This is a genomic window from Zhouia amylolytica (genome assembly GCF_900116365.1).
GTDB classification, from domain to species: Bacteria; Bacteroidota; Bacteroidia; order Flavobacteriales; family Flavobacteriaceae; genus Zhouia; species Zhouia amylolytica.
Window position 1 is genome coordinate 173,015 of the sequence record NZ_FPAG01000007.1, and the last position, 115,343, is coordinate 288,357.

At 37.0% G+C, this 115,343-nt stretch carries 93 protein-coding genes (2 of these 93 running past the window's edge); 40 read left to right on the plus strand and 53 right to left on the minus strand.

All coding sequences use genetic code 11. From position 1 onward, the window contains the following. Nucleotides 1-587, plus strand: the 3' portion of a protein-coding gene (locus tag BM361_RS12640; RefSeq protein ID WP_074979251.1) for a glycoside hydrolase family 16 protein. Its footprint begins 202 nt before the window's first position; the window shows 587 of its 789 coding nt (coding positions 203-789); its start codon lies off the left edge, out of view; it ends in the stop codon at nt 585-587. Nucleotides 588-594: 7 nt separating this feature from the next. On the opposite strand, the gene BM361_RS12645 is transcribed toward BM361_RS12640, so the two are convergent. Continuing rightward, nucleotides 595-1,425: a UDP-2,3-diacylglucosamine diphosphatase gene (locus tag BM361_RS12645; RefSeq protein WP_038265294.1), complete on the minus strand. Its 831-nt coding sequence runs from the start codon at nt 1,423-1,425 to the stop codon at nt 595-597. A 185-nt stretch (nt 1,426-1,610) separates the two neighbouring features. Here BM361_RS12645 and aroC point away from each other — a divergent pair, with 185 nt between their 5' ends. The 4 genes from aroC (at nt 1,611) to BM361_RS12665 (ending at nt 5,767) form a co-directional block, all read left to right on the plus strand. Next, nucleotides 1,611-2,675, plus strand: a complete 1,065-nt coding sequence (aroC, locus tag BM361_RS12650; protein ID WP_074979253.1) for a chorismate synthase — start codon at nt 1,611-1,613, stop codon at nt 2,673-2,675. A 25-nt stretch (nt 2,676-2,700) separates the two neighbouring features. Beyond that, nucleotides 2,701-4,017 carry a dicarboxylate/amino acid:cation symporter gene (locus tag BM361_RS12655; protein ID WP_038263658.1) on the plus strand — a complete coding sequence of 439 codons (1,317 nt, stop codon included), beginning with the start codon at nt 2,701-2,703 and terminating at the stop codon, nt 4,015-4,017. Between the two features lie 137 nt (nt 4,018-4,154). Continuing rightward, nucleotides 4,155-5,030 carry an alpha/beta hydrolase gene (locus BM361_RS12660; protein ID WP_038263660.1) on the plus strand — a complete coding sequence of 292 codons (876 nt, stop codon included), beginning with the start codon at nt 4,155-4,157 and terminating at the stop codon, nt 5,028-5,030. Beyond that, nucleotides 5,030-5,767, plus strand: a complete 738-nt coding sequence (locus BM361_RS12665; protein ID WP_074979255.1) for an alpha/beta hydrolase — start codon at nt 5,030-5,032, stop codon at nt 5,765-5,767. Before BM361_RS12660 ends, BM361_RS12665 begins: the two co-directional genes overlap by 1 nt. Here the strand turns inward: BM361_RS12665 and BM361_RS12670 are convergent. Together BM361_RS12670 and BM361_RS12675 are read right to left on the minus strand one after the other, a co-directional pair. Next, nucleotides 5,762-6,175: a thiol-disulfide oxidoreductase DCC family protein gene (locus BM361_RS12670; RefSeq protein ID WP_074979443.1), complete on the minus strand. Its 414-nt coding sequence runs from the start codon at nt 6,173-6,175 to the stop codon at nt 5,762-5,764. The genes BM361_RS12665 and BM361_RS12670 overlap by 6 nt on opposite strands. A 1-nt stretch (nt 6,176) precedes the next feature. After that, nucleotides 6,177-8,348 (minus strand): endonuclease MutS2, encoded by a 2,172-nt coding sequence (locus tag BM361_RS12675; protein ID WP_074979445.1) that lies wholly within the window; start codon nt 8,346-8,348, stop codon nt 6,177-6,179. Between the two features lie 119 nt (nt 8,349-8,467). Between BM361_RS12675 and BM361_RS12680 the strand changes: the two genes are divergently transcribed. Together BM361_RS12680 and BM361_RS12685 are read left to right on the plus strand one after the other, a co-directional pair. After that, nucleotides 8,468-9,133 carry a uracil-DNA glycosylase gene (locus tag BM361_RS12680; protein ID WP_074979257.1) on the plus strand — a complete coding sequence of 222 codons (666 nt, stop codon included), beginning with the start codon at nt 8,468-8,470 and terminating at the stop codon, nt 9,131-9,133. Nucleotides 9,134-9,208: 75 nt separating this feature from the next. Then, nucleotides 9,209-11,299, plus strand: a complete 2,091-nt coding sequence (locus BM361_RS12685; RefSeq protein WP_074979447.1) for a polysaccharide lyase family 8 super-sandwich domain-containing protein — start codon at nt 9,209-9,211, stop codon at nt 11,297-11,299. A 5-nt stretch (nt 11,300-11,304) separates the two neighbouring features. On the opposite strand, the gene BM361_RS12690 is transcribed toward BM361_RS12685, so the two are convergent. The 5 genes from BM361_RS12690 to BM361_RS12710 form a co-directional block, all read right to left on the minus strand. Further along, nucleotides 11,305-12,150 (minus strand): substrate-binding domain-containing protein, encoded by an 846-nt coding sequence (locus tag BM361_RS12690; RefSeq protein ID WP_038263676.1) that lies wholly within the window; start codon nt 12,148-12,150, stop codon nt 11,305-11,307. Beyond that, on the minus strand, nt 12,150-13,019 hold the full coding sequence (locus tag BM361_RS12695) for a nucleoside phosphorylase (RefSeq protein ID WP_074979258.1): 870 nt from the start codon (nt 13,017-13,019) through the stop codon (nt 12,150-12,152). Before BM361_RS12695 ends, BM361_RS12690 begins: the two co-directional genes overlap by 1 nt. A 22-nt stretch (nt 13,020-13,041) precedes the next feature. Continuing rightward, entirely contained in the window at nt 13,042-13,974 is a 933-nt protein-coding gene (locus BM361_RS12700; protein WP_074979260.1) for a DUF1835 domain-containing protein, read from the minus strand. A gap of 79 nt (nt 13,975-14,053) precedes the next feature. Beyond that, a complete protein-coding gene (locus BM361_RS12705; protein WP_038263684.1) occupies nt 14,054-14,380 on the minus strand; it encodes a translation initiation factor in 327 nt (108 codons plus the stop codon). 60 nt (nt 14,381-14,440) lie between these two features. After that, entirely contained in the window at nt 14,441-15,391 is a 951-nt protein-coding gene (locus tag BM361_RS12710) for an isopenicillin N synthase family dioxygenase (protein ID WP_074979262.1), read from the minus strand. Between the two features lie 161 nt (nt 15,392-15,552). Here BM361_RS12710 and BM361_RS12715 point away from each other — a divergent pair, with 161 nt between their 5' ends. The 5 genes from BM361_RS12715 to BM361_RS12735 all read left to right on the plus strand — a co-directional run bounded on the left by BM361_RS12715 (nt 15,553) and on the right by BM361_RS12735 (nt 20,701). Beyond that, nucleotides 15,553-17,553, plus strand: a complete 2,001-nt coding sequence (locus tag BM361_RS12715) for an alpha-ketoacid dehydrogenase subunit alpha/beta (protein WP_074979264.1) — start codon at nt 15,553-15,555, stop codon at nt 17,551-17,553. An 80-nt stretch (nt 17,554-17,633) separates the two neighbouring features. Beyond that, nucleotides 17,634-18,119 carry a lipocalin family protein gene (locus BM361_RS12720; protein WP_074979266.1) on the plus strand — a complete coding sequence of 162 codons (486 nt, stop codon included), beginning with the start codon at nt 17,634-17,636 and terminating at the stop codon, nt 18,117-18,119. A 19-nt stretch (nt 18,120-18,138) separates the two neighbouring features. Next, on the plus strand, nt 18,139-18,822 hold the full coding sequence (locus BM361_RS12725) for a YiaD family glycine zipper/OmpA-like lipoprotein (protein WP_074979268.1): 684 nt from the start codon (nt 18,139-18,141) through the stop codon (nt 18,820-18,822). Nucleotides 18,823-18,926: 104 nt separating this feature from the next. Then, nucleotides 18,927-19,775 (plus strand): dienelactone hydrolase family protein, encoded by an 849-nt coding sequence (locus BM361_RS12730; RefSeq protein WP_074979269.1) that lies wholly within the window; start codon nt 18,927-18,929, stop codon nt 19,773-19,775. A 74-nt stretch (nt 19,776-19,849) separates the two neighbouring features. After that, nucleotides 19,850-20,701, plus strand: a complete 852-nt coding sequence (locus BM361_RS12735; RefSeq protein WP_074979271.1) for a universal stress protein — start codon at nt 19,850-19,852, stop codon at nt 20,699-20,701. A gap of 147 nt (nt 20,702-20,848) precedes the next feature. On the opposite strand, the gene trxA is transcribed toward BM361_RS12735, so the two are convergent. From trxA to BM361_RS12750, 3 genes are all read right to left on the minus strand, one after another. Further along, a complete protein-coding gene (gene trxA, locus BM361_RS12740) occupies nt 20,849-21,148 on the minus strand; it encodes a thioredoxin (protein ID WP_074979274.1) in 300 nt (99 codons plus the stop codon). Between the two features lie 112 nt (nt 21,149-21,260). Continuing rightward, nucleotides 21,261-21,539, minus strand: coding sequence for a DUF3817 domain-containing protein (locus BM361_RS12745; protein WP_038263708.1), 279 nt, complete (start codon nt 21,537-21,539; stop codon nt 21,261-21,263). A 120-nt stretch (nt 21,540-21,659) separates the two neighbouring features. Next, the gene (locus BM361_RS12750; protein ID WP_074979276.1) at nt 21,660-22,952 is read right to left on the minus strand and encodes a dipeptidase; all 1,293 of its coding nucleotides are present in this window, start codon (nt 22,950-22,952) and stop codon (nt 21,660-21,662) included. A 143-nt stretch (nt 22,953-23,095) separates the two neighbouring features. Here BM361_RS12750 and BM361_RS12755 point away from each other — a divergent pair, with 143 nt between their 5' ends. Further along, nucleotides 23,096-23,764, plus strand: a complete 669-nt coding sequence (locus tag BM361_RS12755) for a sterol desaturase family protein (protein ID WP_074979278.1) — start codon at nt 23,096-23,098, stop codon at nt 23,762-23,764. Nucleotides 23,765-23,782: 18 nt separating this feature from the next. Here the strand turns inward: BM361_RS12755 and BM361_RS12760 are convergent, their stop codons facing one another. After that, nucleotides 23,783-25,537: an APC family permease gene (locus BM361_RS12760; protein WP_074979280.1), complete on the minus strand. Its 1,755-nt coding sequence runs from the start codon at nt 25,535-25,537 to the stop codon at nt 23,783-23,785. Between the two features lie 257 nt (nt 25,538-25,794). Between BM361_RS12760 and BM361_RS12765 the strand changes: the two genes are divergently transcribed. Together BM361_RS12765 and BM361_RS12770 are read left to right on the plus strand one after the other, a co-directional pair. Beyond that, nucleotides 25,795-27,555, plus strand: a complete 1,761-nt coding sequence (locus tag BM361_RS12765; RefSeq protein WP_074979282.1) for a transcriptional regulator — start codon at nt 25,795-25,797, stop codon at nt 27,553-27,555. Nucleotides 27,556-27,840: 285 nt separating this feature from the next. Then, complete coding sequence (locus tag BM361_RS12770; RefSeq protein ID WP_074979283.1) at nt 27,841-28,356, plus strand: hypothetical protein; 516 nt, start codon at nt 27,841-27,843, stop codon at nt 28,354-28,356. Between the two features lie 56 nt (nt 28,357-28,412). Here the strand turns inward: BM361_RS12770 and BM361_RS17245 are convergent, their stop codons facing one another. Continuing rightward, nucleotides 28,413-29,300: a putative metal-binding motif-containing protein gene (locus BM361_RS17245; protein WP_074979285.1), complete on the minus strand. Its 888-nt coding sequence runs from the start codon at nt 29,298-29,300 to the stop codon at nt 28,413-28,415. A gap of 296 nt (nt 29,301-29,596) precedes the next feature. Between BM361_RS17245 and BM361_RS12780 the strand changes: the two genes are divergently transcribed. The 4 genes from BM361_RS12780 (at nt 29,597) to BM361_RS12795 (ending at nt 37,210) form a co-directional block, all read left to right on the plus strand. Beyond that, nucleotides 29,597-30,265, plus strand: a complete 669-nt coding sequence (locus BM361_RS12780; RefSeq protein WP_038263734.1) for a response regulator transcription factor — start codon at nt 29,597-29,599, stop codon at nt 30,263-30,265. After that, nucleotides 30,262-31,635: a sensor histidine kinase gene (locus BM361_RS12785; RefSeq protein WP_074979287.1), complete on the plus strand. Its 1,374-nt coding sequence runs from the start codon at nt 30,262-30,264 to the stop codon at nt 31,633-31,635. The genes BM361_RS12780 and BM361_RS12785 overlap by 4 nt, the downstream gene beginning before the upstream one ends. Before the next feature lie 77 nt (nt 31,636-31,712). Continuing rightward, nucleotides 31,713-36,038 carry a CusA/CzcA family heavy metal efflux RND transporter gene (locus BM361_RS12790; RefSeq protein WP_074979289.1) on the plus strand — a complete coding sequence of 1,442 codons (4,326 nt, stop codon included), beginning with the start codon at nt 31,713-31,715 and terminating at the stop codon, nt 36,036-36,038. Between the two features lie 14 nt (nt 36,039-36,052). After that, entirely contained in the window at nt 36,053-37,210 is a 1,158-nt protein-coding gene (locus BM361_RS12795; protein WP_074979291.1) for an efflux RND transporter periplasmic adaptor subunit, read from the plus strand. 1,182 nt (nt 37,211-38,392) lie between these two features. Here BM361_RS12795 and BM361_RS12800 read toward each other — a convergent pair. The 10 genes from BM361_RS12800 to BM361_RS12845 form a co-directional block, all read right to left on the minus strand. Next, nucleotides 38,393-41,725, minus strand: coding sequence for a P-loop NTPase fold protein (locus BM361_RS12800; RefSeq protein ID WP_074979293.1), 3,333 nt, complete (start codon nt 41,723-41,725; stop codon nt 38,393-38,395). Nucleotides 41,726-41,869: 144 nt separating this feature from the next. Further along, a complete protein-coding gene (locus tag BM361_RS12805; RefSeq protein WP_074979295.1) occupies nt 41,870-42,100 on the minus strand; it encodes an AAA family ATPase in 231 nt (76 codons plus the stop codon). Nucleotides 42,101-42,647: 547 nt separating this feature from the next. Beyond that, the gene (locus tag BM361_RS12810) at nt 42,648-44,252 is read right to left on the minus strand and encodes a serine hydrolase domain-containing protein (protein WP_074979297.1); all 1,605 of its coding nucleotides are present in this window, start codon (nt 44,250-44,252) and stop codon (nt 42,648-42,650) included. Between the two features lie 38 nt (nt 44,253-44,290). After that, nucleotides 44,291-45,253, minus strand: a complete 963-nt coding sequence (locus BM361_RS12815; protein WP_254785828.1) for a helix-turn-helix domain-containing protein — start codon at nt 45,251-45,253, stop codon at nt 44,291-44,293. A 101-nt stretch (nt 45,254-45,354) separates the two neighbouring features. Then, nucleotides 45,355-46,947: a signal peptidase I gene (gene lepB / locus BM361_RS12820; protein WP_074979299.1), complete on the minus strand. Its 1,593-nt coding sequence runs from the start codon at nt 46,945-46,947 to the stop codon at nt 45,355-45,357. Between the two features lie 76 nt (nt 46,948-47,023). Further along, nucleotides 47,024-48,103, minus strand: a complete 1,080-nt coding sequence (locus BM361_RS12825; RefSeq protein WP_074979301.1) for a helix-turn-helix domain-containing protein — start codon at nt 48,101-48,103, stop codon at nt 47,024-47,026. A gap of 206 nt (nt 48,104-48,309) precedes the next feature. After that, the gene (locus BM361_RS12830) at nt 48,310-49,737 is read right to left on the minus strand and encodes a serine hydrolase (protein ID WP_074979302.1); all 1,428 of its coding nucleotides are present in this window, start codon (nt 49,735-49,737) and stop codon (nt 48,310-48,312) included. 1 nt (nt 49,738) lies between these two features. Then, complete coding sequence (locus tag BM361_RS12835) at nt 49,739-50,176, minus strand: MarR family winged helix-turn-helix transcriptional regulator (RefSeq protein ID WP_074979304.1); 438 nt, start codon at nt 50,174-50,176, stop codon at nt 49,739-49,741. A gap of 373 nt (nt 50,177-50,549) precedes the next feature. Then, the gene (locus tag BM361_RS12840) at nt 50,550-51,755 is read right to left on the minus strand and encodes a threonine aldolase family protein (protein ID WP_074979306.1); all 1,206 of its coding nucleotides are present in this window, start codon (nt 51,753-51,755) and stop codon (nt 50,550-50,552) included. A gap of 10 nt (nt 51,756-51,765) precedes the next feature. Continuing rightward, a complete protein-coding gene (locus BM361_RS12845; RefSeq protein ID WP_074979308.1) occupies nt 51,766-53,016 on the minus strand; it encodes a serine hydrolase domain-containing protein in 1,251 nt (416 codons plus the stop codon). 257 nt (nt 53,017-53,273) lie between these two features. On the opposite strand from BM361_RS12845, the gene BM361_RS12850 reads away from it, so the two are divergent. From BM361_RS12850 to BM361_RS12865, 4 genes are read left to right on the plus strand one after another with little or no spacing between them, the layout of a single operon-like run. Next, entirely contained in the window at nt 53,274-53,873 is a 600-nt protein-coding gene (locus tag BM361_RS12850) for a Crp/Fnr family transcriptional regulator (protein ID WP_074979310.1), read from the plus strand. A gap of 53 nt (nt 53,874-53,926) precedes the next feature. Continuing rightward, a complete protein-coding gene (locus BM361_RS12855) occupies nt 53,927-54,373 on the plus strand; it encodes a DMT family transporter (RefSeq protein WP_074979312.1) in 447 nt (148 codons plus the stop codon). Nucleotides 54,374-54,382: 9 nt separating this feature from the next. After that, the gene (locus BM361_RS12860; RefSeq protein ID WP_074979314.1) at nt 54,383-55,108 is read left to right on the plus strand and encodes a GNAT family N-acetyltransferase; all 726 of its coding nucleotides are present in this window, start codon (nt 54,383-54,385) and stop codon (nt 55,106-55,108) included. Further along, complete coding sequence (locus BM361_RS12865; protein WP_074979316.1) at nt 55,105-55,734, plus strand: NAD(P)H-dependent oxidoreductase; 630 nt, start codon at nt 55,105-55,107, stop codon at nt 55,732-55,734. Before BM361_RS12860 ends, BM361_RS12865 begins: the two co-directional genes overlap by 4 nt. Nucleotides 55,735-55,942: 208 nt before the next feature. Here the strand turns inward: BM361_RS12865 and BM361_RS12870 are convergent, their stop codons facing one another. The 6 genes from BM361_RS12870 to BM361_RS12895 form a co-directional block, all read right to left on the minus strand. Next, nucleotides 55,943-62,029: a DUF2272 domain-containing protein gene (locus BM361_RS12870; protein ID WP_074979318.1), complete on the minus strand. Its 6,087-nt coding sequence runs from the start codon at nt 62,027-62,029 to the stop codon at nt 55,943-55,945. 449 nt (nt 62,030-62,478) lie between these two features. Then, nucleotides 62,479-64,836, minus strand: coding sequence for an arylsulfatase (locus BM361_RS12875; protein WP_083425945.1), 2,358 nt, complete (start codon nt 64,834-64,836; stop codon nt 62,479-62,481). A 221-nt stretch (nt 64,837-65,057) separates the two neighbouring features. Continuing rightward, complete coding sequence (locus BM361_RS12880; RefSeq protein WP_074979453.1) at nt 65,058-66,173, minus strand: alkene reductase; 1,116 nt, start codon at nt 66,171-66,173, stop codon at nt 65,058-65,060. Nucleotides 66,174-66,219: 46 nt separating this feature from the next. After that, the gene (locus BM361_RS12885; protein ID WP_074979455.1) at nt 66,220-67,233 is read right to left on the minus strand and encodes a zinc-binding alcohol dehydrogenase family protein; all 1,014 of its coding nucleotides are present in this window, start codon (nt 67,231-67,233) and stop codon (nt 66,220-66,222) included. 11 nt (nt 67,234-67,244) lie between these two features. Then, nucleotides 67,245-67,760, minus strand: coding sequence for a GNAT family N-acetyltransferase (locus BM361_RS12890; RefSeq protein WP_074979320.1), 516 nt, complete (start codon nt 67,758-67,760; stop codon nt 67,245-67,247). Between the two features lie 77 nt (nt 67,761-67,837). Next, nucleotides 67,838-68,836 (minus strand): polysaccharide deacetylase family protein, encoded by a 999-nt coding sequence (locus tag BM361_RS12895; protein ID WP_074979322.1) that lies wholly within the window; start codon nt 68,834-68,836, stop codon nt 67,838-67,840. A gap of 122 nt (nt 68,837-68,958) precedes the next feature. Here BM361_RS12895 and BM361_RS12900 point away from each other — a divergent pair, with 122 nt between their 5' ends. Further along, nucleotides 68,959-69,810, plus strand: coding sequence for an AraC family transcriptional regulator (locus tag BM361_RS12900; RefSeq protein ID WP_074979323.1), 852 nt, complete (start codon nt 68,959-68,961; stop codon nt 69,808-69,810). Nucleotides 69,811-69,910: 100 nt separating this feature from the next. Here BM361_RS12900 and BM361_RS12905 read toward each other — a convergent pair whose 3' ends face one another. Then, a complete protein-coding gene (locus BM361_RS12905; protein ID WP_074979325.1) occupies nt 69,911-70,816 on the minus strand; it encodes a DUF5694 domain-containing protein in 906 nt (301 codons plus the stop codon). 194 nt (nt 70,817-71,010) lie between these two features. Here BM361_RS12905 and BM361_RS12910 point away from each other — a divergent pair, with 194 nt between their 5' ends. Both BM361_RS12910 and BM361_RS12915 read left to right on the plus strand, forming a co-directional pair. Continuing rightward, entirely contained in the window at nt 71,011-72,030 is a 1,020-nt protein-coding gene (locus BM361_RS12910) for a sensor histidine kinase (RefSeq protein ID WP_074979327.1), read from the plus strand. Continuing rightward, complete coding sequence (locus BM361_RS12915; RefSeq protein WP_074979329.1) at nt 72,027-72,716, plus strand: LytR/AlgR family response regulator transcription factor; 690 nt, start codon at nt 72,027-72,029, stop codon at nt 72,714-72,716. Before BM361_RS12910 ends, BM361_RS12915 begins: the two co-directional genes overlap by 4 nt. Nucleotides 72,717-72,776: 60 nt before the next feature. Here BM361_RS12915 and BM361_RS12920 read toward each other — a convergent pair whose 3' ends face one another. The 4 genes from BM361_RS12920 to BM361_RS12935 form a co-directional block, all read right to left on the minus strand. After that, nucleotides 72,777-75,251: a TonB-dependent receptor gene (locus tag BM361_RS12920; protein WP_074979331.1), complete on the minus strand. Its 2,475-nt coding sequence runs from the start codon at nt 75,249-75,251 to the stop codon at nt 72,777-72,779. Nucleotides 75,252-75,335: 84 nt separating this feature from the next. After that, complete coding sequence (locus tag BM361_RS12925) at nt 75,336-76,160, minus strand: AraC family transcriptional regulator (protein ID WP_074979333.1); 825 nt, start codon at nt 76,158-76,160, stop codon at nt 75,336-75,338. Nucleotides 76,161-76,401: 241 nt separating this feature from the next. Further along, nucleotides 76,402-76,599: a hypothetical protein gene (locus BM361_RS12930; protein ID WP_038263784.1), complete on the minus strand. Its 198-nt coding sequence runs from the start codon at nt 76,597-76,599 to the stop codon at nt 76,402-76,404. Nucleotides 76,600-76,763: 164 nt separating this feature from the next. Next, nucleotides 76,764-77,222, minus strand: a complete 459-nt coding sequence (locus tag BM361_RS12935; protein ID WP_038263786.1) for a cold-shock protein — start codon at nt 77,220-77,222, stop codon at nt 76,764-76,766. Nucleotides 77,223-77,403: 181 nt separating this feature from the next. Between BM361_RS12935 and recQ the strand changes: the two genes are divergently transcribed. Further along, nucleotides 77,404-79,518 carry a DNA helicase RecQ gene (gene recQ / locus BM361_RS12940; protein WP_074979335.1) on the plus strand — a complete coding sequence of 705 codons (2,115 nt, stop codon included), beginning with the start codon at nt 77,404-77,406 and terminating at the stop codon, nt 79,516-79,518. Nucleotides 79,519-79,534: 16 nt separating this feature from the next. Here the strand turns inward: recQ and BM361_RS17005 are convergent, their stop codons facing one another. The 7 genes from BM361_RS17005 to BM361_RS12970 all read right to left on the minus strand — a co-directional run bounded on the left by BM361_RS17005 (nt 79,535) and on the right by BM361_RS12970 (nt 87,584). After that, nucleotides 79,535-79,702, minus strand: coding sequence for a hypothetical protein (locus tag BM361_RS17005; protein ID WP_161808346.1), 168 nt, complete (start codon nt 79,700-79,702; stop codon nt 79,535-79,537). Between the two features lie 158 nt (nt 79,703-79,860). After that, complete coding sequence (locus BM361_RS12945; protein WP_074979337.1) at nt 79,861-80,454, minus strand: Crp/Fnr family transcriptional regulator; 594 nt, start codon at nt 80,452-80,454, stop codon at nt 79,861-79,863. Nucleotides 80,455-80,594: 140 nt separating this feature from the next. Continuing rightward, a complete protein-coding gene (locus BM361_RS12950) occupies nt 80,595-82,853 on the minus strand; it encodes a xanthine dehydrogenase family protein molybdopterin-binding subunit (RefSeq protein WP_074979339.1) in 2,259 nt (752 codons plus the stop codon). A gap of 37 nt (nt 82,854-82,890) precedes the next feature. Then, complete coding sequence (locus BM361_RS12955) at nt 82,891-83,355, minus strand: (2Fe-2S)-binding protein (RefSeq protein ID WP_074979341.1); 465 nt, start codon at nt 83,353-83,355, stop codon at nt 82,891-82,893. 389 nt (nt 83,356-83,744) lie between these two features. Then, complete coding sequence (locus BM361_RS12960) at nt 83,745-85,211, minus strand: T9SS type B sorting domain-containing protein (RefSeq protein ID WP_083425947.1); 1,467 nt, start codon at nt 85,209-85,211, stop codon at nt 83,745-83,747. Nucleotides 85,212-85,357: 146 nt separating this feature from the next. Then, nucleotides 85,358-87,031, minus strand: coding sequence for a formate--tetrahydrofolate ligase (locus BM361_RS12965; RefSeq protein ID WP_038263803.1), 1,674 nt, complete (start codon nt 87,029-87,031; stop codon nt 85,358-85,360). Nucleotides 87,032-87,155: 124 nt separating this feature from the next. Beyond that, entirely contained in the window at nt 87,156-87,584 is a 429-nt protein-coding gene (locus BM361_RS12970) for an FKBP-type peptidyl-prolyl cis-trans isomerase (RefSeq protein ID WP_074979345.1), read from the minus strand. A gap of 225 nt (nt 87,585-87,809) precedes the next feature. Between BM361_RS12970 and BM361_RS12975 the strand changes: the two genes are divergently transcribed. Further along, nucleotides 87,810-88,382 (plus strand): pseudouridine synthase, encoded by a 573-nt coding sequence (locus BM361_RS12975; protein WP_074979347.1) that lies wholly within the window; start codon nt 87,810-87,812, stop codon nt 88,380-88,382. Nucleotides 88,383-88,405: 23 nt separating this feature from the next. Here the strand turns inward: BM361_RS12975 and BM361_RS12980 are convergent, their stop codons facing one another. Continuing rightward, nucleotides 88,406-91,963 carry an ABC transporter permease/M1 family aminopeptidase gene (locus tag BM361_RS12980; protein WP_074979349.1) on the minus strand — a complete coding sequence of 1,186 codons (3,558 nt, stop codon included), beginning with the start codon at nt 91,961-91,963 and terminating at the stop codon, nt 88,406-88,408. Between the two features lie 10 nt (nt 91,964-91,973). Next, nucleotides 91,974-92,852, minus strand: a complete 879-nt coding sequence (locus BM361_RS12985) for an ABC transporter ATP-binding protein (RefSeq protein ID WP_074979351.1) — start codon at nt 92,850-92,852, stop codon at nt 91,974-91,976. A gap of 207 nt (nt 92,853-93,059) precedes the next feature. Between BM361_RS12985 and BM361_RS12990 the strand changes: the two genes are divergently transcribed. The 8 genes from BM361_RS12990 (at nt 93,060) to BM361_RS13025 (ending at nt 100,772) form a co-directional block, all read left to right on the plus strand. Beyond that, entirely contained in the window at nt 93,060-94,175 is a 1,116-nt protein-coding gene (locus BM361_RS12990; RefSeq protein WP_074979353.1) for a sensor histidine kinase, read from the plus strand. Beyond that, on the plus strand, nt 94,172-94,876 hold the full coding sequence (locus BM361_RS12995; protein ID WP_074979355.1) for a LytR/AlgR family response regulator transcription factor: 705 nt from the start codon (nt 94,172-94,174) through the stop codon (nt 94,874-94,876). The genes BM361_RS12990 and BM361_RS12995 overlap by 4 nt, the downstream gene beginning before the upstream one ends. Nucleotides 94,877-94,975: 99 nt before the next feature. Continuing rightward, nucleotides 94,976-95,275: a GNAT family N-acetyltransferase gene (locus BM361_RS13000; RefSeq protein ID WP_074979357.1), complete on the plus strand. Its 300-nt coding sequence runs from the start codon at nt 94,976-94,978 to the stop codon at nt 95,273-95,275. Continuing rightward, nucleotides 95,272-95,856, plus strand: coding sequence for a TMEM175 family protein (locus BM361_RS13005; protein ID WP_038263823.1), 585 nt, complete (start codon nt 95,272-95,274; stop codon nt 95,854-95,856). The genes BM361_RS13000 and BM361_RS13005 overlap by 4 nt, the downstream gene beginning before the upstream one ends. Nucleotides 95,857-95,980: 124 nt before the next feature. After that, nucleotides 95,981-96,817: an OmpA/MotB family protein gene (locus BM361_RS13010; protein WP_038263826.1), complete on the plus strand. Its 837-nt coding sequence runs from the start codon at nt 95,981-95,983 to the stop codon at nt 96,815-96,817. A 302-nt stretch (nt 96,818-97,119) separates the two neighbouring features. Next, entirely contained in the window at nt 97,120-98,274 is a 1,155-nt protein-coding gene (locus BM361_RS13015) for a hypothetical protein (RefSeq protein WP_074979359.1), read from the plus strand. 12 nt (nt 98,275-98,286) lie between these two features. After that, nucleotides 98,287-99,912 carry a BCCT family transporter gene (locus BM361_RS13020; RefSeq protein ID WP_074979361.1) on the plus strand — a complete coding sequence of 542 codons (1,626 nt, stop codon included), beginning with the start codon at nt 98,287-98,289 and terminating at the stop codon, nt 99,910-99,912. Further along, nucleotides 99,909-100,772: a universal stress protein gene (locus BM361_RS13025; RefSeq protein ID WP_235444257.1), complete on the plus strand. Its 864-nt coding sequence runs from the start codon at nt 99,909-99,911 to the stop codon at nt 100,770-100,772. The genes BM361_RS13020 and BM361_RS13025 overlap by 4 nt, the downstream gene beginning before the upstream one ends. Nucleotides 100,773-100,784: 12 nt before the next feature. Here the strand turns inward: BM361_RS13025 and BM361_RS13030 are convergent, their stop codons facing one another. Both BM361_RS13030 and BM361_RS13035 read right to left on the minus strand, forming a co-directional pair. Beyond that, a complete protein-coding gene (locus BM361_RS13030; RefSeq protein ID WP_051413438.1) occupies nt 100,785-101,462 on the minus strand; it encodes a hypothetical protein in 678 nt (225 codons plus the stop codon). A gap of 78 nt (nt 101,463-101,540) precedes the next feature. Then, nucleotides 101,541-102,842: a carboxypeptidase-like regulatory domain-containing protein gene (locus BM361_RS13035; protein ID WP_074979363.1), complete on the minus strand. Its 1,302-nt coding sequence runs from the start codon at nt 102,840-102,842 to the stop codon at nt 101,541-101,543. Nucleotides 102,843-103,370: 528 nt separating this feature from the next. On the opposite strand from BM361_RS13035, the gene BM361_RS13040 reads away from it, so the two are divergent. Further along, nucleotides 103,371-104,627: a mechanosensitive ion channel family protein gene (locus BM361_RS13040; RefSeq protein WP_074979365.1), complete on the plus strand. Its 1,257-nt coding sequence runs from the start codon at nt 103,371-103,373 to the stop codon at nt 104,625-104,627. Nucleotides 104,628-104,729: 102 nt separating this feature from the next. On the opposite strand, the gene BM361_RS13045 is transcribed toward BM361_RS13040, so the two are convergent. The 3 genes from BM361_RS13045 to BM361_RS13055 all read right to left on the minus strand — a co-directional run bounded on the left by BM361_RS13045 (nt 104,730) and on the right by BM361_RS13055 (nt 107,465). Beyond that, nucleotides 104,730-105,122: an acyl-CoA thioesterase gene (locus BM361_RS13045; protein ID WP_038263842.1), complete on the minus strand. Its 393-nt coding sequence runs from the start codon at nt 105,120-105,122 to the stop codon at nt 104,730-104,732. 85 nt (nt 105,123-105,207) lie between these two features. Beyond that, nucleotides 105,208-106,098 carry a DUF72 domain-containing protein gene (locus BM361_RS13050; protein ID WP_074979366.1) on the minus strand — a complete coding sequence of 297 codons (891 nt, stop codon included), beginning with the start codon at nt 106,096-106,098 and terminating at the stop codon, nt 105,208-105,210. 11 nt (nt 106,099-106,109) lie between these two features. Beyond that, the gene (locus BM361_RS13055; RefSeq protein ID WP_074979368.1) at nt 106,110-107,465 is read right to left on the minus strand and encodes an NAD-dependent succinate-semialdehyde dehydrogenase; all 1,356 of its coding nucleotides are present in this window, start codon (nt 107,463-107,465) and stop codon (nt 106,110-106,112) included. A 153-nt stretch (nt 107,466-107,618) separates the two neighbouring features. Here BM361_RS13055 and BM361_RS13060 point away from each other — a divergent pair, with 153 nt between their 5' ends. Then, the gene (locus BM361_RS13060; RefSeq protein WP_038263851.1) at nt 107,619-108,026 is read left to right on the plus strand and encodes a hypothetical protein; all 408 of its coding nucleotides are present in this window, start codon (nt 107,619-107,621) and stop codon (nt 108,024-108,026) included. 5 nt (nt 108,027-108,031) lie between these two features. Here BM361_RS13060 and BM361_RS13065 read toward each other — a convergent pair whose 3' ends face one another. Then, nucleotides 108,032-108,703 carry a DUF2461 domain-containing protein gene (locus BM361_RS13065; RefSeq protein ID WP_074979370.1) on the minus strand — a complete coding sequence of 224 codons (672 nt, stop codon included), beginning with the start codon at nt 108,701-108,703 and terminating at the stop codon, nt 108,032-108,034. Between the two features lie 230 nt (nt 108,704-108,933). On the opposite strand from BM361_RS13065, the gene epsC reads away from it, so the two are divergent. Together epsC and cysM are read left to right on the plus strand one after the other, a co-directional pair. Further along, entirely contained in the window at nt 108,934-109,725 is a 792-nt protein-coding gene (epsC, locus tag BM361_RS13070) for a serine O-acetyltransferase EpsC (protein ID WP_038263855.1), read from the plus strand. Beyond that, a complete protein-coding gene (gene cysM / locus BM361_RS13075) occupies nt 109,718-110,605 on the plus strand; it encodes a cysteine synthase CysM (RefSeq protein ID WP_074979372.1) in 888 nt (295 codons plus the stop codon). The genes epsC and cysM overlap by 8 nt, the downstream gene beginning before the upstream one ends. Nucleotides 110,606-110,712: 107 nt before the next feature. Here the strand turns inward: cysM and BM361_RS13080 are convergent, their stop codons facing one another. The 4 genes from BM361_RS13080 to hisF form a co-directional block, all read right to left on the minus strand. Next, nucleotides 110,713-113,214 (minus strand): zinc-dependent metalloprotease, encoded by a 2,502-nt coding sequence (locus BM361_RS13080; protein ID WP_074979374.1) that lies wholly within the window; start codon nt 113,212-113,214, stop codon nt 110,713-110,715. Nucleotides 113,215-113,351: 137 nt separating this feature from the next. Further along, on the minus strand, nt 113,352-114,443 hold the full coding sequence (corA, locus tag BM361_RS13085; RefSeq protein ID WP_038263863.1) for a magnesium/cobalt transporter CorA: 1,092 nt from the start codon (nt 114,441-114,443) through the stop codon (nt 113,352-113,354). A 26-nt stretch (nt 114,444-114,469) separates the two neighbouring features. Further along, complete coding sequence (gene hisIE, locus BM361_RS13090) at nt 114,470-115,069, minus strand: bifunctional phosphoribosyl-AMP cyclohydrolase/phosphoribosyl-ATP diphosphatase HisIE (RefSeq protein ID WP_038263866.1); 600 nt, start codon at nt 115,067-115,069, stop codon at nt 114,470-114,472. Nucleotides 115,070-115,083: 14 nt separating this feature from the next. Next, a protein-coding gene (gene hisF, locus BM361_RS13095; protein WP_038263869.1) for an imidazole glycerol phosphate synthase subunit HisF crosses the window boundary here: on the minus strand, nt 115,084-115,343 show its 3' end. Its footprint extends 496 nt past the window's final position; the window shows 260 of its 756 coding nt (coding positions 497-756); its start codon lies beyond the right edge, outside the window; its stop codon occupies nt 115,084-115,086.

The window sequence follows — 115,343 nt, forward strand, 5'->3', positions numbered from 1 at the left end:
TTGAAATTAAAAATGGAAACTTACACCTAAAAGGTATTCAGAAACCGGACCATATCAATGACACGGTTCCTTATTTAACAGGAGGAGTAGAAACCAAAGGGAAGTTTTCCTTTCAGTACGGTAAAATAGAAATTAAAGCTAAACTCGATAGCGGAAAAGGAGTATGGCCTGCGATTTGGATGTTGGCAGATCAGCCTAAATATGGAAAGTATCCAAGAAATGGAGAAATTGATATTATGGAACACCTGAACTATGAAAACAAGATCTATCAAACAGTGCACTCGTATTACACCTTAGTCTTAAAAGAGAAAGAAAATCCTCCCTATTATAGTACAACAGAAGTCAATACTGAAAACTTTAACGTGTATGGATTAGAGTGGTATCCCGATAAATTGGTTTTCACCTTAAACGGTAAAAAAACCTTTGAATATCCGCGATTAGATAATGTAGATGAGACCCAATGGCCTTTCGACCAGCCATTCTATTTAATGATAGACATGCAAATAGAAGGAAGTTGGGTAGGAGAGGCGGATCCTAAAGACCTGCCGGTAGAGATGATCATTGACTGGGTTAAGGTTTATCAATAAAAGTAACCTATTTTTTACCGGTGATCGTAATGGCTGCGAGTAACTCTTTATAATTTAATGATTTCAAGTCTTCGTCAGAGTAAAACGGACTCAATTTGTCGTTACTGAAATGATAGAGTTCCCATCGCTTGTCGTGATACTCTAATGCAGTTAAATTTTCAACCCAATCTCCGGAGTTTAAATACAAGCAGGTACCGTGTTTATTCGTTTTACGAACCATTTGTGGTTGATGAATATGTCCGCATATCACATATTTATAACCGTTTTCAATGGCAAGATCTGCAGCAGCTTTTTCGAAATCCCCAATATACTTTATGGCCTTTTTGACACTGTTTTTTATTTTTTTAGATAGTGAGTACTTTTCCCTTCCTAATCCAACCAATACCCAATTTATAAACCTGTTTAACAGAATTAGAAAATCATACCCCCAACCACCAAGTTTGGCAATCCATTTGGTATGTTGAATGGAGGCGTCAAAAACATCACCATGAAATATCCAGGCCTTCTTTCCGTCCAGGTTCAAAATAAGTTTATCCAGAATATGAATATTGCCCATAGACACATCACTGAATTTACGAAGCATTTCATCGTGATTACCCGTAATGTAGTAGACCTCGGTCCCCTTGGTAGATAAATCAATTATCTTTTTTATGACCTGTAAATGAGCTTTTGGGAAAAATCTTTTTCTAAATTGCCAGATATCAATAATATCTCCGTTAAGGATTAACTTTTCCGGATTAACACTGTTTAAATAAGATAATAATTCTCCAGCGTGGCATCCATAGGTTCCGAGATGTACATCCGATATAACTACTGTTTTAACTTTACGTTTTCTCAATGCAATAATGTTTATACAAAAAAACATGCTTCGTTTTACTCAAATATTAAAATGTAATTAATTCTATATGAGAAGATTGTTAATATAACATCACTAATTAAATGTGAATATTAATTTAGGTTTACTGGTATTTAATTTTTGTTTATTTGTATTTAGCTTTATTTTTGAACAAAAACCAAAACTATATGGCGGGAAATTCCTTCGGGAACCTGTTTAAGGTAACCACATTCGGAGAATCACATGGAGAAGCGCTGGGCGGTATTATAGATGGATGTCCAGCCGGTGTCGAAATAGACTTCGAAGCTATTCAAAAAGATTTAGATAGAAGAAAACCAGGCCAGTCGGCTATTGTAACACAACGAAAAGAACCTGATGAAGTACGTTTCCTGTCGGGGATATTCGAAGGAAAAACAACAGGGACTTCTATCGGGTTTATCATCGAGAACACCAATCAAAAATCTCACGACTATTCGCATATAAAGGACAGTTATCGTCCGAGTCATGCTGATTATGTATACGATCAAAAGTATGGTTTCAGGGATTACAGAGGCGGAGGAAGAAGTTCTGCCCGTGAAACAGCCTGCAGGGTTGTAGCTGGAGCTATCGCCAAGCAAGTACTGCGAGATGTAAACTTTCAGGCATTTGTTTCCGCAGTCGGAGAAATGTCTTTGGATAAACCTTATGAAGAATTAGATCTCAATGTAGCTGAATCCAACATAGTCAGATGTCCTGATGCTGAAAAGGCTTCAGAAATGGAATCCTATATAAAAGAAATTCGTAAACAAGGAGATACCGTAGGTGGTGTTGTCACTTGCGTTATTAAAAATACACCTATTGGATTGGGTGAACCGGTTTTTGACAAACTGCATGCTGAACTCGGAAAGGCTATGCTTTCTATTAATGCGGTTAAAGGTTTTGAGTATGGAAGTGGTTTTGAAGGTTCCAGAATGAAGGGTAGTGACCACAATGATAAGTTTAATACCGACGGTACTACCAAAACTAATTTTAGTGGTGGGATACAAGGAGGAATTAGTAATGGAATGGACATCTATTTTAATGTGGCATTCAAACCGGTAGCTACGCTTATTCAATCTTATGAAACAATAGATAAAGAAGGTAATATAGTCAAGATGCAAGGAAAAGGTCGACACGACCCTTGTGTAGTGCCTAGAGCTGTGCCTATCGTTGAGGCTATGGCAGCATTGGTACTTGCGGACTACTACCTTTTAAATAGAGCTTCTAAAATATAAAGCTCAAAAACCTAAAATAATCTTTATGAAGAAACTAGCTTTACATTGGCAAATACTTTTGGGAATGTTAGTTGGGGTGCTTTTTGCCCTGCTAATGATTCAGTTTGATTGGGGACCAAAATTTGTAACTGATTGGATTAAACCATTTGGAAATATTTTTATAAATGCCTTAAAACTAATTGCTGTTCCTTTAATTCTTGCATCCCTTATAAAAGGGGTCTCTGATCTTAAAGATATCTCTAAACTCTCTAAAATGGGAGGAAGGACCATCGGAACCTATATTATTACTACTGTAATAGCTGTTTCTATTGGTTTAACAGTCGTTAATGTCATTAAACCTGGGAAGACTATAAAAGAAGAAACGCGTAATGAGTTAATGGACAGTTATAGTGGTGATGCAAGCAGTAAAATTGCCGATGCCGAAAAGCAAAAAGAAGCAGGACCATTACAGGCCCTGGAAGATTTAGTTCCAAGTAATATTTTTAATGCAGCCAGCGATAATGGTAATATGTTACAGGTTATTTTCTTTGCCATCTTCTTTGGAATAGGCCTCATTCTTATTCCTGAAGAAACAGCAAAACCTGTTAAAGCCTTTTTTGACGGCTTTAATGAAGTGATCTTAAAACTCATAGATCTGATTATGCTGGCAGCGCCATATGGTGTTTTTGCCTTGCTAGCCGCATTAGTGGTTGAAGCTCCAAGTGCAGATTTATTTAAAGCCCTTGGTATGTACGGGATAACGGTATTATTGGGCTTAGGTCTAATGATTGGAGTTTATATCTTAATTGTCTGGGTATTTACCAAAAAAACGCCAAAATTCTTCCTGAATGGTATTTCTCCGGCTCAATTACTGGCATTCTCAACAAGCTCAAGTGCAGCAACTTTACCTGTCACCATGGAAAGAGTTGAAGAACATCTTGGAGTAGAAGAAGAGGTAACCAGTTTTGTGTTGCCTATAGGGGCTACGATAAATATGGATGGAACCAGTTTATATCAGGCTGTTGCAGCTGTCTTTATAGCTCAGGCGTTCGGTATGAACCTTGATATTGCCACGCAATTAGGAATTATAGCGACCGCCACTTTAGCATCAATAGGAAGTGCAGCAGTACCCGGAGCAGGAATGGTAATGCTGGTGATTGTTTTAGCCCAGGCTGGAATACCGGAGGCCGGTTTAGCTCTCATCTTTGCTGTAGACAGACCCCTTGATATGTGTAGAACAACTGTTAATGTTACTGGAGATGCAGCAGTATCGATGCTGGTTGCCAAGTCGGTAGATAAACTGGGAGAACCCCACGTAAGAGATTGGGATGATATTTATAAGAATAAGCCTAAGGAACAATAGACTTTAAATAATTGATTGTTAAGCCTGTGAATATACATTCACAGGCTTTTTTCATATGTAAAATTAGGTTTAAATAAAGATTCTGTTTAACTTAATTAATATGTTTTAGACAAAGGTCTTGCTAACCGAATAAGAAGATGAATTGGTGGTTTGTCATACCCGTTGTAATACTGACTTATATAGTATTAAATATAGCAGTATATTTTTTACAGGAACGAGTTATATTCAAACCAGAAAAACTTCCTCAGGATTTTGAATATAAATATAAAAATCAGGTATTTGAAGAATATAACATAGCTGTAGCGAATCATGTTCATATTAATGGAGTTCATTTTAAGGTCAGGAACTCGAAAGGGATTGTTTTTTATTTGAAGGGGAATTCTAAAAGTGTAAAAGGTTGGGGAAAATTTGCTGTAGATTTCACTCGATATGGTTTTGATGTACTAATGATAGATTACCGTGGCTTTGGAAAAAGTACAGGATTAAGATCTGAAGCAGGAATAAAGCATGATTTACAGTATATCTATGATGAACTGAAAACACAAATTGAAGAAAGTCATATTGTTTTATATGGCAGATCTTTAGGATCGGGGTTTGCCGCTTACCTTGCGGCAACTAACAACCCTAGATTACTGATTTTAGATGCACCGTATTACAGTGTGAGTTATATAGCAAAAAGGTTTTTACCCTTTATGCCAATGTCTTTATTGCTGCGATTTCCTGTAAAGACGCATAAATCGTTGAAAGAGGTAAATTGTCCCATAAAAATTATTCATGGTACCAATGATAAATTAATTCCGTTTAAAACAAGTATTAAATTGTCTAAGATCAAACCGGAACAAACCAGACTTTACCCTGTAATTGGGGGAGGACATAATAACTTACACACGTTTCCTATGTACCATCGATTTTTAGAGGAAATATTAAACTCTAAAAGACCAAAACCTATAGACCCTGAGACAACGAGTTTGAATTTTAGAAAGAAGAAGAAAAAAGGTAAAAAATTATTTTGATGTTAAACTATTTACAGGAAAAACTAATTTTTAAAAGTGAGCAACTTCCAAAAAACCATAAATTTAATTTCAATATACGCTTTAAAGAGGTGTTTTTAAAAGCAAAGGATGGTGCTAAACTGCATGGGGTACACTTTCAGCAAGATGACTCAAAAGGAATTATATTATACTTTCATGGTAATGCACGAAACATTGATTATTGGGGTATTTGGGGAGAGCAACTATCAAGTACTTATAAATATGATGTGGTCTTGATGGATTACCGAGGCTATGGAAAAAGTAAAGGAGAACGTTCCTACACACAAATGCTTGAAGACTCTTTGGTATTTTATAACTATTGCTGTCAATTTTTTACCGAAGATAAGATTATCTTGTTCGGCAGGTCTCTGGGTGGTGCCTTTGCCTCTTATACATCACTTCATACCAAATCGGAAAAGCTTATTTTGGAATCTACTTTTACTACCCTGGAAGAAGTAGCAAAAACAAAATTTTGGTTTTTACCAACAAGTCTATTATTAAAATATCCCTTCCAAAATGAAAGCAATATGCCACTAATTAATAGTGAAACATTTATAATACATGGGTCTGACGATCCTTTAGTGAAATATGAACTTGCACAAAAACTTTATCATTTATCAAATAGTAAAAGTAAAGAGTTGAAAGCTATTGAGGGAGCCGTGCACAACGATTTACGCAACTTTGAAGGCTATCATAAGTATTTAGATCAGATTTTATAAAAATTTATCCCTCAACTCCGGTGTTGGAACCATACATTGTTCTTTTTTGCCATACCACCTATACCTGTTTTTTGCAATAAAATTATAAACCATATCCCTGACACTGCCAGGTATAAATAGTAAAACAGAACCCATAAAGCCCATAAATCCTCCAAATTCTTTTGCAATTTCTAAGGCTGCAGTTGATTTTACAAAATAGGCGCTTCCTGGATCGATAAGAATTATAGAATCTATCTTTTGAGTATCGATTCCTCGTTCTTTGGTAAGTTGCATACCGATATCACTTTGTAATGAAGCAAATCGAAATGAATCTTTTTTGTCTCGTTTAATTACAGATAGTACAGTGCTATTACATAAATTGCATACACCATCAAATAGAATTATCTTTTTATTATCAGGTATTTTCATATCATTTCTTTGCTTCAACAAGTTCTAATTGATCTAATGCTACACTGGTAGTAAAAATACCATAATTTACAATGGCCTTATTTTTCTCTATAGTGTCTATGCTACCGATTGCCTTCCCGTCCAGAAGCCTAACACGGTCTCCAATTTTAAGAATAGGTTTAGGTTTGTTAACCTCCTTGTCTAAATTCTTCTTTTTCTCTACATTTTTCTTTTTTCGAATAACGGCAACCTCTTTCTGAACCTCTTTTTCTACGGTTTGCTTCTTAACCTTAATTTCTTGCTTTTCCTTTTTTGTTTGATGTTTTCGCTTAGAGTTTTCTGTTTCAACAATTCTCAAAAATTCGGAAATTAGCGGACGTTTCTTTTTGTTATAAAAATACTTTTCAGCAATATCATTTACCTTATTTCCTAAATAAATCATGCGCTGGTTATGATCGTACAACTGCTGATAGCTTTCTAGTTTATTTTTTATTTTACTGTTAAGTTCATCCAGTCTCCTTGCCTCCTCACGGGCCTTAACTTCTTCTTCTTTTAATTGTGAAGAGGTTTTGGACATCTGACGATGTTCTTTTTGAAGCTTTGCAATCGTTCTGTCAAATCGAACCTTTCCGCGTTCAATTTTTTTCTTCGCCCTATTAATTAAGCTATAAGGGATCCCGTTTTTTTGAGCTACCTCAAATGTGAATGAACTCCCGGGCTGACCGACAACAAGTTTAAAAACAGGCTCTAAAGTGTTGTTATCAAACATCATGTTCGCGTTAGTAGTGTAAGGAAGTTCATCAGCCAACATTTTAAGGTTTGCATAATGAGTTGTAATAATACCAAAAGCGTCACGGTGATAAAATTCCTCGAGAAAGGTTTCTGCCAGAGCACCACCCAATTCGGGGTCACTACCGGTGCCAAATTCATCGATTAAAAATAAAGTTTGATCATTACACTTCTTTAAAAAGTAATTCATGTTCTTTAATCGGTAGCTGTAGGTGCTCAAATGATTTTCAATAGACTGATTGTCTCCTATATCCGTTAAAACCCTGTTGAATAAGCACATTTTACTTCTTGGATGAATAGAAACCAACATTCCACTCTGAAGCATTACCTGAAGTAATCCGACAGTTTTAAGAGTGATACTTTTCCCCCCGGCATTAGGCCCGGAAATAACAATGATTCTATTTTCTTTATGAAGTGAAATAGATTGAGGATATGTCTTTTCACCCTTTCTTTTATTAGTTAGGTATAAAAGTGGATGATAGGCATCAATCAGTTCCATTTCTTTATGCCCGACAATTTCAGGTAATATTCCATTTACGTCTGATGCATATTTAGCCTTGGCTGATACGACATCAATTAAGGTTAAATATGTTTGATAATCTTGTAAAAGGGGAATATAGGGACGAAGAAAATCGGTTAAACCTTTTAGAATACGATTTATTTCTTCTTTCTCATCATATTCCAAATTATTTAATTCTCTGTTGTATCTGAAAGTCTCTTCCGGTTCAATATAAACAATACTCCCTGTTTTACTGCTCCCTAGAACACTTCCTTTGACTTTACGACGATACATGGCTTTTACCGCTAAAACTCGTCGGTTTTCAACCACTGATTCTTTGATATCATCTAAATAACCGGAGGCAATATAACTACTCAGAGCTCTGGAGAAGCTTTGATTTATTTTACTTTTCACCTCGTTTAACTGTCTTCGGATGTATTTTAAATCGGGAGATGCATCATCTTTAATCTCGCCAAAACGATCAATGACCTTTTCTGTTTCCTCAATAATTTCCTTTGTAAATTCAATTTGTTGAGAAGTCCTAAAAAGGGTAGGATAGTAGTCATGGAACTTTTTAAAAAAAGTGATATGAGTATTTACAGTACCTGAAATAGCACCTATTTTTCTAAACCCTTTAATTTCAATAACCGTATTCTCGATATTTAATAACTTGATTTCAGGCGAAATATCTTCAAATCCATGATTAGGGATTTGATTATTGTTATCAAACGATGATAGATACTCATTGGTGAGATTTAAAGCTTCTATCATCTTGTCCCTCTTTGAAAAAGGCTTAATCTCTAAAGCAGCTTCTTTTCCTAATTCAGTAGTACACCTGTCGGCAACTTGATTTAGGACGGTTGAAAACTCTAAATCTTGTAATGTTTTGTCGTGAATCTTATTCATAGCAATATATACCTCATTTAAGGCCATACAAAATTAAGTATTTCATTAGAATGCCAATGGAGTTAGACTCATAGTTTAAAAAGATAATATTATTTTAGTCACAGAATAATTTGATGAGAATGAATGCATATATACATCCCGATTGGGAATCAATTTTAAAATCAGAGTTCAATAAACCCTATTTTGACGAGTTAACTGAATTTGTGAACGCTGAATATCAGGAGAATACCTGTTACCCTGAAAGAACCAAAATTTTTGCAGCATTCAATCATTGTCACTTTAATGACCTTAAGGTGGTTATAATCGGACAAGATCCTTATCACGGTCCTGGCCAGGCAAATGGTCTTTGTTTCTCGGTCAATCCAGGGATGGCGCATCCACCGTCGTTAGTTAACATTTTTAAGGAAGTGAATGATGATCTTGGAATTCCTTATCCTGTTAGTGGTAATTTAGAACGATGGGCAGATCAGGGAGTTATGCTACTTAATGCAACATTATCCGTAAGAGCTAATCGGGCAGGTAGTCATCAAAAAAGGGGATGGGAAACGTTTACGGATGCTGTTATTCGATCCATTTCAGAACAAAAAGAAGATGTGGTCTTTCTTCTGTGGGGTGGATATGCGAAAAAAAAGAGTAAGCTCATAGACAAGTCTAAACATAAAATATTAACCTCCGGACATCCCTCACCTTTAAGTGCAAACCGTGGTTATTGGTTTGGAAACAAGCATTTTAGCGCTTGCAACACCTATCTTAAAGAAGCAGGAAAAGAACCTGTTAACTGGTAGATTATTAGTCTACTTATATTATTTTAGTATATTTACAATCGATTGTATTACCAACCAATAATGAATAATCCTAATATGAGATTCTGGTTAATTTGCCTCTTAATAATAAGCTTCAACAAAATATATGGTCAAACTGATTTTGATAAGATCATAGAAAACATCCAAAAAGAGGAGCATACTAAAATTAAGGATGTTCTAAAATTAGATGATAGTGTAGCAGTTATTATCGGAAATCAAGAAAATAATGGTTCCTGGGATAATATAGATTACTCGATAACACATCGTACTTTATGGGAACCCTTACAACATTTAAGATACTTGAATCAGTTATCCTTGGGTTATACGTATCCCAAAAGTAAATTTTATCTAAATGAGGCAGTTTTCCATGCATTGAGAAACGGACTGAAATATTGGAATGAAAGAGATCCTAAAAGTAATAACTGGTGGTTCAACAAAATAGCTGCTCCACAGCAACTAGGAGCTATTTTAATCTTGTTAGAGCATGGGAATAATGAATTAAATCCAGAGTTGGAAAAGCGATTGATCAAACAAATGCATCGTGGGGATCCAGAAAAATGGACAGGAGCCAATAAATTAGATATTGCACTTCATTATATTTACAGGGGTTGTTTGTTAAGAGACCATAACGTTTTAAAAAAAGGGGTAGATGAAAGTTTCTATCCTATAAAATTTACTACCGAAGAAGGCCTTCAACATGATTACTCGTATCAACAACACGGGCCTCAACTTTACATAGGAGGCTATGGTACCGTTTTTGTTCAAAATGAAGTTTTAGTTGCTACCTATCTTAAAGGGACCTCTTATGCCTTAACAGGGGAGAAATTAAAATTATTATCCAAATTTATATTAAATACCTATGTGGAAACCCTGCATGGTGGTTATATGGATTATAGCGTAAACGGCAGGGGTATTAGTCGTGAAAACCGATTACATGATAAAGACATTGTAAAGACACTTGAAAAATTAAAATTTATAGATCCCTCCAGAGGTAAGACTTATGATAGAGCCATAGCCAAAATTAATAAAGTCGATTATAAATCAAAGTTACCTAAGAATCAAAATTATCATTTTTGGAGATCTGATTTTACCATTCATAAAAACAACAATTATAGTTTTTCCGTTAGGACTTCCTCCAACAGAACTTCTAAGACAGAAAATGGTAATAAAGAAAACCTAAAAGGATACTTCTTATCTGATGGAGCAACAAACATAAGGGTTAGAGGAGATGAATATTATAATATATTCCCTGTTTGGGATTGGAATAAAATTCCTGGAGTAACCGCTCCGTTGGTTAGCGAAATACCTGTTCGTAAGGCGTGGCAGATTCTTGGAAATTCAACTTTCACCGGTGGGGTTTCCAATAATGTTTTCGGAATGCATATGTATTGGCTAAAAGATTATGGCGTTCATGCAAAAAAAGCTTGGTTCTTTTTTGATGATGAAATTGTTTGTCTCGGATCGAATATACGTTCATATACCACGAATCCCATTCTTACAACTATCGACCAAACCAATTTAGGAGACAATTTCAAGGTCTTTAAAAAAGAAAAAAGCGAACATATTGAGTGGATTATAAACAACGAAACCACCTATCTCTTTCCCAGAAAAAATGAATTGCAATATACTGCCGGAGTACAAAAAGGGAGCTGGTATGAAATTAATAATACCCAATCATCACATCAAGTTTCGAAAAAGGTCATGACAGCCTGGTTCGATCATGGAATTAAACCAGGTAACGCTTCGTATGAATATATAGTGGTTCCAGGAATCAGTAATGAAGCTCAGTTAAAAGATTACAACCAAAAAGATATTGAGGTACTGTATAACGAGGCTTCCATACAAGCCGCAAAGAGCAACCAGCTTAGTTTATTACAAATGATCTTTTATGAAGCGGGAACCTTTCAACATGAAGGCATTAAAATTAGAGTCGATGCACCATGTGCACTTATGCTGAATTATAAAGACCCGGGGAATCCTGAGGTATACATCTCAGATCCTTCTCAAACTCGTAATAAAATACAACTCGACATTAAGATCAAAAAAGCTAATTATCATTTAATCAGAACCTGCAACATGCCTGGCGGACCTTATGCCGGATCTAGCCTTAAGGTTGATGTTGAAGGAAATATACCTGTGAAAAAATAGTTGTTTTAAAAGGTTAATTTCTTAAATGGAAGCTTGTCGTTAATTAAATTTAATTCTAAAAGTTGATGCTGCACTTTGTCAATCATAGCCTCCGATATCTGAGATTGACTCCACTGCGTGATGGATAACCACTTTTGAATATCGGTCAATTGTTGATTATATCGATTGGCAATAGTTCGGTCAATACTAGGTATATCTTTAAATTCAGTAGTATAAGAATTTATAACTTCCAGGATATGATTAACGATGTTATGGTTTTCTTTATTGAACTGATCGCTAACCGCTATAACAAAACATGGCCATGGAGTAGGGCAGTCCCCAACTCTGTTAAAGATTCCTTCATCAACAATAGGCTTTGTCGTAAAATGTTCCCACATAAAATAATCGGCAGTCCCATTAGTTAAAGCCTCGATGGCCCCATTTAAATTGTTGATCACTTCGAACTGTAACTCATCAACATTCCAACCTTGATTCTTTGCATTTACATAGGCCATTAAATGACTTCCGCTACCATATCTTGAAATCGCAACTTTACCTTTTTCAAGATCATTCAATGAATTAAAAGCAGATTTGGAACCAACATGTATTCCCCATAATAGCGGACTTTCAATGTATTTTTGGATTATTTTAGATGGGTTTCCTTCGGTTATATCCTTTATGATTCCTTCGGTAAGTATGATGGCTATATCGGTATCCCCATTGCGAAGCATCTGACACATTCGTCCAGTTCCCTCAGGAACCTCATTCCATACTAAATCAATACCTCTATCTTCAAACGCACCTTCTTCAATGGCTAAATGCCAAGGCAGGTTAAAATGTTCCGGAACTCCGGCTATATTTACTTTTATCATTAATTTGTTAATTTTTCCAGGGTATACTTTATGAGGTTATCCACAGAAGTTTTTGGGTCTTTCGAAAAAGTACCATTCGGACGGTTAGCAATAATACAGTTCATAGATGCTGCTCGATGCCCCAGTAATTTAGCTAAACCATAAATACCGGCAGTTTCCATTTCTAAATTGGTGACTTTTAGCCCTCGATATTCAAAAGAAGCCAATTTATCATTTAAATCGGCATCACTTAGGGGTAGTCTCAAAACACGACCCTGTGGACCGTAGAAACCGACATTAGTCCCCGTCATACCTAAATAAAGTTGATCCGAATTTAATAAATCGCCCAAGGCACTATTATATCCTACGATATAGGGAGTAGATTTATGTTTACTCCATAAAGTATGCTTTATAAAATCTTCTTGTAATGCCTGATGTTGAATATCTTTGCTTAGATAATAATGAAGTAAACTATCAAAACCAATAGCATATTCACTCAATAAAAACGAATCTACAGGGATATCCGGTTGTAATGAACCTGAGGTCCCTATTCTAATGATATCTATAGACTTTAAATGATTCTTGATTTGCCTGTTCTTAAGATCAATATTTACTAAAGCATCTAATTCGTTTAATACAATATCTATATTATCTGTCCCTATTCCCGTTGAAATAACACTTAAACGCTTACCATTTAATTCGCCGGTATGAGTAACGAATTCTCGCTTTCCTTTTTTTATTTCAATACGATCAAAATACCGGGAAACACTTGTTACACGATCAGGATCTCCAACAGTAATTACAGTATCTGCAATATCCTCAGGCAGGAGGTTCAGATGATAAATACTACCATCCGGATTTAGTATTAATTCTGAAGGTTCTAGACTCACTTAGAATAATTTTAAAAGGACACTATAACTTTAATAGTTTATTAGTTTCGGTATGGTAAAGAAAAGAATATTTTGGGGCACCACCTAAATAAACATTTTCATCTTTAATACTTCCATAATAGTTGGTAATGTTGTCAACCACTTCATTTCCCAATTTGGTAAGCTTAGCAGGGTGGAATGATATGAATAATGGACGTAAATTGGTTATCAGCTTTTTGTATTGCAAGTCACTAAAACCATAATAACCCTGGTCATTCAACATGTGTCTTATAAGCTCTTCTTTACTTTTAATCTTAAAATTTCTGGCAGATTGAAGGGTCTTGTTTTCAAGTTCATTAAGTCCATTTTCAACAGTAGGGAAACGATGTAAATGAGTCAGTAGGGCAGGTGTAAGGTACTTTAATTGGGAAGAATTCTGCTGAATAGCTGAATATAGTTGAATTGGGTTATCTCCGCAATACAGTTGCCAGATATAATCGGCATATTCAATATCATCTATGGTTAACCTAATTCGTTCTTTAAATAACTTTTTTAAATGATTCCCGGGAAGTTCACTTAAACCAAATAGTTTATCAGAGGCATCCTCAATTCCAGAGCAAACCAGTGAAACGGGTACACCCTTTCTGTTTTTATGCAACCAACTCAATACTGCAATCATATTTACCTGACAAAACAGGTCGTATTCAAACCAAAGAACAATTTCTCTTTGGCTTTTTTGATTACATAATCTTCGATATTCCTTTAAAGTAAACTCAACAAAACGTTCTTTGCTTATTTTGTAAGTGTTTTTGAGATAGTCATAGCGATTTCTCCAAAAATGCTCACTTCCAACATCAGTAGTGGTTTTACCCTCACACAGCATTTCACGCCAGGTAATAATATCACCTTGTATGCCTAGTTTTTCCAAATATGAAGTAAAGGAATCACCATTAGTTATGTGCAGTATCTTACTCATTAGTATAATGTTAAGGTTTGATTAAGTAATGATAAAATTATAAATTTCATATAACACACCACAACAAAAAATGTTAAGATTAGCCTCCAACTCTTTTTACATTAAATCCTTTTTTCTTTAAGAAATCCATTATTTTATCACGGTAATCTCCTTGAATGAGTATTTCATCATTTTTAAAGCTCCCTCCAACGCTTAACATGGTCTTAATTTCTTTGGCAAGGGTCTTAAAATCGTTATCCGCACCATTGTATCCGGCGATTATAGTAACCGGTTTTCCCTTTCTCTTTTCATATTTACACAAAAGAGGTTCATCCTGAAGCCAGACGTTACTTTGTTCTTCCTTTTGATCTTCCTCAGATGGCACGTGATCTGGAAATAAATTTTTTAACTGATCCTGTAAATCCATAATCCTAAAATGAAGTTAGTTGCTGGTTTTAAAACTGTTCTTCATTCATTTTATTGTTTTTTATTCTTTAATTAAACCAAGCTCTACGAGTCGTTCATGTAAAAATTCACCCGCCGTAATATCTTCATAGAGTTTTGGGTGTGTTGCATCAATACAATTCTCAAGGCAATCTAACGGCATCTCACTAATAGGGTGCATAAAAAATGGAATCGAATATCTGGAAGTACTCCACATTTCTTTCGGCGGATTAACGACCCTGTGAATCGTTGATTTTAAACGGTTATTGGAATGTCGCGATAACATATCTCCTACATTGATCATTAGCTCATCGGGTTGGGCGATAGCATCAACCCAATCTCCCTGATGGTTTTGTACCTGTAACCCTTTACCCTGAGCTCCCATGAGTAAGGTTATTAAATTAATATCACCATGGGCCGCTGCTCTAACTGCATTATCAGGTTCTTCAGTAATAGGCGGGTAGTGTATCGGACGTAAAATAGAATTACCATTCTTGATGTATTTGTCAAAATAAGTTTCTTCTAATCCGAGATGTAATGCCAAAGCCCTTAATACGTATTGCCCTGTTTTTTCCAACATTTTATAGGTTTCTTCACCCACTTCATTGAATTTCGGAAGTTCCTCAACGATTACATTGTCAGGATACTCCTTTTCTAATTTCGGATCACCTTCAACATACTGTCCAAAATGCCAAAACTCCTTGAGATCAGGTTTTTTAAATCCTTTAGCCGTTTCTTTTCCAAAAGAAGTATATCCTCTTTGCCCTCCAATACCCGGTATTTCATATTTATCCTTTACGTCTTGTGGTAATGCAAAGAAATTTTTTATTTCCTCATATAAATCCTTGACGAGTTGATCAGATAAAAAGTGTCCCCTTAAGGCTACAAAACCTATATCCTCATAAGCAGCTCCTATTTCATCGATAAACTTTTGTTTTCTAGCAGGATCATCTGATAAGAAATCTCTTAAATCGACGCTGGGTATATTACTCATAATTATGTGTGTTTAATTAGTCTGTAAAGTCTGTTAACACAAATGTAGGGAATAATGTTGCCATTTTTATAACATAAATATCAACAGACTAAAAAAATATAACTTTCATACAGCTGATTGTTAATTTTTTCTACATTTGAGTGTTAATCTCACAAGTCGTAATGAAAACAGTATCAAATACACATATAGAATTCAATAGCAATGGCCTTGCTAACGAAAAGCTCCTTGAGTTATACAAGGGAATGCTTAAGCCCAGAATGATTGAAGAAAAAATGCTGGTTTTACTGAGACAAGGCAAAATATCAAAATGGTTTAGCGGGATCGGTCAGGAAGCCATTTCGGTCGGTGTAACCAAGGCCTTGATGGAAGATGAATACATTTTACCTATGCATCGAAATCTAGGGGTATTTACTGCAAGGAATATTCCTTTAAATCGATTATTTGAGCAGTGGCAGGGTAAAGAAGGAGGTTTTACCAAAGGCAGAGATAGAAGTTTTCATTTCGGAACCCAGGAATATAAAATTGTGGGTATGATTTCTCATTTAGGACCTCAATTAGGGGTGGCCGACGGTATTGCACTCGGAGATCTGTTGAACAATAGAAAGAAAATAACAGCAGTTTTTACCGGAGAAGGAGGTACGAGTGAAGGAGACTTTCACGAAGCACTTAATATTGCATCTGTTTGGAATTTACCGGTGCTTTTCTGTATTGAAAATAATGGATATGGGCTTTCCACTCCGGTAAAGGAACAGTACAATTGTGAGAACCTCGTTGATAGAGCTGCCGGATACGGAATTGAAGGACACCTTATTGATGGTAATAATATTCTGGAAGTGTATAGTACGATTTCAACCATAGCTGAAGATATTCGGTCAAATCCAAGGCCCGTGTTAATTGAATTCAAAACATTCAGAATGCGGGGACATGAGGAAGCGAGTGGAACAAAATACGTTCCGCAAGAATTATTGAACGAGTGGGCACTTAAGGATCCAATTGAAAATTATAAAAACCACCTTTATGATTTAGGACTCTTGAATGACAAAATCGATGAGGAATTAAAGCGTAATATCAAACTAGAGATAGATGAAAATTTAAACCAGGCATACCATCAAAAAGCGATCACTCCGTCTCTAAGTATTGAGTTAAATGATGTTTATAAGGGTTTTGATTATAAGCATTTTAAAGAATCATATAACTGTAAAAACATACGTTTGGTAGATGCTATCTCGGAAGGATTAAAACAGAGCATGGAAAAGCATGACAATTTAGTTATCATGGGACAGGATATAGCTGAATATGGAGGTGTTTTTAAAATAACAGAAGGCTTTGTTGAATCCTTTGGGAAAGATAGGGTCAGAAACACTCCAATTTGTGAATCCGGAATTGTTTCTACAGCTATGGGACTCTCCATAAACGGGATGAAAGCAATTGTTGAAATGCAGTTTGCTGACTTTGTTTCGTCAGGATTTAATCCGATTGTAAATTATTTGGCAAAATCGCACTATAGATGGAATGAAAATGCAGATGTTGTTATTAGAATGCCATGTGGTGCTGGAGTAGGAGCCGGTCCTTTTCATTCCCAGACAAACGAGGCCTGGTTTACAAAAACCCCGGGATTAAAGGTGGTATATCCTGCTTTTCCACGAGATGCAAAAGGCTTATTAAATACGGCGGTCAACGATCCGAATCCGGTTATGTTTTTCGAACATAAAGGATTATACAGAAGCATCTATCAGGAAGTTCCTGAGAACTATTATACCATTCCATTTGGCGAGGCAGCTGTTTTAAAAGAAGGAAAAGATATTACCATAATATCATATGGGGCAGGTATTCACTGGGCTTTAGATGTATTAAACAGTCATGACGATATAGACGCTGATCTCATCGATTTAAGAACTTTACAACCTTTGGATGTATCTTCAATCATACAATCCGTAAAGAAAACGGGGAAAGCAATTATTTTACAGGAGGATACCTTGTTTGGTGGAATCGCCAGTGAAATTTCTTCTATAATAATGGAGAATTGTTTTGAGTATCTTGATGCTCCGGTTAAGAGAATTGGTAGTCTCGAAACCCCTATTCCTTTTGCAAAGGAATTAGAAAATCAATTTTTAGGAAGGACCTATTTTGAAGCGGCTTTATTGGAGCTTTTAAAATATTAATAAAATGTGAAATCTTAAGGTTTCGTAATCTTAACAGGATATTTTTTACGTATCTTTAGTAGAACTAATATTAAAATCTTATGAATAAAAAACACATCTTACTTATTACAATTTGTTCTTTAATTCTGTATTCATGTAGTTTGAGTAAAGAAAATAAAGAGACGAGAAAATCTATAGATGGCACTTGGGAGTTGACAGATGTTTCTTATGAAGGAACTCAAGGATACTTTAAATCTACCTTATTTAATGATGCAGATTCAAAATGTTTCAAAGGCAGTGAATGGTTTTTCAGATCTAACAATAGTACAGGATTCTATAATATCATGAATGATGGATGTCCAACCGGACAAAGAAATATTCGTTGGTCTATTCAAGATGTAAATGGAGTGCCTTCTCAATTCCAGTTCAAGTATATCGATGAAAAGAAAAATGATTTAAACGGAGGATATGGCTATGTTTTTAAGGTAGCCTCACTAAATCAGAATCAAATGAAACTCACTACTGATGTCAATGTAGATGGTGATATTGTCACCTTAGCTCTTCAATACAGTAGAAAATCTTTATAAATAAAAATAAATAACAGGAATGAAATCAATTTTAAGAAAATCTTCATTAGTAATAATAGCTGCATCTTTAATGATGAGTTGTTCAGCAATTCAAAATGCAAACAATGAACAAAAGGGTACCGCCATTGGTGCTGCTTCTGGTGCTGCTATAGGAGGTGTCATAGGGAATAATGTAGGTGATGGTAATAGTGTATTAGGTGCTATTATTGGTGCTGCTGTCGGTGGTGCAGTTGGGAATCGAATAGGTAATAAAATGGATCGTCAGGCTGAAGAAATCAAAGCAGCTGTCCCTGGAGCAGAGGTAACAAGAGTTGGTGAAGGTATCAACGTTACTTTTGACGAAAATAGTGGTGTTAAATTTGGATTTGATTCTGACCAAATTCAATCAGAAGGTCAGGAAACATTGCAAAAAATGGCCGAAGTATTTAAGGAATATGATGATACTAACATTTTAGTAGAAGGTCACACAGATAGTTCAGGAGCAGACAGCTATAATATGTCTTTATCCAAAAAAAGAGCTAATTCGGTAGTTAATTATTTAGTGGCACAAGGGGTAGACCGATCAAGATTTACAGTAAAATGGTATGGAGAAACACAGCCTAAATACGATAATGCTACAGCTGAAGGTCGCTCTAAAAACAGGAGAGTAGAATTAGGAATCGTTGCTAGTCAGGAAATGATTAACGAAGCGAAGAATCAATAAAGAAACTTCACTATATGAAATAAAAAGTCCGGTTTTCCGGACTTTTTTTTGTGATAAAATTCTAGAAATCACTATCTTAATAAGGTAAATCAAAAAACAAAGAAATGAGACTTTATAAAAGTGCTTTTATCCTATTACTCGGAATCCTTTTTATTACAGGATGCAAGCAGAAAAAACAGGAAGCACCGCAGTCGGAAGATAAGCCTTCAGTAGTTGTAGATGTTAAAGGGGAAGTCATTAAATATGCCGTTGACACAACCAATTTACAGGGGTATCTTGCTTATGATGCCGGTAAGAAGGGCAAAAGACCCGGAATATTGATTGTTCATGAGTGGTGGGGACATAATGATTATGTACGTCACCGGGCCGATATGCTGGCAGAACTGGGTTACACCACTTTGGCTCTTGATATGTATGGAGATGGCAAGCAGGCTATGCATCCGGATGACGCCGGTAAATTTGCACAACAAGTAATGGGTAATATAGGGGAGGCAAAGAAACGTTTCGATGTAGCCTTAAAACTATTAAAAGAACAGCCTTCAGTAGACTCCACAAGAATAGCCGCCATCGGCTATTGCTTTGGAGGTAGTGTGGCTTTAACAATGGCTAATATGGGTGCTGACCTTGATGCTGTGGCAGCCTTTCACAGTGGAGTACAATTACCGGTAATGCCAAATAAAGATTTAAAAGCAACTGTTCTGGTTTGTAACGGGGCCGACGATCCTTTTATCAATAAAGAATCAGTCACAGCGTTTAAAGCTCAACTAGACAGTTTAAACATTGAATATAAATACGTGGAATATCCCGGAGTTGTGCACTCCTTTACCAGTAAAGTTGCTGACTCGTTGGGTAATAAATTTAACTTACCACTTAAGTACGATGCTGAAGCAGATAGAAAGTCCTGGAACGAATTAAAAAACCTTTTAAACGAGGTTTTCAATGAATCCATGTAGTAAACGATTGACATATATCATTTTATGAATAAAGTGTTCATAGTATCTTAGAACTATAATTATGATATAACACCATGAAAAACATTTTATTACCAACCGATTTCTCTGAAAATGCATGGAATGCAATTAATTATGCACTTCGTATGTTTTCTAAAACGGAGAATTTTTATTTGTTCAATTCCTATACACCTCCAACAGCACAACCGACTAGTGGAGTTACTTCTTCTAAAAACACTAAGTTATTATCAGACATGGCCAGAAAGTCCTCTGAGGAGGGGCTTACTGAAGTCATGAACAGGATCAAAAAAGAATTCCCTGATTTAGCCGAAAAAGTAAAATCAATTAGCGCATATGATTTTTTCGTATCCGGAGTTAAATCTGTAGTGAAAAAGTATGAAATTGATTTTATAGTCATGGGAACTAAAGGTTCCAGTGGAGTACGGGAAGTGATTATTGGAAGTAATACAGCTGGAGTTATTGGAAAAGTGAAATGTACTGTATTAGCAATTCCTGAAACAGCCGTATTCAAACCAGTAAAAGAAATAGCCTTCGCTACTGAGTATGATGTCTATTGGGAAGAAAGCGAGCTGGCTCCTATGATTGATATTGCCAAAAAATGGAATGCAAGTATTAGAATTTTGCACGCACTTGAGGCCAGGAATGAATTAAAATCCGAACAGATTAAAATTAAAGAATATTTAGACGGTATCCTGGAGACCATCCCGCATGCTCATTATACCTTATCTAAACTCTCATTAGAATCTGCGGTTAGAGCGTTTACAGAGAGCAGAGAAGTAGATATGTTATGTATGGTAGCAAGACACCATAACTTTTTTCAACGAATATTTGGAAAACCCAGAGTTGAAGAAATAAGCTTCCATATTCAAATACCATATTTGGTATTACATGATTATACTCATAAATAAAATAACGCTTAAACCATTATAAACCAAAGGAGAGACTAAATATGGGTACCTTTAATGCTTTATGATAAAAGATTATAAATAGAATTTGTTGGTTCTCAGATCACTTTTATCAAACAAACGATCCCAAATATTTAGTCTCTTTTTTATCTATAAATGTGATTTAATCACCTTTACAAGGTCATTTTTTGATGTGAGTCCGGAGTGTCGCCAAACAATCTCTCCATTTTTAAATAAAATAAGAGTAGGTACTCCACGAACCTGGAAGTTAGCCGCTAAAGGTTGGTTTTTATCCACATCCACCTTTACAATATTAACCTCTTCACCCAATTCATTTTTGGTTTCTTTTAATATAGGTGCCAGTGTCTGACATGGTCCGCACCATGTTGCGAAAAAATCGATAAGCACTGGTTTCTCTTTATTGATGATATCTTTAAAACTACTTTTCATGGTTTCTTATTCTTATTAATTGATAACAACGAATAACTTGTCCATACCTTGTACAAGGTGGAAAATTTATGGCAAAGTTCTAAAGTTGATATTTAAAAATCAGTAACTTAAGTTACGCCCGTAAATATTTTCTATCCATCCAGAAGGTACCGAAAGGAATTATCGAGCATAAGAGTATGATGCCAAGGGTGTATGCAGACCAGTTTTGTTTATTTTTTAAAACCAAAGCCATTACTACATACATCATAAAAAGGATCCCATGCATCATTCCAATATATTGATTTGGAGCATGCTGATCTAACATGTATTTCAATGGCATGGTTACACCCAAAATAAGTAAATATGAAATTCCTTCTAATATGCTGACTATTCTAAAATTCTTAAGATTCATAAGTTCATTCTTTGTGCGGCAAAATTACAACACAGCTGACAATCTCTTTTGAAATATTTGTTAAAAAGAAAAGGGTCGAGAAAAATTATCTCAACCCTTTTAATAGTGTTTTTTACTTTATTAAGATTGTTCTTGCAACTGCTGAGCAACGGCCTGTACTTCATCCAATACACGAAGAAGGTTTTCACCCCAAAGCATAGCAATTTCCTTCTCGGTATAGCCACGTTTAACGAGTTCAAGAGTTACATTGAAAGTCTCTGAGGCATCATTCCATCCGTAAATTCCACCGCCACCATCAAAATCTGAACTAATTCCCACGTGTTTTATCCCTATTTTATTGACGAGGTAATCGATATGATCAACAAAATCCGAAACATCCACAGGATCTCCAGAAGCCTTTAAAGCTTCGACCTTATCACTAGCTGCCTTTCGCATGGCCCTATACTTATCAACATATGCATTACGCATAGAATCCGGCATTTGTCTTACGCTATCCCATCCAACTGTTGTAAAGTTCATTTCTTTAGCCACGTCATCATAGATAGCTTTTGCTTGCTCCTGGAAAGCTTCATGCTTTTCCGTATTCACATAAGAGCTAAAGGCCACTGTCTGGACAACACCGCCATTTTCTTTCAACCACATTAATTGTTCATCATCCAGGTTTCGGCTATGGTTGCATAAGGCACGTGAAGATGAATGAGATGCTATAATGGGAGCCTTGGTAAGTTCAATCATTTGTTTCATAGATTCCTTTGACGGGTGAGATACATCGATCATCATTCCGTATTTATTCATTTCGGAAACGACTTCTCTTCCTAATTCACTGAGACCATTGTGCAACCATTCATCATTTTCCTCCCCCGTATTAGAATCACATAGTTGGCTATGTCCTTGATGAGAGAGCGACATATAGCGACCTCCCAGGTCATAAAACTTTTTTACATTGCTAATATCCATTCCAACAGGGTATCCGTTCTCTATGCCTATCATTGCCACCTTTTTTCCGGCATCATGGATACGTCGTACATCGTCAGAATTATAAGCTAATTCTATTTTATCAGGAGCAATTATCTCTGTAAGACGGTGAATCGCTTCGAATTTTGAAATGGCATTGTTATATGCTTTTTCATATCCCGAAGGGTTTAATGAATCCTGCCCTGTGTACACTATGAACCAAGCTACATCCAGGCCTCCTTCATTCATTTTAGGGAGGGTGATTTGAGTATCCAGATCTTGTGTGTAATTGAGGGAATCAGTAAAATTTTTAACATTGATATCACAATGGGTATCTATTGTGATTACTTTTTGGTGTATTTCTTTCGCTTTTACTACGATTTCTTCTTCGGTTAAAGGCTTTTCTTTACATCCTAAAACCAGGAAGAATACTAATACCGGTAAGTATAAGTTTTTCATTTATAATTTATTAATATGGTTAGAAGTTTGGATGAAAATACATTATTATTTGTAAAGAAAGAAATTTGATTCGTTTGTTGTAATTCAATTAAGTGCATTTTTATAAATTTGTGTAGGCTTTAACCATCAATCTTGTGCATACTATGAGTGCTAAAAAAAATAGAAGACCTAAACATAAGGGAAGTGGTACCATATTTAAAAATCCAATTCTCGAACAATTAACCAAAACACATATAGCAATTCCGCTAACCCTGTATACAATTATATCAAGTTGCCTGATATATTATGGGATTATTGAAAAAGGATTCACAACCCCGGTAATGATCTTATTATTCTTTGCCGGCATGTTTGTATTTACACTGGTGGAATATTTAATGCATAGATACCTGTATCATCCGCAAACGGAGAAGATGGAGGAGTTTAGTCATAAAGTTCATGGGGTACACCACGATTACCCTAAAGACAAGAAGCGTCTGGCTATGCCACCTATACTGGCGTTAATACTGGCAAGTTTCTTTTTTACTATCTATCGTGCCATGATGGGGGATTATGTATTTGGATTTTTAGCGGGCTTTTTAATGGGATACACAGGATATCTTGCCATTCACTATAGCGTACATATTTTTAAAGTACCAGATAACTTCCTAAAAATACTATGGCATCATCATGCCATTCATCATTACAGGCAACCAGACAGAGCATTTGGTGTATCATCGCCTTTATGGGATTATATATTCGGAACGATGCCCGAGTTATTAGAAGATAAAAAGAAACAACAAGCGAAAGCTGGAGAATTTATAGACCCGTCCTAAAAGACGGGTTTTTTTTGATCAAATAATAAGTCTAACTCCACCCAGTTCTTCAATCCTGTAGGGAAAATGATCGCCTGGGGATGCTATAAACATAAAATTGATAGGTAAATTCCACTGTTTAGATAGTTTTTTAATGAGTTTAGGACCAAATTCACCTTCCATTTGAATAAACTCCAGCTTAACATCCGGATATTCTCTGTCCAACACCTCTATATCGCTTAATAACGTTTCAGAGATTTTCTCATTTTCTTTTAACACTGCTACAATTTTAAGTCGCCTCGTATGCTCATTTCTTTTAATATAAAGCATTACTTTATTCAGGGTAGCTACATCATCATCTTTTGTGAAATAAACGAATTCCTGTTCATTAATTTTATTTATAATCCGCAATATACCGGCGTGCAACCTCCTGACGGACCTTTCTAATGGCCTGAAAAAATAAAGGATTATATTTAAAATTAGTTTGAGAATAAAAACCCGGTTTAGCATAATGACCACAATCAGCATGGTTGGAATGAAATATTCAATAAAGACATTCAGATAAGCTGGATTCATGATGGCATTTCCTATTAAAGCCAGGATAACCATCCCTATGGCTAAAAGAAGAGCGATCCAGTTAGAGCGTTCGGGTCTGGGAAGATTTTTTCTCCTGATTTTCAATAGAATATTACCGATTCCAAACAGTACCATTACCGAGAGAAAAGCAATAGTATAAACGCCTGCCAATGCTTCCAGACGACCTTTTGTTATAAGCATCACAGATGTACATAACAAGAAAAAGGAAAAGGCAATTAAATAGGTACTCCCTTTTTTATTTCGCTTTAGTAAAAAGGAGGGTAATATACGATCTAAGGTCATTCGCTCAGTGAGTCCACTAACTCCAACAAAGGAAGTAAGCACTGCACCACTCAATACCAATGCAGCATCAATTGAAATAAGAAATGAAAGCCAGCTTCCTCCAGCTTTTAACCCTAAATGAGACAGGAGTGCTTCCTGGTGTAATTTTACTTCAGGAATAGGAAGAATGGCGAGGGCCAGAAATGCCATTAGCGGATTAAAAACACTAACGATAACCCACATATTTCTCAGTGTTTTTCTAAAAACACCTCGTTGTTGTTCTTCTACAAAATTAGCAGAACTTTCAAAACCCGAAATTCCTAACATAGCGGCACTGAAACCAAAAAATAAGGCATTCGTAACACTACCCTGAACCGGAAGAGACAAGTTTTTATTAAATATCCCTAAACCGTTGTTCACGATAAACCATCCACAGAATAATGAAAGAATAATCAGGGATGAAAGATGAAACACAAAGATAACGACAGCCACTCTCGACGATTCGCCAATCCCCATTATGGTTACACTCATAAATAAGAATAAAAGTATAATGGTGGTAATCATAACGGGCCAGTTATCCAATAATCCATGGGCATATTGCATGGCCTCACTGGCCGAAATTACTGCGGTGGCCATATAAGAAAGTATGGTAAGGGTGGCGGCAAGGGAAGCAACCGATTTACTGGTTGTATTCAACAGGGCATTATAAGCTCCACCATTAAGTGGGATGGCCCCCACAACCTCTCCGTAAATTTTGCGGAACAGGTATAATACTAATGCGACAATTAATAACGATATCCAGGCATATTGGCCCGCATATAAAATGGTAAGCGAGGACACATATAAACATGAAGAACTAATATCGTTACCACAAATGGCTGTTGCAGGTAACTCTTTGAGTTGTTTTACAATGGGTTTAATGGTGGTCTTAGGCATGCCGTTTTAAATGAATGAAACAAACAGAAATCAAAAACAGGATAAATCCGTATCTAAGAACCTAATAATCGCAGGTCATACTAAAATAGGAAATTTTCCATGAATAATTGATTATTCCTCGGTATAATACCTAGAAATTCATAAAGTTAACTTCGATGTTGTCTTACAACGAAGAATTATACAGCATAGTGATATCAGTAGCTTCAATTGTATATTATTGGTTATTTTAACACGAATAATCATCTGTAATTAAGTTTATGTATCAAGCATTTGCGGTTAGAATTAGTAAAGTGGTGTTGTTACTATTGTTATCCATTGGATATAGTCAAGAAGCTATAGACAGTGAAGAAGCTTTATTACGACATCAGGAGCTAACCGCCACTATGAATGCACAATTTCCTGTAGACGATATCAAGACCTTCCGAAGAGAATCTTTTACTGAAGATGAATTACAGGCGTATCTGATGAAGCATTTTGAGCGAATGGAGTTACTTCCATTTATTACCGACCATATTACGTATAAACTCGATAGCTATTTTCATTCGGGTAACTGGTTTTACCAGATAGGGTTACCGGAAGAGAGTATAAAGTCCAATAAGGAAGCATTGAAATATTATCACCAGGTTTCTGATGAGCTTTCCGAAGGTACTAAAGAGGAATTTTATGTAAAAGTATGTTTTGCGTATTCCGCCTTAGCCGAAAATTATGCCAGACTTTCTCTAAATGATAGTGCTGCGGTTTATCATCTTAAGAATATTGATTTTGCACAAACAAGAAACACTCCTTATTATCCTTCTGCATTAAACAATTTGGGTCTTTTTCATTATTGGAGCAAAAATGAAACCGACACGGCATTGGTCTATTTTAAAAAGGCTTTCGATATTACGAAGGCGGAGTTTCCAAATCATTATCTCATTGGAAGCATCAGGGATAATATAGCAGATATTTATATGGATCAGGGTAAAACGGAGGAGGCCGGACACTTATATGGCCTGAATTTCGATTTTTACCAGCATATCATTAATAAGGATTTAAAATCTTTAGACATGCCTCGTATTATAAGTGCGGGAGCTCAGCATATGAATGCTACTTTAATACAAGATAAGCTAGAGGATGCACAGCAGACGTACTTCAGGTTGAATGGTCTTATAAATGACCCTAAGAATAAAGCCTGGGAATACCAGAAGTCAATGCCTGAATTCTTAGAAGCTAAATCGATTTTGTTGTACAAAAAAGGAGCCTTTAAAGAGGCTTATGAAAATGAACAATACTTAAATCAGCTGTCGGATAGCCTTTATCAAGTTTCAAAAGATGTAGATAAAAGATGGCTAACCGCTACGAATGATATTGTTTTAGATAAAATAAGATTAAACTATAAAATGGAGCAATCCATTAAAGAGAATAAAATTAAAAACCAGCGATTAAAATTATACATTTCAGCTTCGCTGTCTTTATTGGTAATAACCTTACTTACCTCTTTATTCTTTAGCAGGCGACAACATCTAATTAACGCCAGGAATAAACGCCTTCTCGCTGAAGAACGGTTGAAATATGCTGCCGTACAAAACCAGCAATTAGAAAATGAAGTAGCTGCCAAGAAGAGAGACCTTTCTGATTTTGCTATTAATCTTTCTCAAAATCAAAAATGGGCAGAGTTATTGGCTAATAAAATTGAAACGTTAAAAGCCACTAAAGGCAGGCAGCGAAAAAGTTTAATGGATGAATTGGAGCAGGAAATTAAAAATAAAGTGAGTTTTGACTCTGAGAACAAAGAGTTTTATGAGCGCCTGGATAAATTAAGTGATGCCTTTTACCGAAAATTAAAATCGAAGTTTCCCGAATTAAGCAAAACAGATAAAAGATTGTGTTCATTGATTCGTCTGAAAATCAACAGTAATGAAATTGCACGTCTACAAAATATTACCATAGCGTCTTTAAACACCAGCAGATACCGACTACGCAAAAAGCTTAACCTCGCTAAAGAGGTCGATCTCGATGACTTCATTCAAAGTTTATAGTCTTTCCTATCTATTGATATTCAAGCAATAAAGAACATCTATTCACTCCTTGTCTATAATTAGTCTATAGTGATTTTTAGTGTTAGGCGCTGATTTTCTGTACTTTAGAACTAAAGATTTAGCAAGGAACTATGCTCAACTTATTTCTATTAATAGCATTGAAATAAGTGCACAACATATCACCAATGTTGGAGCACACTAAATAGTTCCGGTAAAAACTTCCCCCAAGCCAAGTCGGTTAACAAACATTAATCACCAAAACTTTAACTCAAAAAATCAATCACAATGAAAACATTTATTTTTGGTTTGGTATTTTTAGGATTTACCAATCTAACAGCTGCTCAAGAGGTAATTGCCTCGGTTAATTATGATAAAAGTTCATTTAAAAGCGAACTAACGACTCCCGTAAAAAACAGTGAATACTTATCAAATTTTGATACAAAGAATGTAAGCGAGGTTATTTCAGACTTTCAAAAGTATGTGGCAAATTACGACTTAGCAAATGCTAAGGTATATACTTCAGAAGATCCTTCTATTTATCACATCTCTTTTTCTGAAGGCAATAATAGAGTAGAGGCCACCTATAATCAGGAAGGTGCATTGATCAGTTGTATTGAAAAATATGAAAATGTGCGCTTGCCATTAACGATAAGTAGTAAGATCGCCAGGCAATATCCGGATTGGGAATTCAATAAGGTAAATTGTACCATTAAATACGTTAAAAATTCGGATGCTATTATTGCCTATGAGGTAGCTATTAAAAAGGATTCAAAAAGAAAGACCGTTAAATATACCCTATAAAAAACTCACTCCTTTTTTAAGGAGTGAGTATCAAGCCCTTTATTTAGTTAATGGGGCTATTTTATTATAACGGGTCCGCCACCGGAACAACTTCGATCATATCCATCGCAATCCTGATCTATATTATCTCCACATATTTCCGGAGCTCCGGGATATACAGTCGGATCGGTATCATCACAATCTTCACTGGCATTAAAACCATCTCCATCCGCATCTAAATCCGGACATCCATTAAGTTGGGGAACACCAGCTACCAATGGACAGGCATCTAGTGAATCCTGTATCCCATCACCATCTGTATCAGGACATCCATTAAACAATATGAGGCCAGGAACTTCAGGACAATCATCTACATTATCATTAACACCATCACTGTCGCTATCAATAACATCCGGTGTTTCGGGGTTACAATCATCATCTATTCCATTAAATAATATTTCCGGGTTGCCCGGAAATCTGAACGGATCGCTATCATCACAATCCAAATCAGAAGTAACTCCATCATTATCAGCGTCAACAAGTTCGGGAGCATCCGGTGTATTTGGATTACAATCATCATCGATACCATTATTAACAATTTCGTTGTTTAAAGGGCTTACATCGGCATTCAAATCATCACAATCGCCCATTACTCCAAATTCACAGGCATTATCAGGTACCGCACCGTCATTGTCCTGGTCATCTAATCGAACATCTCCATGAGAGGCATGGTCATCCCATGAATTATTGTTTACTTCTATAATTCCCCATGAATTATCCTCCGAATCATAATGACAAATCTGAATTTTCTTGTCTTTACTCTTTTTAAAAGTTACATTTTCAGGATCTAACATTAATTCATCCTCGTGGTCTGATGTACATCCGCCCGTTATGCAAACAACCATTGTGATTGCTAATGCTTTGATTGCACGTCTGGGTGTTAAAAATAAAATACTGCTTTTCATAAAATAAAAGTTTTGGTTGTTTAATATTTACTTCGCTTGGTGTGGAAGAAACTTCCGGTATACGGGGGAGGTAATCAGTACTCTAAATTAAATGAATATCTGCACGGAGGCTCATTTTGGTAATAGACAAATAATCAACAACCACTAAAAAAGGAGATTCCGCAACAACTTTTAAAAGGAGTAAGTGGAATTTATAAAACCAGGATATTAATCTTTTCAGAATCAGGAATTAAAAATTAAGCAAATCTTAAGGATCGTGAATTGATTATTTTTTCGATTTGTAGTTCTTTTGTATGATGCGTATTTTAATAGTTGAAGATGAACCCGGGATAGCCAATTTCCTCAAGCAGGGCCTTGAAGAGGAGCTCTATACGGTAGACGTAGCCGAAGAAGGGGATACAGGGCTGGAACTGGCGCTTACGGGCGAATATGATTTACTTTTACTCGACTGGATGTTACCGGGAATGAGTGGAATCGAGATTTGTCGCCGTTTTCGTAAAAAATCTAAAGACACCCCAATCATCTTTTTAACAGCTAAAGATACGGTTAGTGAAACCGTGTTTGGGTTGCAGGCAGGAGCAAATGACTACATCAAAAAGCCTTTTCATTTTGAAGAACTTTTAGAGCGTGTAAAGGTTCAGCTCCGTAATTCCGTAGGTGAAAATTCCATATATGAAATTGGTCCGATTACGTTGAATAAAGACACGCATCGGGTTTTCCGGGAAGATCAGGAGATCATTCTAACCCAAAAAGAATTTGCTTTGTTGGCCTATTTGCTTCGAAACAAGGGGAAAGTATGCACACGTACCAAAATCATTGAAAACGTTTGGGATATCCACTTTCAATACAATACGGGCGTCATCGATGTTTATATTAATGCCCTTAGGAAAAAGCTTAACCTGACCGACAAAGAAAATTATATACAAACCGTACGAGGGGTGGGTTATATAGCCCTGGAGAAATGAATTTAAGTTTTAAAAATAGAATTGCCTTACACTATATGATCGCTACAGCAGCGATTATGCTGATTATATTTAGTGTTATATTCTTCATCGTAAGAAGTACCGTATACCGCAATTTAGACAGTGATTTAGCGTATGAAGCCCATCGGCACACAGATGAGATTGTGGTTGTAGGTGATAGTCTTAAATTCATCAATAAATTAGAGTGGGAAGAGAAAGAACACCGAGAAGTACAGGTAAACCCTGTTTTTCTTCAAATTATTGATAAGGATGGGAAATTGATGGATAAATCTCCCAATCTGAAACATGAAAGTCTTGCCTACCGAAGTCATGCTTCCAGCAGGGATCATATTAATGCCGAACTTCACAACCAGGCGATTCGACAGGTACAGATCCCTATAGAACAGCAGGGGGAAACCAAGGGGTATATTCTAGCTGCCATGTCGCTAGAATCTTCTAAAATGGTAATTCTCAAGCTTAAGAACGTGCTTATTTTTTCGTTTTTAACTGTTTTAATCGGCCTTTATTTTATTTCCAGGTATCTTGCCGGTCGCAGTATTCTTCCTGTATCTGAGATTTCGAATACCACTAAACGGATCACCAAAAACAATCTGAATGAACGGGTTAATTTGCCCCAACGTAAGGATGAACTTTATGATTTGTCTTCCAACTTTAATGAATTATTGCAGCGCATTGAAAATGCTTTGGAACGTGAACGTCAATTTACCTCAGATGCTTCCCACGAACTTAGAACGCCTTTAGCTGGCTTAAAGGGTACCCTCGAAGTCCTTATCCGTAAACAGCGCACACCGGAGGAGTATATAGATAAGATTGGTTATGGATTGCAGGAAATTAACCGAATGTCAGAAACTATCGATCAACTGTTATTATTGGCTCGAGTAGATTCAGGTAAGAGTCTCGATGCAGGAATGGAGGTAAGTCTGCCGGTGGTTATTGACGAAATTCTTGCACGTCATAAGGAGCTTATCGAAGAAAAACACATACAGATTAAAACAGATTATGATGTGGAGACCCATTTAAATACCCCGCAGTATTACACCATGCTCATCATGGAGAACGTTATACACAACGCTATAAAATACTCGCATCATGAAGGACGCATTAAGATTGGGATTGAAAGGAATGAGCAGGTTATTGTTTGTACTGTAGAAGACGGCGGTATTGGTATTAAAAAAGAGGATATGAATAAACTCTTTAATTCATTCTTCAGATCTGATGCCCTGGCTCATAGAAACATTAAAGGCAACGGTCTGGGGTTATCAATTGTTAAAAAGGCAGCAGATGCCATTCATGCCCGGGTTCACATAGAAAGTGAGTTAAATAAGGGCACTAAATTCACCATTGTATTTTAAGCGAATCTTAAGAAAGTACTTAGAATAGCTTTAGATAGCAAACCTACATTTGGTCTTTATCAATTATAAAGATTAATATGCTAGAAAAGATTATTCAGTACAGTATTCGCCATAAGCTTATTGTATTCCTTTTTACTGCGGGAATAGTAGGTTATGGATTGTATGCACTATCTCATATTCCTATTGGAGCGGTACCTGATATCACCAACAACCAGGTTCAGGTGATTACTACCTCGAAGAACCTCGCTACGGAGGATGTAGAAAAGTTTCTGACGTATCCGGTGGAGTTAGAGATGACCAATTTACCCGGGGTTAAAGAAATCCGGTCCATTTCTAAATTCGGTTTGTCGGTAGTAACCATTGTGTTTGACGATAAGGTTGGTACCTATTTACCACGACAGCTCATTGCCGAAAAAATAAAAAATGCCGAGGAGAAAATCCCGGAAGGATTTGGAACTCCCTTTATGGGGCCAATTACCACCGGATTAGGGGAAATATATCAATATGTTATTGATGTCGATCCGGAGTTTAAAGACAACTATTCTTTATCTGATTTGAGAACCATTCAGGACTGGATTGTTAAGCGACAGCTTTCAGGAATTCCTGGGGTGGTTGAAGTAAATACCTGGGGAGGCTATCTGAAACAATACGAAGTAGCGATTAACCCGGAGCGGTTAAGGGCTATGAACGTTTCTGTATTTGAGGTCTATGATGCCCTTAAGGCCAATAATAGTGTTGCCGGTGGTGGGTATATAGAAAAAGTGAACCAGGCTTATTTTGTTAGAGGGGAAGGGTTGGTAAACAATATTCCTGATATAGAAAACATCGTAGTTACCAACCGCAATGGCGTTCCTGTATACATTAAAGACGTGGCTACGGTGGGCTTTGGTCATGCCAACCGATTTGGAGCCATCACCGGAAACGGGGAAGGAGAAAAGGTGCTTGGACAGGTAATGATGTTAAAAGGTGCTGATTCGAATGAAGTTATTAAAGCTGTTAAAGCACGGGTAGCAGAACTACAAAAAAGTCTGCCGGAAGGAGTTAAAATCAATGCCTTTCTGGAGCGTAGTGAACTCATCGCTAAAACTACATTCACCATAGCGGAAAACCTTATTCTGGGGTGTTTAATTGTCATATTTGTGGTAGTCCTGCTTCTAGGGAACTTCCGGTCGGGGCTGGTGGTAGCGTCCGTTATTCCATTGTGTTTATTGTTTGCACTTTCATTGATGTATATTTTTGGGGTGGATGCGAACCTGATGAGTCTTGGAGCCATCGATTTTGGTATTATCGTAGACGGATCGGTTATTATTGTGGAGTTCATCGCATTCCGCATTACCAGTCAGCGTAACCAGCTATTACAATTACCCAAGGTAGAACGACAAAAGCTCATAGATAAGATTACTTTTCAGGGGGCTACAAAAATGATGAATTCGGCGGTTTTCGGACAACTCATCATTATCATCGTGTTCATTCCTATACTTTCACTAACCAATGTGGAAGGTAAAATGTTTAAACCGATGGCATTGGTATTTTGTTTTGCCCTTATAGGAGCCATGTTGCTGTGTTTTACTTATGTACCTGTTATGGCATCGGTATTTATTAAGCCGGGCGACCCTAATAAGAAGACTATTTCGAGAAGACTTATCACCTGGTTGGAGAATAGCTACCGTCCGGTTATTACCTGGGCCTTAAAAAAGCGAAAACTCGTGATCGCTTTGGCCGTTAGCTTACTGGTAGGAACGGCCTGGTTGTATTCCAGAATGGGAGGGGAGTTTGTACCAACCCTTGATGAAGGTGATTTTGTAATTCAACCCGTGTTAAAAACCGGTACTTCACTAAGCCGCACCATAGAGGCGACTACGAAGATGGAGCAGGTATTAAAGACCTTCCCGGAAGTTGATCAGGTGGTTACCAGGATTGGAGCCGCTGAAGTTCCAACAGATCCGATGTCGATGGAAGAAAGTGATGTCATGATCAAATTAAAACCCAAGGGGGACTGGACATCTGCTGAAACAAAGGATGAATTAGCTGATAAGTTTAAAGAAGCCTTAACCCAACAGCTCCCGGGCGTAGATTATGAATTTACCCAACCTATTGAAATGCGATTTAATGAGTTGATTACGGGGGTTCGTGCCGATGTAGCCATTAAGGTATTTGGAGAGGATTTGGATATCCTTTATAAAAAGGGACTTGAAATTCAAAAGGCTATCGAACATGTAGAGGGTGCTGCTGATATTTCGGTGGAAAAAATAGCCGGGTTGCCTCAAATGTCGGTAACCTACAACAGGCAAAAGATTGCCAAATACGGATTAAATATCGAAGATCTGAACAGGATTGTCACCATGGGATTTGCAGGTGCCAGTGCCGGAACCGTATTTGAAGGAGAAAAGCAGTTCGACCTGGTGGTGAGATTCGATCAACAGCATCGCAGCGATATTCAGCATTTGGAAACAGCTTCCATAACATTGCCCGACGGACGTTCACTGCCTTTGAGTGAGTTTGCTGATATAACATATACCAAGGGTCCAGCCAAGATCTCAAGAGACAATACGAAGCGCCGTATCGTAGTGGGTATCAATGTCCGTAATCGCGATCTGGAATCAGTGGTGAATGATGTCCAGAAGATTATAGAGGACCAGGTACATCTACCGCCGGGATATACGATTAGTTACGGCGGACAATTCGAAAACCTGCAAGCAGCTTCGCAACGTCTTAAAGTAGCGGTTCCAATCGCATTAATTCTCATATTCGTCTTGCTCTATTTTGCTTTTAACTCCGTTAAGGAAGCCTTGATGATTTACAGTGCGATTCCCTTATCTGCAATCGGAGGGGTCTTATTGCTATACTTACGCGGCATGCCCTTTAGTATTTCGGCAGGAGTAGGATTCATTGCCTTGTTTGGAATAGCGGTATTAAATGGGATTGTGCTTATCGAAGAATTTAAAGAATTAAAAGCCCACGGGATGACGAATATTCATAAACGTATATTAACCGGAACCAGAAACCGATTACGTCCGGTATTATTAACAGCATCTGCGGCAGCATTAGGATTCTTGCCAATGGCTATTTCCAGTTCTGCAGGAGCCGAAGTGCAACGTCCGCTGGCCACGGTGGTTGTTGGTGGACTGGTAACGGCAACGTTGCTGACTTTAATTGTACTTCCGGTATTGTACGCCTGGTTTGATAGTAAAAAGCCTATCAAGCCTTTTAAAAGAAAGCAGCTTGCTACCTTGCTCATATTCATCTTACCGGTGGTTGGTATGGCCCAGGAAAAAGCGATTAGCTTACCGGAAGCCATTGAAATTGCCATAGAGAACAATCATGGAATACAAGCAGCCAGGCAAGAGGTACAACAATCGGAAGAATTGGAGGGTAGTACTTTTAACCTGGAGAAACCACAGGTGTATTACCAGTACGATGAAAATAATATTGCCGAAAACGGGGAAGCCTTAAGAGTATATGGGGTAACTCAGCAGTTCAGGTTTCCGACTATTTACGGTACCCGAAGTAAAGTACTGAAACAGGAAACGGCCATGGCTTTACAGGTTTATAATATGCAGGAGCGCACCCTGAAAAAAGAGGTCTCCATAGCTTATTTAAGCGTGGTATATCAGCAGCAACTGACCCATCAGTACAAATACCTCGATAGTTTGTATAAAGCTTTTTCAAAGGCAGCAAGCAGGAAATTCGAATTAGGAGCCACTAATATGCTGGAGAAACTCACTGCAGAAACCAAACAAAAGGAAGTAGCCATCGCATTAACGCAGAGTCAAAAAGATTACGACAAGTCTTTGTTGGAATTAAGGCGGTTATTGCAAGCTGAAGAGGTTATAACGGTACAGCAAACGAATCTGGATCGATTGGATTATAAGGAGATCGATACGATTAATCACCCGGGATTGACTTATTTTCGTGAAAAGCAAGCCTTATCAGAGCTTGAGTTATCGATAGAAAAGCAGCAATTTCTTCCGGATATCGAGGTATCATTATTCCAGGGAACCAACAGTATGGCGGGTGCTAAGACCTACAGAGGTTTTCAGGCCGGACTTACCGTACCGCTTTGGTTTTTCAATCAGCGATCGAAGATAAAAGCAGCAAAAGCCAGAAGGGCTATGACCGATCACCAGATTCAGGACTACCAGGTACGCCTGGAATCGCGCAGTGAAAAGCTGCATGCCGATTTAGAAAAGTATGATCATGTGCTCTCTTATTACCAAGAAACCGGTAAAAAAATGGGAGATCAGCTCACACTGAGTGCATCTAAAGCCTATAAAAGTGGTGAAATCGATTTTTTACAGTATGTACAACTACTGGAAAATGCCCGTGATATTGAGATCAGGCGTCTTGAAAGTCTTTTCAACTATAACAAAACAGTACTTGAATTAAACTATATAACCGAATAATAAGTCATTATACCATGAAGATTACTATATACATATTCCGATCAGTGATGTTTTTAAGCCTGTCAGGCTTGCTGTTCACTTCCTGTAATTCAGAAGGAGGGAAGGACCTTAGGGAACAGGCTATCAATATCCCCGATACTTCCAATTCGGATCACATTGTTATAACGGAGAATCAATTTAAAGCTGCGCAGATGCAAGTAGGTACAATTAAGCCAACAGCTTTCGATCAAACCGTTAAGGCAAACGGGGTTTTTACGGTTCCACCGGAGCGTAAAGCTTCTGTAAGTCCGTATTTCTCAGGTTATGTAAAAGAACTATCGTTATTGCCCGGAGACCAGGTGCGTAAGGGACAAGTATTATTTACCCTTGAAAATCCGGATTATATCAGGGTTCAGCAACGATATTTGGAGGCAAAAGGCCAGCTAAGGTATTTAGATGCGGAATACAAAAGGCAGCAGGAATTGATGAAAGATCAGATCACTTCAGAAAAAAATCTATTAAAGGCAGAAGCTGATTATAGTGTTATCAAGGCGCAATACGAATCATTAAAAAAGCAGTTATGGCTTATGAACATTAACCCGAATACGTTGAGTGCGTCGAATCTACGTTCAACCATAGCAGTAATAGCACCTATAGAAGGCCATATTACCAAGATAAACACTCAGAAAGGCGCTTATCTGAATCCTTCGGATATGGCGTTGAGTATCACTGATACAAAGCATTTACAGATAAAAACCCAGGTTTTTGAAAAGAATTTACCGCAATTAAAAGCAGGTCAGCCAGTGGTATTTAAGGTTCAGAACGGTAACGAGGGAAGTTACCATGGAACCGTTAAGCTTATCAATAAGGCTATAGATGAACACGACCGTACGGCGAGTGTGTATATAGATCTTAAGGACGATGAAGCCGCAGATCATTTTGCGCCTGGCATGTATGTAGAAGTGGCTATAGTAACAGCTAAAGATACTTTGAATGCTTTACCAGAAGAGGCTGTGGTTTCTATAGATAACGATCATTATGGATTGGTACGTATCAATGAAACGACCTTTAAACAAGTAGGTATTAAAATTGGGAAAACATCGAATGGTTATGTTGAAATTGTAAACCCGGAAGTATTTGAATCGAATACGGTATTCTTAACGAAGGGAACCTTTGAAATGATCATGGAATAATAAAGCATTAGAAAACCCATAAAGTACCATTGGAGTAGTTTGTGGGTTTATTTCTAAATATTCTATTTTACATAATATAAATTATAGTTCATTTATATCTATAGAGCAAATTGACGGATACTTGTATATTACATCAATGCAGCTATAGCAACACGCTCGTGTTTAGTATCGATCGTAATTATGTAAAAGTCTATTTGCTTCACTCCAGTGATATTAGTATTTATTATTGTCGTTAGCTATAATAACACGTCAATGTTTTATACGGTTCATAATTTTGTAAAAGTAAATTGGTCCTGGTTTCAAAAACAAATTGTGGTTCTTGTATATCAATTTAAAGCTTTCTTAAAAAACACCATTATTTAATACTTCTCATAATTATCGTATTCGATACTTTGCCCGTAAAATTTTCAAATACGCGAATTATATGAGGGTCTGTTTTATTGGAATTGGTATTGAGAAAATGATTTTGGTTGTTGACCGACAATTTGTGATTTATGGTGATGCTGTAATAATCTTGTTTCTTGTTGGAAAGAATTTAAACAAAAACCATCCTTTTTAGACCTGCTCATACTTTATCCATACTTTAACCATGCCTTTGGTATGCCTTTGATATGCCTTTGGTATGCTTAAAACAGGCCTTATTAAAGCTTGAAAATTGATGTAAAATGATGCTTACTAAAACTTTTATACGGTTTCATACCCATTTATACATGGCGGCAAAAAAGTACAATATCGGCCAAAATTGACTTGAAAAGTTGATTGGGATGCTTCTATTTCCTTTTTTTACGACATTAGTGTTCAACTAATTATTTAGTTATAATGTAACTGGAAATGCTATTAGTTTAGAAATCCTGTATAAACCTTTTTATGATTTATGATATGTACCGGATCAATTATTTTACCTCCTTTTTTAGCCAAATCGACTTTAGGAGATTCATGAACTTCAATAAAATATTAATGCGTGAGCTAAACAAAAAATCAAGGCTGCATAAAACTTTGGAAACAATTAACGGTTCGTTACGCTATATTTTAGACTATTTAGCGTTAAGGAAATGTACAGTGTACAATTTTAGCTAAATATCATTTGAAGTTATAAACCCCTCGCGCCAGCTGGCTCATTCACTAAATTAGTCCACAGGACTAATTTTAAACGTTCTGCCCCCTATTGTTTTACCCAAAGTTTTATGAGGTCGTTACTTCTCCATTGTCTTGAGAATCTTTTATAGGGATTTCTAATTTCGTTTTATCAAATATGCTTTCAATTAATGCCTTATCTATACTTTCATCATCTAACTTTTGACCAAACATTTCTGATAAGTCTTGATTATATCTTCCCTGTGACGAGTTTATAATTTGAATGATTTTTTCTCCATGAGCTTCCAAAATTTGATAAAATATTTTATCATCATCATTCAAATGAAGAATTATTTTTCTACAAACACTATCTGCTTTAGTTGGAGGAATGGCCGAAAATTCGAATATACCAAGTGCAAAGAATTTTATTTGCTCTACATTTAATTCTGGATAATCAATGAGTAGGTCTAACAAATCGTCATATATTCTGTTTAGCTTCCTCTTATCTAAATAGTTTGCATTAAGCAAATTATTCCAAAATTCCTCATTAGCAGGTATTGATTCTTCATTTTTAGCAATAGAGGTTAAATATTCGTCATAAGCCTCCATAAAATCTTTACTTTTAGTAATTTTCTTATCTAATAAATTACTATTTACAAGCCCAATGAAGGCAAAATTAAAATTAGATTCTGTATTGAAATTGTTTAACCAATCTTCCTTTGATGCCTCTCTGAATTCACTTAAGATTTGACTATGTATTAGTTTGATTGAAGAGAACTCATGATTATTATTATCAAAAGTTTCTTTTAAAATATCCTGTCTTAATTCAAACACTTCAGGAATATCCTTTATGTCAAATTTATCGTCCCATCTATCAAATTGAGTCAAGAATAGTGTAAAGTTTTCTTCAAAAAACTTTGTTCTTATTTTATCAAGATTTTCGAAAACCCATTTTGAGTTTAAAGATTGAGTAAAACCAAAATAATCAGTTGTTAATATTTTTATGATTTCGTCTACAAGAGGATAATTTCTCCCCTTTTCAATAACAACTTTAAGTAAATCACCATAGGAAATATAATACTGAATAACCTCTGCTATTTTTCTTGCATTATCTAATTTATTCAGCTCATTTGTTAATACTGTACTACGAGGAGCGACTGTCATTAAATGAGCTATCTGATTAGATATTATATCAATAAATGGTTCATCTGTATTGGTACCATGATGATTCAAATAGTTGGTTCCAATTGCCTCTGGAATTAATTTCAAACTTGCTTTTTCATTTAGAACCTTGTTAATTTCAATCAATTTAGAGATCTTTTTAGCATCAGTATAAGCAATCGAATTTAATTCTGAATCTACTTTATCTTGTATATTCTTAAATTTATATGATTTGGCATTAGTTTTTAAATATCTAATAACATGCACAAATTTGTGTAGTTCTTCGACAAAACCATTCTCATGATCAATAAAGTATTTGTTTAATTCATCAGAATCAGTAAAAATCTTTAAATCGTCAAAAGTACATTCACCTTCTTTGAAAACATTGCTCATATCATCTATATAGTGGACAAAATCTTTTGGTGTAAATCTTACTTTTTCTATTAATGGTTTAAGCTTTTTGTTTTCGTTATTAAGAAAAACTAATAAATCATGCAGAGTTGAATAATATTTGGAACTATTTGAAGATTTTTCAAATTCACTTTTTGAGTTATATACTATTTTATCTGCTAAAGATTTTGAAGTTTTTCTGGAAGTATTTTTGATTATACTTTTGTGCCATTCTAAAAGTTCAATAAATTCTTCTTTTGGTCTTCTGTCTAAATTATTAGCAAATCTTTCCCAATAAGATTTTAATGCTTGTGCTGATATAACATCTTTAACTTCATCAAATATTTTAGCAGTATTTTCAGGTCTTGAGTTGGAGAAATTACTTTTGTTAACAGTATTCGCAAAGTAAACTTTAAATTCACTATGCTTTTTTACTTCTTTAAGAGCCTCAATATTTGCCTTTAAAAATATATCATCAATGTTATTGGTTAATAACACTTCGCTTGATTTTTCTTTATCTACATTGTACACAATAGCAGCTAAATTCTCTTCTAATTCAGCTTCATTTCTGAACATATGTGATTCTTCTTTTAAAAAATGTTTATTAGCTATAGATATCAATGGATTTTCTAATATTTCCTTTTTTCGCAATAAGAATAAAGCCAAATACTTGATATCAATTGTACTATTGTGTTGTAAATAAAGGGAAACAAGATTATTAATAAAAGTTATAATATCTCTTGGTCTTTTATTATTTACATCAGTTATTAGTTCATATAAAGAAGATATTAATTCTATGTCATTATCATTTATAATATCATCAAAAGCTTCTTTAAATTTCAATTCAAAGAATTTTTTCCAATCTGATAACACTGGTGGTGAAATTCTAAAAATTGTTGAAAAAGTTTTACCAATGAAATTATCTACTTTATTATGATTATCATCATCAAAATGTTTTGCTAAATGTCCTTTGTCATAAGGTATTATAACCCAAACATTGTCTACCTTCTCTTCCGCAAAAAAAGTATGAATTGAAGACCAAAGTGATAAAACTTTATCGCTTTTTGTAAGCCTATCCATGTTGTCAAAAACAATAACAAGACCATCAGATTTCAAGTCGGAAGTAATATTCTCAAAATATTCTTTAAAACTTTTTACTGTTGGCTCGTTTTCGAGTGTATGTTCTAATTCTTCGGATTCCAAATCTGACCCACTAAAAATGTATAATAATCTTTTAAGCCTTTCCTTATAATCGTAGTCTTTTGTCTGATCTTTTTTATCAAAGGCTTTATACTCTTTTCTTAATTCAATTAAGCCCCAAACAAAAACTATAATTGGCAATAGATACTTTGATAAAAATAATTTTAAATTTGGTAGAGTGTGTTTAGGGAATAAATCATTTTTTAATAAAAAATCATCGTACAATACATTAAAAAAAGAAAACAATAGAATTGAAGCCATTATTAGAATCCAATAAAACTTAATTTTTGGAAATTTAGTTGTATTCTTTGTAGACTTTTTAGCAAGTAATTTATTCAACTCATTTGTCCAGTCAACACTTCCTTTAAATTTCTTTTCAAATTTCAAAGATGTAATTAATTCTTCAAGAAAAGTTCTTCTTGTTAAATCTTCTTGGTGACCCCAAGCATCGTATGTAAAAAAGAAATAATCTGATTTTATTTCGCCAAATTTATTATTTAAAATACTAACAACATTTGATTTACCTGAACCCCATTTTCCTTCAATTCCAATAACATTGTTTGGTAGAGCCTTGTTTTTTATTAACTCAAAAATTGTATTTGATATTTTTTCATGTGATTTTCCTTCAAATAGATCTTCTCCAGATGGAGAACTGGAAATGTAGATTGGTTTTTTGGTTGGTTCACTCATAAATACAAATTTTAAATTGTTAAAATATTATTAAATCAAGAGTTGTGCCGTTTTATAAATAGTAATTTTTGATTTAAATAACTGACAAATAATTTCAATAAATAGTACAAATATGACAATAAGTCACTTTGTATTTTATTTATCTCATATTACGCTTTCAATTAAGACTCTTAATTCATTTTTAAAATCGATATTGAAATCATCAAATGAAAACCTACTCTTATCGGAACCATTTAGAAAACTATTTACAATTGTTAATAGTGAAGTCTTTTCTGTATTGTTTTTTCCAATTACTAAAGTCATTATTTCTTCTAAATCAATTGAAAAAATTTTTAAAAGTCTATAATTTTCAATTTTGATCTTCTGAATTTTCATTCATAAATAGTTGTGCCTTATAATAAAAAACTATAAAACAGTATTAGTTTGAGATAGTGTTTAAGGAGAATTTGTAACTCAAAAACCTGTCTCTCAAATATAGAAAAAATTAACAAGAAGTTATTTACGGAATACCGTAATTGATTGAGAATTAGAAATAATAATCCCATTCCACACACATTATACTACTCTCCTATCATTGTATACTCATTATTTACCATTTAAATAAACAGGTATTCGTGTATCTTGATACTCTAGATTCGACATAAACTGTGTTTACTCGCTTCACTCCTATTCCAATAAAAGGAGCTCGTGAATGCTTCGATTTCATTAAAATCGTTAAGAAACTTTTAGAGTATAAATTTTTAAAGATTCTGCAGCTCAGCAATCCAACCTAACGCTTAACACTATGAACAAAATCGCATCTATGTTTTTAAAGGCCACTTCCAACAAAACGCATAAGAACCTTTAAGCAATCCTTGGTCCTTGATAAATTCTAGTAACCTCTTAAAACATCATCACTCTACCCCTTAAAATTCCATTAAACCTAAAGAATCACAGGTAACACATAGTCTGTAATGATTTTATCAATATCAGCATGCATATAGGGTAAGCCGTAGCCTGAAGCTGTGATGATAATGACAACAGGGATGTCTTTAAAAACAAAGATTTTGTTTCCTCCATTTCCTGAGCAATACGATACTTCATACCTTTTCCCGTTCACCGTATAGGTTTTATTCCAAAACAAATAGCCATAATAAGTTTCATCGCCATAGGGTTGCTTGATTTGTTTTGATAAGCTTTTTTCTACCCATTCCTTAGATAGTATTTGTTTCCCATGCCATGCTCCCCCATTTTTATACAACTGTCCATATTTAGCAAAATCTATTGCTCGTAATCGTATACCCCCGGCGGTATTAGGCACCTTTTGTGGGGTATATTCCCATTTGTAATTGGTAATTCCCAAAGGATGGAATAATTTATCATCAGCATATTTTTCCAACCCATGCGGAACTGCCTGGTGTAAAATATCTCCCAGTACTACCACTCCCGCTGTAAAGTAACGATACTTCGCTCCTATTTCACTCGAACTCATGGGTAAATCCAAAGCAAATTCAACCCAATTATCTGTAGGGTACATCAATTCTTCATTTCCTATATTACTATAATCCTCATCATCTCCAATAAAGCCGGAACTCATCGTTAATAATGACTTTATGGTAACACTGTCTTTTTTAGGGGTGTAATTTTGATATGCTTTTAGATTGTAAAACCCGTTAAGGGTTGCATTTTCATCTTTTATATATCCTTCTTCTATAGCAATTCCTGTAATGGTGGAAGCTATCGTTTTCCCCACAGACCTCGGATCGTGTAAACTGTCTCTATGGGAGTTATTAAAGTATTGTTCAATTAACAATTCACCATTTTTTACAACCACAATTCCATTGATATGCTCAAATCTACCTTGAGCAATTTTTTTATTCAAGGCTGTTATTTTCTGTTTATTAAACGTATCATTCGAAATTTTCCAGCCGCTTTTTGGTGCTATTTCCTGAATGGGTACTAGACTTTTATCGTATGGCAACTCTTCTACATTCATAGTAAGACTGCCCTTCGCTAAAGATTCTCCAACCATTAATGTGTCATCTTTCACATAGGGCTTTACTTCAATAGTCAATTTATGCCTTCCCGTATCCAAAGCATCTCGGCCTCCTCCCATTTTCATAAATCGCAACCACATAAACCATCCCCAAAAGTCCAATCTTTCCGGGTAGATTAAAAGAATGGTATATTCAAGTTGTGTGATTTTAGCATCTATGGTTCCTGCTCCTTTATTTAAATTCTCCTGATAAATAAGCTGATTATCGACAAAAAAGGAAAACTGAAAATTTCCTTTGTCAAGTAATTCTTCTTGTGACAGCTTCGGCGCTAGTGCTTTAAGGCTTTCTAATAATGGTTTCTCCAGCTTAAATGCTATCGACAGGTACTTATCGCTATGGAGGGTAAAGTCTTCTACAAATACAGGCTTTTCGGAGGTTTTCCTGGTATCGTTATTTAAAAATTGCATCGGGGCAACCGCGGCTTCTTTAAAAATACCACAAGCAATAACTAGTCCGACGATAATGATATGGAATGGTTTTATAAAATTCATATTTTAAATTTTAAACAAAGAACACCATACTTATCGTTTTAAAATTGTAAGAAATTAACATCCTCCAGTTTTTTTCGAAAGGCCAAAGGCGTTGTATTATAGATTTGTTTGAAGGAATTTGTGAAATGACTTTGATCATAAAAGCCTGATTCAAGGGCTACTTCAGTCATAGATCTTTCCTTATTCATTATCAGAAATAAAGCCTTATTGAGTTTTATCGTTTTTATATAATTACCCAAGGAAGAATTAAAATATTTAGGAAATTGCCTGAATAAATGCACCGGATGAATGTTCAATTCTAAAGCCAAATCGGTAAGTGATATACAAAGGGCCGGTTGTTCATGAATGATTTCCAAAATCTTTTGTGTCCACTTTGGTTGCTTTTCATTTTGTTTATTAACGGCATGTTCTAGGGTATCTATTGTGTTTAATAACAGTAGTTCAATGCTCGTCTTTGAAAACTCATCTACCTTTTTGGTCTCAAAAAATATTTTAGAGATGTTTTGTTTTATAAATGGATTTTCGAGGTGCAAACTACCTTCTATCTTCAATAAAGAAATATCGAAGTTGGTAAACCAATCTTTGGTTAGTTCAATATGAAAGCCTCTTGTATATTCCGGGGGTTTTATATTGTAATGTGCATCTTGCCAATTATGGAATAATAAACTCCCCGGCTCTAAATAATAGGAGTCTTTTCTATTTTCTTCATATAATTTACCCTGTAATAAAAAGGTAAAGTATGGATTTTCATGAAAATGCCAATCTACCTTATCATGGGTATACTTCGTATCTGTAATCAGAAATTGATTGAAGTTAAGTTCTTGTCTATGAAATCCGTAATACGTTCCCTGCTGTAGTTGTTGCATATTAATAGGACGAGTGAAATGGTATAATGTTACTCCACTACGATATTCTATTTCATTTTTATGGTTCAGTGTCCTTATCGATAGCCCCAAAAGCAGCATTTCCTTCACTTCATAAATGAAACGCAGGTTTGCCAAAGCTCCAGGTATTTATTGAACAGGTTTAGCAGATCTTTAAATTATACACTTCTTTCCAATCCTAAACCCACCTAACACTTAACCTAATGGTCTACATCATTCTATTGTTTTCGTGACTTTTTTAAACTTCGTTTCTGTGACAGGTAAAAAAGAATATAACCAGATAGCAGAAGTCCCGGGATCCAGGCATACGACTGTTGTTCTCCCTTTTTATTTACAGTCGTAAAGATTCGTTCCCATCGTATTTTCTTCCCTTCTTTATCCCAGCTTAACCAGGTTAATACCGGCTTCCCTACCACATGATCGAAGGGTACGAAACCCCAAAACCGTGAATCGATGGAGTTATGTCTGTTATCACCCATCATCCAGTAATAATCTTGTTTAAAGGTATATGTATCTTTCTTTATTCCGTTAATATAAATAGCGTTGCCGATGACCTTCAACGTATTGTTTTCGTACGTTGTTATAATGCGTTTGTAAAGTGGTAATGTCCGGGGATCAATCTTGATTTGTTGTCCCTTTTCGGGAATATAGATTGGTGCCCATTGGTCTACTGTATTAGTATAGGCCGAATGATTCGGGAATACAGGCTCTGCCGCTGCTTTATCGTCGGCTACAATCCTCTTTATTTCCACTATGTTCGGGTTTTTACGAAGTCTTTCAACTGTTCCCCTGGTCAGGGATTTAAAATAATAAAAACCGGGTTTTATGGCTCCGTAATCGTCCGTGACCCCAAAACGATCATACATATAGTTTTTAGAAAGGGTACTTCCGTTGGTTTGTACGATATACGAAAATTGTAATTTGTTTTCCAATTCGTTATCCGTTTTAGCTCCGTTTATATAAACATACCCATTATGAAGGCTTAAGGTATCTCCCGGCAGGCCTACGCAGCGTTTTACAAGATTTGTTTTTTTATCAATAGGTTTAAGGTAACTACGGTCGGGATGAAAATTGTTCATATCCCTGAGTGTATCAGCTGGCTGGTTAAAAACCACGATATCATTCCTTTTTATGTCCTGAAGGCCTGGCAATCTGAAATAAGGCATTTGAAACATATTCAGCCACGTCGATTGCTTTTCTGCTGGGTCGTCACTAAAAACATACGATTTGGTTTTAAGGATGGGAATGGTATCATGAACCATTGGTAATGCGAGTGCAGTAATTGGCGTTCTGGCTCCGTAATGAACCTTACTAACAAATAAAAAGTCTCCCACTAACATCGATTTTTCCATGGATGATGTTGGAATGACAAAGGGTTGCACAACATAGGTATGAACGATGGTTGCTGCTATCACAGCAAATAAAACTGAACTCACCCACTCCCCTGTCCCTGTGTCGGGTTTCAGGCTCCTATCGGATCGATATATCAATGAAGCTGAATTATAGTTTAGATAGGTAATGTAACATCCGAGGGTACCTAAAACCAGACAGGTGTCGATCGTTTTGACTTTACCAAAACTCCTGATGGTTTCTACCCAAATAACGGGAAACATGATCAGGTTAATGACCGGGAGGAATAGCAATAGCACCCACCACCGGGGACGTTTTATTATTTTCATTAATACAATGGCATTATAAACGGGAATCACGGCATACCACCAGTGATATCCCGCCAGTTTATAAAGCCTTGTGGTGCTTATTGAATGAATGATTTGTACGATAAAGAAGTAAATTATCAACTGTAAGATCATAGGTGTGAATTGTAAATTTTATGCAAAAATCTGTTTCACTGTCCATAAAAACTACTTAGATCATGATTCTGGAATACTAATTGGTTGCTTCGGGGAGCGAATTTCGGTATGCTACGGGAGTCTGCCCGGTAATCTTTTTAAAAACGGCATTAAAAGAGGAGATACTATTGAAGCCACTTTCATAGGCTATGGCTGCGATTTTATAATCCTTGTATTTCTCATTTTTCATGAGAGCAATGGCTTCTTGTACGCGAAGTTCGGAGATATAGAGTGAGTAATTTTTATCCGCAGTCTGATTGATGAGTTGTGATAACTGTTTGGAGGTTATTTTCATCCGTTCACTTAGCTTTTGAAGAGTCAGCTCCTGGTGTAGAAACAATTTTTCTTCATCCATGAGCTGTTCGAGTTGCTTTTCATGTGTCGATATAAAAGAGGGAGTCAGTTCTGAACCCTTATACTTCTGAGGCAGTGGATATAAGAGCCACAAATGCTTCAACATATAGGAAATCAAAACGATCATGACCATGGTAAACACAAGGGCACTACCGGGATAAAACGGTATAACTCCAAAATAGATACCTACGGCATTGCTCCATATCACCAAGGTAGCGGTATTAAGGAGTAAAAGCCAGTTTTTGAGTTTCTTTCCCTTTTCATCCTTTGTATATATGTCTTTGTTTATCCGGATCCAAAACAGGGTATAAATGCAGTATATAAATCCGTGTACAAACAAAGTAAGATAAAACATCCAGGCATTTGGGGTTCCGTACTCCGGGATAACCGCAATCAGTAGAACGGCTAACAGCAGTGCCAGGTAATGAACATACAATGCTGCCGGGCGAAATTTTTTAGCTGGTTGACTGATGGTAAGGGTATATAACCAAAGCGAAGGCCCGATGGCAAAAAAGAGGCTTAAAAAGAGGGTATGAATAGCGGAATTGATGGTGTAATAATAATGAAACAGCGACTTGGCCATCCGAATTCCAAAGGTCAGCAGATAAACGGCCAGGAAAATGTTCCATATCGCATTTTGCCCTGATTTGATCGCTGATCGGGATTTATTAACCAGCACCACTCCGGCGGTCAGGGACAACACTACCCCTATACTGCCAAATAATAAAAATAAGCGATCTAAAAAACCGGATAATACACTCACGGATGGCTCATGATTTTATGATATGAGTGTAAATTTATAATAATTTCAATTATAATATCGGTACTTCGAAATGCTTTGACCTATGGCAGCAAACATCTTAATAAAATTATATCATAAAAAGAATGCTCCAATTGTTTATAGGATACCATTTAATGTATTGACTACTAAACAGGTTGGAGCATTAATTTAAATATTGAAAGCTAAAATCAACTCACTGATAAGGTCTTAAGTTTTTCTTTAGCGTTGTTGTTTTCAGGGTTGAGCTCCAGGCTCTTTTCGTAATATTCAATCGCCTTTTCCGTATCTCCATTCATCATATAAGCTTCTGCGAGTGAATCATAGGCATCATACGAATCAGGGAAGGCATATACCTCCAATTTAAACAAATCAATTGCTTTTTTATAGAATCCCCTGTTTATCATTTCATAACCTTTGGAATTAATATCTAATTCTGATAGATCAATCTCAGAGGCTGCTATAAGTTTTTCTGCAGTAGTTATACCGTCCTTTAAATACGCATTGATGACATCTTTAGTAAAGAAATAGCTCTCCAGCTTAGGTGTAGCTCCTGAAATTGTTTTTTCTATAAAGAATCGAGCGTCTAAGAAGCCTTCTCCGAGGTCTTTATTGGTTAAAAGAACTACCGTATAATCTTGTTTTCCGAAAATTCGCCATTCTGCACCTACTCCAAAGTGGCCTCCGCTATGGCCATAAACCCCTGATCCTTTACCTCCTGAAAACTGCATACCATATCCATATGAACCGCTTTCCGGTTCTTTTTTCATAAGATCTGTATAAGTCGCTGAAAGTAATTGATTGTGTTTAAATGAAGTCGCAAAATTGAAAAGATCATCTATTGTGGATCTGCCGCCACCGGCAGGACTCCCCTTCACCCCACTCATAAATAAGGTCTTTTGAAGTTTATTTGGATAGACATCAGACAAGGTATAATGTTCGGCTGCGTTAGGCGTTGGATGATCAGCATCAAAATTGCCTGTGTTCTTCATTTTTGCAACCGAAAAAATATGATCTTCTATATAGTTAGTATATGGCATTTGTGTAACCGCTTCTATTATTCTGCCAAGCATGATATAGTTTGTGTTTCTGTATGCAAACTGCTCATTTGGCCTGAATTCTAATGGTTCATTTTCATATAAAGGGGCAATACTCTTTAAAGTTCTGAATTGTTCTTTAGAGGTATTAATAAACTTCTCAGAGCGAAAATAATTGGTTAACCCGCTTCGATGTGATAATAATAGCCTAATCGTAATAGCTTCTCTCGCCTCTTCATTCGGGTAGTCCGGAAAAAATTTTCCGATCGGATCATCCAATGATAGTTTTCCGGCTTCTATGAGTTGGAATATTGCTACGGCGGTAAATGACTTCCCAACGGATGCATATGAAAATTTGGTGTTTATATTATTTTTTACCTGATGTCCTATATGGGCATAACCAAATGCCTTTTTATACAAAATACTATCGTTCTTGGCTATTAATACGGCGCCACTGAAGCCTTCCAGTGCCTCCAGGTAATTATTAATTTCTGTAATATGATTGTCACTGAAAGTTACGGGTTGTTCATTCGAACATGCTATTATTAAGGTAGCAATGATTGGTAGAAAAAGGTTTTTCATTTTAGTTGGTACAGTTTTTAGTTATTTTTTTTAGTAATTCAAATAATTGAATACGTTCCGATTCTGTTAGTCCGTTTAAGGCTGTAGTCCTGTTTAGGGATATAACGGGGGCTAATAATGAAATGGCCTTTTTACCCTTATCGGCAATTGTTAATGTTGAGCGTCTTTTGTCTTTAGCATCGATAGTTTTTGTTAAATAGCCCTTCTTCTCCATTAATTTCAATATCCGGGTAATAGAGGCATAATCTTTAAACACTAAATCAGCCAACTCCATCTGAGTGTGATCGGTATTTTTATCTAAGATTAGCAATATGAGTGCCTGGTCGACGGTTATGTCCGGAATCACTTCTGATATGTTTTTTGCGCTTAGTTTGCGATATGCCTTAATGGTTTCTTCAATAGCATATAAGACTGTATTGGTAGGTGTATTTATCTTCATATTTATTTGACATATCAAACAAAAGTAGCAATTTATTTGATATATCAAATAAACACACTAAAATGTTCGCTGAAGTTATTTGTTGAATGGGAGTTTTTTACTTAAGGCTATTGGGGAGTTATTAAGGGTTGGGCACCCTTAAGGCGCAAAATATGTGCACTCGAATCTTGTTACAGTCCTCGCCTGCCACTAATAATGTAGTTTGAACATATTGTAAGATGCCATTGCAGTTTTGCATATGATTTAGAACGAAATGGCGCATAGTTAATTCGTATTAGTTTACCATTAACAACTTCCTAACTATTGTACTAACTATTTTTATTCGATCATTTATCCCCAGATTCAATCAAGCTAAACTCATAAAGCGGTCGCTTCACCCCTCCTTTCGAACTGACTTTACGCCCTTTTTCCAGGCATTGATAATATCGTTCAGGTTCCTGGTGAGCAGGCTTTCGTTGACTGTGAATTTCACAATGCCTTGATCGTTGGCTCTTCCCAGCCAGATATTATGCTCGTTATACAAATACATAGCCAGGTCTTTTAAATTGATATCCTTCCTCAAATGCAGGTCATAGATATTGGTTCCCTTATCAAGACTGCTGATGTTCACCCCATCGATGGTATTCAACTCAGTGATTAAGGTTTGGGTGCTTTTGATTACCTGTTGCCACCTTTCTTCAATACCCTTCAGGTAATGCAAGGCCATGGCCGTTTGATTCCAGCTTTGGAATACGGTTCCGCCAAGAATCTTCACCTGATGTGATACCTGGTCAATAACGGCTGCATCTCCACAGAGTATGGCGCCTCCGCTGGCATTTAAGTATTTGTATAAGGATATATACACCGTATCAAATTGTGCTGCATATTCGGCTATGGAGACTCCGGTATATGCTGCAGCAATATGTAGCCTGGCACCATCGAGATGCATTTTATAGCCTTGTTGCTTGCAATAGGACGCTATTGCTTGAATGGTTTCCATAGGAACAACCCTTCCATCGGCTCTTCTAACAGGATTTTCGATCACTACGGTTCCTAATCCGCTTTTAAAAACCTCTTCGTGCTCCAGGTAGGAGATTTCCGTTTTCAGATCTTCCAGGCTAAAAGTTGACTGCCCCTTCCCTACCGGGATCAGCCTTTTCCCATGAACGCTTTGGGCTGCATCGGCTTCATCTCTGAAAACATGTGAATTTTCAGGGACCATTGCTTTCGTATTGGTTCCATTCAGCAATTTAATTGCCAGTTGATTCGCCATGGTGCCGGTTGGCAGGTAGATAGCTTTCTCTTTCCCGGTTATTTTGGCAAATTCTTCCTCTAATGCTTTGGTTGCTCCACCATTTCCATAAAAATCTGGTTCAATCGGATGGGTATTGCTGATGGTGGTTAGTTTTTTCAGGTATTGCTTCGGGTCGAGCGACAAACCATCAAAAATAAAATTAACGGCTGTGGGATTATTTGTCGGTTGATTTTCGGTCCAGGTTTCAAAGGGTAAGGCGCTCATGCCTATGCCTGGTATCATGAAGGGAACTGCCGTCAGGCCACATTGTTTCAGAAAGTTTCTTCTCTTATTCTCGTTGTTCATTTGGTTGGTTTTAAGGTCTTAGCCGGTTAAAATATTCATTCATTGTATCCCAAATCTCATAATACTCTAATTCTTTAGCCCTGTTATCATTCCCCATATCGGTATTAATCACGATGTATCTTCCGGTTTTATCTTCCTTATTGAAATAAAACCAGGTACCGACCCCTGCATCGCCCCCGGAGTGTCCGACATAACCTTTAGCACTATGGCCGATAAAAATGGCAGGGCTATAATCTCCATTATACGGATTACTGCTATTTCGTTCGTTAAAATGACGTGCATCCAGTTGTTCTGTAAAGAACTCTTTATAACTTTCCTTCTTGAGTAAAGTTCCCTCCCCGCTATATCCTTTCACCAATTCCAACAGGTACTTTGCCATATCGCTACTTGAGGATATCAACATCCCATCCGGATAGGTAATCCCCTTATAGAAAGGCAATACAGTGTTATCGTTTCGGTACAATCGCGAGTGCATAGAGCGATCAATAGCTGCCAGGGACCAACCTGTATCGTTCATTTGTAATGGATCCAGAATATGTTTTTGTGTAAAGGTATCAAAGGCTTCCCCTGTAGCTTTTTCTATAATCAAGGCGCATAAAGTGGCGCCTATATTGGAGTAATTATAGCGTTCACCCGGTTTGAAATTAATGTAATGATCATTTTGATAGTATTCCCCGGTGGTGGTTAGATATTCCTTTAAAAACGTTTCCATGGGCATATCGGCCTCGGGTGGGTTTAGTTGCTGATAAGGATAATCGGTACTCACCTTACTTAAATCCTGATCTTTTTCCAGGATCCAGGCCTTGTTCATGTACTGATCGGAATCGTTTATACCCGAAGTATGGGTTGCCAAATGCCTGATGGTTATTTTTTTATCAGGATAATTTGGGTTTATTACCTGAAAGGGTAGATAGTTTTCAATTGGGTCGTCGAGTTGTAGTTTACCGATTTCTTTGGCTTTCATCAAAGCGATCCCAATTAATGTTTTAGATACGGAGGCAATATGTTGTATGGTATTTTCAGTGTATTCCTTTTTTGTTTCACGGTCGGCATATCCAAAGCCTTTGGTGTATAAGACCCCGTTTTGATCTACCATGGCTACTGCAAACCCATTTATTTGTCCGTTTTTCCAAATACCCTCTAATTCGGCGGTTAATGAATCTGATGCGGTAGGCTGTGTTGTTGCCTGGTTACTTTGATTGTTTTGTTTACAGGCTATACAAAGGAAGCTTAGGATAAGTAATCTGATTGCGTTTTTCATGGGTTATTTGGTTTCCTTTTAAAGAGATCAATAATTGTTTCTTGTTACAGTTATGGTATGAATTCATTTGTTTTAATCGTTAATTTACAGCTCTCAACTACCGCAAGTTCCCCTGTTCTGATTATCAAACAGCTCCTCTTTGCTCTTAAAAATACGCAATTGTTTTTAACCGTTAATTATGAACATGAGATCGAACAAATAACTTTAACTTTATGCCCGTGATATGTCCACCGTACATTTGAAGTTATCAGCACACCATGAACTCAACAGAAACATACCGATCATTTACCAAAAGCATATTCAACACCTACAGTCTGCTAAGTGATGATACGCTTGCCTCACTGCTTGCTATAGCTTCCATACAGCACTTAAAAAAAGGAACCATATTGCTTGAGGTTGGTCAAATTTCAAAGCACATACATCTCTTATATGGAGGTGCTGTCGTTTCGTATTACCTCCATAACGATGGTAACCTGTATCATAAAAACATCTTTTTAGAAGGTGATTTTGTAGGATCTACCGTATCAGCAATTACCCAAAAGCCATCTCATTTCGCATTGGAAGTTGTTGAAGATGCCACGCTTATCAGTTTGGATTATAGCCAATATCGAGCGCTGATGGAGGACCATCCGGATCTTAAGGATTTCTATATTGCTTACCTGGAGAAAAACTGGGTCATTGATAAAGAAAAGCGGGAAATAGAAATTGTACTCACAGAAGCCAGGGAACGATACCTCGATTTTATCCAAAAACACCCTGATATTGAAAACCGGGTTCCATTACGTTACATTGCCTCTCACCTTGGGATTACCCCTACTCAATTGAGCAGGATTCGAAAAAAATTACAGGAAATTTAATCGAATCAACATATGTAAAGAATAAAGTCACGCCGACTGCTCATCTTTGCCATATGAAAATATTATTTTACTTATTAGCCTTCACCGGAGGCATATTTTTAGCTATACAAGCCGGATTCAATTCTCAGTTGGGTTCACTTTTAAAGAATCCCGTTATTGCGGTCATATCAGCTTCTATGGCCAGTGCCGTTTTTGGTCTGTTTTATATGTTTTCGATTGGTAAGGGAAGTATACAGTTGAGCAACTTCCATCAAGTGCCCTGGTATTTATGGTTTATTGGGGGCTTATTTAGTATGATTGGCATCTCACTTTATTTTTATACGATTCCTAAACTTGGTATTTCAAAAATGATTGCCTGGGGACTCTGCGGTCAGCTGTTGTTCTCCCTGCTAGCTGGAAAGTTTGGCTGGCTTAACCTTCCGGTAGAACCTTTAACAACCAGACGACTTTTAGGTGCCTTTGCCATGGTGGTTGGTATCGTTTTAATTAACTCAAAATAAAACTTAACAATGAATAAAACAGCTTTAAACATTAATAACCTAACGAATTTATGGACGGTAGCCGGAGAAGTATTTCAGGGATATTCAGAGCATAATGGAGTTTATTGTTCCCATATAAAAAACACCCAATGGCCGAATCGACTGTGGACCGGTTCTACCCTTTGGTCTGGGCTTAAACATCAATTGATAGGGAGTATGGAAAAGATACCCGGACTTACTTTTTCTTATTTTAATAATGGACATACGTCTCCTTTTCAGACCGATCCTGACTTTATGCTAAAATCTAAGCAGTATGGGATGAGTATGGAATTAACTGAAAAGTTCAAGTCCCAAAAAATCTTTGATTTTAGAACGGTAACAAACCGTGAGGAGGCCGAATTATGGAGCAAGGCTTTTCATTTGGCTTTTAATTATAATATCAGCGTTGAAACGGTTCTGAATACAATGAATACGATTCCCTATATTCTTGTTTCTGAAGAGGAAGTCCTTGTTGGTACCGTTATTTTACATATTACTGAACAGGTAGCCGGGATCCATAGTTTGGGTATTGTTCCTTCACAAAGAAAAAAAGGCTATGCCACCGAAATCATGTATCATATTATGAATGAGGCTATCGACTCTGATTCAAAACTAGCCACGCTGCAAGCTTCGGAGATGGCGAAAGCCATGTATGAGAAAATGGGATTTAAAACTGATTTTTTAATGGAGAATTACACCCTAAAAAACGAACTATGAAATTTATAGAAAACCAGGAATGGCGTTATGCCACCAAAGAATTTGATCCGAACAGGAAAATTACTGCGGAGCAATTGGAAAGTTTAAAGAAGGCCATACAGCTCTCTGTTTCTTCCTATGGCTTGCAATTGTATAAAGTGCTTATTATTGAAAACAAGAAAGTCAGGGCAAAACTCCGTCCGGCTTCCTGGAACCAATCGCAGATAACGGATGCCTCTCATTTATTCGTTTTCTGTAATTATACCCGGGTATCTGAGCAAAACATCGATAGCTATGTTGAGCTGATAGCGGCTACCCGAGAACTGGAAAAAGAGAACCTGAAGGGTTATGGCGATTTTATGAAGGCGAAGATCGATGAGAAATCGATTGATGATCAATTTCAATGGACCAAACATCAGACTTATATTGCTTTAGCCAATCTGCTGTCTGCTTGTGCCGAGTTAAAAATCGACACCTGTCCGATGGAAGGCTTTGAAGCTACAACGTATAATGAAGTATTGGGATTAACTGAGCGAGGCCTCAATGCTTCCGTTATTGTTCCTGTAGGTTACAGGAGTGATACAGATACTACCCAATCGCTGGCCAAAGTGAGAAAACCAATGGCTCAATTATTTGAAATGCTATAAAAAGGAAATCAACCAAGCTTAATTTTGTGAATGGATGGGTATGCCCCTGCCCATGCTTTAGAAAGGCCCTTCGGGGCTTTTTGGGTTGACATCAATTGAATTTTTATAGCAAACAAATATTAAAATTTAAATCCTCCTGTTTTTAAAAAGGTAAAAGCTGCCATAAAAGACAGCTTTTTAATGCAATTAATAAAGTTTATCGTTAGTACTATGGTGTTGTACGGACTTTAATTACAACAAAGTATTGACTTTGTGATCCGGTATATTGAACTCGATCATCAAAATCACTGCCCGTATCGTTATTATAGATTTGCCAGGTTTTGTTTGGATCTATTTTACCGGCTTCATCGAGGTAAATTCTTCGTTTACCTACACTCACATTTGTTAAGGCATGAGGTGTAACCAAATTGTTCCAGGTACCATTAGCCAACTTCTCTGTCTGAATAGAATCAACTTCTAAATTCCCTCCAATTACAGTAATATATTCGTTAGTCTTTTCGACCACAATATCAGTATGTGATGACGCACGATTTACCTCCTGGTTTGATCTGTTGACTACATCATTATAATTGACTGCGGTACTCCTTCCTACAATATCGCCAACTTGAGGAGCATAGTCACTAATTTTATAACCCCAAAACGGATTTCGACGATTATTGTTTTCTTTGTTCAAAATGGCTTTAGCTATAAAATCTACATGACGTTGAGACCTTACAAACACGGAATTACTTGAAATCCCTGCCTCTCGAACAAGGTATCCGATAAAAGCAGCACTCCATGCAGCTCTCGTATTAATATTGTCGTTGGCCCTAGCTGTTGTAAAGGCTGTTGTTGCAGAACCCGTATCATTTGTATCGAAACAAGCCAGCCAGTAATCTCTTAACCGTTGTTCTACATGGCTCTCTGTTTCCCAGAAAGCATCGCCGGTATGAGAGCCTCCATTATGCCAAAATTCATACTCACTAATTGCCCGGTTTTTCAAAGTATCCTTAAAATTAGTCATATTAGAAGGCACACCATTCATCCATGTGATATTCGGTCCTTGTCCTTCAGATAATTGAGGTATAGCTTCTGCAAACCTTACTATCTGGAAAAACAGGCTTCCTGAATTGTCGGTAACCATTTGTTCGAACATCTCTATAAAATCTTCAAAATATTCGAACTGCTCTTGTCCGTCAGCCGGATTTATAAACTTAAAGGTTACATCATTCTGATTATTGAGATCTCCTTCCATTCCAAATAACAATAAAGCATGTGGCGAGAAACCTTCACTACTATCAGCATCAACAGTAACCCAAAGCGGGCCATAATGACTTAACCAATCGTAATACTGTTGTATGGTATAACTTGCAGGTGGCATGGCTTCCATATTCAATGCCGTAATAAATTGCTCTTTTTCAGAAGCTGGCAGACCTGTAGCATTATTGAACATATCTACATAATAATTTTCATTTGGCGGATTTAAATTGTCACCTGCCATTCGTAACACTTCCTGAATTGGATTGGAACTTCTTAATTTCCAATTCATCATCATGGTAGCTACGGTTGCCCAACATCCCATAGGAGGTTGAACTATACCTTCAACCTGGAAATTTACATTTATTGGTTGAGATCCTTCCGGTGGTCTTACGTTTATAGCCTCATGCGTACCATCTGCATCGGTACGTTGAGCCTGAACCGATTGCCCTCTACTGATAGCCTCCGAGGCGGGTTGCATTAACGAAGGACGGTTCTGTTCTCGTTCAAACTGTTCACTTTCCCGTGCACTTTCACCACCGTCAATCTGTTGTTGCAGATGCTGACGTGTTAAGTTTTGAGCATCTTCCTCGCTGATGTTTCCATCGCGACGGGCCTGGGCTATTCCATCGGCTATACCCTGTGAATTTTGGGTGTTATGCTGTTGGGTGGCAAGGCTCTTAGCCATTTCCGCAAAAGCTTTCGCGTTTTCCTGATTAGACAGGTACGTCTTCATGGCGTTTTCCTGATTGCCGCTTAAACCGGTAATATCTTTAAACACTCCCGATTTACCTAACAGTTCCGACATCTGAGCTAATCCTGCTGCTGGTGCCGGTGCGTCCGGAGCATTCTGGATATTCACCATTGGGGTAGCAAAATCTTTATATTCCGGCTTATAATCGGTAATGGTTGGAGTCGGTGTAATTACCGGTGAAATTTGAGTTGGTTCTTCGGTTCTAAACTTATCCCAATCCTGAGATGAGTTCTCTTTCACCATTTCACAGGCATCACAATTACCCTGGATAGCCTCCATGAATACGCCTTTAGTAGGAACACTCAATCTGTACGGTGGTATTGGTGTTAAAGGTTTGTAGTAATCAAATAAAGTAGTCTCTTCGAATACATTATCCCCTATCTCTTCGAGCATATTATTTCGTCCCACCCGGTAACCATCAGCAACCGGAAATACAAGTGAGTTTCCTGTTATGGTGACCAGTTCATTCTTGACCACTGAGGCCAGACTGCGCATAACCGACTTGTTTCCTGTAGAAGTATAGGTCTGAATATTAAAGCCATCCAGTAACATATACCTTCGGTCGGGATCTAAGTTAGCCCAGAGTATCTTGTTGTAATGCTCGAGGTTGCTATTGAGATGTTCTATCAGTTCATTTACTAAATATTCATCTTCTTTACGTGGATTTCTTTTTTCGAATGAGTTTAAAGGTGTATTAATATTCTCAACATCATCGTGTAAATCATTATAAATACGTCTGTTTATAAGAGTTGAGGAATGATGATCACTTCTATAATTAATTTGAATACTGTGAAGTTTAAAGGTCACAAAATCAAAGAATAAGTCATGATGTTCTCCGGTAAGCGGAGAAGAATAATCAATTTCTATTTCATCAATAGATTTTCGGGTAATACTGGCAGGAATGCCATTATCTTTAATATAATACTTAAGAATTCTATTCCCTCCTTTATACTTTCTATCCTCTGTAAGATCAATATCTCCCAATGGTGTAATGGAGATTCTTCCTCCACTTCCACCTGTGGCGTCATTAATAAGATTACTTACAATTTGAGGGGCTATATGTTCATTAAATATGCGATCCCAATCGGCAATCACATTACCATTAAAATATTGAAATAATTCTTGCAAGTCCATATCCAGTATCTGCGCATATGCTTCCCATAGTTTCTTTTCCTTTTCCATACCTGCAAAGAAATCCATAGGAGTAGGAGTCTCATCACCATCAAAAACAATTCCCATAAAGTCATCAAATACATTTATACCATTTGAGCCATCGAAATTTACCCTAATACATTTTGCAGGGGGTACACTTTCATAGTTAGCATCCAGCGTCATGAACATATCAAATATTTGTCCACGGGTTAAAACTTCCGTAGAAGTAGTATTTCGCTTAATAGATGGTCCTTTAGCTGCACAAGGAACAACAGCCCCCACAACCGAATCTTTGATATTCTCGCGAATTGTACCGGCTACATCTATTCCTGCGTCTGATGTAATGGTCTTTTTTATAACCGGAAAAGATAGTATTCTGTCAAACCTTGTTTTTGGTCTTGGAATATGTATGTTAAACTTCATATGCCCTGAAAGTTCAGTAATAACTTCATCAGCATAGGTATTCTCAGGAAAATCCACACGCTCATAAGCTGTTTTTATACGCTCATTGGCATCAAAAGCTTTTAACAAAGGATGTTGTCTTCTTATAAATGAAAATGGTCTTAAATAGGTATTAGAAGGGATAGGTTTTAGATTTTTAGCTAAAATATCTTTCCACTTATGGATGTTCTCTGTTGAGAAATTGGTCATTAATAACGGAACAAACACACATTCTTCAACATGTGAGAGTTCCTGGTAAATGGCATAATGTCTCAATACCTCGAAATACATCATCGTCAACGAATGGCAATGGTTATGATTGGCTACCGTTTCTGCGGTTACTCCATAGTCTTGTCCTTCGGTAACCGTAGTTACAACGGATGCATTTAGTTCGCGGTAACTTTCTGCGTTCTGCATCAGGGATTGTCTTAGTTTTTCACCAAAAGACTGAGAGATATTTCGGGAACTGTTTTGAGATGCAGAGGAATTTGAATTCGCAAATCCTCCGGCAACTCCTAAAGATGCTCCAATGCCACCATAGGAAACACCTACACCTAAACCGGCTGACATTCCGGAAGTGTGTGCTCTGCTTCTTCCGCTCATATTTTCATTAATACCTCCACTGATCTGATCGGTAATAAATCGATCACTGATTAGTTCGGCAGATAAACTTTCTCCCTGGGATATGCTTTGTGATTCTGCACCGGTTAATGAATGCGAAGATTCAAACACTACAATTTGTTTCTTTTGTCCGGGTGCCAAGGGTAGTGAATACACTAAATCTCCTAAAGAATATCCATCTGCTTTGAAAACGGACTTATAATGGAGTATATGCCCTGTGGCCACAGAAACTGCCTGATACATTGAAAGGTTTTCTTTCGCATCGGGAGCATCTTCCCAGCGAATAGGATTATCGAGTCCTACTTCTCTCCTATCAAGGGTTTTCTTTCCTCCTACCAGGTTATATGATATTTTACCATCTCGCTCCTTTTTCTTTTCCAGTACATAATTTGATACTTCAGGATCTGATATACGTACAATGGCGTTATAACTATATTCTCTTAAGGTTCTGTTGGGTGTAGAAAGATTGATACATGAACCTCCAATATCCTGAGTATATTCATCAGAGTTAATCAGGTCTTCCTGATCGGGTAACCTTTTGGCTTTTTTAGGGGTGTGACAACCGCAATCGTCTTCTTCGGATTCACTTTCCGGCACCTGTACTTCTTCATCAATCAGGAGTAAATAAATAAAATCGTCTGAAATAGTTTCATTGGAGTTATCTTGATCTACATCCAGGTCAACCGGACTATTGGGCATTAAGGAAACCATGGCCTGAGCTTCGGTATAATCCCCATAAGGATAATCTAATGAAAAGTTTCCTGATTGGTCTGTAGTAGAAGAAGCTACGATTCGATTTATTTCATCACCTTCTTTTTTAGCCTGAACAATAATTGTTAGTCCATTTAAATTATACTTATCACCATTTTGCAGGACCTTTCCCCTCAATCGCTTCGTACTTCGTGGTATGCCTGTTTGCGGATCAACCTCTATGGTTCCGGAAGGATATTTTTTTATGGTTATATCGAGATTCTGCAAGGTTTCGTCCGTTTTACGAAGTTTATCTTCCCAAAGTACGGCACCGTCGTAACCTTTAACCTTTATGGTTATCGGTCCGGATATATTGTTTGTGAGTATAACTTCGTCTTCAGTAAAATTGAAAGCTATCTTATTATTTTCAATCTTCCGGGCACTTGATAACCAATCGTATTTTAATATTTTGGGGGTTCCATCCGGATGTTGATATTCTACAGAGAGGTCGTAGAAATCTAAATCTTGCTGACTAACTTCCTCCTCTGAAATAATAGTCATTTCTCCTGCTATAGACAAGGTATTAATTTCAGGAACTGCGATTGGGAAATCGAATAATTTGTTGAAGTTTTCTTGTAAATATTCAAAGAATTCCTTGCTTATATTATATTCGGACTTCTTAAGAAAGTCTCTTAATTGTGTAATTCCAATCGTAAAATCAGCATCCATAAATTCAGGATGCTCTCCATTGAGATCAACAAGAATTTGGATAAAGTTTAATACAAATTCATCAGTGATATTCCTGTCCGGATGAGCTGCATCGAAAATATATTTAAATAACTCATACGCCTCTTTATTTATAATAAAAACACGATTATTGTATTGTTCAGGAAGATTTGACAAGCCTTTTTCATTCAATTTCTCAGTTTTTTTAGAAGTAATATCGCCATATGTGCTTCTAAACTTACCGTATTCCTCTTGATGATTACGCCTGTCAAAATCAGAAGAATAAGGGGATTTCAAATAGTAAATACCTTCAAATTCTTTTGACTTTATAACCTGATTCAGCCCGTCTTTGATATCTATGGTAAATTTAAAGGAGTAATCATTGATATTGATTCCAACATCTCTTAGGATATCAATAAAGTGATATAGGAAAAAGCCATAGATATCTTCAGTATCAGACCCGACCAATTCGGGTAATGGCAGATGAACCTTATAGGAGTTGTCATCAATATCCTGAGAGGTACTAAAAGTCTTATGGTCACTAACATATCGCGAAATATGACTCCTACTGATATTAAAAGAAAATTTAGGAATCTTTACTTCTATAGATATATTGTTTAAATCAGATGAACGCTGGTCATCTGCTGATGAAAAAGTAAATTGTACTGAAGCCATAACATTTGTTGTTTTTAGATTTTTGAGTCATTGATAAGGCTGGGGATCGTGGGCATTTTGATTATACTTAGCATAATCATGTTATAAAGATCTAAAACAACTACTTGTTAATCAATGGGTTATTCCCTTTTTATGAACGGGGATTTTTCCTTAGAAACTACACATTTATTAGAGGGAAGACTGTCTGAATTGTAATAAGAAAACAGATATGTGTTATGGTATGAGCTATTCGGATTATTTTCTCATGGTAACAGACACTATCAATATATTCCGATTTTTTAAGCCAATTTTTGCCACACTTATGACTATACGGCCAAATAAGCGAGAGCATCATTTCATAAAATGTTCCCTTTATTCTACACGTACTCTTGGGAACAAGTGAAATGAGCCTGGATACTAAAGCTATTATAGTTATTCACTTAATTATAAATTATAATAACTAAGACCTATTATTCAGGTCTTAGTTTGATGTTTACTTCTTCTATTTTACCTTGAAATTCATTAGCTCCATAGGTTTCTGTAACAGGTGAGCCTGTATCTACTCCGATGCCAAAAGTATCGATACCAAATCGAGCCGGTACGGTCGCTTCCAATCTACCTTCCCCTACTTTTTCATTATTCATATATAAATTTACGGTGGCTCCTTTACCCATTCCGCCTCCGTCGTAATTGAATTCCACTTTAATACTGGCCAAACCATCAGGCAATGGCTTAGCGGACGTGATCGTCATAATATCGGATTCAAAGAAATTGTACAAAAAAGTTGGATTTCCGTTTTTAACGAACAAGGTATAGCCCCCTCCAAGACCTCCGATGGCATTAATTACACCATCTTTCATTCCCCTTTTAGTATTTACCAAAGCTTCCATTGTCCACGAGGTATTTTTAGTATTTGGTGCTGCAGTTTCGGGAATTCGTATGGCTCCTTCATAGTAGGTGAACTCTTTGCGATCTCCTAGTGGTGAGGGTTTTGGTACTGCCAGCCGGGCAGCCCCGCGGTCATCTAGTGGAAATACATGGTATTTTTCAGCTTCTTTTTCCCATAGCTCTTTTAATTCTTCTAATTTTTCCGGGTATTGATCAGCTACATTATTGGATTCCGAAAAATCTTCCGCTACATTATAGAGTTCCCATACTTCATTTTCATAACCCGGTGCAAAATCCTGTCGCCATGGAAAAGTATGCTGATGAGCAGCTACCCAGCCATCGTGATATAAAGCGCGGTTACTGAACACTTCAAAATATTGTGTGGTTCGTATTTCCGGGGCATCTGCGTCGGTAAATGTAGACATAAAAGATTTCCCATCCATAGGGCGTTGTTGAACCCCTTCGACATAAGCCGGCATTTGAATCCCTGTTGCCTCTAAAACGGTAGGAACTATATCAATAATATGAAGAAACTGAGACCGTATGCCCCCTTTATCTTTAATTACCTTAGGCCAGGAAACCACCATGGGGTTTCTGGTACCCCCAAAATGAGAGGCTACTTGTTTCACCCATGGAAATGGGGTGTTTCCTGCAAAGGCCCATCCAATAGGAAAATGGGGTTCAGTATCCGGACCTCCTATTTCATCCGCTTTTTTGAGATTTTCTTCTATGCTACTAGGGATTCCGTTTAATGCTTTAACTTCATTAATAGTTCCTTGTAAACCACCCTCAGCACTGGCTCCATTATCTCCTACTATATACATTACAAGGGTATTATCTGCGTCTGGAAGCTCCCTGACAGCCTTTAATAAACGTCCTACTTCATGATCTGTAAAGGCCAAATAACCCGCGAAATTTTCATATAAGAGGGTATAAAACTTCTTTTCCTCTTCACCTAATGAATCCCAAACAGGAACGTTCTCGTTTCTTTCGGACAGTGCCGCATCCTGAGGAATTATTCCCATTTCCTTTTGACGTGCATAAACAATTTCACGTTCCTTATCCCAGCCATGGTCGAATTTCCCTTTGAATTTTTCGCTCCATTCCTTTCGCACATGGTGAGGGGCATGAACCGCTCCAGGGGCATAATACATGAAAACAGGTTTATCGGGGGAGATTGATTTTTGAAGTTGTAGCCATTCAATGGCTTTATTAGTCATATCCGTTTGAAAATGATAGCCTTCTTCCGGAGTTTCTTCGGGTTCTACCGGTACGGTATTTTCAAATATAACCGGGTAGTACTGATGTGTTTCTCCTGCATTAAATCCATAGAAGTAATCAAAACCTAATCCCGTCGGCCAGCGATCAAAAGGTCCGGCTGCAGAAGTCTCCCAGTCAGGAGTGTTGTGATTTTTACCAAACCAAGAGGTATTTACACCATTATATTTCATCAGTTTTCCAATCGTGGCGGTTGAACGAGGGATCATAGTGGTATAACTTGGATATCCCGTTGCCCATTCTGCTAAAAACCCACTCCCTGAGTTATGATGATTTCTTCCCGTAATTAAAGCAGCTCTCGACGGACCGCAAATAGCAGTAGTATGAAAGCGATTATATCGCAATCCTACATTTGCTAAAGAATCTAAATGTGGGGTGGGAATTGATCCTCCAAAAGTACTTGTCATCCCAAATCCAACATCATCAAGCAAAATGATAATGACATTCGGAGCGTCGGCTTTTGGTGATGGTAAATCAGGCCAATCCATTTCGGAATCCTGATAAGTCCTCCCAATTTTACCCTTGAACTCGGGATCATCATAAGGTAGTTTTGATGTTTCTTCAAGCTGTGAGGCACTCTTTTCTTTCTGTTGACAAGAAGTAATCAATAAAATACTTACCAATGCGATAAAGAACGATAAACCGGTTTTTTGAATCTTCATGTATCTCTGTTTTTAGGTGGTAAAACTCATACCCATCTATAAGCAGACGAACCGTATCGAATGAAAAATTAACGGTTGTTTTTAATTATTTCTAACCATGCCAACAGATCAGGTCTTATAAAGATAGTAGAAAAAATTCTATGTGCGAAAAATATTTCAGACTTCAATAATGATATAAACAACACTGAATAAGCATCTTACAACTAAATCCTGCAAGAAACTCAACACCTGTCTAGAAGAAAAGGATAATCGGTATACCCCCTTTCATCTCCACCACCAAATAGCGTATGGGTGTCTGTTATCTCATTCATTTGGGCATTTAATGCTACTCGTTCAGGATAATCCGGGTTCGCTAAAAATCCGCGACCAAACCCGATCAAATCTACGAGCCCTTCTTTCAATAAAGCCTCTCCTTGTTCCGGTGTTTTATTACCGGTTGCAATGACGGTATTATGGAAGTTATTTCGTAATTCTACTCTGAAATTATCGGGAATTTCCGGGGCATCATCCCAATCTGCCTCACTCAGGTGAATGTAGGTCACCCCTATTTCATCAAGAGCTTTAACTGCCAACATGATGGTATCCAGGATTTCCGGATCGTCCATATCCTTAAATTTAATAAAAGGTGATAAGCGAACCCCAACATGAGCATTCCCTACCGCCTCCACCACCGCCCTGGTGATTTCAAGAAGCAATTGAATTCTATTTTCTTTACTTCCTCCATAGCGATCGGTCCGTTTATTCGCATTGCTTCGTAAAAACTGATCGATCAAATATCCATTGGCTCCGTGAATTTCTACCCCATCAAAACCGGCTTCCATAGCATTTAATGCCCCTTGAGCAAAGGTTTCAATTGCCTGATCGATATCTTGCTGACTCATTTCTTTAGGTTCATCAACCGGCACAAAGGTAGCATCTCCGTTGGGGGCTCCGTTAAATATATACACTTGGGTATCCTTAGCCTTTATAGCTGAAGGTCCCATCGGTTGGAGTCCATTAACTTTATAAGCACTAACACGACCAACATGCCAAAGTTGCAAGAAGATCTTGCTTCCTTTCTGATGTACTTTTTTAGTTACCTGCTTCCAGGCTTCAATTTGTTCTTTAGTGTATATTCCAGGTGTATTGGCATAGCCTTTACCCTGTAAAGAAACCTGGGTGGCTTCAGTGATGATAATCCCTGCTGAAGTTCTTTGTCCGTAGTATTCCGCCATTAATGCATTTGGAACATCCCCGGGCTGAGAACTTCTTGAGCGGGTCATTGGCGCCATTAAAAAGCGGTTCTTCAATAGTTTTCCGCTCAAATTATAGGGTTCGAATAGTTTGTTATATTTCATTTTATTTCTCTTCATTTTGACCGCTGAAAACGGGATCAGTTGTTGCTTAAAATTTAATAACGGTTTTTCCTATGGCCTTTCCCGACTCCAGTAAAGTATGAGCATCTTTAAGATTTTCAACAGTTAATCCATTCATGGTATTGGTAAGGGTCGACTTAAGGGTTCCATTTTCAAGTAAAGCAGCGACCTTATTCAATATATGGTGTTGTGCAATCATATCTTCCGTTTGAAACATGGGACGGGTGAACATGAATTCCCAGGAAAAGGACACACTTTTTGTCTTCAGATCATTCAACACCACCGGATCTGCGCTTCCGGTAATGGATGCAATATGGCCTTGAGGTTTTATGAGTTCTACCATTTTATCCCAATAGCTATTGGTATTTACGAAATCTAAAATGAAATCCACTTGCGGGTATCCGGCCTCTTTCATTTGATTTAGTAAATCTTTATGGTTGACCACCACATCGGCACCCATTTCTTTACACCATTCCGTGGTCTCGGGTCTTGATGCCGTGACGATCACGTTCAGTCCTGCTATTTTTTTTGCCAATTGAATGGCGATAGATCCTACTCCCCCGGCTCCTCCGATCATTAATATGCTTTTGCCTTTGTCTTTTTCCGCTGAAATACGCATGCGATCAAAAAGTATCTCCCAGGCTGTCAAGGAAGTCAGAGGCATAGCAGCTGCTTCTTCCGGGGTTAGTCCTTCGGGACGTCTTCCCACAATGCGTTCATCTACGAGTTGATATTCAGCATTACTACCCGGACGCGTAATATCACCCGCATAGAAAACCTGATCGCCGGTCTTGAACAATGTAACTTCATTTCCTACCGCCTCAACCGTTCCAACAGCATCCCACCCAATGATTTTAGGGGTATTCAGGACGGTATCTTTGGCACTGTTCTGTCGTACCTTATAATCAACCGGATTGACTGAAACAGCAGCTATTTTTACCAGTATATCCTTTCCTTTGGATACGGGCTTTTGAGTTTCAAATGCTATAAAACTATCTTTTTCTTTTATGGCTAACGATGTTTTAAATCCTATTGCTTTCATGGTTTTTAATTTTAATGTTTTATACGATACAACATCCAATCTTTTTGCGGATGGTTACGATGGATCATTCTTTCAAATTCAAATCCTAATTTGGTTAACAGGTTCTGAGCTCCTACGTTTACAGGCAAGGTAATGGCAATCAGTCGGTTCAATTGAAATGTATTTATTGCCAGTTCGGTTAGTCCCTTTACACTTTCAAAGGCATATCCATTTCCTTCAAATTCCGATAAAAAAGCAAACCCCAGGTCAATATCATCCAAATCCTCGCGATCATAGAGTCCGATTGCCCCTATTTTCTTCTGATCGGATTTTCTGATCACGGTGTAATTCCCATATCCCAAGCGCTTTAATTGTGATAACATCTGAGCTTCAATATAGGTTTCAGCGTCTTCCCGAGAATGTAACTGTCTGTCACCTATAAAAGTTAACCACTTCGGGCTATTAAATAACTCGAGTATAAAATCGGCATCTTCCAAATGAGTTGGTCGTACCCATAAACGTTCTGTTTGGAAACTTAAGTTAGTCATAATATTATATAATCCGGTTTTTAATGCTTCTTTCTGTTTACAGCTTAATGGTATTATTCAAAAATTACATAGCGTTTTTACTTGTTATACTCCATTTCCGAAGGATCTATAAGGGTATTTGGATCGTCTATGACCATTTCAGCTATTTCATCTTTTCTCATGAATACCACGTCTTGATGACTTTTGGCATACTGAATAAATTGATCAACAACCTTCACTATACCCGGCGCGCCCCCTATGCGATCGTGGAGGCTTACACTCATCATTCGTCTCTGACTAGCCCCTTCGAGGTATAATTGATCGAATTCGGCTTTGAGTTGAGCCAAAAACTGATCAGGACTCCAGTTTTTCCCCTCTATATTCACGATGTCATTATTCCTAAGGGTATAAGGAATTACCACAAATTTTTCTCCTCTGACCAACGTCACAAACGGTTCATCACGACTTAAGTCATCGATATGGTATAAAAAGTTAAGGTCTTGCAACACCTTTAAGGTGTTAGGGCCTCTTCGCAACCAATTCGCATTATACCCCCTGCCTCGTTTACCGGTAATAGCTTCGACAGTATCAATGCCTTTTTTTATGAATTCATATTCTTCTTCATAGGTCATATTCCATTGGTCACTCCAGGAAATTCCATGAGCCGCAATTTCATGTCCACCTCTGGCGATCGCTTTCGCTACCTCAGGATATTTTATGGCCGCCTCTCCTACCACATGGGAAGTTACGTGAATACCATGTTTTTCCCATAGCTTCAGCATTCTGTAAATACCTTCTTTAGCTCCATAACGAAACCAACTGTTTGCCGGCATATCAGGTGTTTCCTTGGGTAATGGCTTTCCTGAAAACGGACTCTCAGCACCATCGGGTTGACCTCCGGTCTCAAACTGCATGGAGAATGAAATCACCAATTGAGCCCCATTGGGCCAATGACGATTCTTTTTGGATTGCTGTGGTTCCAATTTTTTAGTATTTGCCATTTTTGAGGATTCCGGTTGCCCGCAAGCGACGATTCCGAACATTGATAGCAGTACTCCTATTGATTTAAGCTTTTTATTAGTCTTGATTATATTCATGATTTTACTGTGCTTAATTTTAAACGCGGGTTTTATTGCTGAATTTGTTATGACAAAGATAAAGTTGGTATATGCAGTTGGTCTTGTAAAAACTCATGGTATATTTGTATAAATCAATCACCATGTCGAAGCGATTTTACATCACCAGGGATTTTGACGTTTTCGAATTTGAAGCGGTTCATGAATGGGGATACCCCCGTCACAAGCATCATTTTTTTGAATTAACCTTTGTGATAAAAGGAAGTGGTCAGCATTTATTGAATGAAAGTATGGTTGATTATAAGCAAGGAGATCTTTTCTTTCTGACTCCTAAAGATGAACATGAATTTATTGTTGCCGAACCAAGCACCTTTGGGATAATCAAATTCACCGAACAGCTATTTATAGAAAAGGCATCCTTTGCCACCAGCACCTACTGGCGCAAACACCTGGAATCGGTTATTTTTCACTCTAATATTATTGCTAAGAGTATTATCTGTAATGAGCAAGACAGAAAGCAACTTTTTGGATTGTATGCGCTTATTCGCGATGAATTCCAAATGCCACAAACCTACGGGCGTAATGTAATGACCGCCTTGTTTGAGGCGTTGTTAATTGTGCTCTCGAGGAATTTAAAAGCTACCCTGAAGGAAGCCCCCCCGGAGCGGATGACTGATAAAGACAAGGTGGATGCCATCTTAACCTATGTCCGTCAAAATGTATTAAAAAAAGACCTTATAAACACCAAAGCTATCGCCTCGGCATTTCAGATGTCGCCAAATTACGTCGGCATTTATATTAAAAAACACCTTGGAATTTCTCTTCAACAGTATATTATGGAAACCAAGATGAAAATGGCGGAAAGTCTTTTGAAACAAAGTAATTTAAATATCAACGAGATCGCCTTTAAATTAGGATTCGTCGATGCTGCACACTTTAGTAAAGCCTTCCAAAAATATGCAGGTATGAATCCTAGTGCACTCAAACAGCTTTAAGTATAATATTCAGGATGGCTGAATGGGTTCAAACCATCCTGATTTTAAATGTATATTATATTTTGTCAGCCCCTTATACACTTTAACCATCGTTTAAATATCAAATACTTTCTTTCACCAGGCTCTCCAGGCTAACCACTTTAAATTGTGGTGAGGCTTTAAAGCACTCATTCAGAATAGACATATGTCCATTTCCAAAGAGTACTAATATCCGATCATCTGAGGTGGGTTGAGTTTTCAGGATATTATTATAGATACGGAGGTTTCGGCTGTACCACCACATCGCTAATCCGTCAGGTCCGAGCGTATTATGGGTATTGAACCCCTGGGTGAGGTAATGACCATGTGCACGTCGTAAATATTCAGGAGACGACATTCCAAGAAATATTTCCAATAAGGTCATATCTTTTTCCCACACATCACTTGCTTTATACAATTCGCTGTATTTCGCACCCCAATAGTCACTTAATTCTTTATTAACCAATGTATTGTTATCCCCAAAAATCTTATCCTTGAAGGTGTTCTGTTCTTCCTTGCTTAGCTTATTACCAAAATCGGAATTCAAGCTTTCTGCATCCACTGCATACACTTTTTTATGCCCCAGGTCTTTGGCTAGACGATATGCCACCTGATAGATTTCGTTTCTTTTTAATGTGAAATCCCCTTTTAAATAAGCGTTATAAAGGGAATCGTGATAGGATTGATTTAAAGATTCTACATATATTTTGGTAGGATTGAATCGTTTTAAAACTACTAATAGCTCCTCTAATTCCTGTTGTTTCTGAGGTGACAGTATATCCATTTTATCGGCATCTGCGGTTTTATGCCCGTCAAGTCCGGGATAATTGAAGTGAAATGTTCCCAGTAACAGAACTTCGGTTGGTTTTTTATCCTCTAAAAGTATATGATCTGCTGAGATCTTTTCTAATTTTTTCCAGTCAACAGACTGAGCATACAAGCTACTCGCTACTAATAAAGCGGTTACTATTGATAAAAGGTTTTTCATTATTTTAAATGTTTATGAGTTTTTAATACAGCTGCAAATTCGGACTGTCCAGGCTTTGTGCCAAATAAGTTCTGTAAACCCAGAAAACAAAACTGTAAACACGGAAATTAAGACTTGAACGGGTTCACCGATTCGATTCACGGGTTTACAGATTTGTTTATCTTTAACCTCACATACATGCTACATTTGCCTACATGACTAAAAAACAACGCCTTTTACTTTACGGGATCTGTATCCTCCTTTTTTTATTTGGGTTTGACCTCATAAACACTCTGAGTCAGGGAAATCGTGTGGAATGGAATAAGTTCTTCAGTTTTTATCATATTACCACACTCGTATATATGACTGCAACTTTCTGGTTAAGTTATAAACTGTGGAATCTTGTATGGCCACAACGCAAATGGCTCCATATTATCGGGGTCGTGGTATTGTTATATGTATTTTTTATAAGCTTTCGATATTTGCTGGAAGAAGTTATCAGTCCGCTATTAATTGGACATGGGAATTATTTCACCGGGGTCACCTTTCAATATTACGTTAGTGATAATTTATATTATGCCAGCATTTATATCGTCGTAGGATTCTTATTATTTCTGCTTGATCATCAGATTAGACTGCAAAAAGAAAAGGCAGCTATGGAGGTTATAACGAGAAATGCAGAGTTGGATTTTCTGCGCTTACAGGTAAGTCCTCATTTCTTATTTAATGCATTAAATTCTATTTATGCACTGGCCTATAAAAAGGCAGAAGAAACTCCGGAGGCGATCTTACAATTAAGTAATTTAATGCGCTATGTGCTATACGAGAAAAACGAGATGGTTGATCTTGATCAGGAATGGGATATGTTGCAGGACTTTATTTCGCTACAGGCTATAAGGCTTAATGAACCACTGCAGTTGGCCACAGAAAAAAGCGGACGTATTAATGGATTTCAAATACCTCCTTACTTACTGATTGCCTTTGTCGAAAATGCATTTAAACATGGTATTCTAACCCACAAAGATGACCCATACAAACTCTCTTTATCGGCTGAAAATGACCATGTTCGGTTTATTTCAGAAAATAAGATTGGAAAAAAGAACAAAGACCACCAGAAAGGAATTGGTCTGGATAATATCCGAAAAAGATTAGATTTACTATATCCGGACAAGCATCGTCTGGTAATTAATCATACTGCCACGCACTTCAGCGTCGATTTAACTATACATTCATGAGCATAAGAACAGCCATTTTAGATGATGAACCTTTAGCACTAGATATTCTGAACGATTATGTAGCAAAAACAGCTTCCCTTGAGTTGGTATTGGCCAGTACCGATCCTTTTGAGGTTTTACAAATGGTACAAGAGGGTAAAGTTGATCTATTACTGCTGGATATTCAGATGCCCGAATTAACCGGGATACAGTTTATGAAAATCGTAAAAGAACAATGTCGAATTATACTCACTACTGCATACACGGAATATGCCATGGATGGATATGAGTATAATGTGGTGGATTATTTACTAAAGCCCATTCCCTACCACCGATTTTGCAAGGCGATCGATAAACTAACTCCTAATGAAGATACTCCTGTTATTGGAGGTTCAGATGACTTTATTTTTGTAAAAAGCGGTTATAAAACATTAAAATTACTTTTAAAGGACATTGTATACATCAAATCTGATAGTGATTATATTGCCTATTATTTAACCGATGGCAGTAAAGTGTTAAGCCTGGACAATCTCAAGGACTTACAAGACAAACTCCCAGGTAGTTTTTACCGTGTTCACAAGTCTTATATTGTCAATTTAGAGCATATTACCTCTATAGAACGCAATCGTATTACAACTTGTTTACAAAATATAATTCCAGTTGGTGACCGCTATAAAGAAGCATTTTTCAAAAGAATTCAATCCTAAAAAAAAGACATCAAACCATGAGGTGTGATGCCTTCTGAGTACGCATATATGTTATAATCATTAAAACTCTTGCTTACCGAACTCACTGTCGATAAATTTCGATTTGTTTTTACCTGATTTTAAAGTATAAGAGAGATTTAACAGTACCATATCCACTTCATAGATGTAATTGGTAGTCGTATAAAACTGATTGGGACTGTAAGTGGTAATTCGCTGTTCATTCGTATTTAAAAGCCCCATATCCATATTAAGCCATTGTAAGGTGGCCGTTAGCCTGTTATTTAAAAAAGATTTTTGAAAAGTAAGATTCGGTGAATAAAACCTGGAATCCTCCCCTTGAGCAGTAACTCGCTCAGACAAATAGTTAAAATTAAACTGTACGGAAGCAGTTTTCCAGAACTCATAAGTCGAGTTGATATTTATGGAATACACAGTATTATTGGTGTTTACAGGAGCATTATTAAAGCTTCCCTTTAAGTTGTAATGGTTTAGGTTCCCTCCTATATAATTACTCCACTTTTCTGTGACATTGAACTGAGATCCTAATTCCAATCCGATGGTTTTTGCATTCCCGACATTCGAATAGATCCTGTTTAAAATTGTATCATTATAGACCGTATTAACTCTGTTCACCACATTCTTAACGTTACGGTAATAGGCTGTCGCAAATAAGGTATTTCCATTCTTTAAATCTTTATTCACTCCGATTTCAAACAAGTCAATGAATTCTGGTTTTAGCGTGGGATCTCCTTGTTCCAGAGTTTCTGAATGTTCTCTTTCGGGAAATGGATTCATTTTAAATGTTGTGGTTCTTTCAATACGCTTGGAATATGCTGCTTTCAGATCTGTGGTTTCATTCAGGGCGTACTGTACACTTGCCGACGGGAATAGTTTAATGAAATCGTAGTGATAGGTCGTGTCTACAATTCCTATTTTATCTTTAAGGTCGTATGAACGATCCATACTTTCAAGACGAATTCCGGCGCTATATTCCCATTTATTTTTAGTACCATCCAGTTGCAGGTAGCCCGAATGAATGTTTCTCTTAAGGTCTGCGTCACTGGAAAATTCCGGAACCAGTTCAAAGGTTCCCGTATCATTGTTCAATCGCTCATAAACAAAATCTCCAATATGACTCAAACCTCTAAACTGGTACCCTAAGGAAAATGTACCAAAAGACAGGGGTTTACTTACGTAATCTACCTGAAATCTAGATCCAAATAAAGGATTATCGTTCGTATTATACTCATCCTGATAAACTACGGAGGTATCAGGATAACCCAGATTCTGATTTACTGTGGGTCCGCCAAGTAAGGTATATTCGTAAAGGAAAGAAGCCGTTAACTCAGCTTCATTTTGAAAGGTATGTGCATAATCGAAACTTCCCAGAATGAAGTCCCCTTTTCTGGTACGCAGGTTGTGATTGAAGTATTGAAATGTATAGATTCTATCGCCACCATCAGCAGGTGTTATTGCATGGTTGTCATAATAAACAATATCCGCCAAACGGTCTTTGGTTCGTTTTCCTGCATAGAATCCAAAAGAAAAGTCATTCTGGTCATTGAGTTTGTAATCAACAGTAAGGCGACCATTATAGTTAATCTCATCAAAACTTCTTTCTCCGGTAGATGGGAAGCGGGTTAAGGTGTCATTGATAATCGTAAACACATCTCCTTCTCTTCTGCCTCCGAGATCATTTCTCTGGTAACTGGCTCCGAAAGAAACATTCCAACGGTCATTTCGAATGTTATATGTAAAATCGCCTCCGTATCTACGATGTATCTCTTCGTTTCCATAGGTCTCTATAGACGGTAATCCACCTTTAATATTTACTTGTGCAAAAGCACCATTCAAAGCACCTTTTTTAGTGATGATATTAAGCATTCCCGCTTTTCCTTCCGGATCGTATTTTGCTGAGGGAGCTGTTATAACCTCTACTTTTTCAATAGCATTGGCAGGAAGTTGACTGATAAAAGAAGCCGGATTACTTTGTAACGGCTTACCGTTTAACAATACCACAAAACCACTAGAACCTCTGACGTTAATTTCTCCTTGACCATCGATATTTACTGAGGGAAGATTTCTGATGACATCAGCCCCGGAGCCCCCTTGAGCAGTATTAAACTGATCTGCTTCAAACACTTGTCGATCTATTTTACTAATTACTTTCTTTTTATTGGCTGCTACCACTACCTCCGAAAGTTCATTTCCTAATCTTAATTGGATGGTTCCCAGGTTTTGCGTCTTATGCTGCTTATTTATGATAATGTTATTGATATAACGAGGTTCAAAACCTATAAATGAAGCTTTTATAAAAAAAGTACCTTTCTTTAAATCAGGTATTTCAAAGTTTCCGTCTATATCGGTAACCACTCCTGTTACCAAGGTACTATCCTTTTCCTGGTAAATAGTAGCCGTAGCATATTCTAAAGGAGTGTTGGCATCATCAATAATTTTTCCGCGAACCTGACCATACAAGTTTATTCCACAAAAAAGGAAAAGAAACAATAGAGAAAATAATTTGAAATATTTCATGTTTTAAACCATTACATTTAATGGCGTCAAAGATACTTTTTAGGCAATTCTGAAAATGGTATAAATGAAAAATAAATGGTGTATTTAGAGCACTTGTCCTGTTTTTCTAAATTGCAATGGTGTTATTCCGGTATGTCTTTTGAAATATTTGATAAAATTTGAAGTGTCTTGAAAGCTTAATTTATGTGCTATATCAGAGATACTCAAATCCGTATATAGCAATAATGATTTAACTTCTTTTAAGACATAGTAAGAAATAACCTGGGAAGCTGTTTGCTGGAAGCTTCTTTTGCATAAGTTATTGAGATTCTGCGGAGTCATATATAGTTTCTCCGCATAATGCCCCACATGAACTTTAAGGTCTGTCGCAATCAAATTGAGAAACAGTAATTTCACATCTTGTTTATGATTGTTGGTTTGTCCTTTAAAGTCTATTAGATTCATTAAGATGACCTTCAAAATCCCTTCAAAGATTTCCGGGTTGGGATTCTTTTGTTCGTATTCGCTGCATAGTGCTTTAAAAAGGTAATCTAAATGTTCTGTCTTTCCTGTTGGAACCTGTAATATGTCGATCTCATTTAATTGCAGAAGTTGTGAGGTAATGGTTTTATCGCTGACCTTTTTCAGATAAGTTTCTTTAATGATAACCACAAACCCCCGGGGTTTGGTAGCAATCTCCCAATGATGTACCTGATTCTTATTAACGAAGAAAAGGACCGGCGGTTCGATTCTATAATTATTTAATCCAAGATTATGATATCCACTCCCTTGGGTAAAGAAGACAATTTCAAGGTATTTATTGTGTTTATGAGGTTTGGTGTAACGTTTATTGATATCAAACTTCGCTACTTTAATATCCCCTATCGCATTCATTTTATCGACTACAGGTATTTCCTCTTTTCCGGCCATTATTCTTTAAAAATGAATAACGAAAATATGGAAAGTTGCTATGTAATGATGGAGTTGTTATTGTTTTAACATAAAATAAAGGAATTGTTGATATCAACAATTCCTGAATAATAGCTTGAATGGATGACTCGAACTTTCTTTGAATAAGAAATGTTATAAGATTCAAACCTATCAAATGCCCTGATAAATTAAATTTTCAGTTTATTGAATGGATATTCCGAATTATAATTACTGCTGGAAGTTAGGATTTCTTCAGCTCGGCTATTTCAGCCTTAAGGGAATCTATCTTTTTCAATAAAGGAACAACTTTCTCCCCTATTTCTTCATCGTATTCCCAACCAGGAGTCTTTTTGGTGGTATAAGTCGATGTCCAAAATCCTATTCCAAAAAAGAAGATGGCAATTAATATGATATCAAAGAGGCGGTTATTTTTCATCATATATAGATTTTTGTTCTCTTGTAAGTATAGTAACAAATATATAGAAAACAATCTATAGTTCAGTGACAATTATCTATTCTCAGGAATAAACCAAATGAAAAAAGCTTCCTGATGCATTACATCACCAGGAAGCTTTTATATTTTGTTCTCCTATATTTCTGGAGTTATTTTCTCAATGTTACCTTCACGGCATTCATTCCTTTTGCTCCTTTTTCCAATTCGAATGTAACTTTATCATTTTCCATAATGTCATCAATCAGTCCGCTTACATGAGTAAAATACTTTTCCTGATTATCCGTGTCTATGATGAATCCATATCCTTTAGAGTTGTCAAAATAGGAAACTTTTCCTTTTCTAACCGGATCGATTTCTTCTTCAGACGCTATCGTCTTGGGAACACTAACATCGATATTAGCGGCTTCTACCTCTATCTTTTCGGAAGGATCCGGAGGGGTATCCGTTAAATTACCATATTGATCTACATATGCAAATTCAATTCCCTTAGTACCATTTTCTTTTACATCAGCTTTCCGAGCCTCCATTTTCTTTTTCTTTTCCTCACGTTTTTTTAAACGCTTTTTCTCTCTTTGACTCTTATTATACGATTGCTGAGATTTTGCCATAGTTTCAATTAAAAATTTATGTTATGCTCCAAAGATACCGTTTTAAAAAGAGCTCAAAGAACTTATAGGCTTCTATTTGGTTAATTAGGGGTAATTTATTTTAATTAAGAGGGTATTTGAATCCTGTTTATGCTGTTCTTTTTAAATCCATTACTTTTGTGCCCTAAATGAAATAAGGCATATGGCAGGCACCCAACTTCAGGATCAATTAATACCTACTCTTAAGAAATATTTTGGCTACGACAGCTTTCGTGGGCAGCAACAGGTAATTATTGAAACTGTCCTCAATAAAAATAATTGCCTGGTGATTATGCCTACCGGAGGCGGAAAATCTATTTGTTTTCAATTGCCTGCATTATTGTTCAAGGGGGTTACTTTGGTGATATCTCCCCTAATCGCCTTGATGAAAGACCAGGTAGACGGACTTAATGCCAATGGTATAAAAGCGGCTTACTTTAACAGTAGTCAGACTCCTGAAGAACAACAGTTAATAATCGATCAGGTTGCGGATGCTAAGCTTAAATTACTCTATGTGGCACCAGAGAGCTTACCCGGACTTGAAAACATACTCAAGGAAAATTACATCAGTTGTGTTGCCATTGATGAAGCGCACTGTATCTCTTCCTGGGGGCATGATTTCAGGCCTTCTTATCAACAATTGGGCTTTTTAAAGAAACAGCTCCCCAATACGCCTGTAATTGCTTTAACGGCAACAGCGGATAAGGCTACCCGACAAGACATACTCGATCAGTTAAACATTTCTAATGCACACTCATTTATATCTTCTTTTGATCGAAAGAATATCGAAATTGAAGTTCGTCCGGCTGATAAAAGAGCCCAGCAGATTATCCGCTTTATAAAGAAGCGACCGCAGGAAGCTGGTATTATTTATTGTCTAAGCAGAAAGAGTACGGAACAACTGGCTGAGACATTACAAAATAACGGAATCAATACCCGTGCCTATCATGCAGGCCTGGGTTTTGAAGAACGCAGCAAGGTTCAGGAAGACTATTTGTTTGATAAAGTGCAGGTTGTTTGTGCTACGGTAGCTTTTGGAATGGGTATTGATAAATCGAATGTACGATGGGTTATTCATTATAATATGCCCAAAAACCTGGAAGGCTACTACCAGGAAATCGGGCGTTCAGGTCGTGATGGCCTAAAGGCTCATGCCCTGCTCTTCCACAGCTATGCAGATGTACTTCAATTACGAAAATTTGCAGAAGGCAGCGGTAATGAAGAGGTGCAACTTGCCAAACTGGAACGAATGAAACAATTTAGTGAAGCAACCAGTTGCCGACGTAAAATATTATTGAGTTATTTCGGTGAGTTGTTAGCTGAAAACTGCGGTAACTGTGACGTTTGTAAGAACCCACCCAAGTTTATTGACGGCACTATCATAGCTCAAAAAATAGTATCGACGATTGCAAGATTAAATGAGAGCGAGGGCGTTGGAACCATTATAGACATTCTTCGCGGTGCTCAAAACGCTACCATTCTCGAACGACAGCTCAACCAGGTAAAAACCTATGGTATTGGCAGCGATATTGGATGGAGAGACTGGCAGCATTACTGTATTCAGCTTATTAACCAGGGACTTTGTGAAATAGCTTTTCATGAAAACAATACCTTAAAACTTACTGATTTATCAAAAAAGGTGCTTTTTGAAAATCAACAGGTGTGGCTAACCAAACCGGTAATTATTAAAGAAAGCGTTAAGGAAGCTCCAGTTAAGAAAGCTAAAACCACCAACGTCAATAACCTGTTCGAGCGTCTGCGAAAATTGCGTTATGAAATTTCACTGGAAGAAAACATCCCTGCCTACCTCATTTTCAATGATGCTACCCTAAAAGAAATGGAACAGGTTCGTCCTATGAGTGAAACCGAACTGTTGAATGTTAGTGGAGTTGGGCAACACAAAATGGAAATTTACGGAGATCGATTTATTGCTGAAATTTTAGACTTTATGGGATCTAAAATTAAAAAGCCGCGAAAAACAGATACGCATCTAAAAACTTTTGAACTCTATAAATCCGGAATGTCTATTGAGGAGATTTCTATTAAAAGGAAATTAAAGACGACCACCATTTATTCTCATATTGCCAAACTATACAGTGACGGAAAAGACATTAACATCTATGATTTCATCACTAAAAATGAAGTGGCTGCTGTTCAAAAGGCTAAAGAAAAACTAGACGATCCCAGCGGATTAAAACCTTATTACGAATATTTTGAAGAGCAACTTGACTATTTTAAAATTCGACTGGCCTTGAGTGTTGTTGATAAGGCGTCGTAAGTGAATTGGGTTAACATTAAACTTGTACCCCTGCTTTTTCTATGGTGCTGATAATTCTGTTGTAGCGCTCTTTTTGCTTTTTGAAATCGCGTTTCTTTTTCTGACCATAATGATAGCCAATGCCTATTCCCAAAGCAAAGGTGACACATATAATAACAAACGCATAAATGATTAAATATGACATCGCGTACGGGCTTTAGAGGTGTGTACACACCGATGGGTAAACAATTTGCAACAATCAAGGATAAATGTATGCTATTAGTGATTAGGCAGGTTTAGAAGGCTCTAAAAACTTCAATTTCCTTGACATTTGTCAAGATATACCATGAGTCGATGGGGCTCCTAATCCTCCCTGTTGAAATCTTTTAGTATCCTGCTAAAAGTTTCCGGTCGAATATTAAGCATGGAGGCCAGGTATTTATGAGGTGTGCGATTTAGCAAAAATTTATTACCGGTTTCTAAAAAATAATGAAAGCGTCCTTTTGCAGAAGGGATTCTGGATAATAAGGTTCTGTTTTCTGCATGTATATAATACTCGATCAGTAAGGCTGTAAATATCTGATTCATTTCCGGGAATAAGGCCAGTGCCTTCTGCAGGTTATCATAACTGATATATTCAACCGCCGTATCTTCCAGAGTTTGCATGGTTTCCCGGGCATTTTCGTTTTTAAAGAAGCCGGTTATTGAAGTTACCAGTTCATTATCAATGCTTATCCATGTCGTTATCTCCTTAGCTTCAATTACATGATATCCCCTGATCATTCCCTTTTTTATAAAATACAGGCTATCACATAGTTGACCGCTTTCATTTAAAACCGTTCCTTTTTTATAAATATGTGTCGTAATATTACTTTGAAAAAATTGTTTTAATTCAGATGAAAGAGGTGCAATTTTTTCTAAAAAAAATATACTTAAATAGACCTTTTTATTTTTCACTTAAGGGTTTTTATCTACTGAATACTTACTGCTATATCTTTCTTTGAATAATTCCTGGGTTACCTCAAAAAGAAAGATCTTCCGGAACTCATGCGCTCCGGAAGATCCAAATATACTTCTTTAAGTGGATTTTATATAATTTATGACGGCATTTCAGAACCATTATACATAAATGGCTGGTGATAAAAACGTTTCCCGGTTGCCTTATATAAAGCATTAGCAAGGGCACCCATTACCGGTGGTAATGGCGGTTCTCCCAGTCCGGTTGGATGAACATCACTATCGACAAAATGTACCTCTATTTCTTTAGGAGCTTCATTATGCCTGATCAAACGGTATTTATCGAAATTATTTTGCTGTGGAACTCCATCTTTGAAAGTCATCTGACTATACATGGCATGTCCGATACCATCAACAGTTCCTCCTTCCATCATATTGGTAGCTGCGATTGGATTAACCACAATTCCACAATCGACGGTACAGTATACTTTCTTTATAACAGGCTTATCACCTTTCATTTCAATATCGAGTACATTAGCCACATAAGAGTTGTGACAATAATAAGCTGCTACACCTCGATGCAGACCCGCACTATTCGAATTCCATCCTGATTTCTCTTTCACCATTTTTAGTACTCCTGCATAACGCTCTGCGTCGTAATCATTTCTTTCGCCTACAGGATTTTTCATAGCCTTTTCAAAAAGTTCCAAACGGAAGTCGATCGGATCTTTTCCTGCCGCTTCTGCAACTTCATCGAGGAAAGATTGTTCGGCACCGGCTATAAAGTTAGAGCTTGGAGCTCTCCATGCTCCTACGCTAATGTTTGATGATTGTGTCCAGGATTCGGCGAGATAATTCTCAACGGCTCCTGCAGGATACCTGTTGGCAAATAAAGCAGCCTCGGGTATGCCACCGGATTTCACATGAAAACCGATTAAGTTTTTATCCTTATCCAAAGCAGCACGATAGGTTACATAATATGCAGGACGATAAATTCCAAAACTCATATCATCTTCACGGGTATAAATAAGTTTGACCGGAGCTTTTACTTTTTGAGAAATAACGGCCGCCTCTACCAAAAAATGACCGTACAGACGTCTTCCAAAACCCCCTCCCTGACGTGTCATCTGTATGTCAATTTTATCCAATGGAAGTCCGATTCGGTCTGAGACTGATTTTTCCATGTATTCCGGCGTCTGAATGGGTCCAACCAATTCGGCCTTTTCATCAGTAACATCCGCAAAAAAGTTCATAGGCTCCAGGGTGTTATGAGCTAAGAAAGGTGCTGTATAGACACTTTCTATGATCTGATCTGCATTTTTAAAAGCCTTTTCCGGATCACCATCTTTCCTGACCACGTTGGCGGTCTTTCCTGCGGCCTCTTTCATTCTCATTAAATGATCAGAAGTACTCTCTAAACCTGATGGCACTTTATGTTTGGAGGTATTCTCTTCGCTCCATCCATAGACTTCATATTCATAAGCTTCAAAAGGTTCCCATTCTATATTCAATGCTTTTTTCGCTTGTAACACCTCCCATGTAGAATTTCCGATTACAACGACCAATTCCGGAAATGAATCTACATCACACCATCGTCTTGGCGTTCCTTCTTCATAGGTGTTTATGACCATGACATCTTTAATTCCCGGCATTTGTCTTGCCTCGGTATCCTCTACCGATTTAAGTTTCATTCCAAAGGCCGGTGGATGAACAGTCATAGCGATCAGCATCCCCTCTTTTTTATAATCTAAACCAAATAGTGGTTTTCCGGTAACAATATTTTTAGCATCGACATTCTTACGGGAAGTTCTTATGATTTTAAAATCTTTAAATTCTTTTAACTCCAGCTCCTCAGGTACAGGAATTGAAACTGCAGCAGCAGCCATTTCGCCATAACCTGCTGTTTGTCCACTTGCTTCGTGACTAAGAACGCCTGCAGCCGTGGTTATTTCTTCTGCCGGAACATTCCAGGTTTTAGCTGCTGCCTGTACCAGCATATAACGTGCTCCGGCACCAGCCATTCTCAATCCGTCCCAACTCTGTCGAATCGATTGGCTACCTCCCGCTAATTGTCTTGTGAAGACTGCTGTATTTAATGGGGCTTGTTCAACGATGACGTCCTTCCAATCTGCATCTAATTCTTCAGCAATAATCATAGGCATAGAGGTTTTTACATTTTGCCCTATCTCCGGATTTGGAGACATGATTGTAATCATTCCGTTGTCACCGATTTTTAAAAAGCCATTAATTTCAAACCATTCATCAGGCATCTTAGCAACGTCATCAACTTTAGGCTTACAGGAAGCCAGCCAACTAAATCCGATAACCATGCCGCCACCAGCAAGTGCTGATACTTTTAAAAATGATCTTCTTCCGTATGTTGTTTTTATTAGTGTCATTGTGTGATTTTTTAAGTAGCTGTTTTAAAGAAGTATGTTATGCCTCCTGCGAATTTGAGGCCGATTTAATCGCTGCCTTAATTCTGAAATAAGTTCCACAACGACATATATTTCCACTCATAGTATCTTCGATTTCCTGATCCGATGGATTCGGATTGTTATTCAGCAAGGAAGCCGCTGACATAATTTGACCTGCCTGGCAATATCCACATTGTGGCACATCATGCTCTAACCACGCCTTCTGCACCGGATGATCGGCTTGTTCTGATAAACCTTCTATCGTTGTTATTTTTTGGGATGATACAGCAGAAACGGGTAATTGACACGAACGTACAGCACTACCCTCTACATGAATGGTACAAGCTCCACATTGAGCAATTCCACATCCGTATTTGGTACCTACTAAATTAAGATGATCTCGAAGAACCCATAAAATTGGCGTTGATGGATCTACATCAACCTGATGAGTTTTTCCATTAACATGAAGTGTAAATGAAGCCATAATTTATTTTTTCCATAAGTTACTAACTTTAAACATAAAGTAAGTATTTAATGTTAAAAAATTAGCATTTCTTTAAGAAGTTAATTTTTATCTCTTTAGAGAGATAATACGAACAGTAATATGAAGAAGATTTTCAGAATAATTTCAATCACCTTTGAGACAGATAGGAACCGGGTTAACTAAATAAAAAGGGAAATCGGGTGTTTGGGCCATTTGTACATGTTTATAACACCCGATTTATATATTAGCACCAAACTTCTTGTGGGGCTCGTGCTATTAATCAACTTTAAATTACAACTTATAGTTAAGGTGTTGAAAATGAATCGTTAAACGGTTAACATATTACGGTTATCAACAGGTTATTAACAATTTTCACCTTAGGAACACCGCTAACGAAGTAAGGTGAAATGACCGTTTTTTGTAGTGCCATCTTCAAAGTTAACTAAAAACCAGTAATCTGCAGAAGGCAAAGGATTCCCATTAAAAGTACCGTCCCATCCTATCGAATGATTATCAAAGGTATCGATTGGCCTTCCATAACGATCAAAAACCTTAATGGTATAATCTATATTTGAAATATCAAACAAACTCCAGTAATCGTTTATACCATCTCCATTGGGTGTAAAAAACTTTGGTCCGCCAAGCAAAACCACCTCTTTATGAAAAAAACCACAACCCTCGATTTCTCTGATATAAACCGTATACTTACCTCCTGATAAATTAGTAAATGAATTAGACGATTGGTAATTGATATTATCAAGAGAATAATGGTAGTTGGTCCTGTTCGGAATCTGAACATGAATGCTATTATTGCCGGATAAATCAGTAATCGCTAAGGAAACATTGGGTTGGTTATTGGTATCGATTAAACGAACTTCTACTGTTGCCGTATCCATACCACAGGAGCCATTGGAAATGGTATAGGTATAGACTCCCTCCTGATCTGTTAACGGATCAAACCAGCCTGAACCACCTGATAAGGCTGGCGACCAGCTACCTCCGGCGTCCGGACCATCACCCAAAAAAGCATATAAATCGACAGGACCATTATTAACGCACAAGTCTGCTACAGCATCTGAACCGGCAAAAGGAGATTGATCTATCGAGACAGTTACGCTTGCACTCGAATAACCACAATAATCATTTCCAACCGTATAACTATATACCCCCGGGGCATCTCTTTGAGGATCAAAATATCCACTTCCATTTCTTAAAGGCGGAGACCATGTACCTCCTAAATCGGGGCTTCCTTCCAGGGCATCAAATAAATTAAACGGACTGCTACCTTCACATATAGATAATGAAGTACTGATTCCGGAATTTGCGGTGTCGATCACCTCCACATATACTTCTGAAACCGTAGTGCCACAGGCACCACTTGCAATATATGAGTAAATCCCGGGTTCATCGACACTTGGATTGAACACACTTGTTCCGCTTGATAATTCAGGTACCCAGGTACCTTGATTCGATGTGTCATTAGTAAAACCGATAAGATCGACCGGACCCGCATTGCTGCATAAAGTAGTTGAGGTAGTCGTCGCTGCTATTGGATCAACAACACTTACTTCAACTTCTACTTCATATAGGGTTACATAGTTGGTTGTTACAGTGTACAAATAGGTTCCTTCATTATCCACAGCCGGGTTGAATATTCCCTGGCCTCCCGACAAGCTTGGTGACCAGACACCACCAGCTACGGCATCAGCATTTAGCATCGTAAATAAATCGACTGAAGATTCATTTGAACATATTTCCAAAGACACAACAGCAGTACTTCCGGACGAAGTTTGGGAATAGCAAAATAAAGCAGGCATTAACAAGAATGCACACCTTAGCATTTTGAATAGATTCATAGGGTAAGTTTGGGTGGTTGTTATATGAATAAAAGGTATTCAATATAATTTGTTTTGATTTGGGACTTAAATATAGTTAAAATTTAATTTTAACAAAAAATCAACTACCCAAACTTATCCTGAATTCATGAATGCATTAATGATTTTTAAGACAATCCACCGATCGTTCCATATTCATCAATATGCATTCCTTCGGAGGCTGGTGTTTCTGGAAGCCCTGGCATGCGCATCATGCTTCCGAGGATCGGGATTATAAACTGCGCTCCGGCAGCTATTTCTATATCCCTAACCGTTATATTAAATCCTTCTGGCCTTCCGATTAGCTTAGGATTATCTGAAAATGAAGTTTGTGTTTTGGCCATACAAACCGCAAAGTTTTCAAATCCTAACTCCTTAATCTTCTTCAATTTTTGTTTAGCCTGTGGACTATAATCCACACCAATTGCTCCATATATTTCACGAGCAATGGTGGATACCTTATTCTCTATAGGATCACTCCACTGATACAATGGGGTATATTCTTCCTGATTTTCATCGACAATGTCTGCAACCGTCTTCGCTAACTCTATATTCCCTTCTCCTCCCATTTGCCAGCTTTTAGAGACGATAGCTTCGATTTGGAGGCTTTTACATTTTTGTATAATGAATTCTTGTTCTTCCATGGTATCTGACACAAAACTATTTATGGCCACTACCGGTGTCAGGTTGAATTTTTTAATATTCTCTATGTGTTTCTCCAAATTACAAAAGCCTTTCTTAACTGCTTCCAGATTCGGTGTATTGTAATCTTCTTTTGCAACGCCACCATGATGTTTTAAAGCTCTGATAGTCGCTACGAGTACCACAGCTTTAGGGTTTAATTCGGCATAAGCGGCTTTGATATTCAAAAACTTTTCAGCTCCTAAATCCGCGCCGAAACCTGCCTCAGTAATCACATAATCAGAAAGTGACATAGCCATTTTTGTGGCAATAATCGAATTGGTGCCCTGAGCAATATTCGCAAATGGCCCCCCGTGAATAATCGCAGGATTTTTCTCCAGTGTCTGAACCAAATTCGGCTTTATGGCATCTTTTAAAAGGATGGCCATAGCATCCTGAGCCTTTAAGTCTCTTGCGAAGATTGGCTTTTTATCATAGGTATACCCTATGAATATGTTCCCCAGGCGTTCTTTTAAATCGTCAAAATCTTTAGCCATACACAAAATGGCCATAACTTCAGAAGCTGGAGTTATATTAAATCCTTCTTCCCGTGGGATACCATTAGCGGTACCACCAAGTCCGATAATTATATTTCTAAGGGCTCTGTCATTCATGTCAATTACCCTTTTCCAGACAATGGTTCTCGGATCGATATTTAAGTTCTTTGTTTTACTTTGCAAGTTATTATCGATAAGTGCCGATAATAAGTTATTTGCTTTTTCGATGGCGTTAAAATCTCCTGTAAAATGGAGGTTAATATCTTCCATAGGAACCACCTGTGAACAGCCTCCTCCTGCAGCCCCTCCTTTGATGCCAAAAACAGGTCCTAAAGAAGGTTCACGAAGCACCACGGTTGATTGCTTTCCTATAAAATTCATCCCTTCTGACAGGCCTATTGAAACCGTAGTTTTTCCTTCACCTGCCGGAGTCGGAGTAATCGCGGTAACCAGAATCAGGTTACTATTCTCAATTTTATCTTCATCGATTAATTCAAGCGGAAGTTTTGCTTTGTAATTACCATACATCTCAAGATCCTTATCATCTAGATATAGTTTATGAGCTATGTTTTTAATGTGGGTCATCGGATTTGAATGGGCAATTTCTATATCGGAAAGAAACATAGTTATATAATTTATATTTTACCCAAAAATACGTCCTATTCCATTCAAAGATCATGATAATTATCAGTCATAAAAAAAGCCGATCAATGAATTGATCGGCTTCCTTATAGGTTTGCTATTTAGCTTATTTAATTTCAATCAATTCTAAATCGAAAACTAAATCTTGTCCAGCAAGTGGGTGGTTAGCATCAATTACAATATGATCCTCTTTCACCTCAGCAATACGAAGTTGTTGCTCAGCTCCATCAGGGCTTTTCGCAACTAATCCCATACCTACTTCTGGTTTTATGTCTTGTGGTAATTCTTCATTTTTAACAACTTGAAAAAGCTCTTCTCTTACTTCTCCGTAAGCTTCTTCCTTAGGAATAGTAATGGTTTTCTTTTCGTTAACTTCCATTCCAACTAATCCCTTTTCAAAACCAGGAATTAACATTCCATCACCAAGTTTTACTTCTAAAGGACCTCTGGCTGCAGAGCTATCAAAAACTTCTCCGTTAGATAATTTTCCTGTGTAATGTACGCTTACGGTATCGTTTGCTTTTACTTTACTCATAAATATAATCTTTGTAATTTATAGTATATTAATGTTTTGCAAATGTATGGTTTATAAAATGGCTTCTCCCAAAATATTGGAGAAATCTGAGAATTTGACATAACCTTAACAATTAAAGGCTGTATCGGGTTAATTACCAAATACATACCTCCTGTTTTTTCGGTTCCGGACAAAGCAATTGATTATCTTTTGGATTTCCTTAAATTCGCGCCATAATTCATCGGGATGCAGCATCGACATTTTATTCATTTTAAACCTTTCGGGTATATCAGTCAACTCAATAGCAATGACGACAGACAACTTCGTAAAAAAAAGTTTATCAATGAATTATTTGATTTCCCAGAAGGTACAATGCCTGTAGGCCGACTTGATGAAAAATCGGAGGGTTTGTTGTTATTAACCACCGATGGCAAGTTATGTAATCAAATTAACAGCGGTGGTTATGAAAAAGAATACTATGTGCAGGTGGATGGTGAAATAAACGAAGAAGCTATCGACGAACTTAAGACAGGTGTTTTAATTGGTATCAATGGTAAGAAATACAAAACTCAACCCTGTAAGGTGCATCGCATTGCGACTCCTGAACTTCCCGAACGTCGAAAGAAAATAAGAGATCCACGCCATGGGCCAACCAGCTGGATTTCTGTTACTATCACCGAAGGTAAATTTAGACAAGTGCGTAAAATGACCTCTGCTGTTGGTTTTCCGACACTTCGCCTGGTAAGGTTCAGGGTGGCAACGATAACCTTAGATAATTTACAACCGGGAGCCACTAAGTCCGTTTCGGAGCTGGTATAAACGCCCCCGGTTAATTATAAGGGTTACTTGATGTTATCGACGCGATTGATGTCTAAACGAGTACCAAATGGATCTACAGCCACATACTGAGGTTTCTTATCTACAATAAAATGCAGGACTGTTTTTTCCTTTGCTAAATTTTGATTATCCAGATAAATAATATCTTCATCTGACTGAAGTTCAGAAGGGTGTTTCATAAAAACCCCCACAGGAACCGGTTCATTGATGGTTATTTTTTTTTCACTCCCGTCTTCTAAGGTTTGATATCGTTTTGCAGCAATACACATGCTCACCTGGTATTTCCCATTTTCCAATGATTTTATTTCTACTTCTTCTACTTTTAAATCATAAGTGATGATTTTTTTAAACCAATCGTCAATCAAAGCATGATATTTACCTGGAGTCTCTTTATAAAGTTCGTTGATAAAGGCTATTGAAGTTACAGAAAATGCCGGTGCCGTTCTTTGCTCTTCCAGCAGCCGCTTTAAAACCTTGTTGACTTTGCTTTCTCCTATTAATTCACTTAAAGCATACAGAACGGTATGAGCCTTGCCATACGAAAGAAAGCGCTCCCCTTCTACCTTGTATAAAGGCGATTCCAGCTGCTCATGATAGGAACGACCTGAAAAATAAAGCCGGTTGGCATTCTCACTGAGATCCCAAAGTGCTCTTTTTCCATACATTTTCTCCATGACCATAGCTTCTGTGTACTTGGCAAGTCCTTCTATCAATAAGGCTCCTCCTGCAACAATCTTTGGCGTTAACCCATGTCCCCACCATTGATGCGACACCTCGTGAATCGTCCTTTTTGCAACCAGGTTGAATTCCTGTTCTTCTCTTACATCCGACAAATACAACCTGTTTTCTACCATACTGATAGTGCCCGGATGAGCATAGCCACCCATGGGCCAATGCCCCGGTACCTCTGCAATTCGGAGGTGATTAAAGTCGTAATTCCCAAAATTAGAAATACAATAATCTAAAGCATATCGAGCTGATCTTTGAATCTCCTTAATGTTAAACTGATGTTGGGGATGAAAATACTGCTCTATCCTTATTCCCTTGTAATGATCAACCAAAGTATCATAACAGGCTGAGAAATATCCCGCTGTTGGAACTACTTTATCTTTGGCTTTGTATCTGTAGTACTTTCGATCCTCCTCAGTCCACTTTTCGGTTAAGTCTCCTGAACCAATAGCTATTTGATCGATACTGGTGGAGATGAGAGTTTCATAAGTCACCTTCCCAAATCCCATCGCTTCATTTATGATATGTTCATCACTAACTACACTGGATTCTAAGGGTGGTAAGTCCCTTTTTGTACGTTCGTAACTATTTTGTATTTCTAAACTATTCCGATACCCTAAAACCGGACTAAAATCCTTATGCATGATGTAACTTCCATTTTCTATAATTCCCGGGTTGATTTCATACCCCTTTTGTTTATAGTTGATTTCATATCGCATTTGAATGGAATCTTTAGGTGCTAATGGCTCGGCGAGTTGAAACAGATAAACTCCCAGGTCAGGATCCTGTTCTATTAAAGCAGCATTTTCAAAGCTTAAGAATTTCAATGGTTCCTTTTCAGTTACAAAGATCTCTGTCAATCTTTCTGTTCCTTTATTCTGTAGGATATATTCAGCCTGTACCTTGAACTGCCTTTTATGTGGGTATAAATCTACCTTAGTTTTTATGGACAATGGAAATAGCTGGGGCAAGGTGTCATATTGCTTGTATAATCGCTCATAGACTTCCCTTTTGTTTATGTAATCGGCCGTACTATGGTAAGATACCTCTATATTGGTATTATGGTATATGACTGCACCGGAACACAAAAAAGTAACCGACAAACAAATTAGAATTAAATTGCTCTTTTGATTCCAGCCGGATCGCAATATCCGCCAACGATAATGAAGCCGTGTAACTTCTCCTCTTTTCCACAATTTATAACCGAAGAACACCAACAAAAATGCAATTGCCAACCAATATAACGCGAGGTGATTAAACATTTTGGTTTGATCACCGTATCCGTTCATATTTGTATATCCGGGTGTTGGTAAGGCTCCAAAATGAAATAAAGGATGTTCGATACCCAGGAAACCGGCTACCTGAGTCCCCAGCACAATTATCAACACTCCGGTAAGTGTCATTCCTATATATTTATTATTGAACATCGTATGCATAAATAAAGTGATTGAACTGTATATAAACACAGGAATACCCTGATGATAAAGCATCATCAGGTATTGTTTTAATTCAAAGTTGTAATAACCTAAGCTTATTTGAAAACCTAAACATATTAAGATCCCGGTAACCATCAGTACCAAAGGCAATGTCACTAAGGTTATAACTTTTGAAAAGTAAAGTGTTCGGTTTTCGACAGGTGTAACGTCTACAATAACATGTAAACCATGACTTCGATCTCTCCAATACAATTCACCTCCATAAAAAATAATAAGGATGGTACTAAGAATGGCTAAGGGCTGAGATATCAATCCTATCAGGAGGTTAGTTGTCGGGTATAAACTATCATTGTACTGCCCCCCCTGATGAACTCTGGAATAGACTTCGGATATTACAATAATGATCCAGCAAATTGAAATAGCTACAAAAGGAAGACTTTTAAACACTCCATTTAAATCTGCTTTAAGTAGGGAAAGAAAAGCTTGTCGCTGACTTCTTTTGGTCAATTCCGGTATCACGGGCTGATATGCCTTCATTTCCTTAGACTCAACCGCTATTACCCCTCGCCTTTTTATGGTTTTACTAATATTTCGATAAGAAAAACGCCTGAAGGTAATAAGCAACAGTAGGAATGCAACTGTGAACCACAGCATTCTGTTCCACATAAAATAACCCGAGAAAGCAATCATTTCCGTGTTTTTTTGAAAAGGCGTCCAATATTGCGTCTGCTCAAAAAATGCTGAAATCGCAAAGGGATCAGAAATTGCCGCTATAGCCATACCTTCAGGAGAAGCCGGTACAGCCTGTGCCATTAAAGGAGAATTTAAGTAAATGGAACTAATAAAATACAAGGTATAGACACCTACAGCACTCACATAGATGGCAATGTTATTTTTGGCGAAAAGTCCGACGGAAAAGATGATAGCCGAACCGATAAATATATTAGGCATAATGATACAACAAATGGCCCATGCGTAGTGTGAAAAATCAAATGAGCTTATTCGTCCGGGATCAATGCCTGGTAAAAAGGTACTGATGAGGAAACCAATTAAAAACATAGAAAAAGTCAGTACACTGCTAAGGTATACCCCTAAAAACCTGACAACAAAAAAGCGAAGCTTTTTTAAAGGGGTTGAATACACTAATGGAGCCATATTAAATTGCTTGTCGCGAAGAATACCACTGACTGTAAAAAACATGATAATGAATACACTCCCTAAAGTAAATAATGATGTTATGTGGGCTATAGCGTAAGCGGAATTATAAAATAGTTCGCCTCTTGTAGCGCCTTGCTTTCCCATTAAAATACCAAATCCAAGAAAAAGTATGGAAAGCCATAGAAATGCACGCTGTCTTAACTGATAATAAGCTTCAAACAGAATTAGATGTCTAAACATAGATATCGAATTAAATTGATTGATTAATTAATGAAGAGAAATACAAATCTTCCAGGTTCGCTTCCACCGGCTCAAAATCGAAGCCCGGGTGTGGGTCTGAAACGACTCGAATCTGGGTTTCTCCGGAGATTAAACGTGCTGAAATAACATCGAAATTTCGATGGTAGGTATCCAAATCATTTTTTGTGATGATTTTAGACCAAATCTTGCCCTGCAGTTTCTTGACCAGTTCTTTGGGGTTTCCCTGCTCTATAATTTGTCCTTTAGACAAAATAGCCATGCTTTTGCATAGATCGCGTATGTCTTCTACAATATGAGTAGACAAAATAACCACTACGTTCTCTCCTATTTCACTTAACAAATTCAGAAAGCGATTACGCTCTGCCGGATCCAATCCTGCGGTAGGCTCATCCACAATAATCAATTGTGGGTTTCCTAATAAGGCCTGGGCAATTCCGAATCTTTGTTTCATTCCTCCTGAAAAGGTGTATACTGATTTTTTACGATGATCGTATAGGTTGGTCTGTTGCAGTAAAGCTTCGATTTGGTTCCGTCTCACTTTCTTGCCGGTGATACCCTTTAATACCGCGAGATGATCTAATAGTTTTTCTGCAGATACTTTAGGGTATACTCCAAACTCCTGAGGCAGATATCCTAGTTGCTTTCTTATTTGCTGTGGGTTTTGCAGAATATCGACCTCGTTAAAAAGTATTGATCCGGATGAGGGTTCCTGAAGGGAAGCAATGGTACGCATTAAAGACGATTTACCTGCTCCATTGGCTCCCAACAATCCAAACATTCCATTGGTGATATCTAAGGAAACCCCACTTAAAGCTTTGGTTCCATTTGAATATGTTTTTGTTAAATTTCTTATTTTTAAGGTGTTCATATCATAAATGTTAAATATGGAATACGAACTTATAGTACCTTAAAAATTTATCCCATTTTTTATGATATACACTATTCAAAAGGCCATGCATCAGTTGCTATTGGAGTCCAAATGAATTCATATTAAATAAGGATCGGTTGGATTAAAAAAATATCCTGTTCATCAAAATTTTTATTCTATGTGTCTCTGGTGACTTATTTTTGACCTATGATGAGATTTTTAAAAAAATACAAAGCCTTCTTTTTTGGAGCTGTAGTAACTATATGTATCCTTATAATCCTGAAGGTTACCGGAATTATAATCATCAATCCTAAAGCATGGGTAGAAAACACTTTACTTTTTCTGTTTTGGTGGCTCTTTATTTCTATACCCATATATAAGTTTACATACATTCGAAAACAGAAGCAGTTGCTTTTAAAGCTGTTGATCTTGTGCGTATTATTAATCCTGATCGTAGCCATTGACAGCACTCTCGAGATCAGAGACAACCCTATCACCATAAGCTTATTAATTGCATTCTGGCTTGGGGTTACGTATGTAATTGCACCAGGGTTTTTCAATAAATATAAAGTACCTGCATTGATCGTTTACGGAGCCATTCTGATTTACTTTTTCTATGCAAGATTCGGAAATTCATATTTTGAAGTACACAAAGAACGCGTTGTTTCATTTTTATTAATTCCCATTCCCTTTTTTATAGGGTTATGGGTGTTTGAACAATGGAAATGGGTGAAATCGCTGGAAAATGACAAAAAGGAAGCGGAACTTGCCTTATTAAAGAGTCAATTGAACCCACATTTTTTCTTTAATACCTTGAACAACCTTTATGGCCTAACTGTAGAAAAATCAGATGAGGCTCCCGAAATTGTATTGAAGTTATCGGACATGATGAGATATACCATTTATGAAGGAAAACACGATTGTGTTCCGCTTATAAATGAGTGCTCCTATTTAGAGAATTATATCGATCTGCATCGCATCAGATATCAAAAAAATATTGAGATACAATTTACTCATGACATCGATAAAAATGTGGAGGTAGCTCCCTTACTCTTTATAGTATTACTGGAAAACGCATTCAAACATGGCGTCGAAAGTATGGCCGAAAATGCTTATATTCATTTGAATTTAAATACCACACCAAACAAAATTGAATTTCAAATTGAAAACAATTTTGACATTAGTAATGCAAATACCAAACCCGGTATTGGTATAAACAATTTAAAACACCGTTTAAACCTTATATATCCAAACCGACACAGGTTTAAAATAATTAAGGAAAATAATACCTTTATTGCACGTTTGGAAATAACTCTTGTATGATCTCATATATTATCATTGATGATGAGCCCATTGCTCATAGAATAATTGAAGGATATTGCGAACATTTACCACAATTAAAAAAAGCTGGTAATTGTTTCAATGCATTCGAGGCCATGCAGTTATTAAATGAGCAACAAATTGATCTTCTGTTTTTAGATATCAATATGCCCAGGCTTTCCGGGCTCAGTTTTATTAAAACACTTTCAAATCCTCCCGAAATAATCATAACCACCGCTTATAAAGATCATGCATTGGAAGGGTATGAACTGAATGTGTGCGATTATTTATTAAAACCATTCAGTTTTGAGCGCTTTATGAAAGCCATCAATAAAGTGTCCATAAACATAACATCTTTGTCTAAAAATGGAACATCAACTCCTGATGATATCAGTCTTAAAAGAATCTTCCTTAAAGGAAATAAAAGGCACCATCAAATTGATATCGATCATATTTTGTTTATTGAAGCTTGTGGTAATTATTCAAAGGTGGTACTCCTCAATGAATCTATTGTATGTCATGAAAAAATTTCTACTTTAGAACATATGCTTCCGTCAAAAAAGTTTTTAAGGGTTCATAAATCATTTCTTGTTGCTCTTGATCATATTGATATCATTGAAGGAAACAGAATTTTAATCAAACAACATAAAATACCAGTCGGACAAACTTATAAAGCGGCAATTAATCATTTAATTAAACATTAAATCTTGTTAAAGACCTGAATTTCGTTTCAATTAAGTAACTTATCATACATCAATGCAGTACTCATTGAATGTTCATAGGTTTGATTAAAATTTATTCTAATGGAATTGAAGCTTATTAATAACGAGCCTCAAAAAAGGTTTGAGGTGCACTACGAAAACTCTATAGCGTTTGTTGACTATAAATTGTTTAAAGGTGGAATTGCATATATACATACGGAGGTCCCCAAAGCATTAAGCGGTAAAGGCATTGGGTCCTTTTTGGCCAAAGGGGTATTGGATTATGCGGACGAGAACGGATTAAAAGTAAAGCCATATTGCCCTTTTATCAAAGCCTATATCGATCGACACGTTGAATACCAAAAGAACTCAATTTTTCATCAGAAAGACGCAGGGGTATGAAATCGGGAAGATTAGAAGCTTTTAGCGATGGTGTATTGGCCATTGTAATTACGATCATGGTGCTGGAGATGAAGGCCCCGGAAGAAATAACACTCGAAAGTCTATTCAGTGTTTGGCCTGTCTTTATTAGTTACCTGTTAAGTTTTATATACCTGGGAATTTATTGGAATAACCATCACCATTTAATGCAGGCTACGGAAAAAGTTAACGGAACCATATTATGGGCTAATTTACATCTGTTATTCTGGTTATCCTTAATCCCCTTTTCCACCAGTTGGCTTGGTGAAAATTATTCGGCCCCCCTGCCGGTAGCACTATACGGTTTTATTTTACTTATGTCTGCAATTGCCTATCGAATATTAGAAATCGCACTTATAAGATATCATGGTAAAGAACACGTACTTCAAAAAGCCCTTAACAAGGGAAAGAAAGAACTAATTTCTATGGTCCTTTACATCATTTCAATTCCCGCTGCCTTTATTAATATTTGGCTTGCTCTTGGTTGTATTGTGTTTGTTGCTATCCTCTGGATTGTTCCTGAACGGAAAATCGAAAACCTTATTAAAGAAAAGAATGAATAATATTTCAGGGATAAAAGCCTGTAAACGTGACATAAACAATGAATTCATAAAACTTTTTCAAGTCTAAATAATCTATATTTCTCAACTGTCCGTAAGTAATTATAGAAAACAATTAAATTTAGATATGAAAAAAGTAACGATCACATTACTAACTTTTGCACTACTAACTTCATGTGTTTCAAAAAAGAAATATGTTGCACTGGAACAGGAAAATGGTGAAATAAGAAGTCAGCTTCAAAAAACAGAAGTTGAGAAAGAAGAGCTAGAGGCTAAATTTGCAAAAATCCAATCACGTGTGGATGAATATAACAGCAAAATAAACTCATTAACAGAAGAAAACAACTCAAAAATGGTTGCTGTTGATGACGTAGCGGTTATTTCAAATGATGCACGCGAACAAATGCGTGAAACCCTTAAAAATGTAGATCCTGCTATCGTAAGTCAGGCGACATCTTTAAAGGACTCTATGAATATTGCTGTTTCATACAATCTTCAAAAATCTTTAGATAACAGCACCTTGAATGAAGATGAAGATATTGCAATTGATATCGACGAAACGGTAGTGATGATTTCAATTTCTGATAAAATGTTATTCAATTCAGGAAGCTATAGAGTGAGTAATAAAGCAAATGCCATACTTCAAAAAATAGCTGATATCATCAACTCTGAAGAGAGCCTTGATTTAATGGTAGAAGGTCATACAGACAATAAACTTTTACTTGAATCTGCTGGTATCAGAGATAACTGGGATTTAAGTGTGTTACGTGCTACTTCTGTTGTACGCAAATTACAAAACGATTACGATGTGGCTCCTGAAAAATTAATCGCATCAGGAAGAAGTTTTTATCAGCCGCTTGTAAGCAATGATACAAAGGAGAACAGAGCTAAAAACAGAAGAACTCGAATTGTAATCCTTCCGAACATTGACAAATTCTTTGCTTTAATGGCTTCGAATCAATAAATAAAAGATTTATTCTTTTCTAAAAGACGGCTTAGGCCGTCTTTTTTTATGCCTTGCTATTAGGCATAATAATAAATTAAATGATGAAAAAGCCTATCTTTGTCTATACATGAAGACAAACCAGCTCTATAGACAAAATAATTCCCGCATTTATTCGCGTGCTTATGGAGTTATCAGATGCCAACCACATCGGTTTGTTCCTCCTTCCCTCTTATAATTATTTACCCCCTTCCCCCTAAACAAACTTATTCAATCCGCTTATTGGTTATGGCTTTTAGCTATTAACATTAAAACCCTTTATTTTGAAACAGCTCTTGTGGTTATTATTCATTTTTCCCTGTTTGGGTATCGCACAAGATAAACCCCAGATAAAATTTGGTGGTGCCTTAAGGTTTAATTACATCTATTCTTCTTGGAAGCCGGAACAAAAACAGCAGGGCGGAGACTTTATGTATGATATGTTTCGTGTAAATGCCAAGGCTTCCTATCTGGGTATTAAGCTAAACGCGGAATACAGGTTGTATTCTGATGAGTTTGGAGGGGGTGTTTTAAAACAAGGTTGGCTCAGTTACAGCTTTAATGAAAACGATCAAATACATATTGGTCTCACACAGGTACCGTTCGGTATTCAACAGTACAACTCTCATAACTGGTTTTTTAATATAGGTTATTATATAGGTCTGGAAGACGATCACGATATTGGCGTTAAATTCATTCATGAGAAAGAAGAAGGGTTCAATTACCAAATAGCATTTTTTAAAAATGCTGAAGCCATTGCCTTTGGGGGCAATAGTGATGTTTCCTATAGCAGGTATTCCTATGATGTTTCTTCTATGGACATTGACGGCGACGGAGTACTTGATTATCGAAATAAAGAAATCAATCAATTCAACTTTAAATTCAATTACAAATTAAACCATGGTGATTTCAGACATCAAATGGGTGCTTATGCCCAATATGGCGGACTCTATAACCTCGATACCAAGGAAGTTGGATCGCATCATGGTTACGGTGTTTTTTATGAGTTGGATTTTAAAAAAATCAATATAAAATCCGAACTATTACATTATACGAAATCTCCAAAAAATCCGGAAAGCGAGCGTAGCGAGTTATTTGCCATGGCGGCCTATGGAGCTCCTTATTTAGTAGCCTCCAAAGCTGATATGGCTACCTTGGCTATTGCCTATACACTCCCCGTAAACTGGAAACCAATCCAAAGTCTTCAGTTTTATAATGATTTTGGCTATATTAAAAAGAGTGTTCAGGGGTTTGCCGATAGCTATATGAATGTTACCGGTATAGGCATAGCGGCAGGTCACTTATATACCTATATAGATTTTGCCGCTGGTAAGAATCATTCCTGGCTCGGCGGTAATTTTATTGATGATTTTGCCCAGGGTACCCCGGATGCGAAATGGGAAGCCAGGTTTAACATAAACATTGGATATTACTTTTAAATAAAGTCTATTATGGCAAAAAAAATTATTAGAAGCGACGAAAAGAAATCAATATTCGGGTTGGAAATTAACGGTCCTGTATTCTTTTCCTCTGCCATTATCATTATCATAACCATTATTCTAACCTTATCCTTCAAAGATACTGCCAAGGAACACTTTGAAAGCATTCAAACCTTTGTTTCCAACAAAGGAGGATGGTTTTTTGTTCTCATGGTAAATGTCTTCCTGTTTTTTATGGTATTTCTGGCCTTTAGTAAATACGGGAGACTCAGAATCGGTGGCCAGCATGCTAAACCGGAATTTAAAACAGTTTCATGGTTTGCCATGCTTTTTAGTGCCGGTATGGGTATCGGATTGTTATTCTGGAGTATCTCTGAACCAATTACCCATTTTAACTCCCCTCCTATTACCGCTGAAGGTGGTGCTGCCGCCGCCCAGGAAGCTATGAACTTTACATTCTTACACTGGGGATTTCATGCCTGGGGTGTATATGCACTGGTCGGACTGGCATTAGCTTATTTTACCTATTCAAGAGGGCTCCCTTTAACCATTCGGTCTGTGTTCTACCCGTTTCTGGGAGATAAGGTTTATGGCATTATAGGTGATATCATTGATATTTTTGCCGTATTAGCTACCATTTTCGGTCTGGCTACATCTCTTGGATTAGGTGTCAAGCAAATAGCTGGCGGCCTGGATCATGTATTTAACATACCTGGCGGACTCACTACACAAATAACACTAATTGCAGGAGTTACCGCTGTTGCAACAATATCGGTGGTACTCGGGGTTGATAAAGGTGTTAAATTCCTGAGTGAATGGAACATGCGGATCGCTGTCTTGCTTTTACTTTTGGTTGTTATTTTGGGACCAACGATTTATATATTTCAGTCATTTGTTCAAAACACAGGTAGTTATTTTTATAATTTTCTGGAGATAGCCACCTGGACCGAAAGCTATAACAATACCGGTTGGCAAAATAGCTGGACGGTCTTTTACTGGGGCTGGTGGATAGCCTGGTCTCCATTCGTAGGGATCTTTATCGCACGTATTTCAAAAGGGAGAACCGTTCAGGAATTTATTTTAGGCGTACTGATTATCCCTGCCCTGGTGACCTTCTTTTGGATTAATGCTTTCGGAAGTACTGCTGTTCAAGAGGCACTATTGGGCGATTTAACTATAGTCAATGCAGTTAAAGAAGATGTGGCAACCGCTATGTTCGTATTTCTGGAAGATTTTCCTTTAGCCACGGTATTAAATATAGTTGCTATTATTCTTGTTGCCGGATTCTTTATTACCTCTTCCGATTCCGGATCACTTGTAGTAGATAGTATTACTTCTGGAGGTAAAATAGATGCCCCCGTAGGACAACGTGTATTCTGGGCAGTAACAGAAGGTACGGTTGCTGCAGTTTTACTTGTCGGCGGAGGTCTTCAAGCATTACAAACTGCCGTCATCGTAACCGGATTACCTTTTGCCCTTATTTTACTGGTTATGTGCTATTCACTCTTAAAAGGATTAAAAGAAGATTTATTTAAGCTTAAGAAAAGAGAACAACAAAAAGAAATAGATAATTATAAGGATATTGTATCCGGAATCGTTAAAAAAAGAAATATTAAAGAACCTAATCAGAAGTCATGATGCAAACCATTAACAATATACTCGTAGCTCTCGACCTGTCAGACATCGACGAGACGCTCATTAAGTATGCGGCATATTTAGCTGATTCACTACAGGCTGAAAAGGTCTATTTTGTACACAACATAAAAAAGTATGAGATCATCGAACTCTTTGAAGATGAGCTTGCTGAACTCAACCTTGAGGAAATGATAGGTGATGAATTAAACGAAACCGTTGCACATAATTTCAAAAGCAAGGTTGAATGGGAAGTGTTGATTTCTAATGATCCATATACGGAATCGTTAATCAATTATATCGTCAATAAATACGAAATACAATTAACCCTGGTTGGAAACAAAAACAAGGTAAAAGGTACCGGGGTGATGAGTGGCAAATTATTGCATATGCTCAAATGCCATATCCTTAGTGTGCCTAAGAACATTGCTCCGGAAATTACGAAGCTATGTATTGGAACAGATTTTTCCAATGCTTCCAGAAAAAGCTTTGTGATGGCCAACTTCCTTAGAAAGAATGTTGGATGCAAGGTGAAAGCAATGCACATTTATAATGTTCCCTTGCAGTTCTCTCCCTATTTGCCAAAAGAGAATTTAATTCCGACCATTGAAAAGCATATTGAAGAAAAATCAAAAAAATTCATTAAACGACTGAAAGAATATGGAGATGGAATTGAGTTTGAAATTGTTCCCGGCAGAAGTTCCAGCGTACCTGAAAATCTTATACATCAATGTTTAAAAGAAAAGTTTGATATGTTGATGATATCTGATAAAGGAGGAAATACCTTCTCTTCACTGGTTATTGGTAATGTAACTGACGAATTGTTTAATGAAGATCTTGAATTTCCGTTATGGGTGTGTAAATAAATGAAATAGCGGTTATTCTACTTCTTTAACTACAACCATGGATGCTTTATAACCTGTAGCCAGGTTCCATTGTTTGGCGGATAACAATACTCCATTTTCATCATAGACTCTGAACTCAGCCGTATTAGGGCCGGAAGTACCCTGATTTAACGCTTTAAACTCTATGGTGTTGAATCCATCTTTCAATGGAACTGAAATGCCTTTAGACATATTAGTCAACACCACACGAACCTGAACCACCTCGTCGTTGATAATGACTTTAACCATATCCCCATCTTCCAGTTGATGATCTCTATACCTGATTTCTATTTTACCTGAAGTCGTCTTAATATCTCCAAGAAACTGATTTCTTTTAAAAACAGCCATGTTTTCATCCTCTCTTGGACGAACACTTTTGTTGAGGCGTTGTTCCAGGCCAAGCCCTTCTCCTGCACGAAGAAGTTTACTTTTTTCACCAAACCCCAAACTTTTACTCCTGTCTATTAATGGTTCCGGACGTCTAAGATTAGGTGAATTCAATAATGAAAAATTACTTTTCTCCTTTTTATTTAAATCCGGTTTAGGGACATCAGATGGCGGTGCAATAGCTGAAGAGTCAGCTGGAATGACCAACTTAATCTTCTCCTTTTCAATTTGAGCATTGATACTCGAAAATGAAAACAATAATACTATTAACACCAATATCCTCATTCTTAAATAAATTTTGACTAAAATATTATTTTTATAAACTGATAGACAAAATTCAACACTTAAACTATCGTTAAAATCTTATTTCTTGTCGCGTTCAATTTGCCTGCTTATCTTTTTAATTGCTGATTCAATAGACTTTTCCGGTTCAATTACATTGTACTTACCCCAAAAATCAGGATCTAGAAAACCTTCGGCTTCATCTGGAATAATCGCGGTTCTCTTTAAACGTTCCTTTCCTTTCGGACGCTCATAGTCTTTATCACTTTCCCAGTTGGTAATGGCCATTTCACTTTGTAAAGTAAAGACTGAATTAAATAACTTTCTTTTCCAATTAATTTTAAATTCTAACTGTACATTACTATGACCGTAATACCACTTACCATTATTCTGTCTGTAATCAACCCTGTAAACTGCCTCGGTTGGATAAACTTTAGCATTTTTGGGTTTCTTTCTTACCAGCAAATCTGATGCCACTTTTCTATTCTCAACATTTAAATTATAAACACCAGTTACGAGTGCATAGGTCTCAGCATCTATATATAACCTGCCATAGTACAAAGGAGTAACCACATTTGGCTTTTGTTTGAAGCGCACCACATACACTAATTTTTCGTTTATACGTGTAGATTTATCCATTTCAAAATCGTAGTAATTCATAAATAAATCAGAGAAAACGTATTCAGGATACTTCATTAAATCAACATGAAGTGTATTATAAGGACCTCCTTCCAGTTTAAGTGTTAGGGTGTCTAACCGCTCATAATCTGTTTTCTTTCTGGCTTTATATAAACTCACTATATCATCCCTGTTTGATGTATACGGGGTTTTATGAATTTTAATTACGGCCTCTGCCAAAGAAACATTTCTTCTTCGCTTTTTAATTGTTTCCCTGTAAAAAGCAGTCATTAAGGTCGGATAATCTATATAGTTTTTAGCCTTATTGGACAACATCTTCTCTACCAGCATTCCTGGATTATCTGCTTCGCCAACCATTACCTCAGGAAGTTCAGTAACCAACATCGTAAGGGCTATAATATTTTCTTCCCCGTTGAGTTCGCTTAATCTGATCCAGCGTTCCTGGTATCCAAGAAAGGTTACTATAATCTGTTGTTCATCTATAGACTTTGGAATCTTCAACACAAATTGCCCCTCGCTATTGGTGACCGTGCTGATATTGGTATTAGCCACATTAAGGGAAGCAAAAACCAAAGGTTCGTCTGTTTCAATGTCAACAACAGTACCTTTGTATTCCTGGTAAGACAAGGTATCCTGAACTATTGGCTCATAATTAAAGGTTTTAGCCTGCACTTGATATTGAAGCACAAAACAGCAGCTAAATACAACTATTTTTATAAAAAGATTTTTGGTAAAGCGTATCATTACTATAAACGTTAAAATATTCCTTATATAAAGTTAGTATATTTTAACCAATATAGCCTATTTCTTGAGATGGTAGGCAAAAAATATATGTCGACAATGAAATTTTGACCAACGAAAAAACGCTGGACAAATATGAAATAAAAGCCAATGTTGAGAAACGATCGTTAAATAAATTCTATTGCAGTGATATCATTCTCGAGGAGTATACCATTAATTCCTTCTAAAAAATCAGCATACTCAACACCATAAATTTGATATAGCATAGTAGATACATTAAGGGGTTAAACAATTATTTACTGCCTGGTTTATCAATCATTAATAATTTAATAATGCATAATTAAACATTTTTTCACATTTATAAAAGCTTTTTATCTAAAAATCAGCATTTTAACCTTAAAAAACATCTGATTATCGAGTAAAGTTCGGATGTTACATAATTGGTTGTATGAAAACTAAAACAATTCAATACTATTTGTAGGAATTCCGAACGATTTTTATTTAATTTTGTTCACTCAAAAACAGACTCGTATGAAGGAATATTTTAGATGGTTTTATCAATTTTTAAAAGATCATGGTACGGCAGATGAGACTGCACTCTATTTGAACCTTGCTTTTAACTTAGTCGTAATAACCATTGTATTACTTGCTATTGATTATGCCTTAAAATATTTCATCATTGGTTTATTCAAAAAGTTTTCGGATAAGACCAAAACCTCTTATGATGATTACCTGGTAAAAAGTAATTTTCCCAAGTATATTGCCCATTTAGTTCCGTTTATAATCATCCGGAATATCATACCTGTAGCCATACAAGATTTTCCACATTGGGAAGAAAACCTTATAAAGGCTACCGATGTCTATTTAATTATTCTTATTGTCTGGATCTTCAGGAGCCTGGTAAAAACCACAAAGAACTATTTATCACAAATAGAGAATTTTAAAGATAAGCCCCTTGAAAGTTATGCCCAGATCGTTGTACTTTTTATATGGTTTATCGGGTTTATATTTATTTTTTCAGAATTAGCTGATAAAAGTGTAATCGAGTTTCTTGCTGCATTGGGAGCAGCCTCAGCGGTCTTATTACTGGTCTTCAGAGATACCATTCTCGGTTTCGTTTCAAGTATTCAGGTTTCGGTGAATGATATGGTACGAATCGGTGACTGGATTACCCAGGAAAAATACGGTGCCGATGGGAATGTAACCGAAATAAGTCTGACAACGGTTAAAGTGCAGAACTTTGATAACACCATAACAACCATTCCGACGTACGCCCTTATTTCAGATTCTTTTAAAAACTGGAGAGGGATGCAAAACAGCGGTGGTCGAAGAATAAAAAGAGCTCTTTACATCAAACAAAACAGTGTTAAATTCCTTAGTGTGGAAGATCTGGATCGCTATGCTAAAATTCAGATGGTTACCCAATACATAGAACACCGTCAGAAAGATATTGATAAATACAATCAAGAAAACAATTTCGACAAGTCACTTATTGTGAACGGTCGTAATCAAACTAATTTAGGCATATTTAGAAAGTATTGTGATACGTATCTGAACAATCACCCGGCAGTAAATAAAGACATGATGATTATGACACGTCATCTAGCGCCGTCTCCTCAAGGAGTACCCCTGGAAATTTATGCGTTTTCAAGTGATAAACGCTGGATTAACTATGAACACATCATGGCCGATATCTTTGAGCACCTTATAGCTGCAGCAAAATACTTTGACCTTGAACTCTATGAAACTCCTTCGGGTGAAGACCTAAAAACGTTGAAGGAAAAGTAAAATCTACGAGAATAATTCCTGGAGGTTTTTTAAGCGTAACAATGATTTCGTTGCTTATGGAAACATATCAGGACAACTAGTACCGATGGATTATCCGACAATTTATTTGTCCTTTAATCGGTCTTTTACATATTCTATCTGCGTCTTACCATGGGCTACAGGTTTCCCTTCCTCGTTGAGGTTTACCATTATGATTTTATCGATACTAATGATAGATTCACGTGTCATTTTGTTGCGCACCTCGCAGCGTAAGATTAAAGAAGAATTTCCAAATTCAATAGGTTCTATTCCTATTTCTATGATTTCTCCTTCTCTGGCAGAGCTCTTAAAATTAATATCAGACATGTATTTGGTTACCACACGCTGATTTTCTAATTGTATGATGGCATATAGAGCAGCTTCCTCATCAATCCATTCCAATAAACGACCACCAAAAAGTGTTCCGTTAGGGTTTAAGTCTTCGGGTTTAATCCATTTTCTCGTGTGAAATCTCATAACTTATTTTTATCCAAAGTTAGGACACATATCGCTCATATTACAGTGATTAGGATCATTATTTTCGAATTGTTAATCAGATTTATCAATTAGAAAATAGATGCAAGGCTTCATTGGGAATTTTAAGATTTGAACCGGGTTGTTTATTCAACTTTTCAATAAAATAAGAGGATAATAAAGGTGATTCTTTTTCTAAATTTTGATGCACGAAGAAATGTATTTTACCTAACCCCTGCTCTTTCCATTCTTCTAAACGTGCTGCCCAATCGTCTAACCTCCCGTAATCAGAAGCATGATTAGCACCAACATAGCGTACGAAAGCTTCATTATTGGTTAAACGCATGTGCATTAAGTCTCGTCTGCCGGCAGTATCAACTATAATATTAGCAATATTGTTTTCCTCCAGTAAATAATACAATTCATTGGCCACCTTTTCGTCATTGAACCAATCAGTATGTCTGAATTCGATTGCTAAAGGCAACTCCCGGGGCCACAAGCCTACAAACCTGACTACTCTGTCAAAATTCTTTGGTGCAAAATTATTATGCATTTGTAAAAATACAGTCCCTAACTTTTCCTTAAGATGCACAACCCCATCGAGATACTCCTCTAATGCCTGTTCGACATTTATGAGTCTTTTATAATGGCTTATTGTTTGATTCACTTTAGGGAAAAACTTAAAGTGTTCCGGAGTTCTGTCGTACCAGGATTTAAATTGCGAGGCCGGAAAGTTTCTGTAAAAAGTAGCATTTAACTCTATACTGTTGAATTGAGAACTATAATAAGATAATTCATCCTTGATTCCTCTTGGATAAAATCCTTTTAGATCGGCTCTATTCCATTTCGCGCATCCAACCGCAAGCTTTGCTGTTATTTTTTGATCTTTATTTTTTGCTAAAACACCAGCAGTTCCAAAATGGTCTGCCGGCATTGTAAAATCTATATACTCAGGCTTATCTACCTTACCAAACTTCATTTATTATTCTATTATTTATTGATAAATACCGTTTTAACATTTACAAACTCTTTAATACCATGATGACTTAATTCACGGCCAAAGCCAGAAGTTTTAACACCACCAAAAGGTAATCTGGGATCTGATTTTACCAACTCATTAATAAACACCGCACCCTCATCAAATCGATGCACCAATGCTTCTGCATTAGTTATATCAGAAGTAAATAAAGTTACTCCTAATCCAAACTTCGAATTATTAGACAGTTCAACAGCCTCTTCTATAGTGTCAAAAGTAACCACGGCAACCAGTGGTCCGAAGGTTTCCTCACTGAATACAGGCATATCTTCTTTCACATCGGTTACAACCGTGGGTTCAAAATAGGCACCGCATCTTTTACCTCCAATGAGCACCTTAGCCCCTTTATCTACTGAAGCTTTTAGTTGTTTTTCCAATTCAATAGCCAGATCCTCCCTGGCGAGTGTTCCTATATAAGTATCTTCATCTAAAGGGTTTCCGGATTTTAATGTTTCGACTTTCTTCAAAAACTTATTCAAAAATTCTTCTGCAATATCCTTCTGAAGTAAAAATCGTTTGGCTGCAATACAACTTTGACCTGTATTTTGATATCGTGCATTAATTCCTGTTTCAACAGCTTTATCTATATCGGCGTCATGAAGTACAATGAAAGCGTTGCTCCCTCCGAGCTCAAGCACAGATTTTTTTATTTTTTTAGCAGCCGTAGACGCAACAGCGCTTCCTGCCGGTTTACTTCCGGTTAAAGTAACCGCCTTTATACGTTCATCTTCAATGATAGCTGCAACACTATTACTACTGATGATTAAATTTTGAAAAACACCCTTTGGAAATCCGGCTTCAGTAAAACACGCTTCAATATTTCCGGCACTCATCATCACATTACTGGCATGCTTCAACAACCCCACATTACCAGCCATTATAGCCGGTGCGGCAAAGCGAAATACCTGCCAAAATGGATAATTCCAAGGCATAACTGCCAATAGTACGCCTAAAGGCTCATGTTTAACATAACTTTTATCCGCATCTGTTGAAATCAGCTCATCTCTAAGAAAATCAGCTCCGTTCTCAGCATAGTAGTTACATACCCATGCACATTTTTCAATTTCAGCAATAGCTTGTTTAATCGGCTTTCCAACTTCCAGTGCCATGATTTTACCGTACGCCTCCTTCTGTTCAATTAATACGTCAGCCAAAGAATGTAAGAGTCCGGAACGCTCGTCAAAGGTTGTTTGTTTCCAATATTCGAAGGCGTCCTGAGCCAGGGCTATTTTAGCTGCTATATCAGCTTCAGAAAGTTCTTCAAATTCTTTGATTAGCTGATTATTATATGGGTTAATAGATTGTATCATTTTATCTTGCCTTTATGTCACTAAGTTATAAAGAATTCAACACTCTATACAAACACAATTATAGTTAATTGTTTATAAGATGGTTAATAAATAAGAGCCAAACACTTTACTGGCGCCTTTAGAATTTATAACTTTAAAAAAACTACTATTATTATGGACACCCGTACGAAGGACTTACTCAGTGTTCGTCCAGAAATTCCATCAGCATTAGTTTACGATTCAACAAGCAAAGATGAGCGTTTTCAGAATGCAACCCTGCGCCCTATTATTAAGCTTCAGAATGACTTACTTATCGAGGCTTTTAAAAATTATGCGAATAAGCACAAAGGTGTTTTCTTCGGTCTGGTTCTTGAAAGAAAGCTAAGATATATTGAAAATGCCATTCAAAAGGATATAAAATTTCGGAATTCCCTTAAAGGTATGATTATTGGTCAATTTACCGTAGAGGAGTACCAATGTTATATCGAGAACTCCTCTGCCTTAAATAAACGTATGATGAATATGGTGGTCGAAAGATTAAAAGACAACGTACAGCTTATGGACAATACCGCTGTGGCATAATCTCATTAATCGATCAAAGAAACTCCGTTTAAATCAGTGGTTAAGATTTCGCTCATATAATCAAAATATGGGCGAATTTTTTTAAAAACTTCATTTACCTCATTCATAAAGCCCTGAGACAACACCTCTTTATCATTAAATTCTTTAATTACAATAAATTGCTTTTTTCGAATGAGATCTATTGCTGGATGGTCTTTGTCAAAACCCTTCGGAGCAGTTTTCAACTCATCTCCTTTTAGCATACCAAAGGTGTCCTTGAAATCTTTTGAATTAATTAGGGCTCTTATTTCAGAATCATCAAGTTCAAATTCTTTTCTGATGCGCAATAGGTCGGCTTTTTCAGGTGCCCAAAAACCACATGCCAAAAAGCTGTTCCCTGGTTCAATCTGTAAATAGTATCCCCCTCTAAGCCTGGGTTTAACGCGATGAAAACTTGCAGAAAAATGTGTTTTGTAGGGCGTCTTGTCTTTAGAAAACCTAACATCTCTATAAATTCTGAACATCTTCATTTTATCTACCTCATCATGCGTTTTGAGAAGGTCAAGTAAGACCTCAAAGAAATTTTTAGCATTCTTTTCTTCCTTTTTGAATTCTTTTTTATGAGTTTCAAACCAGTCGCGATTGTTATTCGCTTTCAATTCCCTTAACGCTTCAAATACTTCCTTTTGTAGTTGCATAATTTATAAACTATTCTTAAAAGCCTACTAAATCTATAGACTTAACCATTTTTTATCATAATTTTGAAGCTTCTCCAGTCATATTGTTTAATTTTGAAGCTTCGTAAACTAAACTACAAATAAGTATTGAGGTTTCCATGCTGAAATTTCCTTATATACTGTTAATTTTATAGTATAGATACGACTGAATACGAGATCATATCAATTACATAACGGGTAAATCGTTAGCCATGAAGAATGAAACCATTTTAAACGCCATTCAAAAGCACAAAAAGCTTCCGAATGTAAAATTTCGTCTGAAAGAAAAAACAGAATCCTTTACGGATACATTATTCTATACCTTATTTGATGTAGAGACTTCTGTTGAAAAACATATCAATAGCCTTGAAAAGGATTTCGAAGAATTAGTTGATCTGGCTTGTTGGGAACAACACAAGCCTTGTGCTAAAGTTTGGGAGAGTTATTTAAACAAACTTCCTGAAATTCTGGAACGTTTGAATCTGGATGCTCATTCAATCTATCAGAACGATCCTGCATCCTCTTCAGTGGAAGAAGTATATCTGTCCTATCCCGGATTTTATGCGATTGCAATTTATCGTTTGGCTCATGAATTATATTTAAAGGGTTTTCCTTTGGTGCCAAGACTTATGACAGAATACGCACACTCGAAAACAGGCGTTGATATCAACCCGGGAGCCTCTATAGGTGATTCATTTTTCATCGACCACGCCACCGGAGTTGTCATTGGTGAAACGACCATCATTAAGAATAACGTAAAAATATACCAGGGAGTTACGCTGGGAGCTTTAAGCGTGGACAAAAAAATGCAAAACGTAAAAAGACATCCCACTATTGAAGATAATGTGACTATTTATGCAAACGCTACCATTTTGGGAGGAGAAACTGTGGTTGGAGCTAACACGGTTATTGGGGGTAACGTTTGGCTTACCAAATCAGTTCCTGCAAACTCCTTAGTATCACATACCCCTGAAATAAAAATAAAGACAGTTACCCATGAGTAATACCATTCTAGATCAAATTGGCAACACCCCTATGGTCGAAGCCACTTCTATAAATACAAATCCTAATGTAAAGCTATTTTTAAAATTAGAAGGCAATAACCCCGGAGGAAGTGTTAAAGACCGGCCTGCCTATAATATGATTAAAAGTGCTTTAGAACGCGGCGCTATTGATAAAAACACCAAACTTATCGAAGCTACCAGTGGCAACACCGGTATCGCTCTGGCTATGATAGCTGGAATTTACGGCTTAAACATAGAATTGGTCATGCCGGAAAATGCCACCAAAGAACGGGTGCAAACTATGCGCGCCTATGGAGCCAAAGTTACCTTAACCCCAGTTGATATTGGCATCGAAGGATCCAGGGATTATGCGGAGGCTAAGGTAGAAAAAGAAGGCTATGTGATGGTCAACCAGTTTGCCAACGACGACAACTGGAAAGCCCATTATAAAACCACCGGTCCTGAAATATGGCGTGATACTGATGGGAAAGTAACTCATTTTGTCTCTGCTATGGGAACTACGGGTACCATAATGGGTACTTCTACTTATTTAAAAGAACAAAATCAGCAGATACAGATAGTGGGGGTACAACCCGATGATCATGCAAGCATACCAGGCATTCGTAAATGGCCAGTAGAATACCTTCCTAAAATTTTTAATCCGAGTAAGGTTGATCAGGTAATAGAGGTAACAGAAGCCGAAGCAAGAGCTACTACGAAAAGATTAGCCCATGAAGAGGGTATTTTTGCAGGAATGAGCAGTGGTGGTGCCGTTGCCGCCGCATTAAAACTTATTGAGACCATCGATGAAGGTATTGTGGTAGCCATTATTTGTGACCGTGGCGACCGTTATCTTTCGTCCGATTTATTTGATAAATAGAGTAACATGCTTTATCTGTTTTTTAGGAACTACATATGCTAATTTAAGAGTTAAACAAAAAAGCTCCGGAACATTCCGGAGCTTTTTTTATGAAGGTACTAATACTATTAGCCGTTAGGGTTTAATACAACATCAATTCGCTCTAAAGCATCTTGTAAATGAATTCTACTCATGCTATCTCCTGTTCTGTTTAAACCGGAACGTATAGCTCTTTGAAGAGATGTCAATTCAGCTCTCACAACTGCTCTGATATCAGATTGACTCGTATTAACTGCCGTAGCTTTTATATATCTGCTGCCGCTTGCACCATTTTGATTTGGCGCATTCATTAAATAAGCTAATCTTTCAATATGTGCACGTTGCAAATTCCTGCGATAGGTATCGATCGCTTTACCACTTCTTAATTCAGTCCACACACCATTTCTAAGGTCACGTGTCATATCAGTAAGTTTGTAGGCATCGTTTCCATTAATGGTTTCATTTTCAATCATTCGAGCCATTTTACCTACACTCAATACATTATTCAAGGTACGTGCCTGCAATTTACGAACTCGCTCTATTGAACCTGAATATTCAATTTTATTAAATATATCCTGGTCTAACAACCACTCAGGTGTTTCAAATAAGTTATCAATTACAAATTGTAAGGCTTCTTTCTGATGATTTTTATCAACATGAATATAAACAGCACCATCTTGTCCGGCAGCCTTGTAATATTCATACACTCCTCCTATATTATTTGAAACGTGCCCCATGTAACGATTAAACTGACTGATTACATGTCCGTACATTTCATCGAGATCTTCATATGTTTCTCCTTCAGTTGTAGTCCACTCAATTAGGTTCGGAACAATACGTTTCAGGTTTTTAATTCCATATTCACTTGCTAACATAGCATTATCGCCCAAATCCTCTGTTTGCGAGCTAGGGTCTACTACATTTCCAGCCTGTTGATGTCCAAATCTATATAGAGGATCTCCTGCATGCTTTAAAATCCATTGGTTTAAAGTTTCCTTCTCTTCCTCAGCAGTTTTATCTAAAATTGGTCTATACCCCCAAGAAATTGAATATTTGTCGTAAATCCCAATATTTGGCATAAGTGCTACCCCATCATCACCTGGCTGGGCAACATAATTAAAACGAGCATAATCCATTATAGAAGGTGCGGTACCGAACTGTTTTGTAAATTCAGCATCGCGTAATTTTTCAACAGGATAAGCAGCACTACTTCCCATATTGTGAGGTAAACCTAAAGTATGTCCAACCTCGTGAGATGAAACGAAACGAATCAGTCGTCCCATAACTTCATCTTTAAACTCCGGGCTTTGTGCTTCCGGATTAATTGCAGCTGTCTGCACAAAGAACCACCCGCGCAACAAAGACATTACGTTGTGATACCAGTTGATATCGCTTTCTAAAATTTCTCCTGACCTTGGGTCACTCACGTGAGGTCCGTTTGCATTAGGAATAGGAGATGCCAAATAGCGAACTACAGAATAACGAACATCTTCAGGACTCCACTCCGGATCTTCTTCAGGAGTTGGCGCATCTTTAGCAATTATTGCATTTTTAAAACCGGCAGCTTCAAAAGCCACTTGCCAATCTTCGATACCCTGCTTGATATATTTTCTCCATTTTTCAGGGGTTGCTCTGTCTATATAATAAACTATTGGCTTCTTAGGTTCTACCAGCTCCCCTCTTTTAAACTTCTCGATATCTTCATCTTTCACCTCAAGTCTCCATCGATCAAGATATTCCAGTTTCTTACTGCGTTGTGCTTCCGAACCATAATCTGTTTGAGTACTTGTGAACCATCCTACACGTTCATCGAAATAACGACGCTTCATTGGCACTTTAGGTAAAAGAATCATTGAATTGTTCATCTCGATCGAAATCGTCCCGGTTGAACCATTTGAAGGCGGATTTCCTGCACTATAGGTCTTAACATGTCTTGACTCTATATTATGAGGGTAACTTTTAATACTCTCAATGAAAGATTTATCGTTTTCAAGACGTGTTACTTTATAAGCTTTTCTTGCACCACTAGCCAAACCGAATGGCTTAACATCACCCTCAAAAAGAGATGTTACATCAATAACAGTACTTACAGAGTCTTTCCCAATAGCTTTAATCGGAAAGGTCGCTAAAACAGGTTCGAAATTAGAGTTAACTACCGCTTGATATACCGGCAGGGAATCATTCGCTACAACATTATGAGAAACGATCCTTAAGATAACCTTCTTATCTTTCTTTTGCCAACGTAATACCTGTTCGTTTTGTTTACCTCCCCCAAAACCTAAACCACTGGCTGTTTTGGAAATACGGGTAACCATTAACATCTCACGATCAAAAAGTGAATCATTGATTTCGTAAAAATACTTATCGTCTAATTGATGTACCGTAAATAAACCCGTATCGCTTTTAGCATCTTTGGTGATTACCTTACTATAGGGCTGAATACCATTTTTATCGGCTTTCTTGGCAGCAGGTTTTGCAGCAGTACTATCGCCTTTTTTAGATTTACTAGCCTTTTTCATTGTTGAGCATGAGGACAATACCAAAAATGCTGAAGCAACTAAAAGGAACTTCGAGGAAAAGTGTTTCAAAATAATAATTTTTTAAAATTAGCAGGCGTGAAAATAATTATTCTATGAGGAAAATTATCTATATGGCTGTTTTTTAGTTTTTTTTTAACTAAAGAAAAGAATCCTGACCTCTGGCAAACTTCAGTTGAGGTCCGAAAGAATTAAAACCATCGTTTTCTTTTGAAGTAAATGATCATTACAATTAAAATCAGAAACATAATACCCAGCACATAAAAATACCCATACTCAGATTCCAGTTCAGGCATATTTTTAAAGTTCATACCATAAATACCGGCTATAAAAGTCAGTGGAATGAAAATAGTGGCTATGATCGTAAGCACCTTCATTACCTCGTTCATTTTATTGCTCATGTTGGTCATATACACCTCCATGAGGTTAGTGATAAGCTCTCGGTATAACTGTATATTTTCATTAATCTGAATGCTATGATCTAAAGCATCCCTTAGAAATAATTTAGTCTCTTTGGTGACCAGCGGATGTTCAGACTCTATAATCCTATTCACCAGATCTTTTACCGGAACCACCCATTTTCGAACGGAAAGTACTTCTTTTTTTAATCGTTGTATTTTTTCTGCAGTTTCCTGGCTTGGGTGATTATAGACCTCCTCTTCGAGCAGGTCTATCTTTGCAGCAATGTTCTCTGTAACTACAAAATACTGATCGATAATTGCATCGATCAGTGCAAAGAATAAATAATCGGCTTGCCTGGTACGAATCCTTCCAAACTTATTCTTAATCCGATCCCGAACCCCTTCAAAAACGTCGAGTTCAATTTCCTGAAATAACAGTACATTATGCTCAGATAAAATGATCGCACAGTGTTCTGTACTGATCTCATAATCTTTATTCAGGTATAGCATCTTCAAAGTTGCAAACACATAATCATCGTACTCATCAATTTTTGGACGCTGATTTGTATTTACAATATCTTCGAGAACTAATGGGTTAATATTAAAGTAATTCCCCAGCTTATCGATCTCTTTCTCATTACTTAACCCATACACATTGAACCAGGTAACATTAACCTGTTCTTTAAATGCCAAAGCATCTTCCACCCTGGTAAGGGTTTGAAAATCAAACAGGTTATCAGAATAATCAATAACGGTAATGGCGTAGGTACCATCTTCACGGTTTCCCATGTAGGTTATGGTACCCGGAGCTTTACCTATTTGTCGCTGCGAACGAAATTGCTTTTGTATTGCAGATTTAAGATTAAGCTTTTTCTTAGTCATGCCTAAATTTAAGAAAAAGCCTCATTTTAACGATGTCTATCCTGTAAAACCTTTTCAATATCTTTTAAAGAATACCCCTTGGCTCTCAACAAAATTAAATAATGAAATAACAGGTCTGCACTTTCATTTAAAAACAGTTCTTCATTATCATCCTTTGCTTCAATAACAGTTTCTACAGCTTCCTCGCCTACTTTCTGTGCTATTTTATTTATTCCTTTAGCAAACAAAGAAGCTACATAACTGCTATCCGCATTAGCACTTTGCTGGCGACTTTTTATAATCGCTTCCAAAACAGAAAAGAAACCATATCCTGATTCATTATTTTCTCCCCAACAGGTATCAGTACCTTTATGACAGGTAGGTCCTTCGGGATCGGCCTGAATTAATAGGGTATCATTATCGCAATCTACCTTCAGATCAATAAGCGTTAAAAAATTACCGCTTTCCTCTCCTTTAGTCCATAATCGCCCCTTGGTACGACTGAAGAATGTAACTTTTCGTGTTTCAAGTGTTTTGGCATAGGCTTCTTCATTCATATAGCCCAGCATTAACACATTTCTGGTACTGGCGTCCTGAATGATGACAGGCACTAATCCGTCGTTGTTTTTATTAAAATTAATTTCCATAAGTATATGCTCATTTATAATCTAACCGGAATATCGTGTTTACGTAATTCCGATTTCAAATCGTTTATTTCTATTTCTTTAAAGTGAAATACACTGGCAGCCAAAGCCGCATCAGCTTTTCCTTCCTTGAAAGTATCGGTAAAATGCTGGATAGATCCCGCACCCCCTGAAGCTATAATCGGAATATTTAATGCGGTAGATAATTGGGCTAAAGCTTCATTTGCAAAACCATTTTTGGTACCATCGTGATCCATAGACGTAAACAAAATTTCTC

What these genes read in the sequence shown, in the direction of transcription:
- BM361_RS13045 (WP_038263842.1), bottom strand. Translation starts at nt 105,122, where the DNA reads ATGAGATTTCACACGAGAAAATGGATTAAACCCGAAGACTTAAACCCT.
- BM361_RS12880 (WP_074979453.1), bottom strand. Translation starts at nt 66,173, where the DNA reads ATGAAATATAACAAACTATTCGAACCCTATAATTTGAGCGGAAAACTA.
- BM361_RS13030 (WP_051413438.1), bottom strand. Translation starts at nt 101,462, where the DNA reads ATGAGGATATTGGTGTTAATAGTATTATTGTTTTCATTTTCGAGTATC.
- BM361_RS12935 (WP_038263786.1), bottom strand. Translation starts at nt 77,222, where the DNA reads ATGGCAAAATCTCAGCAATCGTATAATAAGAGTCAAAGAGAGAAAAAG.
- BM361_RS17245 (WP_074979285.1), bottom strand. Translation starts at nt 29,300, where the DNA reads ATGAAAAGCAGTATTTTATTTTTAACACCCAGACGTGCAATCAAAGCA.
- BM361_RS13040 (WP_074979365.1), top strand. Translation starts at nt 103,371, where the DNA reads ATGAAGGAATATTTTAGATGGTTTTATCAATTTTTAAAAGATCATGGT.
- BM361_RS12750 (WP_074979276.1), bottom strand. Translation starts at nt 22,952, where the DNA reads ATGAAAAACTTATACTTACCGGTATTAGTATTCTTCCTGGTTTTAGGA.
- BM361_RS13010 (WP_038263826.1), top strand. Translation starts at nt 95,981, where the DNA reads ATGAAAAAAGTAACGATCACATTACTAACTTTTGCACTACTAACTTCA.
- BM361_RS13055 (WP_074979368.1), bottom strand. Translation starts at nt 107,465, where the DNA reads ATGATACAATCTATTAACCCATATAATAATCAGCTAATCAAAGAATTT.
- corA (WP_038263863.1), bottom strand. Translation starts at nt 114,443, where the DNA reads ATGACTAAGAAAAAGCTTAATCTTAAATCTGCAATACAAAAGCAATTT.
- BM361_RS12985 (WP_074979351.1), bottom strand. Translation starts at nt 92,852, where the DNA reads ATGAACACCTTAAAAATAAGAAATTTAACAAAAACATATTCAAATGGA.
- BM361_RS12870 (WP_074979318.1), bottom strand. Translation starts at nt 62,029, where the DNA reads ATGGCTTCAGTACAATTTACTTTTTCATCAGCAGATGACCAGCGTTCA.
- BM361_RS12875 (WP_083425945.1), bottom strand. Translation starts at nt 64,836, where the DNA reads ATGAAGATTCAAAAAACCGGTTTATCGTTCTTTATCGCATTGGTAAGT.
- BM361_RS12925 (WP_074979333.1), bottom strand. Translation starts at nt 76,160, where the DNA reads ATGGCCGGAAAAGAGGAAATACCTGTAGTCGATAAAATGAATGCGATA.
- BM361_RS12660 (WP_038263660.1), top strand. Translation starts at nt 4,155, where the DNA reads ATGAATTGGTGGTTTGTCATACCCGTTGTAATACTGACTTATATAGTA.
- BM361_RS12655 (WP_038263658.1), top strand. Translation starts at nt 2,701, where the DNA reads ATGAAGAAACTAGCTTTACATTGGCAAATACTTTTGGGAATGTTAGTT.
- BM361_RS12670 (WP_074979443.1), bottom strand. Translation starts at nt 6,175, where the DNA reads ATGAAAATACCTGATAATAAAAAGATAATTCTATTTGATGGTGTATGC.
- BM361_RS17005 (WP_161808346.1), bottom strand. Translation starts at nt 79,702, where the DNA reads ATGTCATATTTAATCATTTATGCGTTTGTTATTATATGTGTCACCTTT.
- BM361_RS12920 (WP_074979331.1), bottom strand. Translation starts at nt 75,251, where the DNA reads ATGAAATATTTCAAATTATTTTCTCTATTGTTTCTTTTCCTTTTTTGT.
- cysM (WP_074979372.1), top strand. Translation starts at nt 109,718, where the DNA reads ATGAGTAATACCATTCTAGATCAAATTGGCAACACCCCTATGGTCGAA.
- BM361_RS12970 (WP_074979345.1), bottom strand. Translation starts at nt 87,584, where the DNA reads ATGAGTAAAGTAAAAGCAAACGATACCGTAAGCGTACATTACACAGGA.
- BM361_RS12720 (WP_074979266.1), top strand. Translation starts at nt 17,634, where the DNA reads ATGAATAAAAAACACATCTTACTTATTACAATTTGTTCTTTAATTCTG.
- recQ (WP_074979335.1), top strand. Translation starts at nt 77,404, where the DNA reads ATGGCAGGCACCCAACTTCAGGATCAATTAATACCTACTCTTAAGAAA.
- BM361_RS12840 (WP_074979306.1), bottom strand. Translation starts at nt 51,755, where the DNA reads ATGAACAACGAGAATAAGAGAAGAAACTTTCTGAAACAATGTGGCCTG.
- epsC (WP_038263855.1), top strand. Translation starts at nt 108,934, where the DNA reads ATGAAGAATGAAACCATTTTAAACGCCATTCAAAAGCACAAAAAGCTT.
- BM361_RS13065 (WP_074979370.1), bottom strand. Translation starts at nt 108,703, where the DNA reads ATGCAACTACAAAAGGAAGTATTTGAAGCGTTAAGGGAATTGAAAGCG.
- BM361_RS12900 (WP_074979323.1), top strand. Translation starts at nt 68,959, where the DNA reads ATGTCGAAGCGATTTTACATCACCAGGGATTTTGACGTTTTCGAATTT.
- aroC (WP_074979253.1), top strand. Translation starts at nt 1,611, where the DNA reads ATGGCGGGAAATTCCTTCGGGAACCTGTTTAAGGTAACCACATTCGGA.
- BM361_RS12885 (WP_074979455.1), bottom strand. Translation starts at nt 67,233, where the DNA reads ATGAAAGCAATAGGATTTAAAACATCGTTAGCCATAAAAGAAAAAGAT.
- BM361_RS12860 (WP_074979314.1), top strand. Translation starts at nt 54,383, where the DNA reads ATGAATAAAACAGCTTTAAACATTAATAACCTAACGAATTTATGGACG.
- BM361_RS12810 (WP_074979297.1), bottom strand. Translation starts at nt 44,252, where the DNA reads ATGAATTTTATAAAACCATTCCATATCATTATCGTCGGACTAGTTATT.
- BM361_RS13025 (WP_235444257.1), top strand. Translation starts at nt 99,909, where the DNA reads ATGATGCAAACCATTAACAATATACTCGTAGCTCTCGACCTGTCAGAC.
- BM361_RS12745 (WP_038263708.1), bottom strand. Translation starts at nt 21,539, where the DNA reads ATGAATCTTAAGAATTTTAGAATAGTCAGCATATTAGAAGGAATTTCA.
- BM361_RS12835 (WP_074979304.1), bottom strand. Translation starts at nt 50,176, where the DNA reads ATGAAGATAAATACACCTACCAATACAGTCTTATATGCTATTGAAGAA.
- BM361_RS12995 (WP_074979355.1), top strand. Translation starts at nt 94,172, where the DNA reads ATGATCTCATATATTATCATTGATGATGAGCCCATTGCTCATAGAATA.
- BM361_RS12770 (WP_074979283.1), top strand. Translation starts at nt 27,841, where the DNA reads ATGAAAACATTTATTTTTGGTTTGGTATTTTTAGGATTTACCAATCTA.
- BM361_RS12665 (WP_074979255.1), top strand. Translation starts at nt 5,030, where the DNA reads ATGTTAAACTATTTACAGGAAAAACTAATTTTTAAAAGTGAGCAACTT.
- trxA (WP_074979274.1), bottom strand. Translation starts at nt 21,148, where the DNA reads ATGAAAAGTAGTTTTAAAGATATCATCAATAAAGAGAAACCAGTGCTT.
- BM361_RS12765 (WP_074979282.1), top strand. Translation starts at nt 25,795, where the DNA reads ATGTATCAAGCATTTGCGGTTAGAATTAGTAAAGTGGTGTTGTTACTA.
- BM361_RS12960 (WP_083425947.1), bottom strand. Translation starts at nt 85,211, where the DNA reads ATGAATCTATTCAAAATGCTAAGGTGTGCATTCTTGTTAATGCCTGCT.
- BM361_RS12710 (WP_074979262.1), bottom strand. Translation starts at nt 15,391, where the DNA reads ATGAGTAATATACCCAGCGTCGATTTAAGAGATTTCTTATCAGATGAT.
- BM361_RS12950 (WP_074979339.1), bottom strand. Translation starts at nt 82,853, where the DNA reads ATGACACTAATAAAAACAACATACGGAAGAAGATCATTTTTAAAAGTA.
- hisIE (WP_038263866.1), bottom strand. Translation starts at nt 115,069, where the DNA reads ATGGAAATTAATTTTAATAAAAACAACGACGGATTAGTGCCTGTCATC.
- BM361_RS12955 (WP_074979341.1), bottom strand. Translation starts at nt 83,355, where the DNA reads ATGGCTTCATTTACACTTCATGTTAATGGAAAAACTCATCAGGTTGAT.
- BM361_RS12795 (WP_074979291.1), top strand. Translation starts at nt 36,053, where the DNA reads ATGAAGATTACTATATACATATTCCGATCAGTGATGTTTTTAAGCCTG.
- BM361_RS12680 (WP_074979257.1), top strand. Translation starts at nt 8,468, where the DNA reads ATGAATGCATATATACATCCCGATTGGGAATCAATTTTAAAATCAGAG.
- BM361_RS12730 (WP_074979269.1), top strand. Translation starts at nt 18,927, where the DNA reads ATGAGACTTTATAAAAGTGCTTTTATCCTATTACTCGGAATCCTTTTT.
- BM361_RS12755 (WP_074979278.1), top strand. Translation starts at nt 23,096, where the DNA reads ATGAGTGCTAAAAAAAATAGAAGACCTAAACATAAGGGAAGTGGTACC.
- BM361_RS12865 (WP_074979316.1), top strand. Translation starts at nt 55,105, where the DNA reads ATGAAATTTATAGAAAACCAGGAATGGCGTTATGCCACCAAAGAATTT.
- BM361_RS12805 (WP_074979295.1), bottom strand. Translation starts at nt 42,100, where the DNA reads ATGAAAATTCAGAAGATCAAAATTGAAAATTATAGACTTTTAAAAATT.
- BM361_RS12855 (WP_074979312.1), top strand. Translation starts at nt 53,927, where the DNA reads ATGAAAATATTATTTTACTTATTAGCCTTCACCGGAGGCATATTTTTA.
- BM361_RS12780 (WP_038263734.1), top strand. Translation starts at nt 29,597, where the DNA reads ATGCGTATTTTAATAGTTGAAGATGAACCCGGGATAGCCAATTTCCTC.
- BM361_RS12905 (WP_074979325.1), bottom strand. Translation starts at nt 70,816, where the DNA reads ATGAAAAACCTTTTATCAATAGTAACCGCTTTATTAGTAGCGAGTAGC.
- BM361_RS12715 (WP_074979264.1), top strand. Translation starts at nt 15,553, where the DNA reads ATGAAAACAGTATCAAATACACATATAGAATTCAATAGCAATGGCCTT.
- BM361_RS12685 (WP_074979447.1), top strand. Translation starts at nt 9,209, where the DNA reads ATGAGATTCTGGTTAATTTGCCTCTTAATAATAAGCTTCAACAAAATA.
- BM361_RS13035 (WP_074979363.1), bottom strand. Translation starts at nt 102,842, where the DNA reads ATGATACGCTTTACCAAAAATCTTTTTATAAAAATAGTTGTATTTAGC.
- BM361_RS12915 (WP_074979329.1), top strand. Translation starts at nt 72,027, where the DNA reads ATGAGCATAAGAACAGCCATTTTAGATGATGAACCTTTAGCACTAGAT.
- BM361_RS12675 (WP_074979445.1), bottom strand. Translation starts at nt 8,348, where the DNA reads ATGAATAAGATTCACGACAAAACATTACAAGATTTAGAGTTTTCAACC.
- lepB (WP_074979299.1), bottom strand. Translation starts at nt 46,947, where the DNA reads ATGATCTTACAGTTGATAATTTACTTCTTTATCGTACAAATCATTCAT.
- BM361_RS12965 (WP_038263803.1), bottom strand. Translation starts at nt 87,031, where the DNA reads ATGTTTCTTTCCGATATAGAAATTGCCCATTCAAATCCGATGACCCAC.
- BM361_RS12790 (WP_074979289.1), top strand. Translation starts at nt 31,713, where the DNA reads ATGCTAGAAAAGATTATTCAGTACAGTATTCGCCATAAGCTTATTGTA.
- BM361_RS12700 (WP_074979260.1), bottom strand. Translation starts at nt 13,974, where the DNA reads ATGAGTAAGATACTGCACATAACTAATGGTGATTCCTTTACTTCATAT.
- BM361_RS12895 (WP_074979322.1), bottom strand. Translation starts at nt 68,836, where the DNA reads ATGAATATAATCAAGACTAATAAAAAGCTTAAATCAATAGGAGTACTG.
- BM361_RS12735 (WP_074979271.1), top strand. Translation starts at nt 19,850, where the DNA reads ATGAAAAACATTTTATTACCAACCGATTTCTCTGAAAATGCATGGAAT.
- BM361_RS13020 (WP_074979361.1), top strand. Translation starts at nt 98,287, where the DNA reads ATGGCAAAAAAAATTATTAGAAGCGACGAAAAGAAATCAATATTCGGG.
- BM361_RS13005 (WP_038263823.1), top strand. Translation starts at nt 95,272, where the DNA reads ATGAAATCGGGAAGATTAGAAGCTTTTAGCGATGGTGTATTGGCCATT.
- BM361_RS13000 (WP_074979357.1), top strand. Translation starts at nt 94,976, where the DNA reads ATGGAATTGAAGCTTATTAATAACGAGCCTCAAAAAAGGTTTGAGGTG.
- BM361_RS12785 (WP_074979287.1), top strand. Translation starts at nt 30,262, where the DNA reads ATGAATTTAAGTTTTAAAAATAGAATTGCCTTACACTATATGATCGCT.
- BM361_RS12725 (WP_074979268.1), top strand. Translation starts at nt 18,139, where the DNA reads ATGAAATCAATTTTAAGAAAATCTTCATTAGTAATAATAGCTGCATCT.
- BM361_RS12845 (WP_074979308.1), bottom strand. Translation starts at nt 53,016, where the DNA reads ATGAAAAACGCAATCAGATTACTTATCCTAAGCTTCCTTTGTATAGCC.
- BM361_RS12930 (WP_038263784.1), bottom strand. Translation starts at nt 76,599, where the DNA reads ATGATGAAAAATAACCGCCTCTTTGATATCATATTAATTGCCATCTTC.
- BM361_RS12800 (WP_074979293.1), bottom strand. Translation starts at nt 41,725, where the DNA reads ATGAGTGAACCAACCAAAAAACCAATCTACATTTCCAGTTCTCCATCT.
- BM361_RS13060 (WP_038263851.1), top strand. Translation starts at nt 107,619, where the DNA reads ATGGACACCCGTACGAAGGACTTACTCAGTGTTCGTCCAGAAATTCCA.
- BM361_RS12830 (WP_074979302.1), bottom strand. Translation starts at nt 49,737, where the DNA reads ATGAAAAACCTTTTTCTACCAATCATTGCTACCTTAATAATAGCATGT.
- BM361_RS12990 (WP_074979353.1), top strand. Translation starts at nt 93,060, where the DNA reads ATGATGAGATTTTTAAAAAAATACAAAGCCTTCTTTTTTGGAGCTGTA.
- BM361_RS12910 (WP_074979327.1), top strand. Translation starts at nt 71,011, where the DNA reads ATGACTAAAAAACAACGCCTTTTACTTTACGGGATCTGTATCCTCCTT.
- BM361_RS12980 (WP_074979349.1), bottom strand. Translation starts at nt 91,963, where the DNA reads ATGTTTAGACATCTAATTCTGTTTGAAGCTTATTATCAGTTAAGACAG.
- BM361_RS12890 (WP_074979320.1), bottom strand. Translation starts at nt 67,760, where the DNA reads ATGACTAACTTAAGTTTCCAAACAGAACGTTTATGGGTACGACCAACT.
- BM361_RS12705 (WP_038263684.1), bottom strand. Translation starts at nt 14,380, where the DNA reads ATGGATTTACAGGATCAGTTAAAAAATTTATTTCCAGATCACGTGCCA.
- BM361_RS12760 (WP_074979280.1), bottom strand. Translation starts at nt 25,537, where the DNA reads ATGCCTAAGACCACCATTAAACCCATTGTAAAACAACTCAAAGAGTTA.
- BM361_RS12975 (WP_074979347.1), top strand. Translation starts at nt 87,810, where the DNA reads ATGCAGCATCGACATTTTATTCATTTTAAACCTTTCGGGTATATCAGT.
- BM361_RS12690 (WP_038263676.1), bottom strand. Translation starts at nt 12,150, where the DNA reads ATGATAAAAGTAAATATAGCCGGAGTTCCGGAACATTTTAACCTGCCT.
- BM361_RS12850 (WP_074979310.1), top strand. Translation starts at nt 53,274, where the DNA reads ATGAACTCAACAGAAACATACCGATCATTTACCAAAAGCATATTCAAC.
- BM361_RS13050 (WP_074979366.1), bottom strand. Translation starts at nt 106,098, where the DNA reads ATGAAGTTTGGTAAGGTAGATAAGCCTGAGTATATAGATTTTACAATG.